Source organism: Ottowia thiooxydans (genome assembly GCF_040548795.1).
GTDB classification, from domain to species: Bacteria; Pseudomonadota; Gammaproteobacteria; order Burkholderiales; family Burkholderiaceae_C; genus Ottowia; species Ottowia thiooxydans_A.
This window is the reverse complement of sequence record NZ_JBEPSH010000007.1, coordinates 173,015-288,003: the sequence shown is the minus strand read 5'-3', so window position 1 is coordinate 288,003 and position 114,989 is coordinate 173,015. Positions and strand designations below refer to the sequence as shown.

101 protein-coding genes and 3 tRNA genes (1 of these 104 cut by a window edge) are annotated in these 114,989 nt (G+C 58.6%); 54 read left to right on the top strand and 50 right to left on the bottom strand.

From position 1 onward, the window contains the following. Positions 1-286: 286 nt before the first annotated feature. Complete coding sequence (locus tag ABIE13_RS18405; protein WP_354446435.1) at positions 287-2,044, top strand: DEAD/DEAH box helicase; 1,758 nt, start codon at positions 287-289, stop codon at positions 2,042-2,044. Positions 2,045-2,298: 254 nt separating this feature from the next. On the opposite strand, the gene ABIE13_RS18400 is transcribed toward ABIE13_RS18405, so the two are convergent. The 10 genes from ABIE13_RS18400 to ABIE13_RS18355 all read right to left on the bottom strand — a co-directional run bounded on the left by ABIE13_RS18400 (position 2,299) and on the right by ABIE13_RS18355 (position 15,145). Then, entirely contained in the window at positions 2,299-3,015 is a 717-nt protein-coding gene (locus ABIE13_RS18400; RefSeq protein ID WP_354446087.1) for a S1 family peptidase, read from the bottom strand. Between the two features lie 720 nt (positions 3,016-3,735). Then, positions 3,736-3,812, bottom strand: a tRNA-Met gene (locus tag ABIE13_RS18395). 86 nt (positions 3,813-3,898) lie between these two features. Further along, the gene (locus tag ABIE13_RS18390) at positions 3,899-5,422 is read right to left on the bottom strand and encodes a VWA domain-containing protein (protein ID WP_354446085.1); all 1,524 of its coding nucleotides are present in this window, start codon (positions 5,420-5,422) and stop codon (positions 3,899-3,901) included. A gap of 528 nt (positions 5,423-5,950) precedes the next feature. Beyond that, positions 5,951-6,898, bottom strand: a complete 948-nt coding sequence (locus ABIE13_RS18385; protein ID WP_354446083.1) for an aldo/keto reductase — start codon at positions 6,896-6,898, stop codon at positions 5,951-5,953. Between the two features lie 16 nt (positions 6,899-6,914). Continuing rightward, positions 6,915-8,273, bottom strand: coding sequence for an NTP/NDP exchange transporter (locus ABIE13_RS18380; RefSeq protein ID WP_354446081.1), 1,359 nt, complete (start codon positions 8,271-8,273; stop codon positions 6,915-6,917). Between the two features lie 401 nt (positions 8,274-8,674). Beyond that, positions 8,675-9,916: a DUF1513 domain-containing protein gene (locus ABIE13_RS18375; RefSeq protein WP_354446079.1), complete on the bottom strand. Its 1,242-nt coding sequence runs from the start codon at positions 9,914-9,916 to the stop codon at positions 8,675-8,677. A 55-nt stretch (positions 9,917-9,971) separates the two neighbouring features. Further along, the gene (locus tag ABIE13_RS18370) at positions 9,972-11,189 is read right to left on the bottom strand and encodes an imelysin family protein (RefSeq protein ID WP_354446077.1); all 1,218 of its coding nucleotides are present in this window, start codon (positions 11,187-11,189) and stop codon (positions 9,972-9,974) included. Continuing rightward, positions 11,186-12,754, bottom strand: a complete 1,569-nt coding sequence (locus ABIE13_RS18365) for a di-heme oxidoredictase family protein (protein WP_354446075.1) — start codon at positions 12,752-12,754, stop codon at positions 11,186-11,188. Before ABIE13_RS18365 ends, ABIE13_RS18370 begins: the two co-directional genes overlap by 4 nt. 20 nt (positions 12,755-12,774) lie before the next feature. Continuing rightward, the gene (locus ABIE13_RS18360) at positions 12,775-13,962 is read right to left on the bottom strand and encodes an imelysin family protein (protein WP_436278440.1); all 1,188 of its coding nucleotides are present in this window, start codon (positions 13,960-13,962) and stop codon (positions 12,775-12,777) included. 163 nt (positions 13,963-14,125) lie between these two features. Continuing rightward, the gene (locus ABIE13_RS18355) at positions 14,126-15,145 is read right to left on the bottom strand and encodes a LacI family DNA-binding transcriptional regulator (protein ID WP_354446073.1); all 1,020 of its coding nucleotides are present in this window, start codon (positions 15,143-15,145) and stop codon (positions 14,126-14,128) included. Positions 15,146-15,281: 136 nt separating this feature from the next. Between ABIE13_RS18355 and ABIE13_RS18350 the strand changes: the two genes are divergently transcribed. The 8 genes from ABIE13_RS18350 (at position 15,282) to ABIE13_RS18315 (ending at position 23,086) form a co-directional block, all read left to right on the top strand. Further along, positions 15,282-15,959, top strand: a complete 678-nt coding sequence (locus ABIE13_RS18350) for a DUF1028 domain-containing protein (protein ID WP_354446071.1) — start codon at positions 15,282-15,284, stop codon at positions 15,957-15,959. Between the two features lie 23 nt (positions 15,960-15,982). Further along, a complete protein-coding gene (locus tag ABIE13_RS18345; RefSeq protein ID WP_354446069.1) occupies positions 15,983-17,005 on the top strand; it encodes a Bug family tripartite tricarboxylate transporter substrate binding protein in 1,023 nt (340 codons plus the stop codon). Positions 17,006-17,358: 353 nt separating this feature from the next. After that, on the top strand, positions 17,359-17,988 hold the full coding sequence (locus tag ABIE13_RS18340) for a sigma-70 family RNA polymerase sigma factor (protein ID WP_354446067.1): 630 nt from the start codon (positions 17,359-17,361) through the stop codon (positions 17,986-17,988). Further along, the gene (locus ABIE13_RS18335; RefSeq protein ID WP_354446065.1) at positions 17,985-19,178 is read left to right on the top strand and encodes a hypothetical protein; all 1,194 of its coding nucleotides are present in this window, start codon (positions 17,985-17,987) and stop codon (positions 19,176-19,178) included. Before ABIE13_RS18340 ends, ABIE13_RS18335 begins: the two co-directional genes overlap by 4 nt. An 82-nt stretch (positions 19,179-19,260) precedes the next feature. Next, positions 19,261-19,464, top strand: coding sequence for a hypothetical protein (locus ABIE13_RS18330; protein ID WP_354446064.1), 204 nt, complete (start codon positions 19,261-19,263; stop codon positions 19,462-19,464). A 147-nt stretch (positions 19,465-19,611) separates the two neighbouring features. Beyond that, the gene (locus ABIE13_RS18325) at positions 19,612-20,436 is read left to right on the top strand and encodes a hypothetical protein (protein WP_354446062.1); all 825 of its coding nucleotides are present in this window, start codon (positions 19,612-19,614) and stop codon (positions 20,434-20,436) included. Between the two features lie 1,100 nt (positions 20,437-21,536). Then, a complete protein-coding gene (locus tag ABIE13_RS18320) occupies positions 21,537-22,364 on the top strand; it encodes a hypothetical protein (RefSeq protein ID WP_354446060.1) in 828 nt (275 codons plus the stop codon). Positions 22,365-22,795: 431 nt separating this feature from the next. Then, on the top strand, positions 22,796-23,086 hold the full coding sequence (locus ABIE13_RS18315) for a hypothetical protein (RefSeq protein WP_354446058.1): 291 nt from the start codon (positions 22,796-22,798) through the stop codon (positions 23,084-23,086). Positions 23,087-23,244: 158 nt separating this feature from the next. On the opposite strand, the gene ABIE13_RS18310 is transcribed toward ABIE13_RS18315, so the two are convergent. Then, positions 23,245-24,024, bottom strand: a complete 780-nt coding sequence (locus ABIE13_RS18310) for an enoyl-CoA hydratase (protein WP_354446056.1) — start codon at positions 24,022-24,024, stop codon at positions 23,245-23,247. Positions 24,025-24,177: 153 nt separating this feature from the next. Here ABIE13_RS18310 and ABIE13_RS18305 point away from each other — a divergent pair, with 153 nt between their 5' ends. The 14 genes from ABIE13_RS18305 (at position 24,178) to ABIE13_RS18240 (ending at position 39,326) form a co-directional block, all read left to right on the top strand. Continuing rightward, complete coding sequence (locus tag ABIE13_RS18305) at positions 24,178-24,978, top strand: enoyl-CoA hydratase-related protein (RefSeq protein ID WP_354446054.1); 801 nt, start codon at positions 24,178-24,180, stop codon at positions 24,976-24,978. After that, the gene (paaI, locus tag ABIE13_RS18300) at positions 24,978-25,481 is read left to right on the top strand and encodes a hydroxyphenylacetyl-CoA thioesterase PaaI (RefSeq protein WP_354446431.1); all 504 of its coding nucleotides are present in this window, start codon (positions 24,978-24,980) and stop codon (positions 25,479-25,481) included. Before ABIE13_RS18305 ends, paaI begins: the two co-directional genes overlap by 1 nt. After that, positions 25,478-26,773, top strand: a complete 1,296-nt coding sequence (gene paaK, locus ABIE13_RS18295; protein WP_354446052.1) for a phenylacetate--CoA ligase PaaK — start codon at positions 25,478-25,480, stop codon at positions 26,771-26,773. Before paaI ends, paaK begins: the two co-directional genes overlap by 4 nt. A gap of 134 nt (positions 26,774-26,907) precedes the next feature. Then, a complete protein-coding gene (gene tal / locus ABIE13_RS18290; RefSeq protein ID WP_354446050.1) occupies positions 26,908-27,855 on the top strand; it encodes a transaldolase in 948 nt (315 codons plus the stop codon). Beyond that, entirely contained in the window at positions 27,855-29,429 is a 1,575-nt protein-coding gene (pgi, locus tag ABIE13_RS18285; RefSeq protein WP_354446048.1) for a glucose-6-phosphate isomerase, read from the top strand. Before tal ends, pgi begins: the two co-directional genes overlap by 1 nt. 329 nt (positions 29,430-29,758) lie before the next feature. Beyond that, positions 29,759-31,420, top strand: coding sequence for a glycosyltransferase family 39 protein (locus tag ABIE13_RS18280; protein ID WP_354446046.1), 1,662 nt, complete (start codon positions 29,759-29,761; stop codon positions 31,418-31,420). Beyond that, entirely contained in the window at positions 31,417-31,791 is a 375-nt protein-coding gene (locus ABIE13_RS18275) for an SMR family transporter (RefSeq protein WP_354446045.1), read from the top strand. Before ABIE13_RS18280 ends, ABIE13_RS18275 begins: the two co-directional genes overlap by 4 nt. Before the next feature lie 12 nt (positions 31,792-31,803). Beyond that, positions 31,804-32,913 (top strand): DegT/DnrJ/EryC1/StrS family aminotransferase, encoded by a 1,110-nt coding sequence (locus ABIE13_RS18270; RefSeq protein WP_354446043.1) that lies wholly within the window; start codon positions 31,804-31,806, stop codon positions 32,911-32,913. 99 nt (positions 32,914-33,012) lie between these two features. Then, a complete protein-coding gene (locus ABIE13_RS18265; RefSeq protein WP_354446041.1) occupies positions 33,013-33,993 on the top strand; it encodes a glycosyltransferase in 981 nt (326 codons plus the stop codon). Continuing rightward, entirely contained in the window at positions 33,990-34,928 is a 939-nt protein-coding gene (locus ABIE13_RS18260; protein WP_354446039.1) for a formyltransferase, read from the top strand. Before ABIE13_RS18265 ends, ABIE13_RS18260 begins: the two co-directional genes overlap by 4 nt. Before the next feature lie 27 nt (positions 34,929-34,955). Continuing rightward, positions 34,956-35,999, top strand: a complete 1,044-nt coding sequence (locus tag ABIE13_RS18255; RefSeq protein WP_354446037.1) for a bifunctional UDP-4-keto-pentose/UDP-xylose synthase — start codon at positions 34,956-34,958, stop codon at positions 35,997-35,999. Further along, positions 35,999-36,940 (top strand): polysaccharide deacetylase family protein, encoded by a 942-nt coding sequence (locus tag ABIE13_RS18250; protein WP_354446035.1) that lies wholly within the window; start codon positions 35,999-36,001, stop codon positions 36,938-36,940. The genes ABIE13_RS18255 and ABIE13_RS18250 overlap by 1 nt, the downstream gene beginning before the upstream one ends. A 14-nt stretch (positions 36,941-36,954) precedes the next feature. After that, complete coding sequence (locus ABIE13_RS18245) at positions 36,955-37,935, top strand: glycosyltransferase family 2 protein (RefSeq protein WP_354446033.1); 981 nt, start codon at positions 36,955-36,957, stop codon at positions 37,933-37,935. Continuing rightward, positions 37,932-39,326 (top strand): NDP-hexose 2,3-dehydratase family protein, encoded by a 1,395-nt coding sequence (locus ABIE13_RS18240; RefSeq protein ID WP_354446031.1) that lies wholly within the window; start codon positions 37,932-37,934, stop codon positions 39,324-39,326. Before ABIE13_RS18245 ends, ABIE13_RS18240 begins: the two co-directional genes overlap by 4 nt. Here the strand turns inward: ABIE13_RS18240 and ABIE13_RS18235 are convergent, their stop codons facing one another. The 4 genes from ABIE13_RS18235 to ABIE13_RS18220 all read right to left on the bottom strand — a co-directional run bounded on the left by ABIE13_RS18235 (position 39,327) and on the right by ABIE13_RS18220 (position 43,346). Continuing rightward, a complete protein-coding gene (locus ABIE13_RS18235; protein WP_354446029.1) occupies positions 39,327-40,040 on the bottom strand; it encodes an ankyrin repeat domain-containing protein in 714 nt (237 codons plus the stop codon). 296 nt (positions 40,041-40,336) lie between these two features. Continuing rightward, on the bottom strand, positions 40,337-40,966 hold the full coding sequence (locus tag ABIE13_RS18230) for an ankyrin repeat domain-containing protein (RefSeq protein WP_354446027.1): 630 nt from the start codon (positions 40,964-40,966) through the stop codon (positions 40,337-40,339). 330 nt (positions 40,967-41,296) lie between these two features. After that, on the bottom strand, positions 41,297-42,943 hold the full coding sequence (gene groL, locus ABIE13_RS18225; RefSeq protein WP_354446025.1) for a chaperonin GroEL: 1,647 nt from the start codon (positions 42,941-42,943) through the stop codon (positions 41,297-41,299). A gap of 112 nt (positions 42,944-43,055) precedes the next feature. After that, a complete protein-coding gene (locus ABIE13_RS18220) occupies positions 43,056-43,346 on the bottom strand; it encodes a co-chaperone GroES (RefSeq protein ID WP_354446023.1) in 291 nt (96 codons plus the stop codon). A 396-nt stretch (positions 43,347-43,742) separates the two neighbouring features. Here ABIE13_RS18220 and ABIE13_RS18215 point away from each other — a divergent pair, with 396 nt between their 5' ends. From ABIE13_RS18215 to ABIE13_RS18180, 8 genes are all read left to right on the top strand, one after another. Next, positions 43,743-44,639 carry a MurR/RpiR family transcriptional regulator gene (locus ABIE13_RS18215; protein ID WP_354446021.1) on the top strand — a complete coding sequence of 299 codons (897 nt, stop codon included), beginning with the start codon at positions 43,743-43,745 and terminating at the stop codon, positions 44,637-44,639. 21 nt (positions 44,640-44,660) lie between these two features. Continuing rightward, a complete protein-coding gene (locus tag ABIE13_RS18210) occupies positions 44,661-45,893 on the top strand; it encodes a diaminopropionate ammonia-lyase (protein WP_354446019.1) in 1,233 nt (410 codons plus the stop codon). Further along, the gene (locus ABIE13_RS18205; RefSeq protein WP_354446017.1) at positions 45,890-47,155 is read left to right on the top strand and encodes a Zn-dependent hydrolase; all 1,266 of its coding nucleotides are present in this window, start codon (positions 45,890-45,892) and stop codon (positions 47,153-47,155) included. Before ABIE13_RS18210 ends, ABIE13_RS18205 begins: the two co-directional genes overlap by 4 nt. A 44-nt stretch (positions 47,156-47,199) precedes the next feature. Continuing rightward, complete coding sequence (locus tag ABIE13_RS18200) at positions 47,200-48,138, top strand: N-carbamoyl-D-amino-acid hydrolase (RefSeq protein ID WP_354446015.1); 939 nt, start codon at positions 47,200-47,202, stop codon at positions 48,136-48,138. Positions 48,139-48,297: 159 nt separating this feature from the next. Then, a complete protein-coding gene (locus tag ABIE13_RS18195; RefSeq protein WP_354446429.1) occupies positions 48,298-49,611 on the top strand; it encodes an MFS transporter in 1,314 nt (437 codons plus the stop codon). Between the two features lie 20 nt (positions 49,612-49,631). Next, positions 49,632-50,786 carry a YgeY family selenium metabolism-linked hydrolase gene (locus tag ABIE13_RS18190; RefSeq protein ID WP_354446013.1) on the top strand — a complete coding sequence of 385 codons (1,155 nt, stop codon included), beginning with the start codon at positions 49,632-49,634 and terminating at the stop codon, positions 50,784-50,786. Between the two features lie 240 nt (positions 50,787-51,026). Then, positions 51,027-51,764, top strand: coding sequence for an enoyl-CoA hydratase/isomerase family protein (locus ABIE13_RS18185; protein WP_354446011.1), 738 nt, complete (start codon positions 51,027-51,029; stop codon positions 51,762-51,764). Between the two features lie 1,045 nt (positions 51,765-52,809). Beyond that, entirely contained in the window at positions 52,810-53,976 is a 1,167-nt protein-coding gene (locus tag ABIE13_RS18180; protein WP_354446009.1) for an acyl-CoA dehydrogenase family protein, read from the top strand. Positions 53,977-54,020: 44 nt separating this feature from the next. Here the strand turns inward: ABIE13_RS18180 and ABIE13_RS18175 are convergent, their stop codons facing one another. Further along, the gene (locus ABIE13_RS18175; RefSeq protein ID WP_354446007.1) at positions 54,021-54,986 is read right to left on the bottom strand and encodes a PDR/VanB family oxidoreductase; all 966 of its coding nucleotides are present in this window, start codon (positions 54,984-54,986) and stop codon (positions 54,021-54,023) included. 100 nt (positions 54,987-55,086) lie between these two features. Further along, entirely contained in the window at positions 55,087-56,133 is a 1,047-nt protein-coding gene (locus ABIE13_RS18170) for an aromatic ring-hydroxylating dioxygenase subunit alpha (RefSeq protein ID WP_354446005.1), read from the bottom strand. Positions 56,134-56,493: 360 nt separating this feature from the next. Here ABIE13_RS18170 and ABIE13_RS18165 point away from each other — a divergent pair, with 360 nt between their 5' ends. After that, positions 56,494-57,261, top strand: a complete 768-nt coding sequence (locus ABIE13_RS18165; RefSeq protein ID WP_354446003.1) for a GntR family transcriptional regulator — start codon at positions 56,494-56,496, stop codon at positions 57,259-57,261. 86 nt (positions 57,262-57,347) lie between these two features. Here ABIE13_RS18165 and ABIE13_RS18160 read toward each other — a convergent pair whose 3' ends face one another. The 7 genes from ABIE13_RS18160 to ABIE13_RS18130 all read right to left on the bottom strand — a co-directional run bounded on the left by ABIE13_RS18160 (position 57,348) and on the right by ABIE13_RS18130 (position 64,669). Next, positions 57,348-58,049 (bottom strand): ABC transporter ATP-binding protein, encoded by a 702-nt coding sequence (locus ABIE13_RS18160; RefSeq protein ID WP_354446427.1) that lies wholly within the window; start codon positions 58,047-58,049, stop codon positions 57,348-57,350. A gap of 43 nt (positions 58,050-58,092) precedes the next feature. Beyond that, positions 58,093-58,860: an ABC transporter ATP-binding protein gene (locus ABIE13_RS18155; protein WP_354446001.1), complete on the bottom strand. Its 768-nt coding sequence runs from the start codon at positions 58,858-58,860 to the stop codon at positions 58,093-58,095. Next, the gene (locus tag ABIE13_RS18150) at positions 58,853-59,959 is read right to left on the bottom strand and encodes a branched-chain amino acid ABC transporter permease (protein ID WP_354445999.1); all 1,107 of its coding nucleotides are present in this window, start codon (positions 59,957-59,959) and stop codon (positions 58,853-58,855) included. The genes ABIE13_RS18155 and ABIE13_RS18150 overlap by 8 nt, the downstream gene beginning before the upstream one ends. Before the next feature lie 3 nt (positions 59,960-59,962). Beyond that, a complete protein-coding gene (locus ABIE13_RS18145) occupies positions 59,963-60,835 on the bottom strand; it encodes a branched-chain amino acid ABC transporter permease (protein ID WP_354445997.1) in 873 nt (290 codons plus the stop codon). A 99-nt stretch (positions 60,836-60,934) separates the two neighbouring features. Further along, a complete protein-coding gene (locus ABIE13_RS18140; RefSeq protein ID WP_354445995.1) occupies positions 60,935-62,119 on the bottom strand; it encodes an ABC transporter substrate-binding protein in 1,185 nt (394 codons plus the stop codon). Positions 62,120-62,747: 628 nt separating this feature from the next. Further along, positions 62,748-62,957 (bottom strand): hypothetical protein, encoded by a 210-nt coding sequence (locus tag ABIE13_RS18135; RefSeq protein WP_354445993.1) that lies wholly within the window; start codon positions 62,955-62,957, stop codon positions 62,748-62,750. Positions 62,958-63,445: 488 nt separating this feature from the next. Next, positions 63,446-64,669 carry a CaiB/BaiF CoA transferase family protein gene (locus ABIE13_RS18130; RefSeq protein WP_354445992.1) on the bottom strand — a complete coding sequence of 408 codons (1,224 nt, stop codon included), beginning with the start codon at positions 64,667-64,669 and terminating at the stop codon, positions 63,446-63,448. A 343-nt stretch (positions 64,670-65,012) separates the two neighbouring features. On the opposite strand from ABIE13_RS18130, the gene ABIE13_RS18125 reads away from it, so the two are divergent. Further along, the gene (locus ABIE13_RS18125; RefSeq protein WP_354445990.1) at positions 65,013-65,993 is read left to right on the top strand and encodes a Bug family tripartite tricarboxylate transporter substrate binding protein; all 981 of its coding nucleotides are present in this window, start codon (positions 65,013-65,015) and stop codon (positions 65,991-65,993) included. 48 nt (positions 65,994-66,041) lie between these two features. Then, the gene (locus tag ABIE13_RS18120; protein ID WP_354445988.1) at positions 66,042-67,022 is read left to right on the top strand and encodes a Bug family tripartite tricarboxylate transporter substrate binding protein; all 981 of its coding nucleotides are present in this window, start codon (positions 66,042-66,044) and stop codon (positions 67,020-67,022) included. A 35-nt stretch (positions 67,023-67,057) separates the two neighbouring features. Here the strand turns inward: ABIE13_RS18120 and ABIE13_RS18115 are convergent, their stop codons facing one another. Next, on the bottom strand, positions 67,058-67,630 hold the full coding sequence (locus ABIE13_RS18115; RefSeq protein WP_354445986.1) for a MarR family winged helix-turn-helix transcriptional regulator: 573 nt from the start codon (positions 67,628-67,630) through the stop codon (positions 67,058-67,060). Between the two features lie 209 nt (positions 67,631-67,839). Between ABIE13_RS18115 and ABIE13_RS18110 the strand changes: the two genes are divergently transcribed. The 6 genes from ABIE13_RS18110 to ABIE13_RS18085 all read left to right on the top strand — a co-directional run bounded on the left by ABIE13_RS18110 (position 67,840) and on the right by ABIE13_RS18085 (position 74,147). Next, positions 67,840-68,994: an acyl-CoA dehydrogenase family protein gene (locus ABIE13_RS18110; protein WP_354445984.1), complete on the top strand. Its 1,155-nt coding sequence runs from the start codon at positions 67,840-67,842 to the stop codon at positions 68,992-68,994. 48 nt (positions 68,995-69,042) lie between these two features. After that, positions 69,043-70,065 (top strand): NADP-dependent oxidoreductase, encoded by a 1,023-nt coding sequence (locus tag ABIE13_RS18105; protein WP_354445982.1) that lies wholly within the window; start codon positions 69,043-69,045, stop codon positions 70,063-70,065. A 37-nt stretch (positions 70,066-70,102) separates the two neighbouring features. Further along, positions 70,103-71,017 (top strand): SDR family NAD(P)-dependent oxidoreductase, encoded by a 915-nt coding sequence (locus tag ABIE13_RS18100; protein WP_436278439.1) that lies wholly within the window; start codon positions 70,103-70,105, stop codon positions 71,015-71,017. Continuing rightward, entirely contained in the window at positions 71,014-71,868 is an 855-nt protein-coding gene (locus tag ABIE13_RS18095; protein WP_354445981.1) for a MaoC/PaaZ C-terminal domain-containing protein, read from the top strand. Before ABIE13_RS18100 ends, ABIE13_RS18095 begins: the two co-directional genes overlap by 4 nt. Positions 71,869-71,873: 5 nt before the next feature. Further along, on the top strand, positions 71,874-73,040 hold the full coding sequence (locus ABIE13_RS18090; RefSeq protein ID WP_354445979.1) for an acyl-CoA dehydrogenase family protein: 1,167 nt from the start codon (positions 71,874-71,876) through the stop codon (positions 73,038-73,040). Positions 73,041-73,172: 132 nt separating this feature from the next. Further along, the gene (locus ABIE13_RS18085) at positions 73,173-74,147 is read left to right on the top strand and encodes a Bug family tripartite tricarboxylate transporter substrate binding protein (RefSeq protein WP_354445977.1); all 975 of its coding nucleotides are present in this window, start codon (positions 73,173-73,175) and stop codon (positions 74,145-74,147) included. A 602-nt stretch (positions 74,148-74,749) separates the two neighbouring features. Here the strand turns inward: ABIE13_RS18085 and ABIE13_RS18080 are convergent. Next, on the bottom strand, positions 74,750-75,757 hold the full coding sequence (locus tag ABIE13_RS18080) for an NADPH:quinone oxidoreductase family protein (protein WP_354445975.1): 1,008 nt from the start codon (positions 75,755-75,757) through the stop codon (positions 74,750-74,752). 73 nt (positions 75,758-75,830) lie between these two features. Here ABIE13_RS18080 and ABIE13_RS18075 point away from each other — a divergent pair, with 73 nt between their 5' ends. Both ABIE13_RS18075 and ABIE13_RS18070 read left to right on the top strand, forming a co-directional pair. Then, on the top strand, positions 75,831-76,991 hold the full coding sequence (locus tag ABIE13_RS18075) for a CaiB/BaiF CoA transferase family protein (RefSeq protein ID WP_354445974.1): 1,161 nt from the start codon (positions 75,831-75,833) through the stop codon (positions 76,989-76,991). 17 nt (positions 76,992-77,008) lie between these two features. After that, positions 77,009-78,526 (top strand): AMP-binding protein, encoded by a 1,518-nt coding sequence (locus ABIE13_RS18070; RefSeq protein ID WP_354445972.1) that lies wholly within the window; start codon positions 77,009-77,011, stop codon positions 78,524-78,526. Between the two features lie 535 nt (positions 78,527-79,061). Here the strand turns inward: ABIE13_RS18070 and ABIE13_RS18065 are convergent. From ABIE13_RS18065 to ABIE13_RS18045, 5 genes are all read right to left on the bottom strand, one after another. Then, entirely contained in the window at positions 79,062-79,754 is a 693-nt protein-coding gene (locus ABIE13_RS18065) for a 3-oxoacid CoA-transferase subunit B (protein ID WP_354445970.1), read from the bottom strand. Further along, complete coding sequence (locus ABIE13_RS18060) at positions 79,744-80,424, bottom strand: 3-oxoacid CoA-transferase subunit A (protein WP_354445968.1); 681 nt, start codon at positions 80,422-80,424, stop codon at positions 79,744-79,746. Before ABIE13_RS18060 ends, ABIE13_RS18065 begins: the two co-directional genes overlap by 11 nt. A gap of 54 nt (positions 80,425-80,478) precedes the next feature. Then, on the bottom strand, positions 80,479-81,378 hold the full coding sequence (locus ABIE13_RS18055; RefSeq protein WP_354445966.1) for an SDR family oxidoreductase: 900 nt from the start codon (positions 81,376-81,378) through the stop codon (positions 80,479-80,481). Between the two features lie 30 nt (positions 81,379-81,408). Next, a complete protein-coding gene (locus ABIE13_RS18050) occupies positions 81,409-82,611 on the bottom strand; it encodes an acetyl-CoA acetyltransferase (protein WP_354445964.1) in 1,203 nt (400 codons plus the stop codon). Positions 82,612-82,810: 199 nt separating this feature from the next. Further along, positions 82,811-84,265, bottom strand: coding sequence for a hydroxymethylglutaryl-CoA synthase family protein (locus tag ABIE13_RS18045; protein WP_354445962.1), 1,455 nt, complete (start codon positions 84,263-84,265; stop codon positions 82,811-82,813). A 154-nt stretch (positions 84,266-84,419) separates the two neighbouring features. Between ABIE13_RS18045 and ABIE13_RS18040 the strand changes: the two genes are divergently transcribed. From ABIE13_RS18040 to ABIE13_RS18010, 7 genes are all read left to right on the top strand, one after another. Then, a complete protein-coding gene (locus tag ABIE13_RS18040; RefSeq protein WP_354445960.1) occupies positions 84,420-84,881 on the top strand; it encodes a MaoC family dehydratase in 462 nt (153 codons plus the stop codon). Beyond that, on the top strand, positions 84,878-85,780 hold the full coding sequence (locus tag ABIE13_RS18035) for an HpcH/HpaI aldolase/citrate lyase family protein (protein WP_354445958.1): 903 nt from the start codon (positions 84,878-84,880) through the stop codon (positions 85,778-85,780). The genes ABIE13_RS18040 and ABIE13_RS18035 overlap by 4 nt, the downstream gene beginning before the upstream one ends. After that, on the top strand, positions 85,780-87,336 hold the full coding sequence (locus ABIE13_RS18030) for an AMP-binding protein (protein WP_354445956.1): 1,557 nt from the start codon (positions 85,780-85,782) through the stop codon (positions 87,334-87,336). The genes ABIE13_RS18035 and ABIE13_RS18030 overlap by 1 nt, the downstream gene beginning before the upstream one ends. Before the next feature lie 254 nt (positions 87,337-87,590). Next, entirely contained in the window at positions 87,591-88,628 is a 1,038-nt protein-coding gene (locus ABIE13_RS18025) for a helix-turn-helix domain-containing protein (RefSeq protein WP_354445954.1), read from the top strand. Positions 88,629-88,847: 219 nt separating this feature from the next. Further along, positions 88,848-90,302 carry a trypsin-like serine peptidase gene (locus ABIE13_RS18020; protein ID WP_354445952.1) on the top strand — a complete coding sequence of 485 codons (1,455 nt, stop codon included), beginning with the start codon at positions 88,848-88,850 and terminating at the stop codon, positions 90,300-90,302. After that, positions 90,299-91,213, top strand: a complete 915-nt coding sequence (locus tag ABIE13_RS18015) for a pentapeptide repeat-containing protein (protein ID WP_354445950.1) — start codon at positions 90,299-90,301, stop codon at positions 91,211-91,213. The genes ABIE13_RS18020 and ABIE13_RS18015 overlap by 4 nt, the downstream gene beginning before the upstream one ends. Then, entirely contained in the window at positions 91,210-91,536 is a 327-nt protein-coding gene (locus ABIE13_RS18010) for a hypothetical protein (RefSeq protein ID WP_354445948.1), read from the top strand. The genes ABIE13_RS18015 and ABIE13_RS18010 overlap by 4 nt, the downstream gene beginning before the upstream one ends. 114 nt (positions 91,537-91,650) lie before the next feature. On the opposite strand, the gene ABIE13_RS18005 is transcribed toward ABIE13_RS18010, so the two are convergent. Further along, a tRNA-Arg gene (locus ABIE13_RS18005) sits at positions 91,651-91,727 on the bottom strand. 313 nt (positions 91,728-92,040) lie between these two features. Between ABIE13_RS18005 and ABIE13_RS18000 the strand changes: the two genes are divergently transcribed. The 3 genes from ABIE13_RS18000 (at position 92,041) to ABIE13_RS17990 (ending at position 96,042) form a co-directional block, all read left to right on the top strand. Then, positions 92,041-92,400 carry a hypothetical protein gene (locus tag ABIE13_RS18000; protein ID WP_354445946.1) on the top strand — a complete coding sequence of 120 codons (360 nt, stop codon included), beginning with the start codon at positions 92,041-92,043 and terminating at the stop codon, positions 92,398-92,400. A 162-nt stretch (positions 92,401-92,562) separates the two neighbouring features. Next, on the top strand, positions 92,563-93,663 hold the full coding sequence (locus ABIE13_RS17995; RefSeq protein WP_354445944.1) for a hypothetical protein: 1,101 nt from the start codon (positions 92,563-92,565) through the stop codon (positions 93,661-93,663). Positions 93,664-94,068: 405 nt separating this feature from the next. Then, positions 94,069-96,042 carry an IPTL-CTERM sorting domain-containing protein gene (locus ABIE13_RS17990; RefSeq protein ID WP_354445942.1) on the top strand — a complete coding sequence of 658 codons (1,974 nt, stop codon included), beginning with the start codon at positions 94,069-94,071 and terminating at the stop codon, positions 96,040-96,042. Between the two features lie 200 nt (positions 96,043-96,242). Here the strand turns inward: ABIE13_RS17990 and ABIE13_RS17985 are convergent. From ABIE13_RS17985 to ABIE13_RS17910, 16 genes are all read right to left on the bottom strand, one after another. Next, a tRNA-Pro gene (locus ABIE13_RS17985) sits at positions 96,243-96,319 on the bottom strand. 143 nt (positions 96,320-96,462) lie between these two features. Continuing rightward, positions 96,463-97,671 carry an acyl-CoA dehydrogenase family protein gene (locus ABIE13_RS17980; protein ID WP_354445940.1) on the bottom strand — a complete coding sequence of 403 codons (1,209 nt, stop codon included), beginning with the start codon at positions 97,669-97,671 and terminating at the stop codon, positions 96,463-96,465. Positions 97,672-97,738: 67 nt separating this feature from the next. Next, positions 97,739-98,821 carry a phosphotransferase gene (locus ABIE13_RS17975; RefSeq protein WP_354445938.1) on the bottom strand — a complete coding sequence of 361 codons (1,083 nt, stop codon included), beginning with the start codon at positions 98,819-98,821 and terminating at the stop codon, positions 97,739-97,741. 81 nt (positions 98,822-98,902) lie between these two features. Next, the gene (locus ABIE13_RS17970; protein ID WP_354445936.1) at positions 98,903-99,625 is read right to left on the bottom strand and encodes a Crp/Fnr family transcriptional regulator; all 723 of its coding nucleotides are present in this window, start codon (positions 99,623-99,625) and stop codon (positions 98,903-98,905) included. 104 nt (positions 99,626-99,729) lie between these two features. After that, positions 99,730-100,509: an oxepin-CoA hydrolase, alternative type gene (locus ABIE13_RS17965; protein ID WP_354445934.1), complete on the bottom strand. Its 780-nt coding sequence runs from the start codon at positions 100,507-100,509 to the stop codon at positions 99,730-99,732. Positions 100,510-100,849: 340 nt separating this feature from the next. Continuing rightward, entirely contained in the window at positions 100,850-102,373 is a 1,524-nt protein-coding gene (locus ABIE13_RS17960) for a 3-hydroxyacyl-CoA dehydrogenase (RefSeq protein WP_354445932.1), read from the bottom strand. Between the two features lie 15 nt (positions 102,374-102,388). Then, a complete protein-coding gene (locus ABIE13_RS17955; RefSeq protein ID WP_354445930.1) occupies positions 102,389-103,396 on the bottom strand; it encodes a D-2-hydroxyacid dehydrogenase family protein in 1,008 nt (335 codons plus the stop codon). Positions 103,397-103,567: 171 nt separating this feature from the next. Next, positions 103,568-104,038: a hypothetical protein gene (locus ABIE13_RS17950; protein ID WP_354445928.1), complete on the bottom strand. Its 471-nt coding sequence runs from the start codon at positions 104,036-104,038 to the stop codon at positions 103,568-103,570. Between the two features lie 164 nt (positions 104,039-104,202). Beyond that, complete coding sequence (gene lexA / locus ABIE13_RS17945; RefSeq protein WP_354445926.1) at positions 104,203-104,862, bottom strand: transcriptional repressor LexA; 660 nt, start codon at positions 104,860-104,862, stop codon at positions 104,203-104,205. A 277-nt stretch (positions 104,863-105,139) separates the two neighbouring features. Further along, positions 105,140-105,796 (bottom strand): adenylate kinase, encoded by a 657-nt coding sequence (gene adk / locus ABIE13_RS17940; protein ID WP_354445924.1) that lies wholly within the window; start codon positions 105,794-105,796, stop codon positions 105,140-105,142. Between the two features lie 307 nt (positions 105,797-106,103). Beyond that, on the bottom strand, positions 106,104-106,868 hold the full coding sequence (gene kdsB / locus ABIE13_RS17935; protein WP_354445922.1) for a 3-deoxy-manno-octulosonate cytidylyltransferase: 765 nt from the start codon (positions 106,866-106,868) through the stop codon (positions 106,104-106,106). A 2-nt stretch (positions 106,869-106,870) separates the two neighbouring features. Beyond that, entirely contained in the window at positions 106,871-107,080 is a 210-nt protein-coding gene (locus tag ABIE13_RS17930) for a Trm112 family protein (RefSeq protein WP_354446423.1), read from the bottom strand. A 19-nt stretch (positions 107,081-107,099) separates the two neighbouring features. Continuing rightward, a complete protein-coding gene (locus ABIE13_RS17925) occupies positions 107,100-107,432 on the bottom strand; it encodes an SMR family transporter (protein WP_354445920.1) in 333 nt (110 codons plus the stop codon). After that, positions 107,429-108,424 carry a tetraacyldisaccharide 4'-kinase gene (gene lpxK / locus ABIE13_RS17920; RefSeq protein WP_354445918.1) on the bottom strand — a complete coding sequence of 332 codons (996 nt, stop codon included), beginning with the start codon at positions 108,422-108,424 and terminating at the stop codon, positions 107,429-107,431. The genes ABIE13_RS17925 and lpxK overlap by 4 nt, the downstream gene beginning before the upstream one ends. A 341-nt stretch (positions 108,425-108,765) precedes the next feature. Continuing rightward, positions 108,766-109,176: an ExbD/TolR family protein gene (locus tag ABIE13_RS17915; protein ID WP_354445916.1), complete on the bottom strand. Its 411-nt coding sequence runs from the start codon at positions 109,174-109,176 to the stop codon at positions 108,766-108,768. After that, positions 109,173-109,826: a MotA/TolQ/ExbB proton channel family protein gene (locus ABIE13_RS17910; RefSeq protein ID WP_354445914.1), complete on the bottom strand. Its 654-nt coding sequence runs from the start codon at positions 109,824-109,826 to the stop codon at positions 109,173-109,175. The genes ABIE13_RS17915 and ABIE13_RS17910 overlap by 4 nt, the downstream gene beginning before the upstream one ends. A gap of 363 nt (positions 109,827-110,189) precedes the next feature. Here ABIE13_RS17910 and xseA point away from each other — a divergent pair, with 363 nt between their 5' ends. Together xseA and ABIE13_RS17900 are read left to right on the top strand one after the other, a co-directional pair. Continuing rightward, positions 110,190-111,581: an exodeoxyribonuclease VII large subunit gene (gene xseA / locus ABIE13_RS17905; protein ID WP_354445912.1), complete on the top strand. Its 1,392-nt coding sequence runs from the start codon at positions 110,190-110,192 to the stop codon at positions 111,579-111,581. An 83-nt stretch (positions 111,582-111,664) separates the two neighbouring features. Beyond that, the gene (locus ABIE13_RS17900; protein WP_354445910.1) at positions 111,665-112,246 is read left to right on the top strand and encodes a superoxide dismutase; all 582 of its coding nucleotides are present in this window, start codon (positions 111,665-111,667) and stop codon (positions 112,244-112,246) included. A gap of 409 nt (positions 112,247-112,655) precedes the next feature. On the opposite strand, the gene ABIE13_RS17895 is transcribed toward ABIE13_RS17900, so the two are convergent. Both ABIE13_RS17895 and ABIE13_RS17890 read right to left on the bottom strand, forming a co-directional pair. After that, positions 112,656-113,555, bottom strand: a complete 900-nt coding sequence (locus ABIE13_RS17895; RefSeq protein ID WP_354445908.1) for a DNA-binding response regulator — start codon at positions 113,553-113,555, stop codon at positions 112,656-112,658. Beyond that, positions 113,548-114,989 carry the final stretch of a hybrid sensor histidine kinase/response regulator gene (locus ABIE13_RS17890; RefSeq protein WP_354446421.1) on the bottom strand. It continues 2,047 nt past the right edge of the window, so only the last 1,442 of its 3,489 coding nucleotides appear in the window; the start codon falls outside the window, past its right edge; the stop codon is at positions 113,548-113,550. Before ABIE13_RS17890 ends, ABIE13_RS17895 begins: the two co-directional genes overlap by 8 nt.

The following is a 114,989-nucleotide window of genomic DNA, read 5'->3' as shown; positions in this document are numbered from 1 at the left end:
CCTGAATATATTTGATCTCATCGGTCAAGCTGGCGCATCAGATGAGCAGCAGTCATTGACCCGAAGTCAAGTGGCCGCAACCAGCCTTCAGCAGGTTAATCGCGGCCATGAAGCAAATCGACTAGCAGCATCTGCGGCTGATCCACAGCCAGCGCCGCCCATCAGCAAAACAGGCGTTCCCTTATTTGTGGCTTTGAAGCCATTGGTAATTGCCGTATCCTCGAGCCAACGGAGGAAAACCAAAGTGGCGGTACTGATTCCCGCAATGGGTGCCTGCGTCGGGCGGATGACGTCCGGCGAGCGACGCCTCGCAGAGCGATTGGAGCAGAAGCTCGATGACGACTACTTGCTTTGGTATGACGTGCCGGTCGGCCCTAAGCAAACCCACCCCGATTTCGTTGTCATCCATCCACGCCGCGGCATCCTGATCCTCGAGACCAAGGACTGGCGCCTTGATACGCTTGTGGAAGCCACTAAGCAGGCATGGACCCTCAATGTTGCTGGTCGGCCTAAGGTCGTCATCAACCCAGCTGCGCAAGCCCGCCACTGCGCGATCCAGGTTGTTAACGCCTTGGAGCGTGATCCCCAACTCGTGCAGGCCGATGGGCCTCACCGGGGAGCGCTGGCCTTCCCTTGGGGCAGCGGTGTCGTTTTCACCAACATCACGCGCAAGCAATTCGAGCAGTCGGCTCTGGACCAGACTATCGACGCCCATCTCGTCATCTGCAAAGATGAGATGCTGGAATCGGTGGAGCCCGAGAGCTTCCAGCAGCGCCTGTGGAACATGTTTCCTCACGCATTCGGCAAGGCCATCTCCGTGCCGCAACTGGAAAGAGTTCGCTGGATCATGTTTCCGCAAGTGCGGGTTCCAGTGCAAGGCAGCCTGCTGGTCGAGGAGGCTGATGATCTGCCGGACATGATGCGGGTCATGGACTTGCAGCAGGAACAATTGGCCCGCAGCCTTGGGGAAGGCCACCGAATCATTCATGGGGTCGCGGGATCCGGCAAGACCATGATCCTGGGCTACCGCGCTGAGTACCTGGCCAAGTCACCTTCGGCCAAGCCCATTCTCGTGCTTTGCTACAACGAGCCTTTGGCGGTGAAACTTAACGCTTTTTTCACGGCCAAGGGGTTCGCAGACCGGGTACATATTCGCAACTTTCATAAATGGTGCCGCCAGCAACTAGTGGCCTATGGGCAACCCATTCCACCCCAAGGCAAGGGCATGTTCGATCAAATGGTCGACTACGTGATTCGGGGCGTAGATCGAAGGCTGATTCCGTCTGGGCAATACCAAGCAGTCATGGTTGATGAAGGCCATGATTTTCGATCCGAGTGGCTCAAGCTTGTCACTCAGATGGTTGACCCCGAGACCAACAGCTTGTTGATCCTGTACGACAGCGCCCAGAACATCTACGGCAAGAGCAACGCGCGTGGTTTCAGTTTCAAGAGCGTGGGCATTCAAGCGGCGGGCCGCACGACCATTCTCAAGATCAATTACCGCAACACGAAACAGATCCTGCAAACAGCCAACCGCGTCGCCGCCGAGTTTCTGAAGCCTGGCGCCCAAGACGATGACGGCATACCGCTGGTACAACCCATCAGTTGTGGTCGGGAGGGACAGGAACCGTTGATCGTTAACCTGCCGTTTCCAAAGGACGAACCTGCCAAGATTGCGGAACTGCTGGCTACCGCTCATGAAGAGGGCTATGCCTGGGGTGACATGGCCGTACTCTGCCGAGATCACGAATCCATGGATCAATGCGCCCGTGCTCTGACGCACCGCAAGTTGCCTCACCGCGTACGACATCGTTCAGGCGACTTCGATCCACTCGCCGACACCATCAAGGTGATGACCATGCATGCGAGCAAGGGGCTGGAGTTTCCAGTGGTAGCCGTTGCGGGTGTGGGGCAGATGCCCCGAGAGGGGGAAGAAACGGCGGATGAAGCCAAGCTGTTTTATGTAGCAGCGACTCGAGCCACACAAAAGCTGGTGCTTACTGTGGCAGGTGATGGAGCTTTTGCGAAGGCTCTGATCGCTTAGCCAGAATTAAGTGAAAGCTCATATTGCCGACTTCGGCAGGAACGATCGACTTGTTCCCTCTGCTCATTCGTGCTGTTCAACAGCCGCACCTCAGCGGAAGCTGACAGTGGCCGGTGCGCTGGATTGCGACCGGTGCGCCGCTGAGTCCAGTCATTCACCTTGGGAAGGCGCCGTACATTCCATGCGGACACCGCCCGCAGCCGCTATTGGTTCCATTTCTGACGAGTCGAATGCGCTTTTGGGTGGCCTGTGAACTAGACCAAGGTGACCACACCGCGGGTCGAAAGATCGGTCAGATTGCTAGATCCATCGGACATTTCTATTGGCCAACCACCGGAGAAACCTTGAGTAAGCGCAGGACCTAGCAAGGACACATACGCAGGACCAGAATCCTCTTCATCGCTGAACGATGAGCAGACCAGTCCGACAAGTTGGCCACTTGTATTGAAGACCGGACCGCCGCTCATCCCGCCCCAAGCCGGGCAACGGACTTCGACGGAAGGCCAAGGTAGCATCGCACGATCACGCCCTTGTGGGAACACTTGCGACACTTCGCCTCGGCAGCACAGCAAATTTCCAGCAAAGTGCAGCACCATTGACTGGCCCGCGATTTCTGCCTCCGTATGATCTAGCCGAAAGCCGCAAAGCGTCAGACTCTCACCGACCTCTGGGATGCGCGCCGAAACAACTGCTTGGTGGAAAGTCCCCGATTTCGGGACGTTGCTCGCGAGCGTAAGCCCAATGATGTAGAGGTCCGTGTTGGGGACTTCATTGACCTTCGATATTCTCCAAGCCTGCAGGCCCTCCTCGCTGGCACCGGTGGCAAGACATGCGATCTGACCCGAAAGCAAACCTTCGAGGTGTGGTTCCACCACGTGCTTCGCGCACAGCGCAATTCCTGGGCCAACGACTACCGCAGACCCGTCAACGGTGTGACCGTCTGCACCTGCGAAGTGAATTGCAAGCAACATTCCACTGAAGACGTGCCAATTGCGTAGCCATGTCGCCCTTTCCCATTGGTTAGTCGTGATCAATCCCGCTTCGAAAATCAGCGAGGTCCCAATGGGCACCTGAGGCCCCGGATCCTCAACAATTTCAGTTTGAAGGACCTTGCTAAAGTCTTGAGTTACGTCGAGCGATGGCATTTGGCTAGTATCACCGACAGCGGCAAGCGTCTGCCTCAACCCGGGCGGCACCGATAGCGGATTCGCCGCCGGGTAGATCGTGCTCCACCCGGACGAAGGCAGGTCAGACTACGGGCTTCCCGATATTCAGCGAATGCTGCCAGTATGACAAAGTCTACATTCGACCCGGCACAACACACAGTGCCCGACAGCGAGCCATAGGCTTGGAGATCGTTTCCTCCGAAACACAGCGGGAAGCGGACCTAGACCTTGATTGGTCGAGCGACCGCAACCCGCCGAAAGCGGCTGTAAGTCAGCATGGCGACGCTGCTCTTAACCGCAGAAACTTGTTGAGGCGTACTTTGTGAAAGCGCTGAAGTTGCCCGTGTAACGCACTAAGGTGCACAAATCCAACGCAGTGAACATGGCGTTGTCTTGCAGAAATTGCGATCGAGGATAGGCAATTGCTGGCGGTCAAAACGCTGTACGATGGCTACAAAGTAGTCACACGCACCCCAGAAACAACAAAGCCCAGCGGGTTAGGCTGGGCTAAGTCGTTATTTGTATTGGTGGCGCTTCACGGATTCGAACCGCGGACCTGTGGATTATGATTCCATCGCTCTAACCGACTGAGCTAAAGCGCCAAGCCCGCAAGTATAACCTTATTTTTTGCAAGCCCCAAAACTTCGTTCAATAAAGTAGTCGCTCGACTTTCCTGCGGCGCTTAGCTTCAAGAGCTGGGCAGCCGGGCTAATTCATCGCGTACCAGCTTCACGATCAGCCGGTCGAGCGTGTCCACCGAATAGCCGCTCACGTCGTGTGAAGTCTCCCTGCCTGAGCCGCTTCCGGGGCGGCTGGCGTCGGCATAGGTCAAGAAGACGAAGCGGCCCCCTGTGTACTGGGCAATCTGGCGCTGGATGTATTCGCCCTGGCGATCCAGGCCGCTGGCGCCTACGCTGAACACCTTGATGCCTTTGCCCAGTGCGGCCAGCATGTCGTTGTCGTATTGTGGGCCGCCGTAGTCCAGGTGGGGTGGGGCGTCTGCCAGCAGAACCACCAGACGCGTGGTGCCGTCGCCGCGCCAGCTGAGGTTGTGCACGGTCTCATGCAAGGCTTCGTTCATGGCTTCCGGGGTGTCACCGCCTCCGTCGGCGCGCAAGTTGTTCAGCACACGCTGGAATGCATTCAGATCGTTGGTGAAATCGTGGCTGCGCAGCAGAAAGGCGTCTCCTTTGTCTCGGTAGGCCACCATGCCAAAGCACAGGTCCGGCTGGCTGGGCAGGTGGGCGACTTCGTTGGCGATGCCGGCCAGGCTGGTTTTGAGTTTGCCGATTTCGTCTCCCATGGAGCCTGTGGCGTCTATCAGGAACACCAGATCCAACTGGGCGCGTGCGGGCAAAGGCGTAGAGCTCAGGGTGATGTCGACTGCGCTTTTTTGGCCTCGGCGCAAAAACCCTCTGGCTTCCTGGCCGCCTTGGCGCACGGAGACTTCATACACCGAGCTGCGGGAAGAATCGAAAGCGTTGGGGTGAACCCAGACGCGGCCTGCGGTGTCAGTACGTGCCCACATCGCTGCGCCCTGTGATGAGCGCACGGCGACTTCTGCATCGGCTACGGGCCGGCCCGCGCGGTCCTTGACCAGCAGTTGGTAACGTTCACTGATGTCCCGCGCGCGGTGTTCGACCTGGGTGCGGCCACGGAAGTCCATGTAGGCCGTGAAATCGGCGTTGTCGTCCACCATGCCGGCGGTCACAGGGGCGGGGCGACGTGGAAGCATCTGGGGAGCGGGTGCCTCGGCGACGGATCCGGCTGCTGGACTGGCGCTGTCTTCGACAACAGCGCTGCGTTTGGACTCCATGCTGGGTGGCCGCGCCGTGGTGATTGGGGCGGCAGGAGGAGGGGCCGATTCCAGCCTTTCCCGCGTGGCGTAGCCGCGTGAGCGGTCGCTGCGGGCGCTGGCTTCGGATTCTTGGCGCCAGCCAGGCTCGCGGCCAGGGATTTCTCGGGTTTGGATAGGGCGGCGGCAGTTTTGCGCGCTGGGTGCCTGGAAGTCCGGCGCGGTGAGCATAGGGGGCAGGGCGTGGTTGCCTGTGGGCTGCTGTGGCCTAGACGGTTGCGGCAGGGGTTGTGGGCGGGGTTCAGGCCACACCGTCGGCGGAGGGACAGGGCTCATGGCCTGTGCGGTGAAGGCTACCAGCAACAGGTGAGTGCAAGCCAGCGTGGCAAGGCTGCGGCGGGCAAGAGGGCGTGACATGGTGTGCTCCATCGGGTTGTGATGAAGACTGACACGGGCGAGCGCAGCAGATGGGGTTAAGAATTTTGAAAAATAATCTCTTGGGGGGTTTGGGGGTGAGCGTCGCTGAGGTTTGAGGCGTCGAGTGAAGCTGATTCGACGGGCTGAGACGACTTCGACAAGTTCGCAGCAAACAGCTCGTTTCGTGCCAAAAGAATCAATGGCTTAAGAAATTTGGCCGCCTCCTGAAACCGTTCGGGCTGAGCTTGTCGAAGCATTGCGCAAGCCTTCGACAAGCTCAGGCCGAACGGTTTTTTCTGTTTCAACGTCACTCACCGTTTGACAGAAACCTTAGAACCACAGCGCGAACAGTTGGGGGGAGTGACATCATCAGGACGCAACACTCCCCCTAGTTTGATCCGCACGACTTTTGCCTCTCCGGGCGGTGAATATTCGCTCAGAGCGAACGGTTGGGGGAGTGACGTCTGAACGGTTGCGGGTGCGTGCTGTCCGATCCGATTCTGGCGAATCGATCGGATCATGGTTTGGTTAAAGCGATTCGACGTGCGCGATCATGCGCTGGCGGCCTTTTTCGTCAGGAAGGCGTCCGGTGGCAGCGCCCAGGTTGTCGATCAGGTTGCGCTCATTGCTGGTGGCGGGGGTGGCCACGGTCACTGCGGGGTGGGAAATTGCGAATTTCAGGAAAAACTGGCCCCAGGTGGCAATGTCGTATTCGGCCGCCCATTCTGGGACCGTGTGTCCTTTTACTTTTTGCCAGAGGCGATCGCGCCCGAAGGGCTGGTAGGCCAACACACCGATGTTTCGCTGCTGGGCCAGGGGGAAAATCCGTTCTTCCATGACTCGGTTGTCGATGGCGTAGTCCACTCCGATGAAGTTGAGTTCATGCTCACGCATGACCCGCTCAAGCTGTTCATAGTGTTGCGGGAAAGTGGTGGTCACCCCGACGTAGCGCACGCGCCCGGCCTTTTGATATTCCTTGAGCAAGCCCAACTGGGTGGGCACGTCACCCATGTTGTGCACCTGGATCAGGTCGACCGGGGTTTTTCCCAGCCGTTCGATGGAGCGGTCTAGCTGCGCGCGTGCTGCCTTGGGGTCGGCGTGGCTGCCTCCGAACCCGGCCACGTTCACTTTGGTGGCCCAGAACAGCTTTTGATTGACCCCGCTCGTACGCGCCACGCCGGCAGCCACTTCTTCTGAGGCGCCGTAACTGGGTGCGGTGTCAAACACCGAGTTCGGGATTTTTGCCAGGTGTTCCAACAGTTTTTGAATGACGGCGGTCTCTCCGGCCCCTGCAATGCGAGAGAAAGAGGCGGAGCTTCCCAGCCCGATCACGGGCAGGCGTTCTGAAGTGCCTGGAATGGTCCGGGTGATTAATGCGCGTTGGCCGCCTTCAGCGGCGAGCAAGGCCTTGGGGGCTGCAGCCAGGGAGACGCCTGCCAGGGCCGCAAGTTGCAGGTAGTCGCGTCGTGAAATCATGAGGGGCTCCTTGTGTTCATAGGGTGGCGGCGGAAATAGGGCTCCTGTCTCGCGGAGATGCATCAGCTGCGTCGACAGGGGCCGTTTGACGGGCAATGTCTTGCTGTTTGCGGCCCAGCCAGTAACCCAGGGCGGCCCAGACCAGAGCCAGGGGCACGGCGACGCTGGTAAGTGCAGCCAGGCCCATGCCCAGCCGTCCCAGCGCACCTTCTACCTGCGCACCCGCCACATCGCCACTGCGATAGCCAAAGGTATCGATGAAGGCCTTGGACTTGTATTTGTCTTCGCGGCTGGTCACCGTGTAGAGCGTTTCACGGGCAGGGCGGGTGATGGCCCGCTGTATGGCCTTGAATGCGGCATCGAAGCTGATCAGCATGGCCAGGGTGCCGACCATGGCAAGGCCTATGAAACCGAGGGCGACCGTCAAAGGCAGCAGCGTGAGGGTGATGTGTACGCCAAAGCGCTTCATCAGTTTGCCTGCGAACACGGCTTGCAGAACCAGCGTGGCGATCTGGGTGAGCATGTCGATGCGCGCAAACATGGCTGTGCGCATGTCTACGTCCTGGCCCAGCGCTGCCACCATTTGAAGGCGCGTGAAATACAGGAAGGTGGCCACGATGCTCATCAAGATGACATAGCCGGCAATGCCCAGGAGATAGGGCGACTGCAATACCGCTTTGAGCCCTTCCCACGCGCTGCCGCCGATCACAGAAAGATCTTCCTGGTTCATGCTGGGTTCAGTGGCTGACGGATGCCCCTGGCTACGCGCAACGGCCCAGGCCAGGATCATTGCCAGAATCAGGAAACCGGCTGACACCAGCAGCAACGCGGGCGTGCCCAGTGGGCGTGCAAGCACCGACGCCAGCCAAGGGCCGAATATGGCGCCCAGCGTGCCACCGACTGCGATCAATGCAAAAAAGCGCTTGCTCTGTTCCAGCGCAAAGCGGTCCGCCATCAGTGCCCAGAACAGCATGGTGGCAAACAAATTGAAGACGCTGAACCAGACATAGAAAATTTCTCCGCTGGTGGTGCCGACCGCACTGGGGGCGGCCACCAGCAGAAGGAAAAATCCCACCAGGCTGAGTGCAAAGAAGATATAGGTGCACGCAATGAACTGCACACGCCGGAAGCGGCTGACCAGCCAGCCGAAAACCGGGTTGGCCAGCAAGGTGACGACCGCCGTGCCCACGAATAACCAGCGCACAGCTTCAATACCGCGCTGCATGCCCAGGGCGTCGCGCGCGGGGCGCAGCAGCATGAGGGCGGTCAAGACGCAGAAGAAGAAGGCGCCGGAGAGGAGCACCGGTAAGACTTCTTCACGCCGGACGTTGAATAGTCCGGACACCCGAGATGGAAGCTTGCTCTCTTTAGACATACGACCTCTGAGAAACCGTGCGGCCAGGCTGGGTTGCCTGATAGGGCAGCGCGGTGTGGTGACGGGGTACGTTCAGTGCCCTGCACAAGAGTGGCGATCAAGAGTCGGCCTGTGCGTCCTGGCGGGCTGCGTTATCCATAATACGCGAAGCGTCTCAGATTTCAGCGATTTTCCTTAGTCGAATCAAGGAGTTATGTCTGGAGTTTTGATCGCGCACTGGCGGTCAGGGGGGCCTCGGTCATGCTGGGGCCGCCGAGCTCCTGCTCAGCATCTTCGGGGTCTCTGCAAACGCTGCATTGCCAAGCTGGAGCTTGGCGCTCCCAGGGGGGAACTGCTTACGCCCTATTGAGCGGGTGGCGTTTTGCTCGAACGGTGTTCATGGCGCCATTCTGCCCAGGCGTTTAGTAGAGGCGCCAGTGGTTGTCGAACTGGAGTGCTTGAACGGCACCGGAAGCGTCAGCGGCATGCCACACCTTGTCTGTGGGCACATGACGGCCTACTTCATGCCCACCACCACTCCACAGCAGTGAACCGTCCAGCGCCAGGGGGCATACGTCAGTCTGCGCTACGGTGCGCAAGAAGCGGCCGTCTGCGCTGAACCAGGCGGTGCAATCGGATTTAGGGCAGCTCACCACAAACCCCCCATCGGCCCCCGGGGCGCATTCCACGCTGCCGCCGTAGCCTGCCAGGCTGGGTTGCCCCTGAGCCAGGCTCAGTGCGGTGCCATCCCAGATGGCAAAGATAGGCGCACGCGTGCGTTGATCGTCGTCATGCTCGGCTTGCAGGGCGATCCCCAGCAACTGACGCTGAGCATCCCAGGCCAGGTGGCGAGTGGAAAGGCGTGGATCAGGCAGGCGCCATTGCCCCAACAGGCGACCGTCTTCAGGATGAAGCGCCACCAGCGAAGGGTCCATGCGATCAATCCACTTCTTGCTGCGGCCAGTCTCGCTTTGCGTGGGAATGCCGCCGTTGGCTACGATGAGTGTGCCGGCAGGTAAATTGCCCATGGCCGATGGCAGCACCAGGAGTTCGTGCGGGTCCATGCCATGGGTGGGCCATTCGGCCAGTTTTTTCAGGGTTATGGCGTGGCGGAGCCCGATGCAGCCCTGGCTGTTTTCAAGGTCTGTCTCGGTGGTTAGCAGCACGGCAGCCGTACTTGACACCTTCTGCGCGGTGGACTGGCTACCTACCACCACGTGGCCGTTAAAGCAGCGATCTTCCTCCATCCAGGCCCAGTGCGCCTCTGCCTTGCTGGGGTTCCAGCGCACCAGCCAATCGCCGGGGCGCCGGGCAGAAAATACGAGCTGCCCATCTGCCAGGCGCTGAACGCCGTGGCCGCGCGTGGGCAGCTTCAGGCTTTTGCCTATGCGCCACGTATAGCCATTCGCGCCAGCGTCGACTTGCAAAACGCCCGCCCAGTCCTGAACAACCTCACCCGTTTTATCCTGCCACACGGCGGCCAGGCGAGCAGAGCCTGTTTTGGTGGCCCGCTGCCGGACGTCTGCCCATGCCGGTTCAGCCAAACCCAAAAGGCCTGATGCGCCGCTGCCTAGTGCCAACCACCGGAGCAGGGTACGACGCTGCGCTCCGAAGGGGCTTTGGTCTTGCGGCCCGATGGCATCAGTTGGCAGGCGTGTTCTCAATTAGAACTCCCGCTTGCTGAATGGGTCCGTGCATCGATACGACATGACAACATCTTTAGTCACCATCTGCATCGCTGAAACCCAGCGGAATATCGAGTGCTGGCGCCACTTCAGATTGATAGAGCGCGGTAATGGCCTTGAGCTTGGCCGCTGCGTTGAGCACGGCTGCATTCATGCGTGTGTCTCGGGCCGAAGGCGCTGAGCCAGCACGCAAGGCCCGCAAGGCTGTATCTGCTGCGCCTGAAACTTCGCGCCAGCGCTGGGCCAGTTTGATTTGGCCTTTGCCTAGCAACAGGGCCTCAATGGGGAGCACTTCCTTGTCTGAATCCGGCGGTGTCTGTCTTTGCTCGGGCTTGAGCAGGGCTTGATGTTGCAAGGCTTGCCATTGGGTCTGCCAGTCGGTGACGTTGTCTGCAAGCGCTTGGCGGGCATAGGCCGCTGGCTTGCTGGAGCCTTCTACGGCTTTGACTGGTTTTTCCATCTGCGCCCAGCGCAGACGCTCCAGGCCACCTAACCACTGGTTGACCCATTCGGCCATGGCTGCACCCGTCTCTTCAGCCGCCTTGGTCGCTTGCGCCGAATCGGGATCGACTTCTTCGGCTTGCGAGGGAGCATTCCAGGGGGTGTTTTGCATGGCCTTCAGGTCGTTGGCGATGCCCTGCGCTTCTCGGGTGATGGCCTGCGCTACCTGCCCGGCGTAGGCGCATTCCGCAGACGAAGGCTTCAGCCCTTTGGTGAGCAGCCAGTCCAGGGCGCCGAAGCCCTTGGCGGGCGTACCCACCAATTCCATGTCTGCAGGGGATGCAGGGGCTTTGGCAATTGCGCGCTCAATCAGCTGCGGCCGTATGGGGGTGAAATCGATTTGCCGCAGAGACCGCCGCACCACCAATGGCCCCACGCTGGGCGTTGACAACTGGAGCCAGGCGTTCAGTGCTTCGCGCCAGCTCGTGCGAACAGCTGCGGCATTGGGGCGAGAAGAGCCACCCGCACTCGAGCACCAGCTTGCCACTGCTTGCTCTTGTGCCTGACTGGCTTGCAGAAACCGGGCCGCCTGCACAGGCAGATGCTGGTTGTAGAGTCCGCGCAAGACCTGCGCCGCGCTGTAGTACGGCATGGGCGTTTCCTGGGGTGCCACAGGCTGGGCTTGCGCCACAGCGCAGGCGGCCAGGCACAGCGCCGCCAATAACGGGCGGCCCACGCGTATGCCAGGGCGTGCACTCAGTGGCGTGCTCATGCGTGAAGGGGCATCAAAAACGGAGGCAAGGCGCGTCATAGCGATTCCACAAATTTGACGAGCGCCTGGCGCTCTTTGGCTGACATTTTGAGCACGCTTTGCTTGGCGTCTTCGGCCTCGCCGCCGTGCCACAGAATGGCTTCCAGGACGCCACGCGCCCTTCCGTCGTGCAACAGGCGTTGGTGGCCGTTGACGTCTTTCAACAGGCCAATGCCCCAAAGCGGAGGGGTGCGCCACTGCTGGCCACTGGCTTCAAAGTCGGGCCGACCGTCGGCCAGATCCTTGCCCATGTCGTGCAGCAGCAGGTCGGTGTACGGCCAGATGCGCTCACCAGAGATGGATTTGGCCGTCAGGTGCGGAAACGGTCCTTCGCGGGTGACATAGCTGGGCTTGTGGCACACCACACACTGCGCGTTGGCAAACAGCTTCTGCCCTTGCTTGACAACAGGGTCGTTCACGTTGCGGCGAGCGGGCGGCGCTATCGTGGACTGATAGAAGATCACGTCATGCAGCGTTTTGCCGTCGATCTCCGGAGACTTGGCGCTGGCTTGTTTTGCGGTCAGTCCCTTGGCAGAGCCGCCACCGTGAGGCGCGGCCAGGCAATCAGCTTGAGCAGACGTGCAGGCTTCATTCGGCGCCACGCTGGATGTGATGCCAATGTCACCGAGGAAAGCATGTGCTGTCTGGTGTGCCACGCTGGGTGCATTGGCTTTCCAGCCAAAGCGGCCAATGGTCTCGCGCTGGCCGAAGGCGTCCCATACGCGATTCACCTGGCCTTTGATGGGGCCAGGCAGTGCAGCTTGTGCGCGCACATTGGCCAGAATGTCGGCTTCGGGAATGGCTTCAATCAAGCCCACACCTATTACTTGCGGGGCAATGCGCGGGCTGATCATCACATCTTTCGCCATGGGGCCGTAGGCGAGGTCGGTCAACTTGTAGATGGGTTTGATCAGTTCGTAGGAGGTGCCATCCGCAAAACGTCCGCGCAGGGGCTCCTGGTGAATGCGCACAATGCCCTCAGGCTTCACACCTTGCACCGCTGCATTGCCGAACTGATCTCCATAAGTGGGCTCGGGCACCACGCCCACGCGCGGGTCCGCTTTGCCGGGTACCGACAAGCGCATGAGCAGGGCCACCGTAGCGTCGGGTTCGGGGCCCAGGGTGCGCGAATAATCTGGCGGCTCACCGCGGCCGTCCAGCACATGGCAACCCGCGCAGCTGCGCGCTATGAAATGCGGGCCCAGTCCATCGCGCACTCGGGTGGACGCGGGTGCCTCAACCCAATTGCGCTTGAAGAATGAATTGCCTATGACAAAGCGCGTGCGTTCTTGATCGCTCAGATTGGCAAACGGAAATGAAAACGCGTTTTTACCGGTAGCGAACACGGTGGTTTTCCCGCCGACAAGTTCGCTGGGGTCCGATGCCGCGCGCGCGGCATCGGATTGGGTGGTCTGCTCTGCATCTGCGCCAAAGGGAAGCAGCAGGGCGGTTGCCACTACCGCGCACAGGCTGGCACTGACCGCAGCCACGCTCCAGCCTTGCCGACTGGTCCAGGCCCTGTTGCGCGAAGTCTTTTCAGAGTCCGCGTTCTTCAATCCCGTCATAAGTCAGTTCAATCCCAGGACTAAGGCTGGACCAGCGTTAACTTCGTGATACCAATAGCATTGGCCGATTGCACCAGCAGTTTGGATTGCTCCGTAGCGCTATCTACCGCAGCCTGGATGCGCTTGCGGCCTGGCGCATCGGCCCCGCCAATGATCTCGCGGTCAAACGGCGCCTGAATACCTTCGGTTGCTTTCACGGTCCGTGCGATCTGCGCGCTTGTGGTGCTGGCTAACTCGGCGTTCTTCGCTCCTACCAGTTCGGCGAGTGAAGCGACTTTCAAAGCTTTGCCGTCTCTGCGGGTGTACTGACCCAACCACACGTTCTGGATGCCCGTGGCATTGGTCACCATATCGCGATGCGTGTTGTCAGAGAAGCAGGAGTGCTCGTCTTCCTGATCCTGGGAGTTCAGCGCGACCTCCATACGCTCGCCGGCCAATTCACCGCGAGACAGAGAGCCCAAGCCCACGATGATCTTGCGAACAGATTCAGTGCCGCCGGCCTCAAAGCGTGACCGGTAGTTCTTCTTGCCCGGCGCCCAGGCTTGGGTGACTTGGTTGAGGTCATCAATGAGCAGTTCGGTGACGACCTTCAGGTAGGTGCGGCGGCGATCGGCGTGGGGCCGTTTGCCGTCCACATAGTCCTCAAAAGGACGGTTGCCCGGGCCGGTCTCAGACAAATCCTGGCCCCACAGCAAAAACTCAATGGCATGCCAGCCAGTGGCGATGTTCTCTTCTCCGCCACGCTCGTTCTGCTTGGCCAGGTTGGCCTTGGTAATTTTGAATTTGGGGTTGTTGATAAGGCCGGTGTTGGGCTTGCCTTCCACGTAATCCACATAGGATTCGTCCATGGGCCAGGCATTGATCTGACCCTCGGGGCCATTGTCGTCGTCGATGGGGCCGCCATAGAAGCGGAAAGCCTCTGTCTGACCATAGAACTCACGTGCAGCCAGCCAGCTCTTGCGGGCGGCGTCCAGAGCGGCTTGTGAGGGGGTCGCCAAGAAAGCTGCAATCGCCTGCTGCATATCGCGTGCTGCGGCCAAGGTGTCGCTGTAGTTGGCATAAACCAGTTCGGCGTACCCAGTGGCTACGGTCTTGGCGCTCACGCTGGCAGTTTGCGCCTGGGCCACCGACATCCAACCAGGCATGGCGCTTAGCCCCGCTCCCAACATTCCTCCCAGCACTGCACGGCGGGCCACACGAAGCGTCATACTTTTTCCTCTATCAATGGATTCGCTAATCGCTGTTGGGCCAGGTGAGTGCGAACGCGCCCTGAGCCCTTGACGGTGAGCCGTAAATGATAATCGTTCTTAAGTATGAGCCGAAGTCACAGGGGCATCATTTTTGGCCTAAGAAGACGCGCCAAGGGTGCGCTTAGATGCTTCCGCGCTCGATGATGTCGTAGCCCACATCGACATGGGGCTGCACAACCTGGCCGTGATGAATATGTTCAACCAGCAGATCGGCCGCACGGGCACCGATTTCATAGCCGCGGGTTTTGATGGTGGTGAGCCCCGGAGGAATCTGTGACGCGATTTCAAAATCACCGTAGCCGGCCACGGCCAGTTTCGCGGGAATGTCCCACCCACGGCGCATACATTCAAACATGACACCGGCGGCAACGACGTCGGTCACGCATAAAACCGCTTGCAAGTCATCGGCCTGGCTTGTTAACGACTCCAGGGCTGCGCTTCCACCGGAAAAGCCGGAGCCGGTGGAGACGTGGCACATTCCGGCGGCAGTGACGCCGGCCTTGCTCAAGGCGGCTTCAAAACCGCGTTGACGTTCACTGAATCGGCGCGAGACCGGCGCATCATGACCAATAAAGCCAATCCGGCGGTAACCGCGCTCGAGCAAGCGCTCGGTGACGTCAAAAGCGGCTTGGTAGAGTGAGTTGCCCACCGTCATCTCAAAGCGAGAACCCTCCACCGTCCAGGTCTCCACGACAGGAATTCCTGACTCAAGCAGGACCTCGATGGCTTCATCATTGTGCTCAGCCCCCGTCAGAACGATTCCATCGGGACGGCGGCCAATCAGGTTGCGGATGGCGCGGGTTTCTCTGTCTGCACTGTCTGCCACTGCCAGCAACAGTTCAAAGCCATGCTGCCAGGCGCGCTCTTCAAGCCCCTCGATCGTGCGCGAAAAGCTGGAGTTGCGGATGAAAGGGACGATAGCCGCGATAGCGTTGCTGCGTCCCGAAGCCAGTTCGCTGGCGGCCCGGTTGGGTACGTAATTCAGCGAAAGAGCCGCCTGACGCACGCGCTCACGAGTGAGGTGATGGACTTTGCCAGGCTTCTGAAATACGTTGGAGACGGTCATGATCGATACGCCGGCTAAGCGGGCAACGTCATCCATCGTGGTGGTGCGGCCACGGCCGCGACGAGGTTTCTCCATGGGCGCTGCAATTGAGCGAGGTGTGGTGGCCGCCGATGTTAACCGTCTACTTGCTGGCATGATTTTTAGCGCTAAATTTTAGCGCTATAATTTTTTCGAGCTTTGTAATCTCCTTCATTTTTCAGAAAGTACTCCAATGACTTTTTCCATCGCCGCTCGTGATGACGCTACCGGCATGTTTGGCATTGCGGTGGCCAGCTCCAGCATTGCCGTCGGTAACCGTTGCCCCTGGGCCAAGGCCGGGACGGGCCTTGTGTTGACCCAGCACCGCACCGATATTCGCAGCGGACCATTGGGTCTGGATCTCCTGAGTCAGGGCTTCAGTGCCCAGGAAACCGTGAATATATTGGTCGCTGGGAGCGACGCACCTGGTCTGCGCCAGTTTGCTGCGCTCGACGAGCAGGGGCGCGCGGCGTTTTTCCATGGGCCTGACATTGAATCCATTCACAGCGGAGCTTCTGGCCGTCATTGCGTGTCGGTTGGCAACTTCCTGGCCAATGCGGGAGTAAGCCAAGCCATGGTGGACGGTTATCAGGCCAGCCGCGCCAAGACTTTTGCAGAACGTCTGCTTGATGGGTTGGATGCGGGCGTGGCCGCTGGTGGCGAGACCCAGCAGGCCATGGCAGCCGCTCTGCTGATCGTGGACCGCCAGGCGTGGCCGCTGGTAGATCTGCGCGTTGACTTTGAACCCGAGCCTGAACGCAGTTTGAGGCGCCTGTGGAACGCCTATGAGCCCGTGGTTGAGCGCTTCGTTACTCAGGTTCTGCTGCCTGACACGCTCAAGCCGCTCATCAACTCTCCGCTCACCGTCTGATTATTGTTGCAAGGAATCACTTCATGTCTCGACGTTTTGCTCTTCGTGCTTTGATGTTATGCGCCGGCCTTGCATCAGCCACCCTCTCGAGCTGGGCTCAACCTGCTGAAAATTGGCCCACTCGCCCTGTCAAACTGGTGGTGCCGTTTCCTGCCGGCGGCGCCAGCGATCTGATCGGTCGCATCATGGCTGAGGAATTGACCAAGGCGCTGGGACAGCCTGTGGTTGTGGACAACCGGGCCGGGGCTGGTGGCGCGATAGGCACGACTTTTGTGGCAAAGGCTCCCGCAGACGGTTACACGCTATTGCTTTCGGGCATTGGCACCAATGCGGTCAACCATGCCTTCAATGACCGGATCGGCTATGACTCGGTCAAGGATTTTGTTCACATCACTCAAGCAGTGGAGGGGCCCACTGTCCTGGTGGCCAACACCGCCTACCCGGCCCGCACCTTGCAGGAGTTGGTAGCGGACGGCAAAGCCCATCCGTCAAAGCTCAGCTATGCCTTGACGCCTGCGTCTTCCGGACACTTGGCCATGGAGATGCTCAAGCAGGTTGCCAGCGAGTGCCCCCGCGGGTCTGCCCCCAGCAACTGCAAGCCGCTCTTCATGGTGGGAATTCCCTATCGCGGCGCTTCGCCCGCGTTGACGGATGTCATTGGCGGGCAGGTGCCCTTCATGTTCGTCAATCAAGACACAGCTTTGCCTTTTGTGCGCAGCGGCAAGCTCCGTGCGCTCGCGGTCTCCAGCCTCAAGCGCAACCCGCTCTATCCCGATGTTCCTACCGTGGCGGAGTCGGGTTATCCGGGCTTTTCCGCTGTGGCGTGGATAGGCTTATCTGCCCCGCGCGCAGTGCCTGCCCCCATTGTGGAGCGCATTGGCAGCAGTCTACGCCGGGCATTGAACAGCCCGCAGGTGAAAGAAAAGCTGGAATCAACGGGTTACGTGGTGGTCGCATCTGAACCGGCTGCCTATGCCAGCCTGGTGGAAAGCGAAATCGCCAAGTGGACAAAATTGGTTGCAGCGCGCGGCATCAAGCCTGAGTGATTGAGGCCCTGCAGGGGCGAGCACTAATGAGCCTTTTGTAAAGATTTGACCCCGTCGTGTGGGTTAGTGCGTGCAAGGTAGGGCGTGTTCACACTAAATTCACCCCCGCGTGAGGTTCAGGCGAGCTGCAATCAAGGCGCAAACCGCAGCCGGGTTGGACACCCGGCGAGGATTTGCAACGCCGAGTGCAGTTTGCCTGAGCCTCACCCTTCGGGCCGGGGGTTTCCGGGCCGCATTGCCGCGTTGCGCCTCTTGCCAAGGATCGCACCTTGGCGGCACGACGCGCCTCGCACTGCGACCCGGAAAACCCCGGCGCGGGGGTGAATTTAGTGTGAACACGCCCTAATGTGAGAATGATGTCTTTGCTCCTCCAGCGTACTGTTGCCTTGACCGACGACGAACTGATGCTTGCCTATGCCCAAGGCGATACCAACGCTTTCGAAGCGCTCTATGCGCGCCATGAAAGCGCGTTGCTGCGGTTTGTGCGGCGCTTGCTGGGCCAGGGGCTTGTGTCGCAGGCCGAAGAGGTGTTTCAAGACACCTGGATGCGCATCATTGGCGCACGCCATTCCTACACGGCGCGCGCGGATGCAGGTTGGCGCACCTGGGCTTTCACGATAGCTCATCATGCAGCCATGGACCGTTTGAGGGTCAGTGGCCGCGAGAAGCCGCTGGAGCTTCAAGACGACGCTGATGACCCTATGGAGTGGGTGCAAGCCGCAGTCGACATGAGTCACCCTTCCAGCGAAGATGTGGCGTTCTGGCGAGCCGCAGGCCAGCAGTTGCTGGATTGCCTGGACGCGCTGCCAGCGGCCCAGCGAGCAGCCTTCTTGCTGCACCATGAAGACGGTGCTTCTGTGGAAGACCTGGCGCATCGGCTGACGCTGCCGTTTGAGACCGCCAAGAGCCGGCTGCGCTATGCGTTGCAAAAACTTCGGGGTTGCATGCAGGCCTACCTGGTCGTCCTGGAGGCGCCCGCATGAGCGACACAGATCCCCGGTCATCAAAGTCGATTGGCGACTCCCCAGGATTGCGCGACGCGCGTCTCGCGAAGGCGCTCGAACATGCGCCAGATGCGCACATGCATCCCGATGCGGCCATCCGTGCTTCTATATTGAATGCAGCGGGAGCGGCCGTAAAACCGGTGCCATCGCAAAAGCCCAAGTCTGGCGGGTGGTGGTCTTGGTGGCGAGGAGAGGGAGAGCAGCGTTCCCGCATGCCCTGGAATGCTGCACTGGCTTCTGTGCTGGTCGCCGGTTTTGTCACCCTTATGTGGCAAGGTGAACCGGTGCCAGAAGCCCGTTTGGATAGCGAGCCAGTCCCTCAAGCTGAAGCGCCGGCAGTGGCTTCGCCGGAGCCCGAAGCCAAGGAAAGCGTGCAGAACCAACCTGCGCCGGATAAACCTGCCATTGGCGAAGCTGCTTCTGCCGCACCCTCGCCAGAGGCCAAAATTCGGGCGCCCGCCACTGGACCGGCAATGAAAAAACCTGCGCCACCAACCCCAGTGTTGACCCCGTCGCCTCCGTCTGCTGCACCAGCACCAGCACCAGCACCAGCACCGGATGCGGCAGCCCCTGCCAAAACACTTGAGCGCAGTCCTGCACAGTCAGACGACAGCGCCGCTACGGCTGAAGGGGCCCGCTCAGCGCAATCGATGCGGAACGCGCAAAGAGAAGCCTCGTCTGTAGCGGCTGAGCGTCGCTTCGAGAGCGAGCGTGCCAGAGGGACTGCATCAGCTGGCGCAAGCGCAGGGGAAACGCCACCCGCGATGGCGCCCGCACCTGCTGCAGCGCCCCGCATGGCGCCGCGGGCTCCGGTGGCTTCTCAAACGGCAGATGTCCTGGCTTCGCCCAAATGGCCCCCAGACTGGACCCACTTGCGGAGATTGCCTGAAGGGGCGGCGCTCCCAAGGTCCCAAGCAGCACGTCTGGCTCAACTGATGTCGGCCCTGCCACAGGGGGAGGCCGCGTCAGCTCCGATCACAGGAGAGGCAATGACCGCGAGCGTGCAGCTGCTCACCAACGACCGTGTGTTGGGGGTTCTGGAGCTTTACTCAAGCCATTGGCGATTCAAGCCAGCAGCTCCGGACTTGACGGAGTTTTCGGGGGCGCTAAGGCCATCCATCTTGGGGCGGTTCCTGGAGGAGCTAAACGGCTTATCCCCGGTGAAGTAGATCTCATCTCGCGGATCGTGTGCGAAGCATGTGTTTGTATTCCCAGGGCACCATGAAATGGCCGCGAAGAGGAAAAATGCACATGCAAAGTTGTGATGGAGGTCGCTATGCTTTCCAGGACTTTTTCACTGTTGATATTCTTGTTTTTTGGGCGGTTGTGAAAATGCCTCCTGAACCGGCAGAGGGAGGAGCTACTTTTTTAGTTCATGTGAATGAGCGTCAGGAACTAATGCTCAAGGAACGTATTTTTCGCTCAGGTACGGGGGTTGATCTTGTTGACACATAGCGCTTTGTGCAGCAGCATGAAGCTGGAGTTTCATTGCTGAAAAAGAGGGCGAATGTGGTGCAAACCCGGAGCAATGCTTTGAGATACAACCAAATCAAGTTGCTGGAAAGCAAAAATTTATATTGTTTAACCCGAAGGAGGAAATTTATGAAAACTAAGGCTGCTTTTGTATGTTCGGTGATTATGGGGTTGTCTGCTGCAAATTTTGCGATGGCAGCTCCTCAGACCGGGACCTGGTTGATCGCCGATGGGAAAAATGCTTACGGCGGAGATATTATTAATATCGACGCGCAAGACAATAAGTTGTTTGTTATTTTTGCTGCCGGAGAAGTCCCAAATAATACCTATTTCCTGTTCGGTACGGGCGGTATCAGTGGGGATAACGTAGAGGTAGAACTGACTTCTACAAAAGATATGTCCAAGAAATTGGTCACCGGCACTTTCAATACAAGCACAACGGGAATCTTGAATTTTCCGGGTGTGGGACCTCGGTCGGTATATCGCGTCAAATTGGCGAATGAGTCCAGTCCAGAAAGCTTGATGGGACTTTGGAATTTTAGCAATATAAGCTACTCGACAGGCAAAGGTAGCTCTCAGGTTCGATTTTTTACCTCCACTGCCCCGGCAACGGCCAATGGCAGTGGGCTCGCGATGGACGAAACATTGAAGTTCGGCTGCGAACATCAGGTAAAAGGCGAGCTGCAAGGTTATCTAGTCTGTGCGGATGTCACCAATTCATCTGCTCCCAAAATTTTCGGTCTTAAGCGCAGTGCCAATGAAGCCAGTGGGGTTTACGTTCAAGATGGCGCAGATAGTCAACTGGCCCTGGCGAATCGATTGGAGACTTCAGATGGGCAAACGCCTTTGATCATCAAGTCGGGAAATAATCAGCAGGCAGTCATTGGTGCCGCTATTCAAAATTTTGTCTACAGCCATGGCGCTGAAGCAAAAAAATCGTTAATAAAAAAATAATAGAGCATCAAGTGTGCGGAGGACCGAGCGCGGGATGATTTCACGTTTGCCCTCAAGCACCGGTAGCTCCAGACGGCAAAATGCCCACCATCGGCACAGCGATGGTGGGCATTTTTTCTTGTGGGAAACGCGTTGTCAAAGCCATGCAATCTGCATTCTTTCAATGCAGTGATGCATTTAACTGTGAGAGAATTCCGCTTTGCGCTTTCTACCTTCAAACGCGCCGTTCACGCTTTACTTGGCGGTCGCGACGGCGAGTTGGCCTTACGCTCAGATCACCACCAGATTGCCCCAAGTTAGTTCTCCGTTGGCCGCATCTGTGAATAGACGATCCGTTCAAGGCCTCAAGGTCTCAAGATCTCCGAGCTAGTAGTAGGCGATCGATCATCTGTGACGTGGCCCCAAGATAGTTGACCGGATCCAGCATTCTCGACAGTTCCCGACCGGCGTCGCTACATGGTTCGAAGCGGGACTTTAGAAGATTGCTTAAGTCAGTTGAGGTTGGTAGACGGACGCGGGGGGTAAGCACGATGGCGCGCCAAACGTTGACGCGGGAGAGTATCGGCTCCTAGAAGTCGTGGAAAACATGCGTCACGTTGCGAGCAGTCGCCAGCAGGCGACCCATCACGGCTCGCAGCTTCTAGTCACTAGCAAACCAGCCACATGTGCGGGAAACTATTTTCAAGTGGCTGAGTGCCACTAAAGAATCCTCTCTGTGATTTCCTTGCGGTGAATCTGTGGCGGAGAGCCAGACGCGGGTGCATTTCTTGATGCCCGGTTGGGCAAATTTCCCGTCTGACACATAAATGAGGCATTTCTTTTTAATTCATATGAATGATCAGATGAAGCCAAGGCATGGAAAAGCTGTTTGAATTCGCTCTGCCGCTAGCCGGCGAGTTGTACATCTTGACATGCGGCTATTTGTGGAGCAGCATGAAGATAAATTTAGGCTGATCGCTCTTCAAAGTGAAGATTTGGATGGGTGTTTTGTATATTTTCTATTAATTTTGGAAAATTAATAAAACGCGTTCTGGATTAGGCTTGACGAGTGAGCAACTGCGGAGGACAAGTTTTGTGTAATTACCAAATGGAGGAGATTTATGAAAGTTAAGTCAATTCTCGCGTGCTCGGCATTTTTAGGATTATCTACCTTAAATTATTCGCTAGCTGCACCCCAGACTGGATTGTGGCTAATCGCAGGTGGGGAAAAAGCCTATGGCGGCGATCTTATAAATATTGATGTTCAAGACAACAAGGCTTTCATAATTTTTGCAGCTGGGGAAGTACCGAACAATACCTATTTTCTGTTTGGAACAGGCACTCTGGATGGCGATCATATTGAAGTTGAGCTCACTTCCACAAAGGATCTGTCGAAAAAGCAGGTCTCGGGTAATTTCAATACCAGCTCAACGGGGGTCATGACTTTTCAAGGCATCGGGAATCGCTCCGTATACCGAGTGCAGTTAGCTGATGTTGCCAAGCCTCAAAGTATGCTGGGCTCTTGGGTTTTTAGTGACGTCCACACTTCCACGGGCGCAGGCACCGCGCGCGGTCGTTATTTAGGTTCCATCTTGCCAGCATCCGTTAATGGTGGGGGTATCGCGGTCGATGGCGCAGGGACGTTCGGATGTGAATTCCAAACCGGCGGAGCCTATGTAGGCTATACAGTCTGCGTGGATGTATCCAATCCCTCACAGCAAGCGAATTTCTTTCTGAAGCGGAGTGCAGATGAGGCTGGTGGGGTTTACATGCTGAATAATGCTACCAACGGGAACCACATCGCTTTAGCAAGAAGAGTGTTGACATCAGACGGCAGTGTTGTGGCACCAAAAGCTGGAGCGGAGTCGCAAAAAATCCTCGCTTCTGCCATTGAGAATTTCCTGAATAACCATGGAGCCGCAGCGAAAAAAGCTCTGAATAAAGAGTAGGCCAATGAAGTTGGTAACTCGCCTGGAGCAGAGGCTCGGCACTTCAGGTGCTCCTCTCTTCCGCGAGGGAGTGACCAGATGTCGACTCTTCTGGTACCGCCGAACTCATGCTCGGCGGTACCAGGAAATAGCTATGCGGTCGACGTAGAGACGACTTGTTTAGCCCGATCCTGATTTCCCTTTTCACTAGGACGTAGCGCTCAGATAGTCTCTCAGACTTCGCGAAGCGGGCTGTTCCCTGGGAGCGCCAAGCTCCAGCTTGGCATTTTCGTGTTCTTTGCCAATGCCAATGCCAATGCCGGAATGCCAAGCTGGAGCTTGGCGCTCCCAGGAAATACCGATGATTTCCGCGCTGCTATGTGAAGAATCTTGAACTAAGTCCTGACAAAGATTAACAAGGAGAATGGTATGAGTATTATATCGAAATTGATATGTTAGTTGGCTTTGGGCTTTTCGATGTCACCAATCCCTCCGTTTTCACTGCATATATTATGAAACGTAGTGCGAATGAAGCTGGCGGATTTCATAGTCAAAATGGTGTTATCGAGAGGATGGGGTTAGGTGTTAGGCTTGTATCCTCGGGAGGAGAGGTGAATATAGTATTGAAGGCAGGCAATGAGGCTCAAAATATAATGCGTTCCGCGATGCAAAATTTTTCAACCAATTTTGGAAGTCTGGCGAGTAATTTGATTTTGAATAAGAAAGTAAGGTTTCTGGATTGATCGAGAAATGATGAAAATGGCGGGGGCGACTTTTATACGTGTTCTCGGAGGGTCTAGTCGGGTTGAACGGAAAAAGCCCACGATCGCAATAACGATCGTGGGCTTTTTTCAGATCTGCGGAAGTACCTTTCAAGGGTTCCTCCTAGTCCAGAAAAGACTCAGCGGTGAGTAAACTGTCCTTTGCGCTTGTTCACGAAAGCATCCATGCCTTCCTTCTGATCGCTGGTGGCAAACAGCGCATGGAACAGGCGACGTTCGAACATCACGCCGTCGTTCAAGCTTCCTTCAAACGCGCGGTTCACGCTTTCCTTGGCGGCCATGACGGCGAGTTGGCCGTATTCACAGATCATGAGCGCGGCCCCCAGAGCTTCTTCCATCAGCTTGTCCAGCGGCACCACACGGCTGGCCAAACCGGCGCGCTCGGCTTCTTCCGCATTCATCATGCGGCCAGTAAGCACCAGGTCCATGGCTTTAGATTTGCCTACGGCGCGGGGCAGGCGCTGCGTGCCGCCTGCGCCGGGGATTACGCCCAGTTTGATCTCCGGCTGGCCGAATTTGGCGTTGTCTGCCGCAATGATGAAGTCGCACATCATGGCCAGTTCACACCCGCCGCCCAGGGCAAAGCCGCTCACGGCTGCAATGACCGGCTTGCGGATGGAACGGATGGTTTCCCAGTCACGCGTGATGTAGTCGTCACGGTACACATCCGCAAAGCTGTAAGTGGCCATGGCGCCGATGTCTGCTCCGGCTGCAAAGGCTTTTTCGCTGCCGGTGACGATCATGCAGCCAATGGCTTCATCCGCGTCAAAGGCTTTGAGAGCCTGGCCCAATTCCACCATCAACTGGCTGTTCAGCGCGTTGAGTTGCTTGGGGCGGTTCAGGGTGATGATGCCGACTTTTCCGCCTTCGGTGCGGACTTCAATGAATTCATACGCCACGGGGTATCTCCTGCTCGTTCTGAAAGGTTGTTTTAGTTTGGCTCGGGACGTGTTCACATGCCAAGCGCAGGGATAACTATAGCGAGCAACCATAGGGGTTAACCGACCACTCGGTTGGTTAATGGTAAATTTACGTCTGAAGGAGACAACGAGATGACTCAACCGGAAACCTGCGTCCTGTATGAAACAGATGGCCCAGTCGCCATCCTGACCCTCAACCGCCCTCAGGCTCTCAACAGCTTTACCCGGCAGATGCACCGCGATTTGTGGGCCGCGCTGGATCGTGTGGAGGCTGACGAATCGGTCCGAGCCCTGGTGATTACAGGCGCTGGACGGGGTTTTTGCGCCGGGGCTGATCTATCGGAGTTCGATTTCCGCGAGGGCCCAGACATCATGCACCGCGCCGACCCCGGTCCTGTGATTACCGAGGCGTTCAACCCCACGACCCGCCGCCTGGTCGATGTGCGCGTGCCCACCATCTGCGCAGTCAATGGTGTGGCGGCTGGGGCGGGTGCATCCCTTGTCATGACGTGCGACATCGCCATTGCTGCGCCAGGCGCCGCCTTTATTCAGGCCTTCAGCAAGATCGGCTTGGTGCCAGACAGCGGTGGAACCTGGTTGCTTCCGCAGCGTATAGGTTTGGCACGTGCCATGGGGCTGGCCCTCACTGGCGACAAGCTGTCTGCTACAGACGCCAAGTCCATGGGCATGATCTGGGATGTACAGGAAGACGCTCTGGGTGCGGCCAAAGCGATGGCGCAGCGGCTTGCGGCCATGCCCACCAAGGCATTGATTGCCACCCGCCACCTTTTGCGCAGTGCTCATACGCACACCCTTCATGAGCAGCTGGACCTGGAGCGCGACGTGCAGTCTCGTCTGGGATTCACCCATGACTACATTGAGGGTGTGACCGCCTTCTTGCAAAAACGCGCTCCAGAGTTCAAGGGGAAATGATGACGACGTCGCCCGCTGTGGAACAAGCCAAGGTTACGGATCCAGCCCAGGCCAAGGATTTGGCGCGCCGTGTAGGTGAAGCCATGTTCTCTGCCGACGTGGCTTCCAAGGACACCATGGGCATGGAGCTTCTGGCCTGTGAGCCAGGACGAGCGGTCATGCGCATGCAAGTGCGGGCCGCTCATCTGAATGGACACCAGATTTGCCATGGCGGGTTCATTTTTACCCTGGCCGATTCCACCTTTGCCTTTGCTTGCAACAGTCGCAACCAAAACACGGTTGCGGCCGGCTGCTCCATCGAGTTTCTCAAGCCGGGGCACGAGGGTGACATCCTCACTTGCGAGGGCCTGGAGCAGGTCCAGAGTGGCCGCCATGGTATCTACGATATGCGCGTGACCAACCAGAAGGGCCAGACCGTGGCTCTTTTCAGAGGCAAGAGCGCGCAGATCGCCGGCACAGTGATTCCTACCGATGAAGTGAAACCCGAAGAGGCCAGAAAATGAAAAGCTTCCCGCTCGAGCCGATAGAAAAAGCCAGTATTGACGAGCTGCGTACCCTGCAGCTTGAACGCCTGCGCTGGTCACTCAAACACGCCTATGAGAATTCGCCTGTCTACAAGGCGAAATTCGACGCGGCGGGCGTTCACCCGGACGATTGCAAGTCATTGGCAGACCTTGCCAAATTTCCGTTTACCACCAAGTCCGATCTGCGCGAGAACTACCCCTTCGGGATGTTCGCAGTCCCCCGCGATCAAGTGGTGCGTGTGCACGCCAGCAGCGGCACCACCGGAAAGCCTACCGTGGTGGGCTACACGGCCAAGGACATCGACACCTGGGCGGGGGTGGTGGCTCGCTCCATTCGCGCTGCCGGGGCCCGGCCTGGCGACATGGCACACATCAGCTACGGCTATGGTCTTTTCACGGGCGGCATGGGGGCCCACTACGGTGCTGAGAAGCTGGGCCTTACCGTGGTGCCCTTCGGCGGCGGGCAGACTGAAAAGCAGATTCAGCTGATCCAGGATTTCAAGCCTGACATCATCATGGTCACGCCCAGCTATATGCTCGCGATTGCCGATGAGATTGAGCGCATGGGCCTGACTGCCAATTCCACTTCTCTGCGCATCGGTATTTTTGGTGCCGAGCCATGGACCAACGAAATGCGCAGTGCGATCGAAGCGCGTATGGGCATCGACGCTGTGGACATCTATGGCCTTTCGGAAGTCATGGGCCCTGGCGTGGCCAGCGAATGTGTGGAGACCAAGGACGGCCCCACCATCTGGGAAGACCATTTCTATCCCGAGATCATCGACCCCGACACGGGCGAACCAGTGGCCGATGGGGAGCAGGGCGAACTGGTCTTCACCAGCTTGACCAAGGAAGCGCTGCCCATCATTCGCTACCGCACCCGCGATCTGACGCGTCTGCTGCCGGGCACCGCGCGGACCATGCGCCGCATGGAGAAAATCACAGGCCGTAGCGATGACATGATGATCATCCGAGGGGTCAATGTGTTTCCTACCCAGATTGAGGAGCTGATCCTCAAGCGGGTCGAACTGTCTCCGCATTACCAGTGTGTGCTGACACGTGAAGGGCCGATGGACAACCTCAAGGTCGCCGTCGAAACTGCGCCTGGCATTGACCCTGAAAGCGCTGAAGCCCGCGCTGCAGCCAAGCAACTTCAGTATGAGATCAAGATCCACGTGGGCAGCAGCGTCGAAATTGATCTGCGCGGAGAAGGCGGTATTGAACGCAGCGTAGGCAAGGCGCGCCGAGTGGTGGATTTGCGCAAGAAGTAGGCCCAGGCGCAGCCTTTTTTCCATGGGCGAAGCCAGCCTGACGCCAACTGGCGTCCCTGGCCGTCCCAAGCATGAAGCGCAAGCCGGATGGGCGCGCCGCGGATGACCTGCCTTCGTCGTCGATAATCGCCTCCATGAATCAGCTAGACGCGCTCAAACAGCTCACCACCGTGGTCGCCGACACCGGCGACTTCATGCAACTGGCGCAGTTTCAACCGCAAGATGCAACCACCAACCCTTCTTTGATCCTCAAGGCGGTCCAAAAAGCCGACTACGCACCGCTTTTGAAGGAAACCGTGGCAGCCCACCGTGGTTTGCCACTGGATGAGCTGGTGGACAGGCTACTGGTCCGGTTTGGCTGCGAAATCCTCTCCATGGTGCCTGGGCGGGTGTCTACAGAGGTAGACGCACGTCTGTCTTTCGACGAAGACGCCACCTATACGCGTGCAGAGCGGCTGATTGAGTTGTACACGGCGGCAGGCATTTCGCCTGATCGCGTGCTGATCAAGATGGCGGCCACCTGGGAAGGCATCCGTGCGGCCGAGCGCCTGGAGCGCCGTGGCATCCACTGCAATCTGACTTTGCTGTTCGGTTTCTGCCAGGCGGTGGCATGTGGCCACGCCCGTGTGAAACTGATTTCACCCTTCGTGGGCCGCATTTACGATTGGTACAAGAAGTCTGCAGGCTCCAGCTGGGACGAAGCCGCCATGGCGGGCCCGAACGACCCAGGCGTGCAGTCCGTGCGCCGTATTTTTGAGTACTACAAGCGGCACGGCATTGCCACAGAGGTCATGGGGGCGAGCTTTCGCAATACCGGGCAGGTCACCGCTCTGGCCGGGTGCGACCTGCTCACCATCAGTCCGGAACTGCTGGCTCAACTATCCAGCAACCAGGCGCCACTCTCGCGCGCCTTGGATGCGCAGGCCGCACTTGCGCTGGATATTCCCGCCGTGCAGTTCGACGAGCCAGGCTTCCGGCTGGCGCTCAACCAGGACGCCATGGCTACTGAGAAGCTGGCCGAAGGTATTCGTGCATTTATTCAGGATGCGGAGAAGCTGGAAAGCTTGTTGCTGGCTGCGTAATGAACTGGAAAAATCGATTGCGATGCGACGAGACGGCCGCCTGGCCGCTGTTGCAAGCGCATGCCCGCACGTTTCGACAGGACGCCTCATCGTTTGATCTCCGCACGGCCTTTGCCGAAGATGACCAGCGATTCGAGCGTTTCAGCCAGGACGCACCTTACGTCTTTGCCGATCTATCCAAGAACCTGATCGATGACCGAGCGCAGCAATTGCTGCTGCAACTGGCGCGCGAGTGCGGCTTTGAGGCCCATCGCGAAGCTCTGCTGACGGGGGAACCCATCAACACGGCAGAGCAGCGCGCGGCATGGCATACGCTGCTGCGCGAACCGTATGCACCAGGGCAAGAGACAGCCTCCACCAGCATCCGGGCTGAGGTGGCCGCCTCCCTGGCGGATATGCTGAATTTTGCGGACGCTGTGCGGGCCGACTCCCGTATCACGGACGTGGTCAACATTGGCATTGGTGGCTCCGATCTTGGTCCTCGTATGGCAGCGCAGACGTTGCGCACGGCGGGCGCCACCAGCGGGCCGCGGGTGCACTTTGTGGCCAACGGAGACGGACACGAGATTTCTGAGCTGTTGCCTTCCTTGAAGGCTGCAAGCACGCTGTTCATCGTGGTCTCCAAAACGTTTGGCACCGCAGAGACTTTGGCCAATGCCAAGGCGGCGCGACAATGGTTTCTGGCGGACGGTGGCTCTGATGTGGCCCGGCATTTTGTGGGGGTGACCTGTAACACCAGTGCTGCTGGCGAATTCGGGATCAGCCGGGTGTTCAGCATCTGGGATTGGGTGGGTGGCCGCTATTCTTTATGGTCGGCGGTGGGGCTTTCTCTGGCCGTCGCGATGGGAAGCGCGGGTTTTCGCGCTTTGCTGGCCGGAGCACACGCTATGGACCAGCATTTTGCGAATGCGCCTTTAGAGACCAATCTTCCATTGCGTCTGGCCCTGCTCGACATTTGGCAATGCGACTTTCTGGGGCTTTCAAGCCGCTGCGTAGCGCCTTATCACCATGGCCTGCGTCGTCTGCCTGCCTATTTGCAGCAGCTGGAAATGGAGAGCAATGGCAAGGGCGTCGACGCACACGGGCGCAGGCTTGCGTTTCCCACCGCACCTGTGGTGTGGGGAGAAGCAGGCAGCAATGGGCAGCACGCCTTTTTCCAGCTTCTGCACCAGGGACCGGGCGTCACTCCAGTCGAGTTCATTGCCGTCAGAGAGCCCGCTCACAGCCTGCAGGCCCAGCACCGCACTTTGCTTGCCAATGCGCTGGCGCAAGCCCGTGCCCTGATGATTGGCCAGTCCAGCGACTGCGGCCACCGGCATTTCCCGGGCAACCGGCCCAGCACCTTTTTGCTGCTCGAGCGAATGGACCCTGCGAGTCTCGGCGCGCTGCTGGCCTTGTATGAGCACCGCGTATTCAGCAGCGGTTCGCTGTGGGGCATCAACAGCTTTGACCAATGGGGCGTCGAGCTTGGCAAGACCATTGCTACAGACTTGGCTCCGCGCCTGACTTCAGGGGATACGGCCGGACTGGATGCTTCTACGGCAGGCTTGCTGAAACGTTTGGGCGGATCGTGAAAAGCGATTTAGAAGGGCTCTGAATGCCGAAAATTCAGTCTAAAAGAGTACTTTTTTGTTCAAACAGAAGGTTCTGCAGCCAAGGCTGACTTAAAAAGCTGGTAAAAAGCGGACCCTTGCTTGCAGTTTTGCAATCGGTAACTCTTCAGTCTGAACGTTACCAGCAATCGATCATCCAGGAATGTGGGCCGCACCCAGTGCCGCTGTCCACGGTGCTTCTGGATAGTCGCTGCGGAATACCTCCCCCTTTGTTGCGCACTCTTCACTCCCGGAGCCTCTTCGTTACCGTCATGCACCTTGATAGCCAAGCCTCGGCCACGAGCCGGACTATGACTCCTCTCCCCGTGAGCCGATTAACGGTGCTGGCATGCTGGTTGGTGCTGGTGCTCATCTGGTTCGTACCCTTGGGCTGGCGTGCGCTGTTCAGCCCGGACGAAGGGCGCTATGCGTCCATCGGCTTGGCCATGCTGCAAAGCGGTGACTGGATCACACCTCGCCTGAACGGCCTGCTGTACTTCGAGAAACCCATTTTTCAGTACTGGGTGACAGCAGCCAGCCTGGCGGTGTTTGGCATCAATGAATTTGCAGCCCGCTTCTGGCCTGCTACGAGTGGGTTTCTGACCATCGTTGCGGTGGGATTTACTGCAAGGCGGCTCTGGGGCCCGCTCAGTGGTGCTTACGCCGCTCTGCTGGCGGCTGGCACCACCTGGATCAGCGCCAATAGCCACTTCCTCACGCTGGACATGGGGTTGACGTTCTTCCAGGCGCTGAGCCTCTGCGCGTTTTTGATAGCCCAGAGTGACGACGCGAAGGAGCGCGAGCGCCGCAATGCGATGTGGGTTTGCTGGGCAGCCATGGCAGGCGCCACCCTGTCCAAGGGCTTGGTGGGCATAGTGATACCGGGTGCGACCCTGGTGCTCTACAGTTTGCTGCAACGCCAGTTCGGTTTTTGGCGGCGCATGCATTGGGGCTCCGGGCTGCTGATCTATTTCGGCCTCGCGGCGCCGTGGTTCATTGCCGTGTCGCTTAAGAACCCTGGCTTTTTTGACTTCTTCTTCATCCGAGAGCATTTCCGCCGCTTCTTGACGGATGAGGCCAGGCGCACGGGAGAAGCCTGGTATTTTGTGCCTGTACTTTTGCTTGGCGCCATGCCCTGGACGACCATGCTGCCGCAGTGGCTCTGGGGCGGTAGCCAGCGCGAGAAATCCGAGGCGTTTCAGCCGGCTCGCGTGCTCGTGATCTGGTCGGTTTTCATATTCCTTTTTTTCAGCGTTTCGCGCTCCAAGCTGCCCTCGTACATCTTGCCGATGTTCCCGGCGCTGGCGCTCCTGGGGGCTTACTGGCTTCCCCGGGCAGACCCACGTCGCCTGCGTTGGCACCTGTTGGCGCCTGCTGCGTTTTGGCTGGTGGCCGTGGGCGCATGGTTCGTCACTGACTGGTTTGTGTCGGAAACACAACCCCTGACTGTGGTCCGGCCTTTCATGGACATGCTGGCGAGCTCTGGCCTGGTGGCCTTGTTGGCCTGCGTTCTGGCTTGGTGGCTGCTTGGACGTGGTCGCAAGCTCGTGGCAGTGGCCTTGGTTTCATTTGCCAGTGTCATGGGCGTGTCGACTGTCATGTTGGGTCACGACCATTACTCTTACCAGATGCGCAGCAGTAAGAACGTGGCTGCCATTTTGGAGCCGTATGGAACGGATGTACCGGTGTTTGCCATACGCTTTTACGACCAAAGCATGCCGTTCTATCTGCGCCGCCCGGTGACCCTGGTAGATTACAGGGACGAATTTACCTATGGGCAGAACGCGGCACCTGATCTCTGGATACCTACCGTTGAGGGTTTTGTGGACCGCTGGCAGTCACTTCCCCGTGCGGCCGCTGTCATGACGCCCGACATCTACGCGCAAATGCTGGAGCGCAAGCTTCCTATGCGTCTGGTCTATGAAGATCCGCGGCGCAGGGTGGTGGTCAAACCTGAAGAAGTAAAACCATGAAACTGGCCGAGTTCGCGTTGATTCTCGTTGGCGTTCTGCTTAACGCAGCCGCACAGCTGCTGCTGAAGGCGGGGGTGCGGCAGATCGGCGAATTCAATTTCAGCCCTGCCAATGTGTTGCCCGTCGGATGGCAACTGGCCACCAACCTGCCCATCATCGGCGGGCTGGCCTGCTATGTGGTGAGCGTGGTGGTGTGGATCTTGGCGCTGTCGCGGGTAGAAGTGAGTGTGGCCTACCCTATGCTTTCCATTGGCTACGTCGTGAACGCAGGCCTGGCCTGGTGGCTCTTCGGTGAAGCGGTGGGGCCCCAGCGATTGATCGGCATTGCGGTCATCATCATCGGCGTCATCTTGGTTGCACGCAGCGCGTGATCAGAAAGCATCATGGACTTCCTTCCTTTTACCCGGCCTTCCATTGACGAGGCCACCATCGCAGAAGTGGCCGAGGTGTTGCGTTCGGGCTGGATCACCACGGGTCCGCGTGCACGCGCTTTTGAGGCTGCGCTGTCCGAGCATGTCGGAGGGCGTCCGGTGCGCACCATGAGCTCGGCGACAGCTGCGCTTGAAATCGCACTGCGCGTGGCGGGTATTGGTCCGGGCGATGAAGTCATCACGACGAGCCTGACCTGGGTGGCCACAGCCAACGTGGTGCTCACTGTAGGCGCCAAGCCTGTGTTCGTGGACGTGCGCGCCGACACGCGCAACATCGATCTCGATCTGATTGAAGCGGCCATCACTGCCCGGACGCGGGCCATCATTCCCGTCGATCTGGCAGGGCTGCCCGTGGACCGCGACCGCCTCTATGAGATCGCCCGCCGTCACCGTTTGCGCGTCATAGAAGACGCCGCGCAGTCCATGGGAGCCAACTGGGCGGGGCAACGCATCGGCACCACGGGCGACATGGTGGTGTTCAGCTTTCACGCCAACAAGAACATGACCAGCGGGGAGGGTGGCTGCCTGGTCCTGAATGACGAGTCGGAAGCCAAGCTTTGCGAGAAGCTTCGCCTGCAAGGCGTCACTCGGCACCCTGACGGCGGCATGGATGTCGATGTACTGGGTGGCAAAAGCAATCTGACGGATATTGCAGCCGCCATTGGCCTGGGTCAAATGAAGCATCTGGAAGCATTCAACACGCGCCGACGAGCGCTGGCTCGGCGCTACTTCGAGTGTTTCGACAAGTCCCTGGGCTTTGAGCTTCCATTGCCTGAATTCGAGCAAAGCAACTGGCACATGTTCCAGCCCTTGCTGCCCAGGAACGCGTCCATGGCCCGAGGAGCCTTCATCGACGCGATGCGTGGGGAGGGCATAGGGGTGGGCGTGCACTACCCGGCCATGCATCTGTTCACATTATTTCGCGAGATGGGTTTTGCTGAAGGTGACTACCCCGTTGCTGAAGACGTCGGTCGCCGTACGGTCACGCTCCCCCTCTTTCCCGCCATGCGCGATGAGGACGTTCAGCGCGTCTGCAATGTAGTCTCAAAAATCTGGAAGTAAGAACTGAACGGCACCTGCTTTGCGACAGCAGGGCCATGCGAGAAAGGCCAGGACGAAATGTCCACGATGTGCCGAGTACCTTGCAGTTCAAAATAAATCATGGAACCGACTGTATCCAAGACGCCTGCGGCCCACCCTTTGGTGTCTGTCATCATCCCCGTCTACAACGAGCAGGACGTTCTTCCGGCGCTCTTCAAACGGCTGTATTCGTCGCTCGACGCACTGGGCGTCAGCTACGAAATCCTGTTCATCAACGACGGTAGCCGGGACCGCTCCGCTCAGATGTTGTCTGAGCAGTTCGATGCCCGGCCGGACGTCACCCGCGTGATCTTGTTCAATGGCAACTTTGGCCAGCATCGCGCCATCCTGGCTGGGTTTGCTTATTGCCGGGGTGAGCGCATCGTCACCCTGGATGCGGATCTACAGAATCCGCCAGAAGACATCGGCGCCTTGCTTGAGCAGATGGACGCCGGGCACGACTATGTGGGCACCATTCGGCGGCAGCGAAACGATTCGTGGTGGCGTCACGCGGCCAGCCGTGCCATGAACCGCCTGCGTGAGCGCATCACCCGCATCAAGATGACCGACCAGGGCTGCATGCTGCGGGCCTACAGCCGGCGGGTGATTGATCTCATCAACCAGTGCAGCGAGATGAACACCTACGTGCCTGCGCTGGCCTACCAGTTCTCTCAAAACCCGACGGAAATCGTGGTCGGCCATGAGGAGCGTGCGGCGGGGGAGTCCAAATACTCGCTCTACAGCCTGATTCGCCTGAATTTCGATATCGTTACCGGTTTCTCGCTGGTTCCTCTGCAGCTGTTCTCTCTCGGGGGCATGATAGTTTCTGCGCTGTCCGGCATGCTGGTGATCTACATGGGCTTGCGCAGGCTTTTCCTGGGGCCTGAAGAGGGGGGGCTGTTCACACTGTTCGCCATTGCTTTCCTGCTGATTGGCCTGGCGCTGTTCGGCATTGGATTGCTTGGTGAGTACATCGGCCGCATCTACCAGGAAGTGCGCCACCGGCCGCGCTACCTGGTTGCTGCAGTGCTCGAGCAGTCAAAGAAAGAAGATACGCCATGAGCCGTGCTGTCGTTTTTGCGTATCACAACGTGGGCGTGCGCTGCCTTCTGGCGCTGCTCGCGCGTGGGGTCGAAGTGCCGCTGGTGGTGACGCACACGGACAACCCCAACGAAGACATCTGGTTCGCCAGCGTGGCCCGCATCGCGGCCATGCACGGCCTGAAGGTGATCACACCTGAGGACGCCAACGAAGCGGAAGTGCTGGCGGCGGTGCAGGCAGCACAGCCTGACTTTCTGTTCTCTTTCTACTATCGCCAGATGCTCGGCGCTGCCTTGCTGAAATCGGCTCCGCGGGGTGCGTACAACATGCACGGATCCTTGCTGCCGCGGTACCGGGGGAGGGTTCCTGTCAACTGGGCGATCATCCGGGGCGAAACGGAAACGGGCGCTACCCTGCACACTATGGAGATCAAACCCGACGCCGGGGCTATCGTGGACCAGATGGCCGTGCCCATCTTGCCTGACGACACGGCTCAGCAGGTGTTCGACAAAGTGACCGTGGCCGCAGAAGCGGTGCTTTGGCGCAGTCTTCCTGCCTTGCTCGATGGAAGCGCCACTCTACAACCTCAGGACCTTGCCCAAGGCAGTTACTTCGGGGGACGCAAGCCCGAAGATGGCAGGATTGACCCTGCATGGTCTGCCCGGACGGTGCATGACTTCGTACGGGCGCTGACCCACCCCTATCCAGGTGCCTTTGCGGACCTGCCGCAAGGGCGACTGCGCTTATGGCAGACCAGACGGGCAGCGGCCGTCGATAATATGCCCACACGTGCCGAGTTGCGATTGCTCGGCGATCAGATGGTTCTGGCCTGCCCTGACGGCAGCAGCTTGCATGTCTTGAGTGCCACCTTGGCCGACGAGCCGCTGACTCCCGATAATTTCAGGGGCAGGTTCAGCGCCCAGACGGTCACCCTCGGCGCTGACATCCCAGCCTGACATCTCATTTTCCAGCAAATAGATTTCATGAAAAAAGTCCTCATCCTTGGTGTCAACGGCTTCATCGGCCATCACCTCACACGCCGCATCATCGACACCACGGATTGGGAGGTGTTCGGCATGGACATGAACACCGATCGCGTGCGAGAGTGGGAAAACCATCCTCGCTTCCATTTCTTTGAAGGTGACATCACCATCAACAAGGAATGGATCGAATACCACGTGAAGAAATGCGACGTGGTACTGCCTTTGGTGGCCATTGCGACGCCGGCGACCTATGTGAGCCACCCGCTGCGCGTCTTCGAGCTTGATTTCGAAGCCAACCTTCCCATCGTTCGGCAATGTGTGCAGTACGGTAAGCGCCTGGTATTTCCGTCGACCTCCGAGGTCTATGGCATGAGTCAGGACAGCGAATTCGACCCAGAGGCGTCGGAACTGGTGTACGGCCCCATCAACAAACCCCGCTGGATCTATGCCTGCGCCAAGCAACTGATGGATCGCGTGATCCATGGCTATGGCCAGCAGGAAGGGCTGGACTACACGCTGTTCCGGCCATTCAACTGGATTGGTGGCGGTCTCGACAGCATCGACACGCCCAAGGAAGGCTCAAGCCGCGTCATCACCCAATTCCTGGGCCATATCGTGCGCGGCGAGCCTATCCGCCTGGTAGACGGTGGGGCGCAAAAACGGGCTTTCACCTATGTGGATGATGGCATTGCAGCCCTGATGAAGATCATCGAGAACCCTGGTGGCAAAGCCAGCGGCCAGATCTACAACATTGGCAACCCCACGAACAACTATTCCATTCGCGAACTCGCGACCATGATGCTCGAACTGGCGGCCAAGTATCCGGAATACCGCGAAAACGCCAGCCGCGTGGAACTGGTGGACACCACTTCTGCCAGCTATTACGGCAAGGGCTACCAAGACGTTCAGAACCGCGTGCCCAAGATCGAGAACACCCGTGGCGACCTGGGTTGGGCGCCTGAAGTGGGTATGGCTGATGCGTTGCGTGGCATCTTTGATTACTACCGCGACCGCGTGGTGGCGTCGCGCGATCTCGCTGCCTGATGTCGACTGCCGGCACCCCCTCTGCGCCACTGCTGGCGTTGAAGATCGATGTTGACACCTGGCGGGGCACCAAAGAGGGCGTGCCTGCGCTGCAGCAAGCGCTGCAACGGCATCAGGCGGGGGCCACATTTCTTTTCAGCCTGGGCCCTGACCATACGGGCCGTGCTATTCGACGGGTGTTCCGGCCTGGATTTCTGAGCAAGGTGTCGCGCACCTCCGTGGTGGAGCATTACGGCATCCGCACCTTGCTCTACGGAACACTTCTTCCAGGCCCGGATATTGGCCGGAGAGAGGCCGCCTTGATGAGGCAAGTGCGAGATGCCGGATTCGAGGTAGGCATACACACCTGGGACCACATCCGCTGGCAAGACCATGTAGCGGGTCAAGACGCCGCGTGGACCGAGCGCGAAATGCGTCTGGCCGCGCAGCGCTTTACTGAAATCTTCGGAACGCCACCTCGTACGCATGGCGCCGCGGGATGGCAGATGAATGAGTCCGCCTATGCGATGGAGAAAAGCCTGGGCTTCGTTTATGCCAGCGATGGGCGTGGAACTCACCCCTTTCAACCTGTCGATGCGGGTGGCGCACCACTGGGCGTGCCCCAGTTGCCGACCACCCTGCCGACCTTGGACGAATTGATTGGTGCAGACGGCCTCACGCCGGACAACGTGCATGAGCATTTGCTGGCGTTGACAGCTCACCCTCCTGCGCAAGGCCACGTCTACACATTGCACGCGGAATTGGAAGGCATGAAGCTCTTGCCCACCTTTGAGCGCCTGCTTTCAGGCTGGCGGGCGCAGGGCTACCAATTGGTCTCCACGGCCAAATTGTTTGACTCCCTGGATATCAAAGATTTGCCCCAGCACCACGTGGCGATGGGTACCATAGCGGGGCGCAGCGGCTCTTTGGCTTTACAAGGTGTTATGGCCGCAAGCGCTTAAAGAAAGGGCTTTCAATGGCCTCTCCTCTTGTCTCGGTGGTCATTGCTTCGTATCAGCACGTAGCCTATGTGCGCCAAGCCGTTGAATCGGTTCTGGCCCAAACTGTCCGGGACATGGAGGTCATCGTGGTGGACGACGGGTCTACCGACGGCACCCCAGACGTTGTCGAGAGCATTCGTGATCCGCGCTTGCGCTTGATCCGACTTCAGGAGAACCGGCGCCAGCATGCTCGTAACGTGGGACTGGGCCTGGCTTGTGGCCGCTATGTCGCGTTTCAAAATTCCGACGATGAGTGGGCACCGGCCAAACTGGCCCGACAACTCGATCTGCTCGAAACCCGTCAGGACGTGGCCGCCTGTTTCACGCAAGTCGACTTGATAGACACCCAAGGCCACCCGGTAAGGGATAGCTGGGCCAACGGACTATTTGCCACAGGCGAGACACAGCGCAGTTCGATCGAATGGCTGCAACGCCTTTTCTTTTCCAATGAGTTCTGCATCATTTCTGCAGTGGCCAGACGCCATCTTGTAGAGCGGGTGGGGCGGTTTCGTCCCTCGCTGGTGCAGATCGCCGATCATGATCTCTGGATCAAACTGGCTGCTCTGGGCGAGATGGTGATCTTGCCAGATGCGCTCAGCAAGATGCGGATAGACGGCACTGCGAACCTGAGCGCTCCTGGCCCAGCCAGCACGACCCGGGCAGGCTTTGAGATGGCTGACGTGCTTGAAAACTATGTGCGCCCGCCCCTGCTTGAAAGAGCCCTGCAGATTTTTCCCCAGTTAGCAGATGCCGTCGGCCACTCTCTTTCCGTCAGGAAGGCACTCCTCGCCCGAACGGCCGGCCAACACAGCGCCATGTCGCACCATCTGTTTGCCGATCGAGTCTTGGCGAGAATGATAGACAACCCCCAAGAGCGACAAGAGCTGGTGAATGTCCTGGGGGCGCAAGTAATTCACTTTTTTCTGCAAAACCGCTCCAGAATCGGAGCTTCATGAGTTCCTCAACCGATTTACCAGGTTCATTGGGGTCCATTGAATCTTCCGCTCTCCCTTCCATAAGCAGGGACGCGGATGCTATCGACCTTTTGCCTTGGCTTTCCAGCCGGAGAAGAGTGCTCAGCGAAGCTGAGGATTTCAGCCTGACCTACATGCCGCTGGAATCCTCGAGCCATTGGGCGTTGGAGGACGGAGCCATCCGCCACCGCAGCGGTCGTTTTTTTTCAGTGATCGGTGTCCGCGCTGAAGACCAGGCGGGTGCCGTCGTCGAACAAGCGTTGATGGACCAGCGCGAGATCGGCACACTGGCCCTGTATTTGCGCCAGCGTGATGGCTTGGCTGAAGTGCTCGTGCAGTTCAAGGCAGAGCCGGGCAATGTGGGTTTGTTCCAGTTGGCGCCGTCCTACCAGGCCACCGCCAGCAATACCGACCGAGTGCATGGGGGTGAGAGCCCACCCTTCGGAGACTGGTTGACTGCCCATGGAGACTTCGCCTCAGATACCCTTCAGTCGGAGCAAGGCACACGTTTTTTCGGTAAGCGAAATCGCAATGTGAGCCTGCTGATTCAGGGTGAGGGCCATGCAAGCTCTCCTTACCACGCATGGGTGCCCATCAAGCAGCTTTGCGCGTCGCTGTCAGAAAACCACCTGGTCAACACCGACCTTCGCTCCACCCTGATCTGCGCCAACTGGGAGATGCTGGCAAATGGTTCACCTTTTGCTGGGGAGGGATTTGCGCAATCCCTGCGCGCGTCCTACGAGCTTGCGGATCACCTGGCCTTGACCTCATTGGATGACGTGCTGGGGCAACTCTCTGGCCATCGCGAGTGGATCGGTGGTCCCGAAATTGTTTCTTTGTCGGCGCTGTCCGGTTGGGGCATGAGAGAAGAAGGCCCGGCTCCTCTGGATGCTTCCGGGAGGCCTTTCAGGTTTCGACACATACAGGTTCGCTCTTCCAGCCGCGAGGTGCGGGTGTGGGACCAGCCTATCGTGCAAAGCGCAGGCACGGGCCAAGTTGTGTTGCCCGTCGGAAGGGCAGCAGGCGTTCCCTATTTTCTTTTCAAGCAGGTGTCCGAATTGGGTTTCGAAGGCAGGGTGGAGCTAACGTCCGCCGTCCTTGAAGAGCCCGGTAGCCTGCTGAAAAGCGATGCCTTTGGACAGAGCCTCATCGCGAGCGGGCGTACGCTGGTCTCTTGCAAACAATCCGAAGAAGGTGGTCGCTTTCTGTTTGATGAAAACGAGTACGCCCTTGTGGACGTGGGCCAAGCCTTCACACCCCCGCCAGGTTACCACTGGCTCTCGGTCGCGCAAATCTGCGCGCTTCTGCAACGCGGTTGCGTCTTCACCAATGAGGCCAGAAGCGCGCTGTCGCTGCTGTTGAAATGGATCTAGCTAGGCCTGCGCCCTGAACTGCTCTGATTCCAACACTTGGTTAATGAGGAACTCGATCACCTCTTCGTAGGGGAGGTCGGCTGTCTGTTCAGCCGCTTTCATGATCGCGTTAAAGCCGAGCGTGCCCTTTGCATCGATGGCTGCTCCAGAGCCCACCAGTAACTTGGCCGTTTGTACATCGCAGTTTTTTGCTGCAATCATGAGGGGTGTGGAGCCCACCGCATCAAAGATGGTGAGTTCCTTGAGCGAACCGAGCAACTGCGTGAATACCTTGACGGTTTCAGTATGCTGGTTTCTGACGGCGAGAAGCAGTGGCGTGTCTCCAAGCTCATCTCTTGAATTGAGTTCGGAAGGCGAGCCTAGACGCATTGCCAGGGCTTTTGCGGTGGATGCATCTCCATGACGCGCGGCCAAAAGTAGTTTGCCTCGAATGTCGTGTTCGGACATTTCGGGTGGCACCTCTTCAGGAAACACCACCGTGAGCTCTGCCTCTGCCAGATTCGCTGCGAGTCCGTCGGCACAAACGACGTCCTGCTCGGATTGTGCTCTGGACAACTGAAGTGAGTCGTCGAACGCGGAGGGGCCTGTGGTGACCTGCCGCACCGGTGGTGCGTGGTTGGGCGCGGGCGCTGCGGATGACTGATTGCTGGCAGCGGCGCCCGAGCTCATGGTGCGGGGAAGGTCGTGCTGCTGAGAGCTTTTGGGAAAGTTCATACGATGTTTTTCTGGCCGCATTCAGATTGCGGCTGTCCTATGGGGTCGCTTTTGGGGCTGGCTCCTTCGAAAAGACACGAAGGCTCGGCATGAGGCGGGCGACTGCTTAATACCCTTCTTGGGTAACCAGACTGGCGGCGTTAATTTCATAGGGGCAGAACTGGCCCATCACAACCTCTTGTCTGCTCATCGGGCTGCGCCTTCATCTGCGACGCGAGGAGCGCTTTCTCACCCCATTCGAAAGGGGGGGTGTAGCTAGAGGCCTGCACTACGCCTCTGTGGCGGTCTTCTTCAGGCTAAAGCAGGTTGGCTGTGTCTGTAATGACTTCCAGGGGAGCCGATTCCGCCATGCCGCTCGGTTGGCGCTTCACCCAAAAAGCCTTCAGGAACTCGGTCAATACATGGACGGTATCCACGTTTCCACTGTCGACGGCCAGCTCCAGCGCGGTCCTGCCGTCTTTGTTGATGGCATTGATGGCCTCGCGGCTGCCCAGTCGTTTGGCCAGTACCTCCACGGTGTCCGTGTAGCCGTTAAGTGCAGCGATCATCAATGCCGTGTAGCCGTCAATGTCTGCTGCATTGATGGCTGCGGGAGTTTCCAGCAACGTTGCCAATAGCTCGACCGTGTCGGTGTGGCCAGCGCGGGCTGCAATCATCAGCGGCGTGAAGCCGCACTCATCTGCCGTGTTGAGCTGCGCTGGGTTATCAAGAACTTGCGCGATCTTCTGGATGGCGTCCGTGTCATCCTTGTGCGCCGCCACCATAAGGGCGAGGTTGATTTCTTCAGCTGTGAGCAAGCCAATCACCTTTTCTGACTTGAAGCCAGGGATCTGTGAGGACGCCGCCACGACGGACTTGGCGGACTGGTGCGTTGATTCTTCCAGGAGGGAATCGTTGCGGATCTCGGAGGGGCTGAATTTAGTCATGGTCAATCGCTACAAAACGACAAAGCGGGTGTCTATGCTTCTTGAGTAACCAGCTACCCCGAGGAGTTCCATTTTGGCCTGTTTACGCCGTCTTAGTCTGTACTGATCTGTTTCATGCTTGATTGGTTGTAAATAGGGCCGCCCTAGGCTCGCACGGCTTGTCTTGAATGAGCATTGGAGTGGCGGGTGAAGCCCCCCTTCACTTGCCGCCCAGGGTGAGGATTTGGGATGTCCGAATGGCGAACTTCCTGGGCAAAAAAAAGAGCCGCATGAAGCGGCCCTTTATTGCAAGCAAGGCAGCGCAGGGCTGCCTGTAGCTGGCGGCAGAAATTACATCATGCCGTCCATGCCACCCATGCCGCCCATGCCACCAGGCATGCCGCCAGCAGGTGCGTCGTCTTTTGGAGACTCAGCCACCATGGCTTCTGTGGTCAGCATCAGGCTGGCGACGGAAGCTGCGTTTTGCAGAGCAGTGCGTGTGACTTTCGTGGGATCCAGGATGCCCATTTCGATCATGTCGCCGTACTCGCCGTTGGCAGCGTTGTAGCCGAAGTTGCCTTTACCTTCCAACACTTTGTTCACCACAACGCTGGCTTCTTCGCCTGCGTTGTAGACGATTTCGCGCAGAGGTGCTTCGATGGCTTTCAACACCAGCTTGATGCCAGCGTCTTGGTCAGCGTTAGCGCCTTTGATCTCGCCAGCAGCTTGTTTGGCGCGCAGCAGAGCAACGCCACCACCAGCCACGATGCCTTCTTCCACTGCAGCACGGGTAGCGTGCAGAGCATCTTCCACGCGGGCTTTCTTCTCTTTCATCTCGACTTCGGTAGCGGCACCGACCTTGATGACAGCAACGCCGCCGGCCAGTTTGGCCACGCGCTCTTGCAGCTTCTCGCGGTCGTAGTCGGATGTGGCCTCTTCGATCTGCACACGGATCTGTTTGACACGTGCTTCGATGTCAGCAGCAACACCAGCGCCGTCGATGATGGTGGTGTTTTCTTTGCCCACTTCGATCGTTTTGGCTTGGCCCAGGTCAGCCAGAGTCACTTTTTCCAGCGACAGGCCAACTTCTTCGGCAATCACTTTGCCGCCGGTCAGGATGGCGATGTCTTCCAGCATGGCTTTGCGGCGGTCGCCGAAGCCAGGAGCCTTGACAGCCACGACTTTCAGGATGCCACGGATGGTGTTCACAACCAGAGTAGCCAGGGCTTCGCCATCGACTTCTTCAGCGATGATCAGCAGAGGACGGCCAGCTTTGGCAACGGCTTCCAGTGTAGGCAGCAGTTCGCGGATGTTGCTGATTTTCTTGTCGAACAGCAGGACGTAAGGATTGTCCAGCAGTGCGGCTTGCTTCTCAGGGTTGTTGATGAAGTAAGGCGACAGGTAGCCGCGGTCGAATTGCATACCTTCGACGACGTCCAGCTCGTTGTCCAGGCTCTTGCCATCTTCAACGGTGATCACGCCTTCTTTGCCCACTTTGTCCATGGCGTCAGCGATGATTTTGCCGATGGATTCGTCAGAGTTGGCGGAAATGGAGCCGACTTGAGCAATTTCTTTGCTGGTGGTGGTGGCTTTGCTGGCTTTTTTCAGTTGCTCGACCAGGGCGATAACCGCTTTGTCGATACCGCGCTTCAGGTCCATGGGGTTCATGCCTGCAGCCACGTATTTCATGCCTTCGCGCACAATGGCTTGTGCCAGGACAGTAGCGGTGGTGGTGCCGTCGCCAGCGTTGTCGCTGGTTTTGGAAGCCACTTCCTTGACCATCTGAGCACCCATGTTCTGGAGCTTGTCTTTCAGTTCGATCTCTTTAGCGACCGAAACGCCGTCTTTAGTGACGGTAGGGGCGCCAAAGGAACGCTCCAGAACCACGTTACGGCCTTTAGGGCCCAGGGTGGTTTTGACCGCGTTGGCCAGAATGTTCACGCCTTCGACCATGCGGGCGCGGGCGTCGGAACCAAAAACTACGTCTTTTGCTGCCATTTGATAATTCTCCGATTGGGTGTCGAGCTCCTGGGCGCTTGGCGCACCAGCTCAACTAAAAGAAGGGGTTTTTTTGCGCTCATCGACGGGCGATGAGCACAGAGAAAAGAAATTACTTCTCGACGACGGCGAAGAGGTCGTCTTCTTTCATGACCAGCAGTTCGTCGCCATCGACCTTGACGGTCTGGCCGCTGTATTTGCCGAACAGAACGCGGTCGCCCACTTTCACGTTCATGGCAGACAGGTCACCCTTGTCATTTTTCTTGCCAGGACCTACGGCCAGCACTTCGCCTTGATCAGGCTTTTCGGCTGCATTTTCGGGAATCACGATGCCGGAGGCAGTCTTGGTTTCATTCTCGAGGCGCTTGACGATCACGCGATCGGCGAGAGGGCGCAGTTTCATATGTTCTCCTGAAAAGTTGATCTGAAGTGAAGCTGAAAGCCAAGCTCGGGGCAAAACGCCACACGCGCTGGCAAAAAGAGCGACGGAGACAGTGTTGTTGGCACTCATCTCCGACGAGTGCTAATGATAAGGGCATTTTGGGGGATTTCAAGAGAAGGAGGCTCTGTTCGATATGCATCCGGTCTGATCTCAATGCACGCTGACCTTTCACTGGAAATTTCACCTCCTTTTTCACTCCTTTATGAAACGCTTGTTTCATGCTGCGGGAGAATGGACTCTGTGATACCCGTTCAAAAACTACCGGAACGGCCACGAGTTCTCCCTGGGGGTGCGGGTAAATACCTACTCCCGAATGTGAAATTTTCTTTGACACGTTTGTACCAGATATCTATAGTTATGAAACAGGAATTTCAGAACACCGGCGAGTCAACACGCAAACCAACGGACAGCAGCATGCAAGAGCGAATACTGGAGATGCAGCACGACTTCACCGAAAGCGAGCAAAGGCTTGCCGAAGTGGCGCTTGCGCACATGTCCACGCTGGCTGCCTATTCGGCGACTGAGCTCGCACAGATGGCGGGCGTATCGAAGGCGACGGCAGGGAGGTTTTTCAGGCGGCTCGGTTACGAGTCTTTCAACGATGCGCGATCGCGGCAGCGCGATGCCGGTGACAAGGGCTCGCCCCTGTTCGCGCTCGCGGGGATTGAGCCCGGTGGCGTTGTGGCCGAAGACTCCCTGCGCGCTCATCTTTCCGACGATCTTCAGAATCTTGCGAACACGTTCGAGCGGCTGGATCCTGCTGATCTGAAGAAGGCCATTCTGACGCTGCAAAGAGGCCGACGCATCTTCATCGCCGGTTTCCGCAATGGACGCGTGTTAGCTCAGTACGCATGGGCCTTGCTTACGCAGTTACGTGATGGCGTTCAGTTGGTGCCCGGTGCGGGGCTGAATCTTGCGGAAGACCTGGCCGACCTGAATGAGGGCGATGTATTGCTTGTCATGGATTTCCGCCGTCGGGTGGCACTGCTGCGTCCTATGGTCGAACACGCCAATCAAGTGAGCGCACAAGTGATCGTGCTAACCGATCCGAGCGCCACCGAATTGCCAGCACGCGCGGATGTGATCCTGCGCTGCGTCAACAAAGGCGCAGGCATTTTCGATTCGTATATCGCCGCAATGTCTGTCATTAATCATCTTTGCACGAGCCTCGGACTCGCGCTGGGCCCTGCCGCACGGCAGCGTCTTGCGCAGATCGAGGCTTTGCATGACCACTACGGCGATTTGCATCGCTGACTTTTCTACTGGAGATTGTCCTTGAGCCACCCTTTGCCCAACCTTCGTTTGCAAAGCACCCTGAACGGCGCTGCACAGCCGTATGCTGAATACGGTGTGAAAGAGCGCGCCATTCTGGGCGGCGACGCCTATACGCTCGCAGCGTCTGAAATCAAACAGTGGCCAGGGTACCAGGAGACGCCACTGGTCTCGCTCAAAGGCCTGGCAAAAACGGTGGATCTAGACGCAATCCACTACAAGGATGAAGGCGGCCGATTTGGACTTGGCAGCTTCAAGGCGTTGGGCGGCGCTTACGCGGTGAGCCGTTTGCTGATCCGCGAAATCAAGGCGCGGTCCGGCGCGGCAGATGTAGGGGTGGGGGATCTTCTCAGCGGCAAATACGCTGACATCGTCAAGAGCATCACCGTGACTTGCGCAACAGATGGCAACCATGGTCGCTCCGTGGCTTGGGGGGCGCAACGTTTTGGGTGTCTATGCGTCATCTATGTGCATGCTACGGTCAGCCGAGGCCGTGTCGAGGCTATTGCGCACTACGGCGCTCAGGTGGTACGCACGGCTGGCAACTACGACGATGCCGTTCGCCAGGCGGCAGAGGACGCCGCACGTTGGGGGCGCTTTGTGGTTTCGGATACGTCCTATGAGGGCTATATGGATGTGCCCAAGGATGTCATGCAAGGTTACGCCGTGATGGCCGAAGAAGCCATATCGCAATGGCCCGAAAAAGATCTTCCAACCCACGTGTTCCTGCAGGGCGGTGTGGGTGGATTGGCGGCCGCGGTCTGCGCGCATCTTTGGGAAAAACTGGGAGACCAACGTCCGCGCTTCGTAATCGTCGAGCCCGATAAGGCCGCATGCCTGTTCGAAAGCGCGAAGGCCGGTAAACCAGTTGCCGTACATGGCGACCTCGATACGGTCATGGCAGGTCTGGCGTGTGGCGAGGTGTCGTTGCTGGCATGGGAAATCTTGCGTCCGGGCGCCGCAGCGTTCATGACGATTGACGACGAATCGGCTCTGGAAGCCATGCGAATCCTGGCTGACAGCCGTTATGGCGATGATTGCATTGTGGCCGGTGAATCTGCCGTGGCAGGGTTGGTCGGCTGCCTTGGTGCGGCAGGCAATGAGCTTGTTCGCAAGCAGTTGGGTCTTGACAAAGCGAGCCGTGTCCTGGTGTTCGGCAGTGAAGGCGCAACAGATCCAGAGCTTTATCAACGGATCGTCGGCAGGTCTCACGATGCGGTCTTGGAAGCGGCATGAGCGCGCTTGCCAAGCACCGCTTCGATGCGGTGAACAAGTTGCAGATTGATCAGCCACGGTTGCTTTCACGCATTTCAGCGCTGGGCGAAGTGGGCGCGATCGATGGCGGCGGTGTATGTCGTCTGGCACTGACTGATGCCGACCGCGACGGACGTGACCTGGTGGTTTGCTGGATGAAGGAGTTGGGCCTGGCTGTGTCGGTAGACGGCATCGGCAACGTGGTGGGCGTGCGCGCTGGCCGCGAAGATCTCGCTCCAGTGATGACGGGCTCGCACATCGACACGGTGCGCACCGGGGGGCGTTATGACGGCAATCTTGGTGTGCTTGCCGGACTTGAAGTGATTGCGAGTCTGAATGACGCCCATATCGTGACCAAACGACCGCTGGCTGTGGCCTTCTTTACCAATGAGGAAGGAGCGCGCTTTGCCCCCGACATGATGGGAAGTCAGGTGTACCAGGGAGATCTTGCTTTGGAACACGCGCTCGATACGGTGGGTATCGATGGCACCAGCGTGCGGGAAAACCTGCAGCGCATAGGCTACGCAGGTGAGGCGCCGGTTGGCAACAACCATGTGCATGCGTTTGTCGAGCTGCATGTGGAGCAGGGCCCTGTGTTGGAGCACGAAGGCATCACGATTGGTGCGGTCACCGGTGTGCAAGGCATTCACTGGACTGAGCTCACGGTGGAGGGCGTATCCAATCACGCAGGGACAACACCTATGGCGCTGCGGCATGACGCAGGCTTTGTGGCGATGCGTATTGCTGCGTTTGCGCGAGAGGTGGCCGCAGAAATGGGGAAAGGACAGCTTGCCACGGTGGGGCAGATCAATCTCACCCCCAACCTCATCAACGTGATCCCGAACCGCGCAGTCTTCACACTCGATCTTCGCAATACCGATGCCGACGCGCTGAAGAAAGCAGTAGACAAAGTGTTCGCGTTCGCTTTTCAGGTTGCTGAAGAAGAAGGCGTGAAGCTCACGCACCGCCCGCTTGCCGACTTCGACCCAGTTGCGTTTGATGAGCGCATCGTTGCCCGCGTTGAATCATTGGCCAAAGAGCAGGGCCATTCCGTGCGTCGCATGCCCAGCGGGGCGGGGCACGACGCGCAAATGCTGGCACGCATGTGTCCGGCGGGAATGATTTTTGTGCCGAGCGTTGCAGGGCTTTCGCACAACGTGAAGGAATTCACGCACGCTGTCGATATTGGAGCGGGAGCGAATCTGTTGCTCTCGTTGATGACTGAACTTGCCGAGCAGCCTTAAGACGCTATCGGTTACCGAACTGAAGACAGAAAGAGACAAATCCAATGACCCGTATTGTCAACGTGGCAGCAGCGCAGCTGGGCCCTATACAGCGCAACACTTCCCGTGCAGAAGTGATCGAGCGCCTGCTTGTACATCTGCACAACGCGGCAGCCATGGGCTGCCACGTGGTGGTTTTTCCGGAGCTTGCGCTGACCACGTTCTTCCCGCGTTGGTATCTGGAAGACCCTGCGGAAATGAACATGTTCTACGAGAGCCAGATGCCTGGCCCCGAGACGCAGAAGCTGTTTGATGCAGCGAAGAAGCTTGGTATCGGCTTCTATCTAGGCTATGCAGAGCTGAGTGTGGAAAACGGTGTCGCACACCGCTACAACACCTCCATTCTCGTGGGGCGCGATGGCGAGATTATTGGCAAATACCGCAAGGTGCATTTGCCTGGCCACGCACAGAATGAGCCTTGGCGCGCATTCCAGCATCTGGAGAAATACTACTTTGAGCCAGGCCCCTCGTTCAATGTGTGGCGAGCGTTTGGTGGCGTTATGGGCATGGCGTTGTGCAATGACCGTCGATGGCCGGAGACCTACCGCGTGATGGGCTTGCAGGGAGTGGAAATGATCATGTTGGGCTACAACACGCCCGTGCACAATCCGCCCGCACCGGAGCACGACGATCTGTCGATGTTCCACAACCAACTGGTGATGCAGGCCGGTGCCTATCAGAACGGTACCTGGGTGGTCGGCGTAGCCAAGGCAGGTAAAGAAGAGGGCTGCGAAATGATTGGTGGCACTTCCATCATCGCGCCTTCTGGAGAAGTGGTGGCGGCCTGCTCGACCAAGGGCGACGAACTGGCGATTGCCCGCTGCGATCTGGATCTGTGCAACTCCTACAAGAGCACCACTTTCAACTTTGATCGCCACCGCCGACCAGAAGCGTATTCGCGCATCACGGAACAACGTGGCGCGATTGCGCCAACTGCTGTGTAGCTATAGCAAACGACGGTAGCTCTTCTGCTGCCGTTAATTCCTTTCATTAGAAAACCAGATGCAGGCGTAGATCGACCCGCAGGGGATGGCCTTGTCTGCGAAAATCATGAGGAGACAGTTATGAGAGAAAGCAATCAAGCGACTGCCAGCACGGGCCTGATGGGTTCGCGCGCTGGCAGGGCGTTACCCGATTTATCTGGTGAAGATCGCGATAAGGGGCTCTATCGCCGTGTGGCCTGGCGGCTGATTCCATTCCTGATGGTGTGCTACATAGCCGCCTATCTGGACCGCGTGAATGTGGGTTTTGCCAAACTGCAGATGCTCGACGCGCTGCAATTCAGTGAAGCCATGTATGGTCTCGGCGCAGGCATTTTCTTCATTGGATATTTCCTCTTTGAGGTGCCAAGCAATGTGCTGATGCATCGCATCGGTGCACGCAAAACGTTGGCTCGCATCATGATTCTTTGGGGGATCATTTCAGCGGCAATGGCCCTCACCAGAACACCGACGCAGTTCTACATCTTGCGGTTTTTGCTGGGGGCAGCTGAGGCAGGCTTCTATCCGGGCATCATCCTCTATTTGACCTATTGGTTCCCGGCTCAACGACGTGGTCAGATCATCGCCGTGTTCATGACGGCCGTGCCCTTTGCAAGCATTCTAGGTGGCCCGCTTTCGGGCTGGATCATGGAGTCATTCCACTTCAAGGGTGGTTTGGACGGATGGCAATGGATGTTCATCATCGAGGCAATTCCGTCGGTGATCCTCGGCCTGGCCGTGCTGAAGTTACTGGATGATCGGGTGAGTGATGCGCGCTGGCTTTCGAATGAAGACAAAGCGCGCCTTGAGTACAACCTGCAGTCCGAGAAGGCTCAGAAGGTGGAGCATGTTTCAATGCTGTCCCTGCTCAAGGACCGCCGCGTGATTCACATGGCGTTGATCTGCTATTGCACGGTATCGAGCCTGTCCGGACTCGCCTTCTGGACGCCTTCAGTGATCAAGTCCACTGGCGTGGTCTCGCTGCTGGATGTGGGCTTGCTGACGGCGATCCCGAACATCTGTGCTGTGATCTCGATGATCCTGGTTTGCCGACATTCCGACAAGGTTCGTGAGCGTCGTTGGCACATGATTATTCCGTTCATCATCGGAGGAACAGGCTTGATCTTGTCGACCCTGTTCAGCAAGAACCCTGCGCTGGCGGTAGCCATGCTGTCCATTGCAGCCGCTGGCTGCATGGTGTGCTCGCCACTGTTTTGGAGCCTTCCTACAGCGTTTCTTGATGGCAAGAGTGCTGCCGCTGGTATTGCAGGCATCAACGCGTTTGCGGGACTGGCTGCGTTTGCCAGCCCCTATGCCATTGGCTTTATCAAGGATGCGACGGGCTCAACCGACTACGGCATGTTCTTTCTCGCAGCCTTCGCATTCATTGGGGCGTTCCTGGTGTTTCTGGTGCCGAAGAAGTTGGTCAATCGATAAAGCGTTAACCAGGGCACGAGATGGAATTGAGTGATGTGGTCGCGCTGACGCGCGAGATGGTGCGGACGCCGAGCTTGTCGGGCGACGAGGGGAGTGTCGCGGCTCTTGTCGCGCAGAAGATGCGTTCCTTAGGATTTGCCGTCACCGTCGATAGCAATGGATCGGTCCTCGGGCTGGTCGGTCCTGAAGACGCGGAAGTAGCGCTGATGTTTGACGGACATCTGGATGTCGTTCCGGTAGCCGGCGAATGGAAGCACGACCCCTTCGGCGGTGAAATCGCTGATGGGAGGCTCTATGGACGCGGCAGTACGGACATGAAGGGCGGCATAGCCGCTGCCATTTGCGCGGTGGCTGCCGCCGCGCAGACCGGGCAACTCCAGCGCCGTGTTGCCGTTTCTGCCAGCGTCATGGAGGAAGTGATCGAAGGGCATGCGCTGGCTGCGGTACTGGACTCTTGCAAACCTGCCGCAGTTGTGATTTGCGAGCCGTCCAAGCTGCAGATCAAGGCGGGGCAGAAGGGGCGCATGGAGATCCTGCTGACCTTGCATGGTCAGCCCGCGCATGCGGCCTCTCCCGAGTGCGGTGTCAATCCGTTGCATGCGGCAGCACGCGCTTTGCTTGCGCTGGATGCAATGGTCTTGGGAAAGAGCACCGATCTAGGTGATGCGTTGCTGGTTCCCACAGACATTACTTCGAGCCCATATCCGTCGATTTCGATGATTCCCATTGGCACGACGATACGGTTCGACCGCCGTACTCTGCCTGGAGAAACGGCAGAGCAGGTGATTTCGGAAATTGAGCAATGTCTGCGAGACGCGCAGGTGAACGACTTTACGGTACGTATTAGCGGCGATGCGATTAAGACCTATACCGGCGCATGCGCGAACCCCTCTCGCTGGCTGCCTGCATGGCGGCTTGATCGCGAGCATGAACTGGTGCAGCACGGCGTTTCAGCGATGCGAGCAGCGGGCTTGCTACCGACCATCGGCACCTGGCGGTTTTGCACCAACGGTTCGGAGTCCGCCGGGCGCCGGCATATTCCCACCATAGGCCTCGGTCCGGGCCGTGAGGAAGATGCTCATACGATTGACGAGTCCGTAGAGATCTCTCAGTTGGAAGGTGCGCGGGAAATCTATAGGCACCTGACGTTGGCATTGGCCGGCAGCCTGGGCTAGGCTGGCGGGCTGGGTATAAAGAAGCCGCCACTGCCGATCCCGACCTCCGACCAGACCAGGTTCTCGAGATGGCCGACACTTACATCACAGCCGGGACAATTTCCAAGGCCGAGTGGCGCGGTTTCGGGCGTCTGCACAGGGGTGTCCATTAGAGTCTGCTGCCAGCCCTCTATTGGACATCTGCGCTCACTTTTCCTGAAGTGATGGGAAACTTAGCGCTTTTAGACGATGGAGACATGGATGTCAGAGATTCTGGTGCGCGACCTTGAGATCCCCGTACGCGTCATCACGCTCAATCGACCGCGATTTCGCAACGCCTTGAATCGCGAGATGATTGAGTCGCTTCACGAGGCCTTGAAGGCATTTGAACAAAGCCCCCAGCGTGTACTGGCGATTTTGGGAAATGGTGATCACTTCTGTGCCGGTGGCGACTTGAATGATCTGCCGGCAAGATTCTGGAAATGTTTGCCCGGTATGGGTGTGCCCGTCAGCAAGCCTGTGGTGTGCGGAGTCAAGGGGTGGACCGTGGGCCTGGGGTTTACGCTTTCCATGATGTCTGACATGGTGATTGCAGGCGAGGGCACCAGGTTCTGCTTTCCTGAAGCCAAAGTAGGTTTGTTCGCCGGCATTGGAGCAGCGCTTGCGGGGAGAATTCCACAGAAGGTTGCCGTTGAATTCCTGATGATGGGCAACCCCATGGCGGCATCCCGGGCCTACGATGTGGGCATGGCCAACCGTGTGGTGCCTGATAGCGAGGTAGAAGATGCCACGCTGGAGACTGCGGCCCATCTGGCTGCGCTTTCGCCCAAGGTGGTGGCTGCAGTCAAACGCTGGACTTCCATGACGACACCCAAGTCTCCTGCCGAGAGCTTCAGTGTCGAGTCAGCCCTGGTCGCAGACATGATGGCAAGCGACGACTTGAAGGAAGGCCTTGCCGCGTTCAACGAGAAGCGCACGGCGCGGTTCACGGGAAACTGAATACGTTCCAGGGGGGACAGCCGGATCCAGGGCCGGTTTGTTTGGGCTGAACCCCAGCTTCGTCGATGCGCGAGTTGGACGCAGGTGGTATTTCCTGGGAGCGCCAAGCTCCAGCTTGGCAATTCGGGGGCACTGCTAACGCTGCAAATGCCAAGCTGGAGCTTGGCGCTCCCAGGGGGGGGGGCAGCCGGATCCAGGGCCGGTTTGTTTGGGAGGAACTCCAGCTTCGTCGATGCGCGAGTTGGACGCAGGTGGTATTTCCTGGGAGCGCCAAGCTCCAGCTTGGCAATTCGGGGGCACTGCTAACGCTGCAATGCCAAGCTGGAGCTTGGCGCTCCCAGGGGGGGGCAGCCGGATCCAGGGCCGGCTTGCTTGGGCGGAACTGAGGCTTCGTCGGTGCGCGAGTTGGACGCAGGTGTTATTTCCTGGGAGCGCCAAGCTCCAGCTTGGCAATTCGGGGGCACTGCTAACGCTGCAAATGCCAAGCTGGAGCTTGGCGCTCCCAGGGGGAGACAGCCGGATCCAGGGCCGGTTTGCTTGGGCGGAACTCCAGCTTCGTCGATGCGCGAGCTGGACGCAGATGGTATTTCCTGGGAGCGCCAAGCTCCAGCTTGGCAATTCGGGGGCACTGCTAACGCTGTAAATGCCAAGCTGGAGCTTGGCGCTCCCAGGGGGAACAGCCGGAGCCAGGGCCGGTTTGTTTGGGAGGAACTCCAGCTTCGTGGATGCGCGAGTTGGACGCAGGTGGTATTTCCTGGGAGCGCCAAGCTCCAGCTTGGCAATTCGGGGGCACTGCCAACGCTGAAATGCCAAGCTGGAGCTTGGCGCTCCCAGGGGGAACAGCCGGGGCGAGCTGCATTGATTCGGGGCCATGCCCTGGACTCCGTCTTTACAACTTGGTGGAACTCACGAACCGAATGTGACGCGCGGCCAAAAAAGTTCTAAAGATGGTACATTAAAATATCAAACTGATTGTATGCTTGCACATTAGTGCTGCACCTCAATACGTGCCGCTTCACCCCAACTTGCATCAAGCACTACCGCCATGACCAAGCCCACTATCACCCCAGAACTGGCGCAAATCCGTGACGCCATCACCGACTTGTGCGACAAGTTTGACGACGACTACTGGCTGCGGCTGGACCGTGAGCACAAGTTCCCTCACGAATTTCGCGACGCCATGGCCAAGGCTGGCTGGCTGGGCATTGCGCTGCCGGAAGAGTATGGCGGCGCAGGCATGGGTGTGACCGAATCAGCTTACATGATGCAGCTCGTGGCAAGTTCTGCCGGCACCATGGCGGCGTGTTCGAGCATTCACATCAACATTTTTGGACCGCACGCCATGGTCAAGCATGGCACAGAAGAGCAGCGCAAGCGCATGCTGCCGCCGCTGATACGCGGTGAAGACCTCACTGCCTTTGGTGTCACAGAGCCCGACGCCGGTCTGAACACCACGCAACTGACGACGCGTGCGGTGAAGACAAAGGACGGCTATGTGATCAATGGCCAGAAGGTCTGGACATCAACCGCCCAAGTGGCCAATAAGATCATGTTGCTGGTGCGCACTGCGCCGTACGATCCGAAGCGGCCCACAGAGGGCATTACGCTGTTCTATACCGATCTGAACCGTAAGCACATTGAGGTCAGGGAAATTGAGAAGCTGGGCCGCGCTGCTGTGGACTCGAATGCCATCTTCATCTCGGATCTGCCGGTGTCAGAGCAAGACCGGATTGGTGAAGAGGGGCAGGGCTTCCGGATCATTCTGGACAGCATGAACCCGGAACGCATTCTGGTGGGCGCGGAAGCTGTGGGTATCGGCCGGCGGGCACTGGCCAAAGCCACGGCATATGCCAAGGAACGCATCGTCTTCGGACGTCCGATTGGGCAGAACCAGGCCATCCAGCACCCACTGGCTGAAAGCTGGGCAGAGCTGGAAGCGGCGAACTTGATGGTCTATCACGCGGCGGAACTCTACGACGGTGGTCTTCCCTGCGGACCAGAAGCCAATGCGGCCAAGATTCTTGCAGCTGAGGCTGGATTTACTGCCTGCGACAGGGCCGTGCGCACGCATGGTGGCTTCGGGTATGCCAAGGAATACCACGTGGAGCGCTATTTCCGGGAATCCATGCTGCCCCGCATTGCGCCGGTCAGCCGCGAGCTCGTTCTAAGCCATATCGCGGAACGTGTGCTGGGCTTGCCCAAGTCCTATTGATTGCAGCGAGTGAGCTAGATTGCGGTGACTGTCGTCGCCTGAAACTACAAATCAAGCACCAATAATGGTGTGAGCGAGCGAGAACAGCAGGGCGTGAATTGGTCATTCAAGTCGTGCTCCTCTGGGGTGAGAAAAAGGTCCTTGTGATCGGGCCTGCCTTCCTTCACCCCGGTCAGACAGGTGCCGCAAATGCCCTGTTCGCATGAGGTTTCGATCTCGATTCCACATTCGGCCAAAGCTTGCACGACAGTCTTGTCCTTGGCGATGTGAATGACTTGTCCGCTGCTCGCGATCCTGACATCGAAGCTACCAGCCTCTGAAAGATCTGGTGCTTGGGCCGCAAAGAACTCATAGTGCAACTGACTCTCGGGCCAGCCGCAACTCCGGGCGGTGCCCAGCACCCAATCCATGAAGCCTTTGGGACCGCAGACATAGATGTGCGTTCCGGGGCGCAGCGTCTTCAGCTCGCATTCAAGTTCAAGCTTGGGCGCGTCGATGGCGTCGTCAAAGTAATGGGTGACATGCGCTGCGAGTGGGGCTGCTGACAAAGGCTCCACAAACGCTGTAGTGGCTTTGGAGCGAGTGCAGTAGTGCAACTTGAACGGCTGACTGTTTCGAGCCAGAAAATGCACCATGCTGAGGATGGGGGTGACGCCAATGCCTCCCGCAAAAAGCACGTGCTGCTGTGCATTGGGAGACAGTTCGAAATGGTTCCTGGGCACGCTGATTTCCAGCGAATCTCCTTCCAACACCACTTCGTGCATCGCTCTGGACCCACCGCGCGAGTTGGGATCACTCAGCACGCCCAGCACATAGCGACCGGTTTCGTCCGGATCGTTGCACAGCGAATATTGGCGAACGATGCCCCCAGGCAAGTACACGTCAATATGGGAACCCGCAGTGAACGCGGGGAGTACAGCATCGTTTGCCGCCACCAGCTCAATGCAGCAGATACCATCGGCTGCCAGTGTTTTGCGCGCCACACGCACAGTCAGTTTCGGGGTGCTCATAAGAATTTTTATCGGCGCGTGCCGTTCGGGATCACTGAGATACCGAAAGTGCGAACAATGGGTCTCCTATAAGAGGCCTCACGTGTCGTACCTTCAGTGTTCAAGCAGCGCTTTGCTGCTCCTGGGCAAGCAATTTGGTCACTGTCCTTCGCATGTGTACGCGAGCCTGATCAGAGACGATGTCGACCAAACCGCTGGTGCCGGTTTCGTCCAACATGCGTTGCTGGGCCTGAACAATGCCCTTGTCTTCACTGAACGCCACGGTAATTTCGTGAAACAGATCTTCTGTCGCCTGAGGGTCGTTCTGGCGATAGCCGTTGGCCGCAGACCAGAAGTAATAGCAGCTGTTTTCGGTCTCGGGTGTCAGGCCGTGGAAGATGCGTAGAGAGAAACCGCCTTCCTGGTCGCGGTTGTTCTGAGCATCCAGGCCCGTCTTGAGTCCGCCTGTCCACTGAATGACGCTGCCAGGCGCAACGAACTCGAACTCCATCCACCGGTCAACGCGCTCACCGATATCTGGAACGGCTTTTTTATAGGTGGGTGGTGGTGTCGAATTCAGCAACCAGCGGATAAAGTGCAGGCCGGTATCCTTGGGCGTGACTTTCATCTGCGCTTCGATGTGCGCGTTGGCATTGCTGCCACCGATAGTGCTCTTGTGCACATATGCCAGATGGGTCAGATCCATCAAGTTATCGACCATGAGCATGGAGTTGGCCTTGACGTGATAGACCTCATGTTTGTGCGGCCACTTGCCGTAATCGTTGTGATACGGATAGTCAACGATTTTGCTGACGTCGGCCTTCTCGGGGTCACCCATCCAGATCCACAGAAATTCATCCTTTTCCACCAACGGGAACGATTGAACACACGCTTTGCTGGGAATTTTTGCTTGGCCGGGAATGTGAACGCAGGTCCCTGCAGTGTTGAAGACCAAGCCGTGATAGCCGCATTCCAGGCCCGCGTCGACCACCTGCCCGTAACTCAGAGGGGTGCCACGATGACAACAACGGTCTCGCAACGCGCCTGCCTTCTGGGTAGCTTTGTCTCGAAAAATCACAATCGACTCATTGCAGATTTTGCGAGCCAGGACTTGCTCTTTGACCTCGTGAGCCCAGGCTGCGATATACCAAGCGTCTTTGATGAACATATCGTTCTCCCAACTGAAAGATGAGACGGAGAAAAGTTACTCAGTCCGATGAAGATCTAGAGAATTCTTAGGGCTCTTCGACCTAGCGAATGCGGTTGCAAGGCAATCACGTGGGCCAACCGCAAGCGGTCTTTTGGCGCGTATATATTGGCGACAAGCCTTTGACTCCTGAATTCGTTTCGACGCATCGCGAACATGTGTACTAACGTAGGCGTCAGCAGAGTGGACTGCATGAACGTATACGTGATGTGTGATTTGACGCCAATATTGCTTATTTTTCAAATGAAAAATAGAGAAAATAAGGGAAAACGAGCATGATCACGTATACGCAAAAGGCTTCGAACTAAGATAATCTGAACCATGGCAGACCAAAACCTAGAACCTACTTCCGCCAAAGACTCTCGTGCATCCCAGACGATCAAAGCCATCATGGGACTGCGCGGCTACATCATTGACGGTCGCTTGCGCCCCGGGGAGCGTGTACTTGAGCAAATGCTCGTCGACACTTTGGGCGTATCCCGTACGCCCGCGCGCACTGCAATGCAACGTGTATGCGAAGAAGGTCTGATGGAGCCGCTTCCCGGTGGAGGCTTTGCTGTGGTCAAGTTCTCGGTAAACGATGTGTTTGATGCGATTGCCGTGCGCGGAAATCTCGAAGGCATGGCGGTACGCATGGCCGCAGAACGAGGAGCGCCACCCGAAGTGCTGAAAGCGCTTAAGAAGGTCGTGAAGCAGCTCGATGTAGCGGTCGAGAATCTCAAGCATTCGTGGGACCATTTGGCTGAATACGTACGTCTGAACGATCAGTTCCACGATTTGATGCAAGACACTTGCAATAGTCCGATGGTGAAGCGCTCGCTTGAGCGACTGGTGGTGCTTCCCTTTGCCACGCCGAATGCCTTTGCAAGTGCTTCCCCGCTGAATCTGGACGGGTTGCTGCAAGTGGTGATCTATGCGCAGGAGCAGCATCGCTCCATTGTGGAAGCCATCGAACTCCGCGAAGGCACGCGAGCTGAAGCGTTGGCGATTGAGCATTCGCGCTCAACCTGGAAATACCTTCATCAGATCTTCTTGCAGGGAGACTCGTCGCTGGATCTGGCGGGCTTGCGCATGATCGTGCGTCCTTGAAGGCCTGCACATTGCAAGCGCCGGCTGCAGCGAAAAAGCTCATGGCCCCTCCCGCACGCTCTTCCTGTGTTGCCGAATGCAACACGTCAAACGCCTAGAAGTTGCGCGAGTTTTTCGGGTTGAGCCAACAATTGCGCTGAATTGGTGGCCACCACGAGACGGCCTTTTTCCATCACGACGGCATGATCGGTGTGCGCAAGAACCTTTTTGTAGTCGCGGTCAACAATGAGCGTGGATATGCCGGCTTGGCGGATCTCTGCAACCACACGCCAGATCTCGTTGACCACCAAAGGCGCCAGGCCTTCAGTGGCTTCGTCCAGGATCATCAGGCGCGGATTGGTCATCAGGGCCCGGCCGATGGAGACCATTTGCTGCTCGCCACCTGAGAGCTGGTCTCCGCGGTTGCTCCAGCGTTCCTTGAGGCGCGGAAACGTCTCCAGTACGCGCTCGCATGTCCAATGGCGGTCGCCTCCCAAACCTGCGCGTGCGCTCATTTGCAGGTTTTCCTTGACGGTCAGGTTCGGGAACACGCCACGGCCTTCGGGCACGTAGCCGACACCGAGGCGCGCCATCTTCTCGGGTGGAGAGTTTGTCATGTCACGGGCATCGGCAAAGATTTTTCCCGCTCGTGCTTGCACGTAACCCATGAGTGTGCGGATCAACGTGGTCTTGCCCATGCCGTTGCGGCCAAGGAGGCCGACTGCCTGGCCTTGCTTCAGGTCCAGACTTACCCCTCGCAAGATGTGGCTATCACCGTAATAGGTGTGAATGTCCTCGATGCGGAACATCGTTGTTGATGCAGCGGTCGTCGTCGTTTGGCCTGCGAGTGGTTCAGCCATGCTGTTCTTCTCCCAGATATGCCGTTCGTACAACCGGGTTGACACGTATCTGGTCGGGCGTGTCCGTGGCAACCACACTGCCGTTGACCATCACGGTGATGCGATCGGCGATGCGAAATACCGCGTCCATATCGTGCTCGACCAGCAGCACGGCGTGACCGCTTCTCAGCTCGCCCAGCAAACCAAGCATGCGCTCCGTTTCTTCTGAGCCCATGCCGGCAAGCGGTTCGTCCAGCAACAATACCTGCGGCTGCGTCGCCAGACACATGGCAACCTCCAGCTGTCGCTTGGCGCCGTGACTCAGGCTGCCCGCGTGCGTGTTGGCATGCACCCCGAGTCCAGCGCGTCCAAGCGCAATGCGCGCGCGCTCAAGGCTCGAAGCACAATGCGACGAGGCTTGCCAAATGTGCCAGGGTCTGCTGTGCGATTGAGCCTGGGCCGCAAGGCGACAGTTCTCGAGCACGGTGAACTCCGGGAATATCGTGGTGCGTTGATAACTTCGGCCTATACCCGCTCTGGAGCGGCGTGGCTGCGGCATGTGTGTGACGTCTTTGCCTTTGAGGGTGATGGTGCCGCTTGAAGCAGGCATTTCGCCTGACAGCATGTTGATCAGTGTGGATTTACCTGCGCCGTTGGTTCCGATGACGGCGTGAACTTCACCATCGCGCAAATCGAGATCGACGTTGTTCACCGCAATGAGTCCTCCAAAGCGTCGTGTCAAACCGCGAACCGAGAGCTTGGGTGTTCTTGCATCAGTCATGCTGTGCTCCAGATGGAGCTTTGGCAAAGCGCCACTTCTTGAGTTGATCGCCAAGTCCCATCACGCCGCTGGGCAGCAAAGCGACGAGCACGATGATGGAAATGCCGAGCGTCAGTTGCCAGTGATCGGCCAGATTGCCGACCACCGCGTGCGTACCGAGCAATTCCTTAAGTACCACGAACGCAACGGTGCCGATGACTGCTCCGCGCAGTGAGCCGATGCCGCCCAGGATGACCATCAGCAGGACCTCGCCAGAATGATTCCATGCCAACAGCTCGGGATTTACTACACCATCTCGCGCTGCAAGCAAGAAGCCTGCAACTCCGGCGAGCGCACCAGCGATCACAAATGCCGCGAGCTTGTACCAATAGGTGCTGAACCCTGCGGCGCGCATGCGTTGTTCATTCACGCGGATCCCCGCCAGTGCCGCACCGAAGCGCGAGCGGCGAATGAGTGTCAGCAGACCATATACCAATACCAGAGACAGGAGCACTACGTCATATTGCGTGCGGCTGTTTTCCATGTCGATGAAGCCGATGGACGGGCGCGCATGGAGGTAGACGCCGTCGCTGCCACCGCCCACGCTGGTGTCGTGAAAAACAAAGAACGCGAGCTGTGCAAACGCGAGCGTCACCATGATGAAGTACACCCCCTTGGTGCGCAGACTAAGAGCTCCGATGACCAATGCGCTCAGCGCAGCCGCAACCACAGCTGCGCCCAGAAGCATCAGTAGATTGCCGCCTTCTGGCGGCATGGCGAGCACAGTGGCGTACGCACCAATACCAAAGAATGCGGCGTGGCCGAGGCTCACCAACCCTGTGCCGCCGACCAGCAACTGCAGGCTGAGCGCAAAGATCGACATGATCATGACCTTCACGACCAGATCCGAGAGGTACGAGGACCACAGCGGCGCCGCCACGGCAAGCGCTATCGCACAAATCAGCGGAACCGTCAGATTCAGCCACCTCCATGCACTGGCACTGCGTGGTGTCGAATGGGACAGATCTTTGGAAGAGGGGATTGGTGCTTGGACGCGCGCGTTTTCATCATCGCGCACGTTTTGCGCTGCAGGGTGCGCATGAAGGGTTTGGCTTGTCATGGCTCAGCTCCTTTTGCCCATCAGGCCTTCGGGGCGCCATACCAAAATGACCGCCATGAGCAGATAGATGCTCATTCCGCTTAGTTCCTGAAAAAACACCTTGCCAAACGTGTCCACAAAGCCCACGAGAAGCGAAGCCAGCAGCGCACCGGTGATGGATCCAATGCCGCCAATGACCACTACCACGAAACAGATGATGAGCACGCTCCCGCCCATGTGGGGGTAGACAGAGCTCATCGGTGCAGCGATCATGCCCGCGAGCGCGGCCAGCGCCACGCCCATTGCAAAGACGATGCGGTACAGACGCTTGATGTCGATGCCCAGTCCGCGCACCATGTCGCGATTGCTGGCGCCCGCGCGCACCGTCATTCCGAGGCGTGTGCGGTTGACCATCCAATACATGAGTAACGCCACAAGCAGGCAAGTGACTGCAGCAAATACGCGGTACCACGGGTAGGTCATGATGCCGGCCAATGAGAAGCTGCCAGAGAGCCAGGCGGGCACCTGCACACCGTGCACATCGTTGCCCACGAGAATGGCGCGCAACTCTTCAAACACCAGAATCAAGCCGAAGGTCATCAGCACCTGTTGCAGATGATCGCGCTCATAGAGAAAACTGAAGAATGCCCATTCCAGGACGTACCCAATGACCACGGCCAGAACCACACCCACCAGCAGCATGCTGATGAAGTGCTGGCCCATATAAGGCGCGAGCGTGAACGCCATATACGCGCCGATCATGTAGAAGCTGCCGTGCGCAAGATTGATCACACCCATGATCCCGAAAATCAGCGTCAGCCCCGAGGCCAGCAGAAACAGCAATAGTCCGTACTGAATCGAGTTCAGACACTGCACCAGAAACGTAGCTAGATCCACGGCAACCTCTTGTCGTGTTGAAGAGCGAACTGAATCCGTGCGTCGGCTGTGAACCGACTCACGCAATTCAAGGCATGACGTCCCTTGCGGGTTTTTCGATCAGAGCTTGCAGCCGCGTGCCGGATCAGCCAGCTTCTTTGCTGCGATGCTGACTTTGGTGTTCTGCTTGCCCTCTACCTTGCGCAGATAGATGTCCTGCACAGGGTTGTGCGACTTGCTTATGGTGAAGTCCCCGCGCGGGCTTGCAATGGTGGCTTTCTCAATTGCAGCGCGGAAGAGATCTTTCTTGGAGATGTCGCCTCCCGCAGCCTTCAAGCCCACCGCCAGCATTTGCGCTGCGTCGTAGCCCTGCACGGAGTAGACATCGGGGGTAAGTTTGTAGGCTTTCGCGTAGTTGGTGCGGAAAACCTTGTCGCGTTCCGTGCCCAGTTCATCTGCGTAATGCAATGTGGTGAGAATGCCTTCGGCGGAGGACCCTTGCGCTTCGAGCGTGCCATCCGTGAGCGCGCCTTGGCCATACAGCGGGATGGTCTTCGACAGACCTGAGGCGTGGTAATCCTTCACAAATTTCACGGCACCGGAGCCGGCAAAGAAGGCAAAGACTGCATCGGGCTTTGCAGCAGCGATTTCGGTCAAGAATGCCTGAAATTCCACGTTTGGAAACGGCACCGTGAGTTGCCTGGTGACCTTGCCACCGTTCTTTTCAAATCCTTCCTTGAAGGCACTTGACGCTTCTTCACCGGCCGCATACTTCCAGTTGATGGTCATGGCATTTTTCTTGCCTTCCTGCTTGGCCGCGATAACCCCCATTGGATAGGAGATCTGCCAATTGCTGAAAGATGAGCGGAAGATGGTGGGGCCGCACATCACTCCGGTAACTGCATCGGCGCCAGCGTTGGGTACGATGAGAATAGTGCCGCTTTCCTTGGCTGCGCGAGCCATAGCCATGACTACGCCGGAATGCACCGTGCCCACGAGCACATCGACATTGTCACGTTTGATCAGGCGGTTGACGTTGTGAATGGCCTTGGAGGGATCAGACTCGTCGTCGACCTTGAAGTATTCGATCTCCCGCCCGCCGAGCTTGCCGCCTTGCTCGCTGACGTACATCCGAAAACCGTTCTCAATGGCCGCCCCCAATGCTGCAAACGTACCGCTCGCCGGCAACATCAGGCCCACCTTGATCTTCTCGGTGGGCTGTGCCCAGGCGCTGCAAGTGATGGCTGAGACCGCAGTGAGGGCTACAGCGCGCCTCACTAGCCGTTGAATTTTTCCATTGCCCATCTTCCGCTCCTTAGGTGCGTTTTGTACCGAGCCCGATCGCTCATGCTCTGCACGCTACGCAAACTGCCAGAAGCTATTCACGTATACGTTGATGCTGATTTGATGTCATATTTGAATGAGATTCAAGCTAAATTTAGCCAAATATAGGGTAAACGAGCATATTTATGTATACGTGATGCTGGGCTAGAAGAGACCCACGGAGAAGACGGAACATGGAAATCGCCCCTTTCTTTTTCGTCCCGGATGGCCCGACCCACGGGTAGGCAGACCAAGGAGGGCTCTGCGACAGTGCTGGATCCCCGCCTCTGCGCGGGGCCGGCTATTCGTGGATGAAGGGAAGAAGCGGGAGGGCGAAAGCGACGGATGCCGGCAAACGGGTCAGTTTGAAAACATGCAGTGCATGGGAGTTCTTTTGACCAGTCAGTTGGCTGCCAGCGTCTGATTGGAGCTGCAGTGGTGCGAGGATGTCACGGTTCTCATTGTGAGCCGTGGAATAAGTCCTGAACTAAATTACCAGGCGCAGTACGCAAGCTGCGAGGAGAATCGAGCGTGAGATTCGAGGGAGCTAAGGCAGATCGGATGTCTTCGGCACCTTCCCTTGGCACCGATACGAAGCAAGTCAAAGCTATCAAGCATCGACTTCATCAAATTGAGGGTCGCGCGCGAGGTCTTGGTCGATGCCCATCACTTCGCTGGCACGCTCCAAGGCTTGCCAGAGGGTCGCGGGCATCTTCAGAATTTCATCGGGCGACCCGGCCTGCGCAATCCATGCGCCGATTTGAGCGTGCTGATCTGAGGTCAGCAAGTCGAGGTGCAGCATCTCGTCTATGGTTTTCATTGTGGTCAACAGGTTGCGTCTGGCAATGGGCCCCAAGAGCAGTCTCCCCAGGGCTAGCGTATGAACATGCGGCCGCGAATTGAAAGATCAAGGGGATACCTCGGTCTCGGCGAGAGGGCTCAGGACAGGCTTGCGAAGCGTTGTGAAAAGGTTCTATCCTTGGACAGGCTTCAATGAACAGCGTTTCTTTTTCGGCAGTGGACTCACAACAACCCGTTCGCGCTGAGCCTGTCGAAGCGTTGCGCGAGGCCACTTCGACACGCTCAGGACAGGCTTCGACAGGCTCAGCCCGAACGGTTTTAGGTAGTTCAAATGCTACTTTCTACTTGACCCAAACCATAGAACCTCAGTTCGAACGGTGTTTTTTGTTCGAAGGACGCTTTTCGCTTGCAGGATGTCATCGAAGCTCAGGGCAGGACACGCTCAACGCGAACGGTTTTATTCTTGACCGAAACCATAGAACCATCCGCCTGATAGGCCTTGATAAATCAGCGAGCTCCAGAACCAGCAATGCCGGCTGCCTGCAAAGCGGCAATTTCCTGATTGTTGAAGCCGAGTTCGCGCAGAACTTCCTGCGTATGCTCTCCGTGCTGTGGAGCAGGGCGTTGGAGGCCGGTGCGCAAGCCATTGAATCGCAGAGGTTGGGCAACTGACTTCATTTGACCCAGGGTAGGGTGCTCATACTCAAACACCATGCCGCTTTCCCGCGTGTGAGGGTGCGATGACAGCTCTCCCAGAGTGTGCAGCGGAGAGCATGGGATGCCGGCTTCATCCAATACTTTCAGCCAATCAGCCCGGCCCCGGGTCTTCATGGCTTTTTCAACGTAGGCCAGCGTTTCCGCGCGGTGCGCTACGCGGGCGGCGTTGGTCGCAAAGCGGGAGTCGTCCTTGATGGCTTGAAGATCGGCGATGGCGCAAAAGCGCTGCCAGAGCGAATCGTTCGCGACGCCCAGTATCAGAGGCTTGTCTGCTGTTTCAAAAACTTGGTAAGGGCAAAGGGATTCATGGCCTGAGCCGGGCCGCTCTGGCTCCGTGCCGCGCTCCCAATAGTTCTGCAGGAAATAGCCAAGAAATCCGGTGGCGGTGTCGAACAGGGAGGCTTCGACGGTGCAGCCTTCGCCCGTGCGTTCACGTGCCTGCAGGGCGGCGAGGATGCCCACCAATGCGTGCAGGCCTGTGCCCTGATCGACTGGGGAGAACGGGCTACGTACCGGAGGGCGGCCCGGTTCGCCAGTGATGGAAAGCATGCCGCTGAAGGCCTGGAGGATGACGTCATAGCCCTTGCCCTGGTTCATGGAGCCTTGGCTGCCGTAGCCGGATATGTCGCAGCAGATGAGCCTGGAATTGAGCGCACGCAAGGTAGCAGGGTCGATTTTGAGCTTGGCCGCAACGCCAGGTCCAAAGCTCAGGATGGCCACATCGGCCCAGCGGGCGAGCCGGTACACGACTTCCTTGCCTTCCTCACTGGCCAAGTCGACGGCCAACGAACGCTTGTTTCGATTGGCACTTAGAAATATGGCGCCAGTCTGAGTGTCCCCCCCTTGGCGCAAAGGCGGCCAGCCCCGGGTTTCATCTCCGCTGCGTGGCGGCTCAATCTTGATGACATCAGCTCCCATGTCCCCGAGGTATTGGGCGCAGAGCGGGCCTGCGAGCACTTTGGAGAGGTCGAGTACGCGCAGACCGGCAAGAGGTGAGGGTGTTTTTTCAGTCATACAGGGGAGTGTGAGTGAGTTGTTTCCGGCGATGAGAGTTTTCGTAACTCATGGCAATCAACCTACCACCGTTCACGCTGAGCCTGTCGAAGCGCTGCCCAAGGCTTCGACCCTTCGACAAGCTCAGGCCAGGCCGAGCTCAGTCGGAACGGGTAATTGTCATGGTTTATGAAAGTCTCAGTAGTGTGTCGTGGGCCTTGGTGGGAGCGCCGAAAGTCCAGTGATCGAATGCCGAAGACCGCAAGAACGCGCCAGCGTGGGGTAATCCCTATGAGGCATTCTGAAAGGTTTGCTAGCATACTAAGATCAAGTATACCGATCAATCCAGCATCTGAGGAATCCCATGCGTCCGTTGAAAATCCTGCGCTTCCTGCCGCGTGCCCTGATGGGGCTGACTCTGGTGGCTGCCACGACGGCGATGGCGCAGGGCTACCCGAACAAACCCATTCGGTTGATCGTTCCTTACGCTGTGGGACAAGGCACTGATATCGCCGCGCGCTATATCGGAGATGAGTTGTCCAAGGAGATCAAGCAGCCGGTGATAGTCGATAACCGGCCAGGCGCGGGCGGCAATGTGGGCACTCAGGCAGCGGCGCGGTCCCCCGCTGATGGGTACAACATCATGATTGGCACCAACGCCACGCACGCGGCCAACGCGTACCTCTATGCAAATACCGGGTTTGACGGACTGGCTGATTTCGAGCCCATCGCCATGGTCGGCATTTTGCCCCTGGTGTTTGTGACCAAACCCTCCAATGCCATCAATTCCATGCAGGACCTTGTGAAGGCTGCACGTGCCAAGCCAGACGGCTTGAACATTGCAGTGTCCACCACGACTTGCCGCCTGGCATATGAGCTTTTCAAGTCGCGTGGCGAGGCGCCCATGTTCCCGATTGACTTCAAAGGAAGCGCCCAGGCTCTGACAGGTGTCTTGGGGGATCAGGTGGAGTTCATGGTCGACACGATCACTTCACTTCGCGCTGCGGTCACCAGCAACCAGGTCAAGGCGCTCGGAGTCACTTCCGCGCAGTCTAGCAAGCTTTTGCCAGGCGTGAAGTCCCTGGCTGAGCAGGGCATCTCCGGGTATGAGCTCGTGGGATGGACTGTTTTCTACGCACCCAAAGGCACACCGCAAGAAGCCTTGAATGTGCTGGCAGCAGCGCTCAACAAGGCCATGGCTCGTGCCGACGTTCAAGAGAAGCTGTTGCAGCTTGGGATCGAGCCGCAACGCAAATCCATGGATGAACTCAAAGCGTTTGGCCAGGCTGAAAAAGAGAAATGGGGCAAGCTGATTCAAGGGGCTGGGTTGAAGCCTGCCACGTGATAGAGGGCGCACAAGCCGTGCCGACGTAAATATATTAAGGAGACAACGATGAACACCACCAGAAGAAAGTTTGTTGCAGGCTCGTTGGCGGTTGGTGCCCTACCGAGCAGTGTCTTGGCGCAGGATCAATGGCCTAGCCGCCCGTTGCGAATTATTTCAGGCGGCTCTGCGGGCGGGGGCAGCGACATGTTTGTGCGCACTCTGGAGGCACGTCTGAAAGAGCGCTTGGGGCAATCACTCTATATTGACAACAAGCCGGGTGCAGGAGGCATGCTGGCTGCGGGCCTTACTTCTTCCGCGCCACCGGACGGCTATACCTACTATGTAAGCAACGTGGCCACCAATGCAATTGGACTGGCGTTGTATGCCAAGCCGACCTTCGACCCAGTCAAGGATTTGCCGGGGGTTGCGAGAATATCCACATTGACCAACGCAGTGGTGGTGCGCGCGGACTCAGGCATCTCGTCCATCGGAGCCTTGATCGCCTACATGAGGGCCAATCCTGAAAAAGTGTTCTTCGGATCAGCGGGGGTGGGTACCTCTTCCCATTTGGGCGGCCATTTGTTCGTTCAGAAAGTGGGCGTCGACGGCAAGCATGTGCCGTACAAAGGAACAGCTGCGAATGTGACGGCATTGCTTGCCGGAGAGGTGCTTTTCTCCATGGATAACCTCCCTCTCTATGTCCAGCACGTCAAGGCAGGCAAGCTTCGGCTTCTGGCGATGACTCAATCCAAGCGCTCGCCGAGCTTTCCAGATGTGCCGACCATTCAAGAGGCCGCCGGAATCGGCGAGTTCGATATCTTCTCCTGGTATGGGCTTTCCGCGTCCACCGGTACGCCAAAGGCCATTCTGGAGCGAATGGGGGGTGAGGTCGTCTCTGCTCTCAAGGACCCTGGTATCGTAGCGGCGGTACGCGAGTTGGGGGCCGAAGCCGCCCCCTTGGGCCCAGCCGAGTATCAGGCCTTCGTGCAGGCTGAGATCCGCAAGTGGGCGCCTATCGTCAAATCTTCGGGGGCTTCTGTTTCCTGAGGAGATTGTGCGAAACGTCAGCTGTCGCTGACGTTTCAACCCTCATCTTCTTCAGATTGTCCGATTTCCGTCCGGATGACGGTGAGGTTGTGTTTGACTTGGGCCAGCATGTCGGCCAGCAACCTGCGTGAGGGCAAGTCCAGGCCCATCAGCATTCTCTCGCTCAGCTCGTGGCTTTTGACTCGCATCTCGGAAATGAGGTGCGTACCCATGGAAGACAGATACACACGTTTGGCTCTGCGGTCGATCTCATCGGCGCGGCGCTCCACCAGGCCTGAGGCTTCCAGGCGGTCAATGAGCCCGCCCAACGCGGCTTTACCAAGCTCCAGAATATTGGCTAGATCGCTCTGGATCATGCCGTCATGACGGGAAAGGTTGGCCAGTACCCACCATTGAGAGCGCGTGACTCCGAGCGGCTTCACAAAATCGTCGAACACGGTGCGCCTGAGCCGGGACACGTCATGCATCAGGAAGCCGAGGCGTTGATCCCAGTTATCAGAATCGGGGATTCGGGGAGCACTGGTGCTGCGAGATTTTGCGACTTTAGCGTGCGCGCGCTTGGTGACTTTGGCGGATGCCACGGTTGTTTTAGGGATCATGTCATTCATATGCAGCTTGGCCCTTTAGTTTGCTGGGCACAAAAATTACTATCTGCCAGCATACAGTATAAAAATGGATTGGAGTCCAAATAGTCTCTAATAAGGACCTATCTCCAAGTTGCTCGTGTCGCTTCAATATGGTACGCTAGCATAACTAAAAAGCAAGAACCTGACTGGACGGTGTCGCCCGCCACTGACGGTCATCAACAAGGAGATATATGCCGTCCAAGCGTCCACTATTCACACCTGATCACGAAATGTTCCGCGACTCTGTGCGGCGCTTTGTGGAGACGGAGCTCAAACCTCACCACGCACAATGGGAGGAAGATGGTTTGGTGCCGCGCGAGGTTTGGCGCAAGGCCGGTGATGCAGGGCTGCTCTGCTGCAATACCAGCGAAGAGTATGGCGGGACGGGTTCAGACTTTCTCTACAACTGCGTGGTGATCGAGGAGATGGCTCGCGCAGGAGTCACTGGCCCAGGGTTCAACATTCACTCAGACATGGTGGCCACTTATATTGAGCGCTTCGGTAGCGAAGAACTCAAGAAGAAGTGGTTGCCTGGCATGGTGTCCGGTGAGGTGATAGGGTCCCTTGGGATCACGGAGCCAGGTGCGGGGAGCGACGTCAGGGGGATCCGCACCTCTGCACGCCGAGAGGGTGATGAGTACGTGATCAATGGGCAAAAGACCTATATCTCGAACGGGCAGACCAGCGACGTGGTGATGCTCGTTACCAAGTCGGACCCCGCACGGCCGCGGGAGGCGATCAGTCTCTTCCTGGTCGAAACGAACAGGCCTGGATTCAAGCGCGGACGCAACCTCAAGAAGCTCGGGCTGCACGCGCAAGATACCTCGGAGCTGTTCTTCGACGAAGTCCGAGTGCCGGCATCGAACCTGATCGGTGAAGAGCATGTCGGATTCAAGTACCTCACTGCTAACTTGGCCCACGAGCGGCTGGTGCAAGCCGTGCGAAGCTGCGTGGTGGCCGAGGTCACGATCGAGCAGACGGTGGAGTACACATCCAGCCGAAAGGCTTTTGGTCAGACGATTGCCGATTTCCAGAACACTCAATTCAAGCTGGCTGAATTGCATGCGGCCACCGTAGTGGCACGGGCATTCGTGGACAGATGCATCGAGCAGCAATTGAATCACGAGCTGGATCCCGTGACTGCGGCCATTGCGAAGATGCAGTTGTCTGATCTGCATTGCCGCGTGGTCGACGAGTGTCTCCAACTCCACGGTGGCTGGGGGTATATGTGGGAGTTCCCGGTGTGCCGCGCCTATGCGGATGCACGGATCGTCAAGATTGCGGGCGGTGCGATGGAAGTCATGAAGCAGATCATCTCGCGCGACTTGTTCAAGCGCGGACGGTAGAGAGCTGTCTTCGAAGATTCTCTTAGCCCCCATTTCAGGAGAAGTCAGATGAGTGGTCAACGGGTCAACCGGCGAGTGGTTCTCAAGTCCAGGCCAGTCGGCGTTCCACAGGCGGATCATTTCGAAATCGTTGAGAGCCAGATTCCGGAACTGGCGTCGGGTGAATTTCTGGTCAGGAACGACTATCTGTCTGTAGAGCCCGCCATGCGAGGCTGGGTGAATGCCGCCGCGAACTACTCCGATGCAGTAGGCATCGGTGAAGTCATGAGAGCCTTCGCTGCCGGTGAGGTGGTGGCTTCCAGGCATGAGAGCTACGCTGTGGGCGACAAGGTCATGGGTATGCTGGGCTGGCAGGACTACTGCGTGACCAACGGAGATCCGGTCAGAAGAAAAGTGCTGGAAGGCGATCTGCCTCTGACCTTGTCACTTGGCATTCTTGGCATCAATGGCGTCACGGCGTACTTCGCCTTGGGGGAGATCGGGCAGCCACGTGCCGGAGAAACCGTGGTGGTGTCGACCGCAGCCGGGGCAGTAGGTTCCGCAGTGGGGCAACTCGCCAAACTGGCGGGTTGCAGGACCGTTGGAATTGCTGGAGGCGCAGACAAAGTCCGGCTTTGTCTCGATGAGTTCGGCTTTGACGCAGCGGTTGACTATAAAGATCCGAATTTCGCTCAGCGGCTGGCTGAAGCTTGTCCAAGTGGCGTGGATGTCTACTACGACAACACCAGCGGCTCCATCAGTGATGCGGTGCTGCGCCATATCAACAAGTTCGCTCGCATTGTGATCTGCGGCACTGCCTCGGTACAGAGCTGGGATCCGTGGCCGACAGGCCCGCGTCCCGAGCGCCACTTGCTTAACAAGTCTGCCCGCATGCAAGGGTTTCTCGTGTGGGATTACGAGCATCGCTATGAAGAGGCGGTGGGGCAGCTCGCCGCCTGGGTGCGAAGTGGCCAGCTGCGTTATCGCGAAGAAATCGTAGACGGCATGGAGCGCGCGCCGGGCTCGATTGCCGAGCTGTACTCCGGCGCCAACATTGGTAAGCGCCTTATCCGTCTGGAGACGGGCAGGTAGGGTTTCACATTCGTATCGAACAACTTGGGGACAGATCATGAAGTGGTTGGAAGGCAAGGTCGTAGTGGTTACCGGCGCGGGCGCTGGGGTAGGCAAATCCATTGCATTGGAGGCAGCCCGCCAGGGGGCCAAGGTCGTGGTCAACGATCTTGGCGTCAACATCGATGGCAGTGGCGGGGGCGCTGGACCGGCGCAGCAGACCGTTCAGGAGATTGAGGCGGAGGGCGGCATTGCGTGCGCCAATACAGACAGCGTGGCCGAATGGAAATCTGCGCAAGCCATCATTTCTCAGGCGCTGGATGTCTATGGTCAGATTGACGCGGTGGTGAACAACGCCGGAAACCTGCGCGACATCATGTTCCACAAGATGCCGGAAGAAGATTTCGATGCCGTGATCCGCGTGCATCTGAAGGGCAGCTTCAATATGTCTCGTGCAGCGGCTCCACATTTCAAGGGGCAGGAAAGTGGTGCTTATGTCCACATGACATCCACCTCGGCACTCATTGGCAACAATGCCCAAGCCAACTACATGTCTGCCAAGATGGGTGTCGTAGGCCTGTCAAAAGCGATTGCGCTGGACATGGAGCGCTTCAAAGTGCGCTCCAACTGCATTGCGCCATTCGCCTTCACGCGCATGGTCAATACCATCCCCACCGATACGCCCGAGGGACAGGAGCGCATGCGGGTGAATTCCCGCATGGAAGCTGCCAAGATTGCACCGTTCACCTGCGCTCTGTTGGCTGATGCAGCGCAAGACGTCACAGGTCAGATCTTTGGGGTTCGCAACAACGAAATCTACTTGTTCTCGCAGCCTCGGCCCATTCGCACCGCTCACGCGGGTGACGCGGGCTGGACGGTTGACAGCTGCCTGGAGCGCGCCCTGCCCATGATGCGTGCGTCATTTTTTCCGCTTGATCGCTCGCGCGACGTGTTCAGCTGGGATCCGGTATGAACCTGCAAAAAGTCCTTGCGCATCAGTTCAAGCCGATCGAACACGTACTGCAGCCGCGCGATTGCATGCTCTACGCTGCGGGCATTGGCTTGGGAGCCAGGCCGGAGCATCCCGGTGATCTGCAGTTCCTCTACGAGAAGGCACTGAAGGTGTTTCCTTCCTTCGTCAATGTCATCGCCCATCCGGGTGGTTGGGTTCAGGCGCCTGAGTTGGAGATCGACTGGGTAAAGCTGCTGCACGGGGAGCAGGCCTTCGAAATGCATAGGCCCCTGGAGGCTGGCAAGACATATGTCGGTACCTTCAAGGTCACGGATGTGGTGGACAAGGGCGAGGGCAAAGGCGCCTTGATACTTATGCAAAAGACCTTGCATGAAGTGGGCAATGACGACCCCGTCGGGACGGTGACTTCAACCTATTTCCTGCGTGGAGACGGCGGATGCGGCGGCACCACGAGCGCGGCGCCAACGCCTCACGCCGTACCCGAACGCGCTCCTGATGGCACCTGCGTACTGGAGACTTTGCCTCAAGCCGCCCTGATCTATCGACTCTCGGGCGATTACAACCCCATTCATGCCGATCCAGTCATCGCGCGCAAGGCCGGATTCGAACGGCCCATCTTGCACGGGCTGTGCAGTCTGGGCGTTGCCACGCGGGCCATTGTGCAGGCCGTCTGCGGCGATGACTCCGACAAGCTCAAGTCGTTTCGCCTGCGCTTCTCGTCGCCTGTCTATCCCGGCGAGACCATTGCAACCGAGTATTGGTTAGACGGACCCGTGGTCAGCTTTCGTGCGCGCGCCGTGGAGCGCGACGTGGTGGTGCTGAACAACGGGCGCGCTGAAATTTTGGAGTGAACTAGATGAATTTCGATTTGACAGATGACCAGCAAGCCATCCGCTCTGCTGTGCAGGAGGTCTGTGCCCCATTCGATGATGAGTATTGGCTGAAGAAAGACCGCGAAGGCGGTTTTCCTGAGGACTTTTATGGCGCCATGGCGGGTGCCGGTTGGCTGGGCATTGCCATGCCGCAGGAATACGGCGGCGCCGGATTGGGAATTGCTGAAGCCGCGCACATGATGGAGACCGTGTCCGCCACAGGCGCCGGGCTTTCTGGGGCTTCAGCCATTCATATGAATGTGTTCGGCCTGCATCCCGTGGTGGTGCATGGAAGCGATGAGCAGAAACGCCGTTGGCTGCCTCCCATCATCAACGGTACCAACAAGGCCTGCTTTGGCGTGACCGAACCGAATACCGGATTGAACACGCTCAAGCTCAAGACCATGGCGGTGCGCAAGGGCGACCGCTATGTGGTGAATGGGCAGAAAGTATGGATCTCCACGGCTCAAGTTGCTCACAAGATCTTGTTGCTGGCAAGAACGACACCGATCGAGGAAGTGAGTTCGCCTTCCAAGGGCTTGAGTCTGTTCTATACCGACTTGGATAGAAGCAAGATTGAAGTGCGCGAGATCGAGAAGCACGGACGCAAGGCGGTGGATTCGAATCAGCTGTTCATTGACGGCCTGGAAATCCCCAGGGAAGACCGTATCGGCGAAGAGGGCAGGGGATTCGAATACATCTTGCACGGCCTCAACCCGGAGCGTGTGCTCCTTGCTTCGGAAGCGACTGGCCTGGGACGTGTGGCTCTTCAGAGAGCGGCCACCTATGCGGGTGAGCGAATCGTGTTTGACCGGCCCATCGGTAAGAACCAGGGGATTCAGCACCCGCTTGCAGACCGCTGGGTAGACCTCGAAGCCGGCACCTTGCTCTATCAGCGCGCGGCCTGGCTCTATGACCAAGGCCGATCCTGCGGAGCGGAAGCCAATGCCGCGAAGTACTTTTGCGCCGAAGCGGGCTTTAGAGCCTGCGAGACCGCAGTGCTGACGCATGGAGGGTTTGGCTATGCCAAGGAATACCACGTGGAGCGCTATATGCGCGAAGCCATGCTCACGCGCATCGCACCGATTTCACCTCAGTTGATTTTGTCTTTCATCGCCGAGAAAGTGCTGAATCTGCCGAAATCGTACTGAGCAGCAGCTGTCTGCCGCGATAGGGCTGCTCACAGCTGAGTTCAGGGGAGTGCTATTGGGGAAACTGCCATTGACGATATGGTATTGCGTACTTACTATATGGTAGATAACTAATATCGATAGGAGACATGAATGAACCGTCGTACTCTCTTGCTTCTAGCCATGGCGCTCGGCGCCGCAGCACCCGCCTATGCTCAGGCAACCTACCCCAGCAAACCCATCAAACTGATCGTTCCTGCCAGCGCGGGCGGTCCTAGTGATGTGGTGGCCCGGTTGGTGGCAGAAGGCCTGACGCGGGCCTTGGGCCAGCCCGTGGTGGTTGAAAACAAGGCGGGTGCAGCGCAAACGCTGGGAACCGCTCAGGTCGCCAAGGCAGAACCAGACGGCTACTCACTGCTGTTTACCACCAGCACGCCTATCGTGATGGCGCCGTTCACGCGCAAGAACCTGCCGTATGACGTTCGCAAGGATTTGATCGCCGTGTCGCATGTGGGGGTGACCCCCCTTGTGCTTTACGCCAACTCGGCGGTGCCTGTGAAGTCAGTCAAGGAACTGCTGGACGCCGCCAAGGCCAAGCCGGGCGAGCTGAGTTATGGCTCCTACGGCAACGGCTCCAGCGCCCACCTGTTGGGTGAATATCTCAGCAAGCAGGTAGGCATCAAGCTCATTCATGTGCCTTACGCAGGCGTGTCTCCTCAGATCACCGCCTTGGTAGGCGGACAGATCCAGTTCGCCATCGCAGACATCGGTGTACCAGCCCCCTTTGTCAAAGATGGCAAGTTGCGCCCACTGGCCGTCACAGGCAGCAAGCGTTCCGCTTCATTGCCAGATGTGCCGACGTTTGCTGAACAGGGCATTGCGGGCATGGAACCGTTCTCGCCATGGTGGGGACTGTTCGCGCCCGGTGGAACACCCAAAGCCATCGTGGACAGGCTCTCTGCTGAAACCGTCAAGATCGTGAAGTCGCCAGAGTTCGCGGCCAGATTCGCCGTGTTTGGCGCCGATGCGACCGGCATGGATACTGCATCGTCCACTGCTGCACTGAACGATGAGTTGGCGCGCTGGACCAAGATTTTTGCGGCGCTGCCGGGGTTGAGTCTTGAGTGAGTAGGAGGCTCGTGGGAGCGTCCTTTTAAACGTCTTTTGAGTCGCGTAGCGCTACGGGCGTGACCGGCGCTGAAAACCAAGTCCGCACTGTCTGTGTTCGGGAGGGCCGAGCGAAGCAATGGCCCGAGTGGGTATCCCACCCCTTTGGCCGTGCCGAGGAGCGCAGGGCCAGGGGCCGGCCATCCGGGGGCGGGCAAGAGCACTGCAAGATGCTCTTGCTTCGTGATCTAGCTTGCGGCAGCTGTTTGAACGTAGAGAGTTCTGCCGCACCGCCCCTGGACCGAGCACCGGAGGTTGCCCGTAGCGCAGCGGAGGGACACGGACTTGGGGCCGCCTTTTTGGGCCTACTGTTTTTGGCGGAGCAAAAAGAGTAGGTGCGCCGCCGGGCGCACATCCCGGCCTCCGACCTCAAGAGAAGAGCGGGAGGTAATTAGCAACCGCAGCGATCAATCAACCGCTGCTTGCCCTCACCGGTTGACCGGCCCCGCGCCACCCTCTCCCAGAGGGAGAGGGAGTTACAGACCCTCGCGCCGCAACTGTGCGGCCGCTCCCGCTCAGAGGGAGTAAGAGAAGACGCACCTTCTACCGGCCAACCTCCAAATTCATTCCCCATTCACCTGAATCAAAACCCTCCCAAACGACCTCCGCCCCTCCACCGCCTCAAACGCAGAAACAAAGTCAGCCAACTCAAAGCAGTCAGACGAAGTGGGTTTGATCTGACCCCGCAAAGCCAGCCCAAAGAGAGTCTCCATCATGATCCGTAGCGCAGGCGCATGGAGCTTGCGCTCATCGACGGGAGACCAGCCCAGATAAGTTCCGAAGTTAAAGCCAATGACATCGATGTTCTTCACCAGCAAGATATTGGCTGGAATTTGCGGAATGGTGCCGCTCGCAAAGCCGATGACGAGAATGCGCCCCATGGTTGCGGTGCAGCTAAGCGTCTCTGAAAAAAGATCACCGCCCACGGGGTCAAACACAAGATCCGCGCCTCGCCCAGAAGTGAGCGCCTTCACGCGTCGGCTCAACCCCGGTTCCGTGTGTAGCAAGAGTTCATCAGCGCCGTGCGCCTGCGCCAGGCGTAATCGTTCCTGACTGCTTCCCACGGCAATGACGCGGGCGCCCGCCAGCTTTCCCAACTCGACAGTGGGCAGGCCCACACCGCCTGCAGCGCCGAGAACCAAAAGCGTTTGTCCAGCAGCCAGATGGCCGCGCCAGTGGAGCGCTGCATACGCCGTACCATAGGTCAGTGGAATGATGGCAGCTTCCTTGAGCGAGAGGCCGTCGGGGACATGCCACACGGTCTCCGCGGTAGCGATGGCTTGTTCGCCATAGCCGCCCCAGTCCAGACTGGCGGCCACGCGGTCACCCGCTTGGAAGCCCGTGACGTCAGAGGCGACCTCCAGGATGAAACCCGATATCTCTGTTCCCGGAACAAAGGGCAGTGGGGGCTTGCGTTGATACGTTCCTGCGACGACCAATAGTTGGCCGAAACTCACCGTGGAATAGGCCACTGCAATGCGGACGCAACCTGGGGCCAGAGCCGGCTCCGGGGTATCGCCATACACCAGACCGCGATACCCGTTCCACCCTTCACATAGCAGCGCCTTCATGCGTGGTCTCCTGTTTTTATAGCAGTGAAAAAAGTACTGTACCATATGGTATTGAGGATTCATAATGTCCTCTATGGCATATCAAAAGGGCCCCCTCGCCGGGCTGAAAGTCATCGAAATGGCCGGTATCGGCCCAGCTCCTTTTGCAGTGACCTTGCTCGCAGACGCGGGCATGGAGGTCATTCGCATCGAGCGAAGTTCGGGCTCAACGTCTCCTGTAGGTGCGGTCAACCCCGCTCAGGACCCCATGCTGCGGGGACGGCGTTGCATTGCGCTGGATTTGAAGAGTCCGCAGGGCACGGAGGTGGTGCTCAGATTGCTGGACCAAGCTGATGCTTTGGTAGAAGGCTTTCGACCGGGCGTGATGGAGCGGCTGGGCTTGGGGCCGGAACCGTGTCTGGCTCGCAAACCAAGCCTGGTCTATGGCCGCATGACCGGCTGGGGGCAGACGGGCCCGCTGTCGCAGGAGGCGGGTCATGACATCAACTACATCGCGTTGTCGGGAGCGCTGCACGCTATAGGCCTGCCCGACAGACCCATCTTGCCGCTGAATCTGGTGGGAGATTTTGGGGGAGGCGGCACCCTGCTCGCCTTTGGGGTGACCAGTGCGTTGGTCTCTGCCATGCGCACTGGCAGTGGTCAGGTGGTGGATGCGGCCATGAGCGATGGCGCTGCGCTATTGATGGCACCGTTTTATGCCAAGCTGGCAGCCGGCACTTGGCGAGACGAACGCGGCGCCAATGTATTGGACGGCGCTGCGCCTCACTACGGGGTCTACCCGTGTGCGGACGGCAAGTTTGTCGCAGTCGGACCGCTGGAGCCACAGTTTTACGCCAGCTTTCTTGCGAGGTTGGAATTGGCCGACGATCCCATGTTTGCACGGCGTGCGGAGCCAGCGCTGTGGCCGACTCTTCGCGAACGCCTGGAACAGGTATTTCTCTCCCGGCCACGAGATGAGTGGTGCAACTTGTTTGAAGGCAGTGACGCCTGCGTGGCGCCCGTGCTTTCAATGTCTGAGGCGCCTTCACATCCGCACAATCAGGCGCGGGAGACTTTCATGGACGCAGGTGGCGCATGGGTGCCGGGACCTGTTCCGCGTTTTGGGTCGGCGGAGCGCCGCATGCCTTCTGCACCGCTGCGTGATTCAGGCACCACAGATGAATTACTTCATCTTGCAGGTTACTCCAGCACCGAGATCGGTCGCCTGCGCGCGGACGGCATTGTGCATTCCTGAAATGAGGATGATCAAGCATGACATTTGACTTGCGCCGTTGGGCGCTTGAAGACCCTGACCGCCTTGCCGTACGAGTGGGCAATGTGGACACCACCTATGGTGAGCTTGAAGCGGTGGCTAACCGCGTGGCCCATGTGCTGCGCGCGCACGGCGTAGAGCGCGGTGATCACGTGGCGGCGTTGATGGGCAACACTGCTCATGTGTTCGCGGTGGTGTGGGGAGCTTACCGAGCGGGGGCCTATATCACGCCTGTGCCTTCCACGGCCTCGCTGGAAGACGCTGCCTACATCGTGCGTGACTGTGGGGCCAAAGTGGTCATCGCGGATGCCAGCTTGGGCGAGGGTCTAGAAGGCTTGCCTTCACTGGCTGGCGACGGCAGCACCTGGCTGGCGCTGGGGGGAGACATTCCCGGATTTCTATCGTTGAGCCTGGTGCTGGAGAGCCTGCCGGCCACCCCGATTGCAGACGAATCTTCCGGCTCGCTCATGATGTATACGTCCGGCACGACAGGGCGGCCCAAGGGTGTGTGGCGCGCGTTGTCGCCCGTCGTGACGGCATGTCCACCGTTTGCGCAGGACTTGATCGCCATGTTTGAGGTGTCAGAGAACTCCCGCTACCTGTCAACAGCGCCGCTCTACCATGCGGCGCCGCTCAGGTTTGGCCTGGCGTTTCTCGCCGCGGGGGGCTCTGTTTTCGTGATGCCGAAATTCGAAGCTCGCCTGGCGCTTGAGCTTCTGGAGAAAGAAAAGATCACGCACTCTCAATGGGTTCCAACCATGTTTCGGCGTTTGCTTGACCTGGATGCCAGCGAGAGAGCGCGGTTCAAGACGCCGCACCATAGACTTGCTCTGCATTCTGCGGCGCCCTGTCCGGTGCCAGTGAAGCACGCCATGATTGAATGGTGGGGTCCTGTATTTGAAGAGTACTACTCAGGCAGCGAAGGCGTGGGTTTGACGGCCATCACCTCAGCCGAATGGCTGGAGCGGCCAGGCTCGGTCGGGCGGGTTAGAAAGGGGCAGTTGCACATTCTGGGGGAAGACGAGCAAGAGCTGCTCGCAGGAGAAATCGGTCGTGTATTTTTCTCCGGTATTGCACCCTTTGCCTACTACGGCGCCCCAGAGAAGACAGCTCTGCGCACCAGTCATCAGGGATGGCAAACGTTTGGAGACCTGGGCTATGCGGATGCACAGGGCTATTTGTTTCTGACCGATCGCCTGGACGACATGATCATCTCCGGAGGGGTGAATATTTATCCGCAGGAGCTGGAGGCTGCGCTGCTTGAAATGCCGGATATCGCGGAGGTGGCGGTGGTTGGCGCGCCGGACCACGAATATGGTGAGCGACCTGTGGCGTTTGTGGTGCCCCGCACGTCGGGCATGGACCCCATCGCTTTGACGGAAGCCATTGGCAGTTTTGCGCTTCAACGACTGGGCCGAATCAAGCGCCCCAGGGACATTCGCATCATGGATGCGCTGCCGTACAGTCCGCAGGGGAAATTGCTTCGACGTGAGCTGCGGCGTCAGCTGGCCGATTGAAATTTCGGCGGTTTAATTCCCTCTCCCCCGAGCGGGACAGGCGACAAGACCCTCGCGCTAGCGACTAACTATTCGAGGGCCGAGCGAAGCAATGGCCCGAGTAGGCGTCCCACCCCTCTGGCCGTGCCGAGCAGCGCAGGGCGTGGGGTGGGCAGTGGCACTGCAAGATGCCACTGCTTCGTGATCTAGCTTGTCGCAGTTGTTTGACCGAAGTGAGCGAAGTGAACGCAGGGAGTTTCTGCGACACCACCCCTCGTACGAGCAGCGCAGGTTGCCCGTAGCGCAGCGAAGGGTCACGGACAGTGGGGCCGCCTTTCTTTTGCCTACTTTTCTTTGGCGGAGCAAAGAAGAAGTAGGTGCGCTGCCGGGCGCACTCCCCGGCCTCCGACCTCTGTGCAAGCGCAGAAGGCAATTAGTAACATTAGCGATCATCAACCGCCGTGTGCCCTCACCGGTTGGCCGGCCCCGCCCCGCCCTCTCCCGCACGCAGGAGAGTGAGTAAGAAAGGGTCACTCAGCAGACTTTGACCGTGCTCCTAGACCTCACCCAAATAAAGCGTTCGGCATTCGGGATCACATTTCAATGCCGCCCCCGTCCTCTCCTGCAACTGCGCCAGGCTCAATCCCTCCACCATGGCACGAACCCAAAGCCCGTCAGTTTCAACATCAATGATCGCCAAGTCGGTATAAATGCGATCCACAACGCCCGCGCCAGTGAGCGGCAACGTGCAGCTCTCAACTACTTTGGGGCGCCCATCGCGAGTCTGGTGCTCCATCATGACAAAGGCGCGCTTGGCACCTATCGCCAGATCCATCGCACCGCCCACGCCGGGTATGGCATCCGGAGCCCCCGTATGCCAGTTGGCCAAGTCACCGCTGGCAGATACTTCCAGCCCACCCAGTACGCTCAGATCCAGGTGCCCGCCGCGCATCATGGTGAACGACAAGACGCTGTCAGAGATGGAAGAGCCTGTCAGCAGGCTGATGGGCTGCTTGCCTGCGTTGATGAGGTCAGGGTCGGCGGCCTGGGAAGGATCCAGAGGGCCCATCCCCAGGATGCCATTCTCACTGTGCAGGATGATCTCGCGGTCCTTGGGAAGGTGCTTGGCAACCAGAACCGGTAAGCCGATCCCGAGGTTCACGAAAGCGCCGTCGGGAATATCGTTGGCCACGAGTTTGGCGATGGCTTCACGACCAAGGCGAGGCAGTTGGGTGTTGTCAGCTGGCATGGCAGACCACTTTCTGAACAAAGATCGCGGGCGTCATGACCTGCTCGGGCGGGATCGAACCCAGGGGCACGATTTCCCGAACCTGCGCTATGGCGTGCCGCGCTGCGGTGCACATGACCGGTGCAAAGTTTCGGCCAGCCAAGCGGTAGGTGAGATTGCCCCAGCGATCTCCAAGGTCTGCTTTGACCAAAGCGTAGTCAGCGCGTATGGGTTGCTCCAGCACATAGCCTATGCCGTCGATCACGCGGCTTTCTTTTCCTTCTGCCAACAGTGTGCCGTAGCCCGTAGGCGAAAAGAAGGGGCCAAGGCCTGCTCCGGCCGCCCGCATGCGCTCGACCATGGTGCCTTGCGGAATACATTCCAACTCGACTTTCCCGGCTCTGTACAGCTGCTCAAAAGCAGCGGCGAGTGGTTGGCTTTTGTCCGCCGACTTGGGGTAGGAGCAGATCAGTTTGCGTACTCGCCCAGCGCCGATCAAGGCATTGAGGCCCTCGGTGCCACTGCCGGCGTTGTTGCTGACGACCACAAGGTCCTTGGCGCCCTGTTCCAGCAGCGCTTCAAGCAAGGCAATCGGGGCGCCCGAACCACCGAAGCCGCCGACAAGCACGGTGGCACCATCCGGAATTTCTCTGACGGCTTCGGCCAGGGTGTGAACGGTTTTATCGAGCATGCTGGCGTTTCAGGCTTTAAGGATTTGCAATTTATCGAAACCCTGGTTGGTATCTCAGATGTCCATCCAGGTGTCCCGGTCTATGCCGGCGTTCTTGCGCGCTTCGCCCACGATGCGGGTGATCTCTGGCCCTAGAGTTTCAGGGTTCTTGCTGGCCTCAGTAAGCGGTCCATGCTGCCAGCTTTCGGCCACCGAATAGCCGAAGCCCCAAGCTTCGAATACGCGGCCACTGACAGCGCTTGACTGGCTGCTGGCCAGCCAGGTGACCAGTGCGGCAATCCATTCGGGGTCTCTGCGCTCGAGCTGTTCGGGGGTCCATTGGCCCAGGCCTTCTGTCATGCGCGTGGTGGCGCGCGGCGCAATGGCGTTGACGGTGACACCATACCGTTGCAGCTCTCGCGCTGCCACCAGGGAGAAGGACGCAATGCCTGCTTTGGCTGCGGCATAGTTGGCCTGTCCTATATTGCAAAACAGTCCGGAGTGCGAACTGGTGTTGATGACGCGTGCATCCACCTTCTTGCCGTCTTTGGTCTGCTGGCGCCAGTAGTTGGCGGCGTGGTGTGTGGGTGCGAACGTTCCCTTGAGGTGCACGGTGGTGACGGAATCCCACTCCTGCTCGGTCATGTTGATGAGCATGCGGTCGCGCAGGATGCCGGCGTTGTTGACCAGGATGTCCAAGCCACCAAAGTGGCTGACCGCGGTATCGATCAACGACTTGGCGCCTTCCCAGTTTGCGACGTTGGAGGCATCGGCCACGGCTTCACCGCCAGCTGCGCGAATTTCTGCGACCACTGCTTCCGCAGGTGTGGTGTCCTGGCCAATGCCATCTGCGCTGGATCCCAGGTCATTGACCACGACCTTGGCACCGTGTTTGGCGAGCATCAACGCATGGGCTTTCCCCAGCCCTCGGCCCGCGCCCGTCACGATGGCAATTCGGCCTTCGCAAAGTTTCATGTTGGCTCCTTGTTTATTCAATGTAGGGAATCAGGCATGCAGGCCGAGAATCGAAATGGCTGCAATGCCTTGGAAAGGAACGCCCCCAAGGTTGTGCGTCAACCCCAACGAAGGCGAAGAAAGTTGTCGTTCACCGGCGCGCCCGAGCAGCTGGGTGTAAACCTCATAAGCCATTCGCAGGCCGGAAGCTGCAATGGGGTGGCCAAAGCATTTGAGGCCTCCGTCCACCTGGCAGGGGACTCCACCGCCCGTGCGGTCGTAGAAGCCATCCAGAATGTCATCCACCGCCTGACCTTCGGGCGAAATAAAGAGGTCTTCCATCGTGACCAATTCGGTGACCGAGAAACAGTCATGGACCTCGATCAGATCCAGTTGGCTGCGCGGATCGTTTATTCCAGCTTCGGCATAGGCCTTTTGGGCGGCCAGCCGTGTGGTGCGCACGCTGGCGCCATCCCATTGGTCGGTTGAGGATTCCACCCCTGAGCCGATGGCCAGCTGGATGGCTTTGATGGACACGATATCTTTCTTACCCAGAGCACGCGCTATTTCTGGGGTAGTCACAATGGCTGCGGCGGCCCCGTCGCTGACGCCGCAGCAATCAAACAAGCCGAGCGGTTCAGCAATCATGGGCGCGTTCAGAATCTGCTCCATGGTGACTCTCTTGCGCAGGTGGGCCTTGGGACTCAGTGCACCGTTCTCGTGGCTTTTCCACGATACATGGGCAAGCGCCTGCTTGAGGCGCTCAGGTGTGATGCCGTGCTTGTTGCGGTACCCGGCGGCCAGTTGCGCAAATCCGGCAGGGGCCGATCCCAGGTTGAGCCAAAGGTCGTTCAACGTGCCTTTGAAGGGGGAGGGCAGGCCTCCGTAACCAGTGTCCTTGAGCTTTTCCGCACCGATGGCCAGAGCAATATCTACCGCGCCGGACGCCACCGCATAAGCTGCACTGCGAAGTGCTTCGGTGCCCGTGGCGCACATGTTTTCCACGCGGCTGACGGGAATACCGTCCAGGCGCAGCGCCATGGAGGCGGGAATGGCCGAGTTGCCGACGTTGACCGAGTCCATGCAGGAGCCAAACCACGCGGCTTCAATCTGGCGGCGCTCGATCCCCGCGTCGGCCATGGCCTCCGTGAAGGCCTCTGCCAGCAGGTCTGCGGTGCCGGCGTCCCAGCGCTCGCCGAAGCGTGAGCATCCCATGCCAAGAATGGCAACCTTGTCCTTGATCCCTGTAGCCATGATGATTTTCCAGTGAGTGCTCGCCGAATGCCCGGCATCAGAAGGTGTGAATGAATCCGGCGTGCTCGAAAGGGCCGTCAAAAATCGCCCGGTCAAGGCGAAAAGCGCAGGCGTAGCTCGTGCTACGTCGAGCATTTTTTACGCGGAGCGGGTGGTTTTTGGCGGTCAAGGCGGGCATGTGGGATTCGTTCTCACCTTCTCAGGCCGGTGTGGCTTTCCAGAAGTAACGCGGATAGTTGCGCAGCCTGTCGATGTCCTTGATGCGAAACACCATGTTCAATGGAGTGCCTACCTCAAGGCCAGCAGGTCCAACATCCACGATTTCCATCATCAGCCGCGCTGCGTTGTCGAACTGCACAAACCCCACGTACAAGGGAGGGGCAGGGTGGTAGGAGAGCCAGTCGGCGGTGAAGGTCATCACGCTCGCCTTGGCGTCGGCTAATGCCACCTGATCAAACTGAGTGGAAGGCGCATTGCAGGCGGGGTTGACGCAAAACGGCAACTGGGGAAACTGGATGGTGCTGCAAGCGCGGCACTTACCGGCCTGGAAGTGCGAGATTTGCTCGTTGGAGCGGTACTGTTCGGTGAGCGCGGTCTTGACTGGCCGCTCGGCGCGCATGCCCCAATCGAGATCAATTGCACCGTCGTTGGCTAGAAGGCGCAGGTAGGCGTCGGTCTCCAGCTTATCTGCCAAGGCTGCGCTGACGCCTCGGCGGGGCTTGGCCTCGGCGATGGCATCTGTGACGCGCAGAACCAGCGCGTCACAACCCTGGCCGAAGCCCACCAGCAGAATGTGTTCTCCAGGCTGTGCGCGTTCCAGCACATGAGCCAGCATGAGCAGCCCATGAGCGGCACCGGTGAATCCGCACTGGGCTGTCAGCGCATCTGCTTCTGCCTGGGCGGGTATGCCTGCGCTGCGAGCCACCGCTGTGGCAACTCCCTTGAAGCTCGAAGCCAGGATGAAGTGGTGAACGTCCTTGGCTGCCACACCCGCATCTGAAAGCGCTGACGCAATCACAGGCGGCACCAGCTTCAAGTAGCCTTCATCGCGAATCCAGCGCTCTTCCCAGAAGTAGTCGTAGGGAGAGTCCGCTGCCCGGAAGTGGTCCACGAACAGCGCGCTTTGGCTGGCGCTCCCGAGCAACTGCGCCACCACGTTATCGCTGCCCAGGGTGAACGCGGCGGCACCTGCACCATTGTTCATTTCCTGGGCGCTGGCAGGTTTGCCACGTGGCTTATCGCTGGCCACGACCAAGGCAGGTCCGGAGGACGTGTCCGACAGGGCCGAGAGCAGAGCGCTGGTGCCCGCGCGCTGGGAATGTCCTACATCCAGCGTTCGGATGCTGTCGGGAAGTCCCAGCGCATTGCCAACGATCGTCGCATTCTGAAGGTCGGCGAAGGTGTGCGTAGTGGACGCAAACACCAGCCGCGCAATGCGGTTGCGCGCTTGTTCGTTCAGTGCGTCACGGGCGGCTTCAACACCCATCGTGATGCTGTCTTCGTCCCACCCGCAAAAGGCGCGATGTCCCTTGGCGAGCCCCTTCAGTGCTGGAGCCATCCATTGATGGGCCGCTGCGATGGCGTTGCGATCCAGTCTCCAGCGAGGTATGTAGCCACCGAAGGCTGTGATGCCATAGGCCTTGATCGTAGACACGGTCAGAGATCTTTCATGTCATATTTATAGTATGCAACCATATCACAATTGTGATGAATGAAACTCCATATAGGGTAAGTACCAGGAGCTCTTGCCATGGCGGGGAATTTCATGGAATATGTTATGCATGTAAACGATATGAGATAGGTTGGATATGGCTGGTTTGTATTTCGAGCAGTTTGAGGTCGGGCATGTCTGGGTTCACGACATACGAAGGACGGTGACTGAAACAGACAATGTGATGTTCAGTTGCATGACGCACAACCCGGCTGCGATCCATATCGATGCCGAATACGCCAAGACCACGGAATTCGGCAAACCCCTGATGAACAGCGCATTTACGTTGGGGCTGATGGTCGGGATATCGGTGGGTGACACGACCCTGGGCACCACCGTAGGCAATCTGGGCTGGGATGAAGTCAGGTTTCCAAATCCCGTTTTCGCTGGTGACACGCTCCGGGTGCAGACCAAGGTCCTGGAAAAGCGAGAAAGCCGTTCGCGCCCGGACAATGGCATCGTGGTGCTTGAGCACACGGCGTTCAACCAGCACGACAAGCTGGTGGCCTCTTGCAAGCGCAGCGCGCTGATGTACAGGCTTGCCAAGGTGCAGGCATGACGGGCGCTTTGAATACACCTCTCAGGTCGCTTTTATTTGTTCCCGGTGACAGCGAACGCAAGCTGGAAAAGGGTATCGAGTCGAAAGCGGACGCCTTGATTCTGGACCTGGAAGATGCGGTCGCGCCTTCTCGCACGGCTGTGGCGCGCGGTATGGTGCTTGAGTATCTGAAGTCCAGGCCAGAACGCTCCCGCCAGAAACTCTGGGTCAGGATCAATCCGCTGACAACACCTGCTGCCATGCTGGATCTGGCGGCGGTCGTGGCGGGTGCGCCGGACGGCATCTTGCTTCCCAAGGTCAATGGACCGTTGGATATCGTCCACCTCGGTCATTGCCTTGACGCACTGGAGGTGCGTGAGGGCTTGGCCTCTGGCCTCATCCGCATCATGCCCGTGGCTACTGAAACGCCTCAGTCTCTTTTTGCCCTGGGAGGCTACGCGGGCTGCAGCGATCGACTGCATGGCTTGACCTGGGGGGCGGAAGATATTGCCGCTGCGTTGGGCGCCAGCGCCAATCGTCGTCCGACGGGTGAATACGATACGGTGTATGCCATGGCCAAGGCGCTTTGCCTGTCGGGCGCTGCTGCGGCCAATGTCCAGCCAGTAGACACCATCTGGGCGGACTACCGTGACAACGAGGGCCTGCTGGCGGAAGCCAAGCTTTCTCGTCAGTCGGGCTACACCGGGAAAATTGCCATTCACCCGGGCCAAGTCAATGTCATCAACGAAGCCTTCACGCCAGGGCCGCAGGAAGTTGCCTGGTCGCGCAGGGTCGTTGAAGTTTTTGAAGCCAACCCTGGCTTAGGCACGGTGGGCCTGGAGGGCAAGATGCTCGATATGCCCCACCTCAAGCAAGCGCGCAGAGTGTTGGAGTTGGTGGATAGGGTGGGAGCCAAGTAATGCCGGCACTGCACGATTGGGCTCTTACGCAACCTGACAAGGTAGCCGTGCATATGGCCGACGGAAGCGGCTCGCTGACTTACCGTGAATTGGATGAACGCGCCAACCGGGCAGCGCAATGGCTTCTTTCACTGGGCCTTCAATCCGGTGCCACCGTGGGCTTGCTGCTGGAGAATCACCTGCGCACTTTCGAGATATGGTGGGGTGCGCGCCGCGCGGGGCTTTACTACGTTCCGCTCAGTACTCACCTGAAAGGCGAGGAGATCGCCTACATCTTGCGCGACTGCCAGGCCAGCGCTTTGCTGGCCAGTACCGCTACCGCGAGTTTGGCGGCGGAAGCCGTACAGGCTTTCAGTCCGGGTGAGTTGCCCCACAGGTATCTGCTCGACGGGGAGGTGCCGGGTTTGGCGTCTTATCTGAACGCTTTGGAGGCGTTTCCAAGCCCGGGCGTGCTGCCGGAGCGTGCCATGGGCCGGGAGTTCATGTATTCCTCTGGGACGACCGGATTTCCCAAAGGTATTCGCCGGGCATTGGCGCCCTTTGAGAGGCGCCGTGACCTTCCGCTGCTGGAGCAGCGCCTGCGCGCCATTTTCCGTTTCGATGAAGAAACGGTCTATCTGTCGACCTCGCCGCTTTATCACGCACTGGGGCGATTCAATATCCGCACCATTGAATGCGGCGGCACCTGCGTCATCATGGGCAAGTTCGATGCCCTGTCGGCCCTGGACGCGATTGAACGCTACCGTGTGACTCATTCGCACTGGGTGCCCACCATGCTGGTGAGAATGCTGGCGCTGCCATCCGAGGTGCGACAGGCCCGGGACGTTTCCAGCATGCGCTGTGCCATTCATGCCACGGCCCCTTGCCCGGTACACGTCAAGCGGGCCATGATCGAATGGTGGGGCCCGGTCATTGAGGAGTACTACGGAGGTTCAGAGAACGTCGGGGTGACGCATATCAATGCCAGTCAGTGGCTGGCTCACCCTGGGTCCGTTGGACGCCCCATCTGCGGAACGGTGCACATCGTGTCGGAGGACAACCCTGAGGTGGAAATCCCGGCGGGTGAGATTGGCATGGTCTACTTTGACGGTGGTGTGGCATTCGAGTACCACAACGACCAGGGAAAGACGCGCCAAGCTTTCAATGGGCGGGGGTGGGGAACCTACGGCGATCTGGGCAGCCTGGATGCGGCCGGATTCCTGTACCTTAGTGACAGACGTACGGACCTGATCATCTCAGGCGGCGTCAATATCTACCCTCGCGAGATTGAGAACGTGCTGGATACCCACCCGTCAGTGGCGGAATCCGCAGTCATCGGCGTGCCTAACGAGGAGTATGGCCAGGAGGTCAAGGCGGTTGTGCAACTCAAAGAGGGAGTGCCTCCAACTCCGGAGTTGGCGGAAGAATTGATGACGCGGTGCCTTGGAAAGCTCTCTCGCCTCAAGTGCCCGCGCTCGGTGGATTTCACGCAGGAACTACCCCGTAATGAAAACGGCAAGTTGCTTAAACGCGTGCTACGCGAGGCCTATCTAGACCAAGTACGCGCTCCGGTTTGAGTGGATGTTGGCGGAGAAGATGTGAACGAATGCGTCGTGCTCGCCGTCTGACCGATTCAAGAGGGGCCTCGCTTAGACGTAGCATTCCATCCGGGTTTAACCGATTCAGCCGCGGTGACGTGGCGGATCGCGGTTGCGCTATTTACCCCGGATGCTTTGCATGCTTTTTGCGCACATCAAGGCGTAGGTAGCGCTGGGAGCGATGAGCTTGCGCGTTAGTTTTGGTAATATTTTCGTTCCATAATTGGAAGGAAATGTCCACTGTCAATCGCTCGTTGCCGTCTACGGTTTTCCGCACCAGCCAAGTGGCTGCCGAAGATCGCTTTGAGGCTTGGCGCGAGAGCATTTCGGTCATCTTTGACGTGTCCCCCTCGACGCGATCAACGCTCAATGATTTTCAGGCTTCGGTGCATGCGACGCATTTGGGGCAACTGCTTGTGGGTGAAATCCACTTTAGTGCACAGCAATTTGCTCGCAGCAAGGCCAGAGCAGCTCGCGATGGATTGAATCACTATATCGTGCAGTGGTACCGGGAGGGGGGCTTTGTAGGTCAACACGACAGTGATGGCGACATGCAGGTTCGTGCGGGTGAGATCGTTTTCTTTGATATGACTCGCCCTTTGCGTACGGTGGCCGCGCCTTCTCGAGTCATGTCGCTGATCGTGCCGCGTGCACTGTGCGACGAAGCTTTCGGTGCCTCGGCTGAAACGCTACACGGCACCGTATTGCACTCAGGAGACGTTCTCCATGGCTTGCTGGCAGATCATCTCGATTCCTTGCACCGGCGGCTGCCTTCCATTAGTGTAGAGAAAGGGGGCGACGTTGTGCATGCGACCACGCGCATGTTGGCGGCCTGCTTTCGCCACGTCCAACTTGCGCGCACTCAGGCTCGGCAGGAGATAGGCGCGGTGACACGCGAGCGTATCGAACAGCATATCGGCACCAACCTGGGCGCACCGCTTACACCCGAGTCGCTGTGCCGCACTTTTGGCATTTCCCGTAGCCTTCTATACAGATTGTTCGAGCCGCTGGGTGGGGTTGCTCACTACGTGCAGCAGCGGCGCCTGTTGCGCGCTTTCCACTCGCTGGCCAATCCAGCCAATCAACGGCTGCGCGTTGCCGAGATTGGCACACGCCTGGGCTTTTCCAGTGAGGCGCATTTCAGCCGTGCTTTCCGAGCGACTTTCGGTCTCTCGCCGCGCGACGTGCGCGCTTCGGGCATGTCAGCACGAGCGTTTGATGCCGCCGACGCGTCTTCGATTGAATACGCCGACTGGCTTCGCGGACTGTAAATCAAAGCACACGTAGTGCTGCCTAGGCATCCTTGTCCTTCGTGAGACACGCGTAGGGAGGTGCCTCAATGTGGGCGTGTGAAACACCTGGTCAAAAAACGCCGGGATACCCAGTCAAATGACTGTGGGGTATGCCCAATAGCATCGGGTGGCGGCCGGCGCGAGCCATCAAGGTCGCCGCTTGCAGCAGCTAAGTTCCTCATATCTCAAAGTTTTACCATGATCTTTCACAGCACTCGTGTACTGGGCCTGGCGGTCCTCCCGTTGGCGTTGACTCTGGCGGCGTGCGGCGGTGACAGCACCCCTGTACCAACTCCGAAAAGCGATCGCATCGAACCGTATGACCCAGGCGCAAGCAAGGCAGCGAATGAGAGTGCACTAAGTCCGTCTGCGGTCGCGCCCTCTGCCTATGTGGTCAAGCTCGGGCCCTTGGCAGCCTCGGTTGGTTCGAAGGCCATGGGCAAACAAAGCATGGGTACTGCATTGCAGATCGGTCAATCCCGGTCTGTTGCCGACACCGCCTCCGTCACAGCCACCTCTGCACTCCTGCAATGGCAGCCAACGACACGCGGCACGCAGGTCTCAGCGCTGAGTTTTGTGGCTGAGGGCGCTCGCGGCGTTCGCCTGGGAGTTTTTATCGAGGCATTGCCCGAAGGATCGGTGCTGCGCTTCTACGGTAAAAGAGCGGCCGACGTCGTGGAAGTTTCAGCGCAGCAGCTGCAAGACACCGCCAGGCGCAACGTCGAGGCAGGTGTCCCGGATGCGGAGGCGCGCACCTACTGGAGCCCGGATTTTGGCGGATCCGAGACCAGCTTGGAGATCGAGATACCTTCCGCTGCAAATTCTCAAAACGTACGGATCGCCGTGCCACGGCTTTCGCACTTCACGAGTTCGCCATCTGAAGCCCAGGAAAAGCTTTCTTCTTCGACAGGTTCCGTGCGCAAGGTCGGGGAATCGGAGAGTTGCAACGTCAACGCTACGTGCGTGCCTGACTATCTTGACCAAAGCCGCTCTGTGGCACGTATGGTGTACGTGAAGGGGGGAAATTCATTTCTTTGCACAGGTACCTTGCTAAACGATGCGAAGTCCTCCGGTACGCCGTATTTTCTAACCGCAGATCACTGCATCTCAGATCAAGCTGTCGCGTCGACACTGAATACGGACTGGTTCTATCGGGCAGCTGCCTGCGAGTCGAGCGAGGTTAACCCGGCCACCAAGCGCTTGACAGGTGGCGCGACGCTCCTGTATTCAACCAGCGCCACTGATGTAGCGTTGCTGCGGTTGAATGATGCGCCGCCCGCAGGGATCGTCTATGCAGGTTCTTATTTTGGAGCGGCGCCTTCGGCAGGCACTGCAGCTGCGGCGCTGCATCACCCTGGTGGAGATCTGCAGAAATTCAGCCTGGGTACCGTGTTGGGTAACGCCAGCTGTGTTGGCAATGCTGATTGCACTTCCGCGCAAAGCGGTAGCTTTCTCGAACTGGGTTGGAAGCAGGGCATCACGGAGCAGGGGAGCAGCGGGTCAGCGGCCTTTGTGCAACTGGACGGACAACGCTACGTAGTTGGACAATTGTTCGGAGGTCAATCCAGCTGCCAAGCCCCTAACGCGCCTGACTACTATGGTCGCTTCGACGTGTCTTACCGTAGCGCGCTTCAGAAATGGCTCAATCCATGAACGGTTGGCCTTGCCTCTTGCCGGGGCGGACAGGCCGCCATTTGAAAGCTGCCACGGTTACGCTATTTCTGGCGCTGACCCTTGCAGCCTGTGGCGGAAGCGGTGGCCATGACATTTCTAATGCCGTTGGGGATGCCAAAGGGTTTGGGCCCACGCAACTTTATGATCCTGACACCAACCCCGGCGGCCATGTGCTGAAGGAGGGCGACACCGGGATCATATTCTTGCAGCAGCGGGCTGCCGCAAGCCCTGCGGCATTGCGGATATGGTTCGATGTGGCCAATGCGAGCACCTACGGGCTGGAAATGGAAGAGGAAGATTTGGCCCTGCTTTCGAGGGTTCACGTCACCGACGCAGACGGTCGTTCTATGGTGGCTGTCGATCCGGCGCACCGAATGGCTAGTGCTGATTTGAGTCCGGGCCGCTATGCGTTGCATCTGACTGGCGCTAGCAACGGCAACGCAGAGTCGGTGCCTCTCTTCGTCCGGTTTGAAGCCCAGCAGGTGGCGGCTCCTGGTTCAGCGAGCAAGGCTGGCTTTGTAGAGGTGTTGAGCACAGTGTTTGCCAAGAGCTGTATTGCATGCGATCTGCGCGGAGCACATCTGGCCTTATTACTGTTGTACGACGCGGATCTATCCTTGGCTTATCTGAATGGAGCGAACCTCAGTCAGGCCAACCTTGTCAGGGCAAATTTGAAGAACACGACCCTGAGTTCGGCTAACTTGGAGGGTGCCAATTTGGAGAACGCGAACTTGGAGTTGGCGAGCTTGCGGGGCGCTAATCTCCGCAAGGCAAATTTACGCGGTGCCAATCTGCGCTCTGTGGATTTGTCTGAGGCGCAGTTGGAAGGTGCCACTTGGGTTGACGGGCGCATCTGTGCCTCATCGTCCCCTTTGGGGCAATGCCGATGAAAAAGCTGGTGCTTGCATTGTTGCTGTGTGGCTGCGCTAAAGCTAGCCTGGCCGCAGAACCCATTTGCTCAGCAGATGCTCTCAAGCAAGCCGGAAAACTGCTGCAATGGCACTACGGGCCCGATAGCGTCGTAACTTTAGCGTCACAGGCCAAGCCGCTGGCGCCGCTGAGCAACCCTGTCAATAAGGCCCAGAAGTTAAACGTCCTGGAAGTCATGGGGTACGTTCAGAAAACCAACTATCGCATGCGGTTGATCTATTTTTACAGTGGAGGCCGGTGTTTGCTGATGGGGCAGGAAATACTCGAACTGTCTAGCCTGTGATCCCTTGAAGAAAAAGGGTCAGCATCCTGGTTAGATACAGATGACCAGCTACATCCGAGACCTTGCATCGGGTGTGTGGACCCCTCAGGCTTAACAATCCGTGCCTAGGGTGGTTGGCCAGCCAGGAGGGACTCGAACCCCCTACCCATGTCTTAGAAGGACATTGCTCTATCCAGATGAGCTACTGGCTGCCAACCAGGATTCTAAGCGGGTGCGAGGGTGCAAAACGACCTGCCGGATGAAATTGGTGATTGAGAACCAATTGGTGACAAATAAATGTCAGTTAAATGACGTCATGAACCTGCGATAGATCGCACGGCGTTTATCGGCTAGCATGCGACCTCGTTGATTTCAGGGCCTGGTATGCCAAGTCACTCCAGGTCCGCGAAGTCTGCTCCCTCGCACCTGTTTCAGCATGAGTGCCGTCTGTTCGACGGCCCCATCACGTTGTGAGGGCTCGGCAAGATCTGACGAGCGATTGCCTCTCAAACATTTTTCTCTCCCATGCGCGCCATCAAAGAAGCCCGTAAATTTATCGAGCGCAAGCCCGAAAACTCTAACGCCAAAACCCTTTCCCGCCTGGTACTTGCGCTGGAATCGGAAGCGGATTTTCCGATTGCTGATCTCTACCTGCTGGATTTCGACCAGTTCAAGCTCGCCCTCGAGATTCTTGATGAATGGCGCCTGGATCGCCATTACGCCAGCAAGTCACGCTTGTTTGACGTGTCAGCTCAGCTTGCAGCCATCAAGTCCGATGCGGCCGCTGCAGCACCCACGCCAGCGTCTGCATCAGCAGCAAGATCCGATGGATCAGCGACTGCGAAAGCTGCTGAAGAAAAGAGCGTAAAACCTGGCAACTCATAGGCACTCAATGCTGCCCACATCAAGTGCCGGCAGGTGGGCGGCGGTCAGTTAGTCAAGCATGTTTACTTGGGTCATGTACGTACGCCCAGGTAAGCTTTAGACCTACAGGCTCCTGAATATTTGTGACGAGAATCAATTCGTCAGTCACATTCAGGAGGCCCTATGGTCACAGCTTACGTCGAATCAGAAAGAGTGGTGGGGCCAGGACCTGCCAGCATCATCTCCCCCAGTTCAGATACGGCAGTCTCATGGGCTGCCATTTTTGCGGGTGCTCTGGCCGCTGCCATTCTCTCGCTCTTGCTTTTCATGCTGGGCATAGGCCTGGGCCTGTCGTCGATGTCTGTCTGGTCGGGTAGAGGCGCTGATGGTGAGACGATCGGATGGGCTGCCATTGCCTGGCTTGCGTTCACACAGATCGCGTCCGCTGGAGTGGGTGGCTATATCGCTGGCCGTTTGAGAACCAAATGGCAGGGCGTTCACACTGACGAAGTTTATTTCCGAGACACTGCACACGGTTTTCTCGCCTGGGCGCTGGCTACCATGTTGATGGTCGCCGTCATGGGCTCGGTTGCAGGCGCTGCGTTGACCAACACCGTCAAGGCCGCAGGCGCGGTGGCCACTGGCGCCGCTACGGCCGCAGGTGGTGCGACGGGTGCTGTGGCCAATCTGGCGCGAAGCGCTGTTTCTCAAAGTTCAGCGGTTGGCGCAAATCGTGCCAATGCCGGCGCAGACTCCGAGTCCGGTTTGCACTACTGGGCCAGCACTCTCTTGCGCTCAGGTCCTTCGACCGCACCACGTCAGGACATGGGTGCTTCCAATGCTGCCGCCACGGGCGCTACTCCTGCTGCCGCGGGCAATGGGACCAGCTCTGCTTCGGGCATGTCGCCAGGCGCGGCCGCTCCGTCTGGCCAGACTGCAGCCGTCAGCTCCAGGGAGGTTGCCACCATCTTTGGCCACTCCTTGAAGACTGGAGCACTGTCCAATGAAGATGCTCAGTATCTGGCGCAAGTGGTTTCGCAGAACACCGGCATGGCACCAGATGCGGCCCAAGCCCGCGTTCAAAAGGCTTTCTCTGACGTGAAAGCTCAGATGGAATCCGCCAAAAAGGCCGCGGAGGAAGCCGAGGTCAAAGCCAAGCAGGTCGCTGAAGAGGCTCGCAAGGCCACTGCCTATTCCATGCTGTGGATGTTCGTAGCGCTGCTCATTGGTGCATTCGCTGCCAGCGTCGCGGCCACGGTGGGTGGACGCCAGCGAGATACCTGAAAGCCAGGCTGGGTGCTACCTGCATTGGCTTGCAAAGGCCACCGTAGTCAGTAGCCAGCGTCTTCACCTCGTTTCTTAACTTCCTAAAGGATTTGACATGAGATCAATTCTGCTTTGGCTGATTGGAGTCCCAATCCCCATCATCATCTTGATAGCCATCTTTTTCCGGTAAGAGGCTCACAACAGACGAAGCTACCGCGTCGTCAAAAAGGTCATCCGAAGGTCATCCGAGGATGACCTTTTTTGTTTGTGGGCTTACAGAGTTTCCCAAGCTGAGTGCGTCCAGCTGGACGGGAGCGAACCGCGCTCGAGCCGAGGCTTCCAACTTGGTTCAACAGGTTGACCACTTGCGCGGATGAAACTTTTTGTGTCAAATAGTGAGATTTTTCACATTTTTAGAACCCCATGGCACTCAATAGTTTTCACCAGGTTAGTCCGAGCCCTCGCGCCTGGCTGCTTGCTCTGCAGTTCCCAAGCTTTGTCAGAAAGCGCGTCTCCCGCCTTCTGCGCAAAGTCGCAGTCAGCGGCCTCATGGTTGCAGTGGTGCTGGGCTCGCACGCTCAGCCTTTAGGGGTGGACAAGGCACAGATCAACACGCGCATGTTGGAGCTGTCGACCTTGATGCGTGACCTGAAGCCGCGGCTCGCCACTGACCGCGACGCCGCCATTCAGTATGAGTCGGCCGATCTTGAGTATCGCAATCTCAGTGCCCTCATGGGCGGCGATAAGCCTGTGGTCCCCGAATTTGTGCCCAGGGCGGCCCGCACCAATTTCCTCAAGCTTGCACCGAGCAGCCCGCCTCTGTGCACGCCTACAGCAGCCACCTATAGCCAGACCACGCCCGTTGCCATTCCCACCGGGCCCGGAGTCGTCACCTCGACCATTGTGGTCAGCGGCGCCAATCCCTGGATCTGGGATGTGGATCTGACAACCTTCATACAGCACACCTTCGCAGCAGATCTGGACATCACCATCACATCCCCCGCAGGAACAGTGGTGACCCTGACTACGGACAACGGAGCTGGCAACGACAATGTATTCAACGGTACCGTCTGGGATGACAGCGCCCCTGAAACCGCGACCGATTACGTCTATGCAAACAACGTGGTTGCTCCTTCGTTGGTACCTGAGGAAGCGCTGAGCGCCTTCGTCGGCGAAAACCCAAATGGCACCTGGACCATCACCATAAGCGATGATCTCGCGGGCGACGGCGGCTCATTGGACTCCTGGAGTCTAGCTATCAGTGCATTGCCCACAGCGCCCCAGGTTCAAACGGTCACCTACGCCCAGAACACACCCACAGCCATTGCCGATGTGGCAACGAGTAGCAGCACCTTACTAGTGGCAGGTGCCGGCGCCTCCATTTTGGACGTCAAGGTCACCACCTATATTCAGCACACCTTTTCGGCAGATCTGGATATCACACTCGTGTCACCCGGCGGCACGGCCGTTACCCTGACCACAGATAACGCAGCCGGCAACGACAATGTCTTCAACGGCACGGTCTGGTACGACAAAGCGAATCCTGCTGGACAAGTGCCTTACACGACCAATGACGGTCTCGCCAGCGATCACGCCTATGTCAACAACACTCTGGCTTCCCCCTTGGTGCCTGAAGGGGCACTTGGTGCATTGATGGGACAGGATCCCAACGGTACCTGGCAATTGAACATCACCGACGACTTGGCTGGTGACACTGGACTACTGACCTCGTGGAGCCTGGAGGTCACTACTGCGACCTGCCCCAGTCCATTGATTGCATCTACACCGGGTCCAGCTGTGGCAGGCAGTGCTTACGGCCCGGTCACGCTTTCTGCCACTGGGGGCGTGGCACCCTACAGCTGGAGCGGCAGTTTGCCCAGTGGCATGAGCCTGACCTCTGGCGGACAGCTCTCTGGCACACCTGCATTGGGCAGCGAAGGAAATTACACCGTCACTGTGACGGACAGCCACACGCCCACGGCCAATACAGCTGACGTGACATTGCAAGTGACAGCGGCTACGCTGGCCATCACGACAAGCAGCTTGCCTGATGCAAGCTGGGGTCAGCCTTACACCGCAGCATTGATGTCTTCGGGAGGGACGCCGACTTACAGTTGGACAGCCAGCGGGTTACCTGCTGGTCTGTCGGTCTCTGGAAATCAAATCGTGGGTACGCCCAGCGAGAGCGGGACATTTACCGTGACTTTGACGCTGATGGATTCAGGATCGCCTGCCCAGTCAGCCACGGCAATCCTGGATTTAGCCGTGACCGCCGTCGTCGTCCCCAGCGTGCAAGCTGTGCCCGCGCTGGGCGAGGCATCATTGGTCCTGCTCGCGTTGCTCGCAGCCGCTCTGGGCTTAAGCCAACGCCGCCGCAGTCAAGGCAACGCTGAGTAAGCCTCGCCTCAGTCGCCTGAACTACCAAGTAGGATGGATTGCTCGGGTTGGACCTGTACCCGCCCGAGCAATCAGGTCAAAGGCCTTCTCTGCCTTGGTAGGGGCAGGCTTGGCTCAAAGGCGGGGTCGCAGTCTAGATATTGATCGCACAAAAAGTAAATCCCGACAGCCACCTAGATGACTGCCGGGATTACATTTTTTGGTCGGAGCGGCGGGATTCGAACTCGCGACCCTCTGCTCCCAAAGCAGATGCGCTACCAGGCTGCGCTACGCTCCGACGAAGCCGCAATTCTACATCGTATTTTTGAAGGTTTTAGGGGTGGAGCGAAAAAGATTAGCGTTTTTCGCTCCGCCTCGCCGCGCACTCCCCGAAGCTTCAAATTCTTCAGGGGAGGGGAAACACATCTCTCATAGGGGCAGTTAAGCCAGCTCCATCTTGGCCAGTGCATTGCGGTGCACCTCATCAGGGCCATCCGCAAAACGCAATGTACGCTGGTAAGCGTATGCGTAGGCCAGCGGAGTGTCGCCACTGATGCCTGCCGCGCCATGGGCTTGCATGGCCCAATCGATGATCTGCAAAGACATGTTGGGTGCCACGATCTTGATCATGGCGATCTGTGCCTGGGCGACCTTGTTGCCCACGGTGTCCATCATGTAGGCGGCTTTGAGCGTGAGCAGGCGCGCCTGCTCGATCATGCAGCGTGATTCGGCAATCCGTTCGCGCCAGACACCTTGCGCAGACAGGGGTTTACCGAAGGCCACCCGTTTATTCAGGCGCTGGCACATCAACTCCAAGGCGCGCTCTGCAACCCCTATGGAGCGCATGCAATGGTGAATGCGGCCTGGGCCCAGGCGTCCTTGCGCAATGGAAAAGCCCTTGCCTTCGCCTACCAGCAAATTGCCAACGGGCACGCGCACATCCTTGAGCTCGACTTCCATGTGGCCGTGCGGCGCATCGTCGTAGCCAAAAATGGTGAGCGGCCGAATCACGTTGACGCCTTGGGTGTTGGTGGGCACCAGAATCATCGATTGTTGTGAGTGACGCGGCGCTTCGGTGTCGGTTTTTCCCATGACGATAAGGATGGCGCAGCGCGGATCGCCCACACCGGAGGACCACCATTTGCGTCCGTTGATGACGTATTCGTCGCCTTCACGGCGCATGCTGCACTCGATATTGGTCGCATCGGATGAGGCTACAGCGGGCTCCGTCATCAGGAAGGCGGAGCGGATCTCACCTCGCAGCAGAGGCTCCAGCCACTGGTCCTTGTTGTCCTCCGAACCATATCGCTCCAGGGTTTCCATGTTGCCGGTGTCGGGCGCAGAACAATTGAAGACCTCGGGGGCCCACGGAACGCGTCCCATGATCTCGCACAGGGGGGCATATTCCAGGTTGGACAAGCCTTGGGGGGCTCGGCTGGATTTGGGCAAGAAGAGATTCCACAAACCTGCAGCGCGGGCCTTGGGTTTTAGTTCCTCGATGATGCGGGTGGGAATCCAGGCGTTGCCCTTGGCGCGGTTGGCGGCAATTTCCTCCAGGTAGACGCTCTCGTTGGGGTAGATGTGCTCATCCATGAAGGCCAGAAGCCTGGCTTGCAATTCCTTGGTCTTGGCGGAGTAATCAAAATCCATAAAGTCCTCGTGCTGGTGCGAAATGAAAATGGATGCTTGCTCCAGGCAAGCGGTCCTCAAATTACAGTCAAGCCTTTTGGGCGAAGGCCCAGGCGAGCTCGGCCATGGGGCGTGCGCCGGCGCCATTGGCCTTGGCCTGCTCGCTGGAGGCTGTTCCTGCCTCTACGCGTTTGGCAATGCCCTGCAAAATCGCTGCGATTCGGAACATGTTGTAGGCCAGATAGAAATTCCAGTCCGGCGCCAATGCCTCTGGGGTGGTAAAGCCCGTGCGCTCGCAATAACGGCGGATGTACTCTTGTTCGGTCGGAATGCCCAGGCTTTGTACATCGACTCCGCCAATGCCTCTGAACGTTCCCGGCGGGATGTGCCAGGACATGCAGTTGTATGCAAAGTCTGCCAGAGGGTGGCCCAGGGTAGACAGCTCCCAGTCCAGGACGGCAAGGACACGTGGCTCCGTGGGATGGAACATCAGGTTGTCCAGCCGATAGTCACCATGAACAATACTCACCAGGCTATCGTCTTTGGCGCTGGCAGGGATATTGGAAGGCAGCCACTCCAGCAGACGATCCATCTCGGGATTGGGCTGGGTGACAGATGCCTGGTATTGCTTGCTCCAGCGGCTGATCTGGCGTTCAAAGTAATTGCCCGGCCTGCCATAGCCGGCCAAGCCGCGTTCGGCGAACTTCACCGTATGCAAGGCGGCAATGACGCGGTTCATTTCGTCGTAGATTGCGGTGCGCTCAGCGTTGCCCATACCGGGCAAGGTCTGGTCCCAAAGCACGCGGCCCGGCACGAATTCCATCACATAAAAGGCGCGGCCGATCACCGATTCGTCTTCGCAAAGCACGTGCATTTGGGCGACGGGCACTTCGGTACCTCTAAGGCCGCGCATGACAGCGAACTCCCGCTCAATGGCATGGGCCGAAGGCAGCAGTTTGGCCACCGGCCCCGGCTTGGACCTCATGACATAGCTTTTCTGGGGGGTGACCAGCTTGTAGGTGGGATTCGACTGCCCGCCCTGGAATTTCTCAATGGTCAGGGGGCCGGAGAATCCTTGCAGATTCGATGACAGCCATGCAGAAAGCGCGTCAACATCAATGACGTGCGCTTCTGGGGTGGGCTGGGCGGCTGGGCTGTCCGAGGTGCTCATGCGATGGCTTCTTTCTGTGAATTCATTGATCACCCTGGTCGAAGGCGCTTTCTACCGGGGGCGCCCCAGCCGCCCTCGCTCCTAGGGCGCGTCTGCTTCCGCGATGCGCCTTAATGCATGGCGGTCGCGCACGACCAGGCCGGCAGGCTCGATGCGGATCACGCCCTCGCGTTCCATGGTCTTGAGTTCCTGGTTCACGCGCTGGCGCGACGCCCCGAGTAACTGGGCCAGTTCTTCTTGTGCCAGCTGCAGCGTGATGCGCACTTCGTCGGTTGCAGTTGAATCGGTGGCCCCGTAGCTTCGCGCCAGATGGGACAACTGTTTGGCCAGGCGAGCCCGCAAGGGCAGGGTGTTGAGATCCTCCACCTGACCGAAAAGCAGGCGGATTCGGCGTGCATGAAGCTTCAGCAGAGCCTCTGAGAATTCGGGGTGCTGAGCAATGATTCGCTGAAAATCCGCCCGTGCAACGCCCAGAATGGTCGTCGGACCGTGGGCATGCGCATCGTGGGTGCGCCGGTCTCCGTCGAATATGGCTACGTCGCCAAACCAGATACCCGGCTCGACGTAGGTCAATGTCACCTGCTTGCCCGTGAGCGTCGTGGAGCTGACACGCACGGCGCCTTTGGCGCAGGCGATCCATTGTTCTGGTGCCTCGCCACGCGCCGTGATGACTTCGCCGTCGGCATAACGTTTGACATAGGCGCATCTCAGGATATCGTGCCGCAACGAAGGTGAAAGGGAGGAAAACCAGCGACCGTTGTTGATCGCCTCGCGTTCCTCCATGGTAAGAATGGGATTGTCCATGGGCTGTCTTCTGAGTGACTGCAACGCAAGATTTTCACGTCCCCTTGTCGCGTTGGGGACGTAAGACACGAGATTCCGGGCGCTACAGGCGCCGCGCCACGCCTTTATTCGTATTGTGGCTTCTGCTTCGACAGGAAGGCTGCAATGCCTATGCCCGCATTGGCGTGGTGCAGGTTCTTGACAAAATGGTCACGCTCTTGCGCTAACTGCTGGGGCAGCGTCTGGTTGGGGGCGTCATTGAGCAATTCCTTGGCACTGGCCAGCGCGTTGGGGGCTCGCGCATTGAGTTTTTCAGCCATGGCCAACGCGGTAGAAAGCGCTTGCCCCTCGTCAGCAAGGCGGTTGACCACGCCAAGCTCGTGCAGCCTCTGCGCCCCAATACGCTCTCCGCACATTAAAAGCTCGGTGACCAACTGGCGGGGCAGGGCGCGACTCAAGCCCCAACTCGCTCCACCATCGGGTGACAAGGCCACATTGATGTAGGCCATGACGAAGACGGCGTCCCGGGCGGAAACGATCAGATCGCAAGCCAGCGCGAGCGAGAAACCTGCACCGGCGGCCGGGCCTTCGACTGCGGCGATGATCGGTTTGGGAAACGCCCGGATGGCTTCGATCCAGTTGTGCAGGCCTTCGATGCTGTTGGCCTGGTATTCGGGCGGTTGCTGACGGTTGGCCTGCAGCCGCTGAAGATTGCCTCCGGCGCTGAAGGTGCCTCCTTCGCCCGTAATGACGACGCTGCGTATGTCTGAGTTGGACTCCGCGACGCTGAGTGCTTCTACGCCGGCGGCGTAGATCTCCGGGCCGAGTGCGTTGCGATGTTCGGGGTTGCTGATGGTGAGCACCATCGTGCGGCCTTCGGCCGTGCTGCGCAGTTCGGCGGTCATGAATAACTTCTTGGAAAGTCGAATTGGGGAATCGGGGTTGCCGCGGCCGGGGCACGCGGCGATGTCATATAGGGCGTGTTAACACTAAATTCACCCCCGCGCCGGCTTTTTCCGGGTCGTAGTGCAAGACGCGCCTGGCAGCCAAGGTGCGATCCTTGGCAAGAGGCGCAACGCGGCAATACGGCCCGGAAAAAACTGGCCCGAAGGGTGAGGCACTGGCAAACCGCACTCTGCGTTGCAAACCTCGCCGGGTGTGCAACCCGACTGCGGTTTGTGCCTTGATTGCGGCTCGCCAGTGCTTCACGCGGGGGTGAATTTAGTGTTAACACGCCCTAACGGCTCACGCCTCCTCGTGCATGAGGGACAAGCCTATGGCGCCTCGGCGGCGCAGCCATGGGCTGGGGCGATAACGTGGATCACCGTAAACCGTCTGCATATTGAACAGCACTTCCAGGACGTTGGCTGGGCCAAACCGGTCGCCCAGCGCCAAGGGGCCGGCAGGGTAGCCCAGGCCCAGCGAGACGGCGGTCTCCAGGTCTTTAGGGCTGCACACGCGTTGCTGGCAGATGTCGCTGGCGATGTTGATGATGGTGCCGACAACGCGCTGAGTGACGAAGCCGCCCGAATCGCGAATCACGCTCACGGCTTTGCCATCACGCGCAAACAGCGCGTGCGCGGCGTCTCGCATGTCGCTGCGAGTAGCCGGGTTGGTGGCGAGCACGCGGCGCTTGGTGGCCTTGTCATCGACCAGCATGTCGATGCCCACTGTGCGTGCGGGGTCCAGCCGCTCCACGACGGCCACCGTGGTGACGTCAAAACCGAGTGGTGCAACGATGGTCAGCGCTTCCATGGAGGGCGATGCGCCCGTCTCTATGGTTGCACCCAGATCCTTGAGCAACTGAAGCAGTTCAGAGCGGCGCGCTGCACGGGTGGAGACCCATACCGGCGGCATCTTGTCCACCTCAGGTACGGGCGGCTCAGCGGCTACCTGGGCAACCCCGTCAACGTAGGTGTAGAAACCTTCTCCCACCTTCTTGCCCACCACGCCGCCCGCCAGCCGCTGGGCTGTGATGACGCTTGGGCGGTAGCGGGGCTCATCGTAGTACTGGGTGTAGATGGACTCCATGACCGGATGGGAGACGTCCAGCGCGGTGAGGTCGAACAGCTCGAATGGGCCAAGCTTGAAGCCGACCTGATCTTTCAGAATACGGTCGATGGTGGCGAAATCGGAAATGCCTTCGCTCACAATGCGCAGGGCTTCAGTGCCGTAGCCCCGCCCCGCGTGGTTGACGATGAAGCCAGGTGTGTCGCCAGCTTGCACTGGCGTGTGGCCCATCTGGCGTGCGTACTCGAACAGAGCTGTGCAGGTCTCCTGGCTGGTCTTCAGGCCCGCGATGACCTCAACCACCTTCATCAAAGGTACAGGATTGAAGAAGTGAAAGCCTGCAAACTGCTCTGGGCGCTTTAAGCCTGCGGCAATCGCGGTGACAGAGAGCGAAGATGTGTTGGTCGCCAGGATGGCGCTCGGTTTGACGATGCCTTCGAGCTCTCCAAACAGTGCTTTCTTGACGTCCAGACGCTCGACGATAGCTTCGATGACGAAATCGCAATCGGACAAATCCGCCAGTGCGGCGGCCGACTTCAGGCGTTCTTTTTGGGCGGTGGCTGTGGCGGCTTCCAGCCGGCCTTTTTCAACCAGCTTGTCCCATTGCGCGCCGAGCGCGTCTTGGGCCTTGGAAATGGCGGCGGCCTGCGTGTCGTAGAGCAGTACCGTTGAGCCGGCTTGAGCTGCAATTTGCGCAATACCGCGCCCCATGGCGCCGGTGCCGACGATGCCGACAGTGGAGAAACGAGGGTTATTCATGGCAAGGAATTATGGCTATCTTCTGACCTGCAAGGCCCCAGGGTTGACGATGTTCGTGGGCGTGCCACGCAAGAAATTTGACACGTTGTCGAACGCGGCATTGAAATACTGTTCGTAGCTGTCCTGCTCTACGTAGCCAATGTGAGGCGTGCAGATGCAGTTTTCCAATCTCAGCAGCGCATGGCCCTGCAAAATGGGTTCTGTTTCGAACACATCTACAGCAGCCATTCCAGGGCGGCCACGGTTCAAGCCGCTGACCAACGCATCTGGTTCAATGAGTTCAGCGCGAGAGATATTGACCAGCAAAGCGGTGGGCTTCATCTGGCTGAGATCGTCCATCCGGACGATGGCGCGGGTGCTTTCGGTCAGCCTGAGATGCAGGGAAAGGACATCGCTCTGTGCGAACAGCATAGCTTTCGAGGGTGCTGCCATGTGGCCGTCTGCCACTGCGCGCGCGCGCGAGGCCTCAGAGCCCCAGACCAGGACCTGCATGCCGAATGCCCGGCCATAACCAGCTACCAGTTGACCGATGCGGCCATAGCCCCAGATTCCCAGTGTTCTGCCACGCAGCACCTGGCCAACACCAAAATTAGGCGGCATGGAGGCGGATTTCAACCCGGATTGCTGCCAAGCGCCGTGCTTGAGGTTGCCGATGTACTGGGGAAGCCTCCGCATGGACGCCATGATCAGGGCCCAGGTCAGTTCCGCAGGGGCAATGGGAGAGCCCACGCCTTCGGCCACGGCAATACCGTGTTCTGTACAAGCGTTGATGTCAATATGGCTGCCCACGCGGCCTGTTTGCGAAATCATCTTGAGTTTCGGCAGCTTTTCTATAAGCTGGCGAGACAAATGCGTACGCTCGCGAATCAACACCAAGACATTGGCATCACGCAGGCGCACCGACAACTGGCCTAAGCCTTTGACGGTGTTGGTATAGACCTTGGCTGGCCAAGATTCCAGCTTGGCGGCACAGGGGAGCTTTCTTACTGCATCCTGATAATCGTCGAGGATCACGATGTTCATCCCCGCATTGTGCCTGCGTGATTGGAGCATCGCGCCAACGCGCGCGAAAAACCACTGAGATAGGGCAAATCCTCTCTAAAAGAGGGTTTGCAATGAGGTCAATCTAGCGCAGAAGCACCGTCTTTGAGACGAGTGGACTCCTGGCTGCCCCGGGCAGCCAGGTTCCTGGGTTCAAGCGCGCCGGGCGCGGGTGCTGAAAGGTTCGGCAGCGACCATGCGGTCGAGTTCGGCGCAGACATCAGCCAGGCGACCGGACAAGCGCAGACGCCCTGTGGTTCCGGGAGCCTGCCCGGCTTCGACCAGTCGCATGACGCGCAGAGGTTGCTTGGCCTGGTGCGGCAGTGCCTGCATAGTCGGTTCCCGTAGCGGTTGCGGCCATAGTTGTGACGCCGGTTGCGACGGTGGTTGCAGTGTCAGCGCCTGTTTGACAGGGGCCGTGTCCGCTACAGTCGATTCGATCAGCCGCAGGGCGACGCGTTTGCGTGCCGCCACCGCCCAATGCTCTCCAGGAGGAGTTGACTTAAGCTGTGATGTGGCTGGCCGGCGACGAAAGCTAGGCACTGACAATGTAGAGGCATTGAGGGGGCTGGCTGAGGCATTGAAGCCTGGTGCATCTGCCAGATGGATGACATTCGATCCCATGCGAAACCCTTTTATTGATTAGAGGTTGAACACAGGCAGGATTGCAAATGAGGCTTGAAATACCTCAAAATCGCGCCGCCGCAGGGTGTGAAAAGCCCTGCCTCGCGCATAACGCGAAGCAATGGCCGTCTGCACGCCCGCCACCTGCCGGCGGCGCGAGGAAACTACATCAACATGCTGTTGCGGATGAGACCCACAGCCAAACCCTCAATCTCAAAAGGTTCACCCGGCTCCACAACGATGGTGGGGTAATCCGGATTCTCGGCGTGCAGTTCAATCTGGTTTTGATTGCGGTGAAACCGCTTGACGGTGACATCGTCACCCAGCCGCGCGACAACGATTTGTCCGTTGCGTGCTTCGCGTGTAGACAAAACGGCTAAGAGGTCGCCATCCATGATGCCTGCGTCACGCATGGACATGCCGCGGACGCGTAGAAGATAGTCTGGCTTTTGCGCAAACAAGCTGGATTCCAGATGGTAGGTCTGATCAACGTGTTCTTGCGCCAAGATGGGCGAGCCGGCTGCAACGCGACCTATGAGTGGCAACGCCAATTGGGCCAGCCCTGGCAGAGTCATCTGGTGCACCGGTGCACTTTGCCGGCTGCCACCCTTGAGGCGAATGCCCCGCGAGGTGCCGCTGACCAACTCAATGACCCCTTTGCGAGCCAAGGCCTGCAAATGTTCTTCAGCCGCGTTAGCGGACTTGAAGCCCAATTCAGCCGCGATTTCCGCCCGGGTGGGAGGTGCACCGGTGCGCGAAATAGCGTTTTGCACCAGTTGCAGAATCTGTTGCTGGCGAGCGGTGAGTTTCGGGCTGTCCATCATCTTGAGTGCCTATGGCTACCGCGCTGTTGATCAGAAACCTCGGCGCGGGTGTTGAGCATTGAAGTTGAAAATTCGGATAGAACGGCAGGTGTTTGAAAGACCATACGACCAAAAACCTGTGTTGATATCCAGTACCTGTATTTTTACCCAGTTTTACCGTCTGCGCAAGTACCGCACGAATTTTTTAAGGCAGGCCAGAATTTCCAGCTTCGGAAAGCAAAAAAAAACAGCCATCAAATCTTGATGGCTGTTTCAGCGTTGGACGCTTGAGTAACGGTCAGCTTTTCAATGCTGCAAGCGCACGTGCGGTGATTTCTTCCACAGAGCCCGTGCCACTGATGGCACGGTATGCGGGAGCGTGGCCCGGTTCTGCCTTGGCCCAGCTGCTGTAGTAATCAACCAGCGGGCGGGTCTGTTCGCTATAGACCTGAAGACGCTTTTTGACGGTCTCTTCCTTGTCGTCTTCGCGTTGAACCAAGGCTTCACCGGTCGCGTCGTCTTTGCCTTCGACCTTGGGCGGGTTGAACTTCACGTGGTAGATGCGGCCTGAAGCGGGGTGGCTGCGGCGTCCACTCATGCGTTCAATGATGGCGTCAAACGGAACATCGATTTCCAGCACGTAGTCGAGCTTGACGTTCGCCTGCTTCATAGCCTCGGCTTGAGGAATGGTGCGGGGAAATCCGTCGAACAGGAAACCTGCAGCGCAATCTGGCTGGCTGATGCGCTCCTTGACAAGACCGATGATGATGTCGTCACTCACCAGGGCTCCGGAGTCCATCACGCTCTTGGCCTGCAAGCCAAGGGGCGTTCCAGCTTTCACGGCGGCGCGCAGCATGTCGCCAGTGGAAATTTGCGGAATGCCAAATTGCTGGCAGATGAAGGCCGCTTGCGTGCCCTTGCCGGCGCCAGGTGCGCCTAGAAGAATTAATCTCATCTTGTCCCTCAGGTGGAATGCGTAATGGGGCTTGTGCGGCCTCGTTGTACCGAGAATATCATGCGCAAGCCCTCGCCTGGCTGACACGTGGACTTATGTGCAGTGTCTCAGCGCTGGCCTGCAAAACGGAGCTGGCAGCCCACCCCAAGTCCGGCGCCCGCCTTTGGCGGCAGGTTGGCTGCTTGAACCGGGCGGCTACCCCCTGGGAGCGCCAAGCTCCAGCTTGGCACTGCAGCGCTCGCAGATACCTCCGAATTGCCAAGCTGGAGCTTGGCGCTCCCAGGAAATACCATCTGGCTCCTACTGTCTATCCCTGTGAATTCCACAGTTGCCGAACGCGCTCCAGGTCTTGCGGTGTGTCTACCCCTGGGCCAGGCGCCTGGGAAGCCAGGTGCACAGCGATGCGGTGTCCGTGCCAGAGCACCCGCAACTGCTCAAGTGCTTCACATTGCTCCAAAGGGGCGGGCTCCAGCCTGGGAAAGGCACGTAAGAAGTCCGCTCTATAGCTATATATACCTACGTGGCGCAATGCAGGAGGGTCTTCAGGTAATTTCGTGATGCCTGACGCGAATCCATCACGCCACCAGGGAATGGGTGCCCTGCTGAAGGTAAGTGCCAGACCTTGGTGGTCGGTCACGACTTTCACCACATTGGGGTTGACGAAATCTTCCACGCTGTGAATCACATGCGCTGCCGTCCCCATTTTGGCCAAGGGCTGGCTGGACAGGAGCTTGGCTACGGCGTCAATGAGCGCCGGATCGATGAGCGGCTCGTCACCTTGTACGTTAACCACAATATCCTGCCCATCCAGGCCCAGAATTTCGCAAGCCTCTGCCAGACGATCGCTTCCGCTGGGGTGGTCATTGCGAGTAGGTATGGCGCGTACACCGTGAGCGGTGCAGGCGTTGACAATCTCTTGTGCATCCGCGGCGACGACAACCTGAGCGGCGCCGGATTGTTCCGCTCTTTCCGCGACGCGCACGATCATCGGCTTGCCTCCAATGTCCGCCAAAGGCTTGTTGGGCAGGCGGGTTGAAGCAAGCCGCGCGGGAATGATGACAGTGAAGCTCACGCTCAGCCGACGATGCTGGTGCGTTTGGGAAGCTTGTCCAGCTCTTCGTCAGTCATGACGCGAGCTTCGTTCTCCAGCATGATGGGAATACCGTCGCGAACGGGATAGGCCAGGCGGGCAGAGCGAGAAATCAGCTCGCCTTTTTCACGATCGTAATCAAGCGGCCCTTTGGTGACGGGGCAGACCAGTAGCTCAAGCAGTTTCGGATCCATATTTGCCTGCATGTGAAGTTCAATGAGCCGCAGAGCGGGAGAAAATATTCATCACCGCAACGCCTGCGACGATAAGCGCCATACCGCCCAGGGCCGCCGCGTCGAGCTTTTGCCCGAACAACATCCAGCCAGCGATGGTGATCAGTACCAGCCCGACACCCGACCAGATGGCATAGGCAATGCCCATGGGGATGGTTCGCAGCGTCAGCGATAGACAGAAGAATGCCGTGCCATAGCCAGCCACTACCAGCAGTGAGGGGCCCACACGCGTGAAACCATCACTGGCCTTAAGCGCCAGCGTGCCAACGACCTCAGCCAGTATGGCCAGTCCAAGAATCAACCAGGGGTTCATGCCCCGGATGATAGCTTTGCGCTCAGTTCATCAAAAAAAGCGCCTGGCACATGAAGCGTCAGCGGCACGGCCAGTGCGTCCGGGCGATGGCGCCAAAGTTTTGCAGCGTCTTTTTCCGTGCAAACCAGGGGATTTTTCGCGTCTGGCAATGTGGGCAGATCATCGAAATCATCGTGATCGGGCAGGGCGATGCTGCGCGCCAGCGTCAGCCCCTCGGCACGCAGCATGCTGAAAAAAGCCTCCGGCTGCGCAATGCCGGCCAGGGCAGTGATGGACTTGCCGCGCAGGCCAGCCAAGGAAACCTGGGTGCCATCGGCGCGAACGGCATTCGCAGCAAGTGTGCGGCGGACGCTGAAAGATTGCGCTGGCGGCGACGACACCAGGGCATCGGGCGCATGCAACACAAAGTCGATTGGTCGCGGCCAGGGTTCGCGCAATGGGCCGGCTGGCAGCAACCACCCGTTGCCCACACCACGCGCGTCAAACACACACACTTCCACGTCACGTGCCAAAGCCAGGTGCTGCAACCCGTCGTCGCATATCAGCACATTGACGGAGGGGTAGGTTGCCAGGAGCGCTTTGCCTGCCTGCGCACGCCGAGCGGCGACGAACACGGGCACGCCAGTTCGGCGGCGCAGCAAAAGCGCTTCATCGCCAGCATCAAGCGGGTCATCAGCAGGCGTGACTTCACGGTAATCGACAGTGCGCCGCCCATACCCCCGAGAAATGATTCCAGGCCGCCACCCGCTCTCCCGCAGATGCTCAGCGATAGCCAGCGTCGCCGGTGTCTTGCCCGCCCCACCAACGATCACATTCCCCACCACAATCACCGGCACCGCCAGTCGCTCGGACTTCAGCACTCCGAACCTGTAAAGCGCGCCCTTGAACGTGAGCAGCGCCCAATAAACAAGCGAAACAGGCCACAACACCCAAGCCAGCACCCCGCGCCGCCGCCACCCCTCCAACAGCCTCCGTTCCAACCCGCCTCGCATAAACCTAGCCGAGCTCGCTCAACAGGCTGCGAAACGAAATGCGCTTGGAAGCGTCGGTCAATCCAGATAGCGCAACGCCCCGTAAGGCTAAGGCTGCGGAGCAAGCCATGCCAGTGCCACCGCGGAGCTGGCTTTGCCAGGCCGCTGGTGGCGTCCTCTGGGGGCGCCCGGCGTAAGGGAAGGCGCGCAGCGCATCAGGGCAAACCATCCCCGGAGCGCTCCTCGATTCAGAAAGCGCAACGCGCCGTAAGGCTGCGGAGCAAGCCATGCCAGTTGCCACCGCGGAGCTGGCTTTGCCAGGCCGCTGGTGGCGTCCCCCTGGGGGGAAGGCGCGGAGCGACTCAGGGGGGGGCATTCTGCGCTGCAAATGTAATGTGCATCAAGCCCTCGCGCCGGGCAGCCTCCATCACAGTGATGACGGATTGATGGCTGGCCATGGCGTCAGCGCTGATGATCAGGATGCCGTCCTTGGCTGCGGCGCCGCGCAGCGCAGCAGCCAGGGCGTCCACTCCCTTGCCGGTCAGGGGTTGGCGGTTGACCATGTAGCGGCCGTCTGCGGCCACGGCGACGACCACTTCCTTGGGACGGTCTTTCTGGGCGTCCACGTTGGCTACCGGCAGGGTGAGCTGCATTTCGGTGAACTTGCTGTACGTGGTCGTCAGCATGAGAAAAATCAGAACCACCAGCAAGACATCGATGAACGGGATCAGGTTGATCTCCGGTTCCTCTGGTGCGCGGGGCCGAAACTTCACCGTGAAGGCTCCTCGGCTCTTCCAGGGCAAAGCCGCTCAAGGTGGCGCGCGAAGCGTTCGGCCGCCAGTTCAAGTTCCAGCACGTATTCGTCGACACGGCCTCGGAAGTAGCGCCAAAAGATCAGTGCCGGGATAGCCACGATCAGCCCGAATGCGGTGTTGTAGAGCGCGATCGAAATGCCGTGGGCCAGCTGAGCTGGATTGCCCCCTGAGAGTGAGCCAGAGGGCGCCTGCGAGCCGAAAATCTCGATCATGCCTATCACCGTGCCCAGCAAACCCAGCAGGGGCGCTGCGGAGGCAATGGTGGCCAGCGCCGGTAAGCGACGTTCCAACTGGTGTGCCGCCTGACGGCCGGCGGCTTCCATGGCGGCGCGCATTTCTTCGGCGCTGCACTGAGGATTGCTGGCTATGGCCCGCCATCCGGATGCCAGCACTTGACCCAGTGCTGAGTGGTCGCCCAATTGGGCAATCACGTCCGGCGTGGGGACCGAGTCTCGCGAAATGCCAATGGCTTCATCGGTGAGATTAGGCGTGATGACGCGCGAACGCTTGAGCTTGATGAAGCGTTCGACGATGAAGGCCAACGCCAGAATGGAGCAAAGAATGAGAGGCCAGATGGGCCAGCCGGCGGCTTGTATGATCGAAAGCAAGGCTTGTATCTCCGCGGGCCGCCAAACGGCGCCACTTCAGGAAACGATGAATGCGAGCGATTATGGCGCATGGGTTGGCACTCAACTGCTGACGCGTCGCTTGAGTGTGGAATTGAGGGGCCAACAAGCCACAATTTCTGTGGATAACTTTGTGGTTAAGTGTCTTGATAAAGGCCTGAAACGACGGTTTGACGCGGTTTGTGACACTTTGATGATTTTCTAAGCAGAAAAAAATCCAATGAAATCAATGATTTGCACGAAGCGCTCTGCGTTTGCAGCCTGTTTGGGCCCTGGTAGAGCGGTAGGGGTGCTTCTGTGGAGTAGTCAAGCACCTTCGTTCGGCAAAATCGACGGCTAAGCGGCATGGATACTGGGTTTTTCAATCGAAAGGCAGCAGCGGCGCCGTCTATCTGGCCAGTTGGGGCCTTATGCCGTGCTGTGGCGGACTCCTTGGAGGCGCGATTCAATCCTGTAGCGGTTCGCGGGGAGATTTCAGGCTTTTCACGCGCATCCAGCGGGCATTGCTATTTTTCGATCAAGGACGAAGCTGGCCAGTTGCGGTGTGCCATGTTCCGCCGTGCGGCTGGCTTGCTGAGTTTCCAGCCGCGCGAAGGCGATGCTGTGGAAGTGCGAGGCCGTCTGGGGGTGTATGAGGCCCGCGGAGACCTTCAACTGATCGTCGAATCCATGCAGCGCGCCGGCCAGGGGCAATTGTTTGAGCAGTTCCTGCGTCTGAAGGCACAGCTTGAAGCGGAAGGCCTGTTCGACGCGGCCCGCAAGCGTCCGATCCCGATGATGCCGCGCGGCATCGGTATCGCGACTTCGAGGGGGGCGGCGGCTCTGCACGACGTGCTGACCGCGCTGGCTCGCCGCGTACCCCATATTCCTGTGCTGCTGGCGCATGCCCCGGTCCAAGGGGCCGGGGCGCCGGAGGCATTGATACAGGCGCTGTCCGGTCTGTACGCTCTCGCCCAGGCCCCCCTGGAGCCGGCATCTGGCCAGGTACCTATTGATCTGATCCTGCTCGTCCGAGGGGGCGGTTCCATAGAGGACTTGTGGGCCTTCAATCACGAGGGGCTCGCCCGTACGATTGTGGGCAGTCCAGTCCCGGTGATCGTGGGCGTGGGGCACGAAACCGACTTCACCATCGCGGATTTCGTGGCCGATTTGCGTGCACCTACGCCTACGGCGGCAGCGGAGCTTGCCAGTGTGCCGCGTGACAACCTGCTGAACGTGCAAGACCAACTTGCTACGCGCCTGTCTCAGGCCCTGGAACGGCGGCTGGATACTGAATCCCAGAGGCTCGACACGGCCCAAAGCCGCCTGGGCCGGCCCTCGGCCAGGCTTGCCAATGAGCGCCGGGTGCTTGATCGGCAGGTGCAGCGCTTGGGGCATGCCAGCCGCCTGCGACTGGAGCGTGAAAGCGCGGTTCTCGTGCGGCTAGGTGAGCGCTTGACGCGTGCTCCGGCGCCCACGCTCCGGAGAGAGAGTGAGCGGGTGGTCCGTGCAGGCGCCCGACTGCCCGTGGCTGCAGAACGCAGTCTGGCCACTGCACGCGAACGTCTTGAGCGCGCGATGTTGCGTCTTTCAGGCTTGGACCCTCAGCGCGTTTTGGAGCGGGGCTATGCCTGGCTTGAGGATGAGCATGCACTGCCGGTGACAGGCGTAGAGGGGGTCCGTCAGGGTCAAAAGCTCTCTGCCACCCTTGCTGATGGCAAGGTTGATCTAACGGTGCTCGGCGCGCGTTCGCGCTGAATTCCTACAATGGCGTGTGGTGGCTCGCCTATCATCGGCAGCTGTCTCTTAAAGAATTCCCCACTAACGAAAAGGACCCACGAATGGAACGCACCCTTCCTCCCCTGCCATATCCTTACGATTCGCTGGCACCTGCCTACAGCAAGGAAACGCTTGAATTTCACCACGACAAGCACCACAAGGCTTATGTCGACAAGCTGAACGAACTGCAAAAGGGCACCGAGTTCGAGAACATGGAACTCGAAGAAGTGATCAAGAAAGCCAGCGGTGGCATCTACAACCAGGCCGCACAGATCTGGAACCACACTTTCTTCTGGGACTGCATGAAGCCCCAAGGCGGTGGCGAACCCACAGGCGCCCTGGCAGAAGCCATCAACAAAAAATGGGGCAGCTTCGCTGACTTCAAAAAGGCCTTTGTTGCCAGCGCTGTAGGTAACTTCGGTTCCGGCTGGACATGGCTGGTCAAAAAAGCCGATGGCTCTGTTGACATCGTCAACATGGGCGCCGCCGGTACCCCCCTGACCACTGGCGACACCCCTGTGTTGACCGTGGACGTGTGGGAACATGCCTACTACATCGACTACCGCAATATGCGCCCTAAATTCGTCGAAACCTTCTTCGAAAAACTGGCCAACTGGGATTTCGCAGCCAAGAACTTCGGCTGATCGACGTTCTCTGTAGCTGCCCTGGCGCAGCACAAAACAAGCCACCGTGAGGTGGCTTGTTTTTTTGGGGCTCTCGGTTTCACGTTTCATCAAGACTGGTGCTCACTCCCCTGAAGCGCGAGTTGACCCCATCCAAGCCCCGCGTATTGGCTTATACCGATGCACTGGAGAGTGGACCTAAGTGACGACTGTGCTGGCACCACCCTCTGCATCCTCAGTGAGGCTCTTACCCTCACCCCGCCCTCTCCCCTAGCCGGGCGCCCGCAAGCGGGAGAGGGAGAAATCCACTCTCAGAAGGCTGCGGAGCAAGCAAGCCAGCGTGGGCCACCGCGGAGCTGGCTTTGCCAGGCCGCCAGTGGCGTCCCCCTGGGGGGAAGGCGCGCAAGCGACTCAGGGGGGAGCCATTTCTTCAGGGGGGAGCTCCTCCACCCGCGACGATAGCCGCAGCCGCGCTGCGCGTTTCGACACCCAGTTTCGCAAAGACGTGCTCCAGATGTTTGTTGACGGTGCGCGGGCTCATGACCAGAATATCGCCGATGTCTCGGTTGGTCTTTCCTTTGGCCAGCCAGGCCAGCACTTCGGTCTCACGCGGGGTCAGCGACGCGCGGCGAAGCCTCTCGGCGGCGGGATTGTCATCTGCTGCAGGAGTGAGCAAGAGCATGGATTCACCCGGATTGCTCTGCCCCATATGCCGCGCCAGCAGTCGAGCGCGTGGTCCTTGCCCACCTCTGGCTTCGCCATGCGTCAGGGCTTGCTTCAACCAGTTCAGTGTGTCTGCATCTGTCAGGTCACCTAACCAGTCACGAGCCTGGGGAGAGCACCAAGCCACGCGGCCGTGGGAGTCGAGCATGACGCTGCCCATGCCCGCAACATCTACCGCGTCACGGGCCAGTCTGGCCACTTTGGCATTGCGTACGTGCGTAGCCAGGCGGGCCATGACCTCGGGTAGCCGCAGGGGTTTGACGACGTAGTCCACGCCGCCGCTGGCAAAGCCCTGAAGAATTTGCTCTGTTTCCGACAAGCCGGTCATGAACAGAACGGGAATATGCGCCCACGCCGGAGTGGCCTTGATCTGAGAGCACAGCGAAAAGCCATCCCCGTCGGGCAGGATGCCGTCGAGCAAAATGCCATCGGGCACGGTAATCGCCAGCCTGTCGAGCGCCTCCGCGACGTCGCGCGCAGCGAGCACATCGTAGCCTTCGAGCGTCAGCGCTTCGCAAAGCATATTCAGAGTGGGCAGTGAGTCTTCAACGACCAGAATCACGGGCATTGCGCTTGGGATCGGCAGGTCAGGTGCGCCTTCAGTCATTGGTTTGTCTCTGAGAAAGTTGGAGTGTGCTCATGAGGCCATCGAAATCGAATCTGTCCAGGCAAGCTAGCAGGGCCGCCAGCGTGCTCGCTTCGGCCGGTAGTGTGTCGACGGCTTCGCGCAGGCGTTCGCGCAATGCGGGCGCCCGGCCCTGGCGGGCCATGCGCATCAGGTCTTCATGCAGCTCAGGCGGAAGGGGGCGCAGCGGCACCATCGGAAGTTCCGCTCCTGAGTGGGGGGTAGGGGCTGTCGCTGCGGGCTCGGCCCGTATCCAGCTGAGCTTGAGCACGTTTTCCAGAGTGTCCAGCAGCTCTGTCTCCAGCACGGGTTTGGCAACGAATCCCTGGCACAGGGCTTGCCTGATTTTGTCGCTCTGGTTGTCGATCATATTGGCCGAAACGAAGACCACCGGCAGCTGGGACGCATCCAGGCGATTGCGCACCTGACGTGCAGTTTCCCAGCCATCCCAGCCATCCATGGATATGTCCAGCAACAGCAGATCCGGAAGGGTTTGCTCAGGCAGTCTGCCAGACCTGGACGTCACCTGCTGATGGGTTGCAGTGCTCCGGGTTCCACAGCTTCCCAGAATTTCCACACACTCTTCGCCGCTGGCAGCCTCAACCACATTGAAGCCCAAAGGAACCAGCAGGCCAGCCAACAACTGCCTGTGCAGTGGCTGGTCGTCTACTACCAGCAGCGTGCGGCGCGGGCCCTCATACCCGGTCACGGGCCGCAAGCTATGAGCAGCGCGTTTTAGATGCGCGGCGTCAGGTACGGTCCGTGGCAGGTAAAGGCGCAGCGAAAACACACTGCCTTCACCAGGTTTGCTGCGCAGCGAGAGCTCGCCTCCCATCATCTGCGCAATCAAAAGGGTAATGGTCAGTCCCAGGCCGGTTCCTGTTTCAGCCGCACGGCGACCGGCAGAGCCACGTTCGAACGGAAGAAAGATGCGTTGCTGATCCTGCTCCGCGATGCCAATGCCCGTATCTGCCACTTCGATGCGAGTCACCTGCTGCGTGAAATCCAGGCGAAGCGTGACTTCTCCTTGGGGTGTGAAGCGGATCGCATTGCCAATCAGGTTGATCAGAAGCTGACGCAGGCGCTTGGCGTCGGTGCGAATCCAATCGGGGCGGTCGCCCTCGATGGCAATGACGAATCGAAGTCCCTTGGCCTCGGCCTGCGGGCGCACCATGCGTTCCACATCCTCAATGAGCGGGCCCAGCGGCAAGGGCGCCATGTCCAGTTTCAGCCGGCTGGCCTCGATCCTGGCAAGATCCAGTGCATCGTCGATCAGGGCGTGCATATGTTGGCCACTGCGTTGCATGGTGGCCAAGGTGTCGCGCACTGCGCCGGCTACGAGCGGGTTCTTGATCAACAGTTCGGTATAGCCCAGGATGCTCGTGAGCGGAGTGCGCAGCTCATGCGTCATGCCGG

Excerpts from the sequence above, each read along its gene's own strand:
- ABIE13_RS18405 (WP_354446435.1), top strand. The coding sequence starts at position 287 with ATGACGTCCGGCGAGCGACGCCTCGCAGAGCGATTGGAGCAGAAGCTC.
- ABIE13_RS18400 (WP_354446087.1), bottom strand. The coding sequence starts at position 3,015 with ATGTTGCTTGCAATTCACTTCGCAGGTGCAGACGGTCACACCGTTGAC.
- ABIE13_RS18390 (WP_354446085.1), bottom strand. The coding sequence starts at position 5,422 with ATGTCACGCCCTCTTGCCCGCCGCAGCCTTGCCACGCTGGCTTGCACT.
- ABIE13_RS18385 (WP_354446083.1), bottom strand. The coding sequence starts at position 6,898 with ATGATTTCACGACGCGACTACCTGCAACTTGCGGCCCTGGCAGGCGTC.
- ABIE13_RS18380 (WP_354446081.1), bottom strand. The coding sequence starts at position 8,273 with ATGTCTAAAGAGAGCAAGCTTCCATCTCGGGTGTCCGGACTATTCAAC.
- ABIE13_RS18370 (WP_354446077.1), bottom strand. The coding sequence starts at position 11,189 with ATGACGCGCCTTGCCTCCGTTTTTGATGCCCCTTCACGCATGAGCACG.
- ABIE13_RS18365 (WP_354446075.1), bottom strand. The coding sequence starts at position 12,754 with ATGACGGGATTGAAGAACGCGGACTCTGAAAAGACTTCGCGCAACAGG.
- ABIE13_RS18360 (WP_436278440.1), bottom strand. The coding sequence starts at position 13,962 with ATGACGCTTCGTGTGGCCCGCCGTGCAGTGCTGGGAGGAATGTTGGGA.
- ABIE13_RS18355 (WP_354446073.1), bottom strand. The coding sequence starts at position 15,145 with ATGGAGAAACCTCGTCGCGGCCGTGGCCGCACCACCACGATGGATGAC.
- ABIE13_RS18350 (WP_354446071.1), top strand. The coding sequence starts at position 15,282 with ATGACTTTTTCCATCGCCGCTCGTGATGACGCTACCGGCATGTTTGGC.
- ABIE13_RS18345 (WP_354446069.1), top strand. The coding sequence starts at position 15,983 with ATGTCTCGACGTTTTGCTCTTCGTGCTTTGATGTTATGCGCCGGCCTT.
- ABIE13_RS18340 (WP_354446067.1), top strand. The coding sequence starts at position 17,359 with ATGATGTCTTTGCTCCTCCAGCGTACTGTTGCCTTGACCGACGACGAA.
- ABIE13_RS18335 (WP_354446065.1), top strand. The coding sequence starts at position 17,985 with ATGAGCGACACAGATCCCCGGTCATCAAAGTCGATTGGCGACTCCCCA.
- ABIE13_RS18330 (WP_354446064.1), top strand. The coding sequence starts at position 19,261 with ATGCAAAGTTGTGATGGAGGTCGCTATGCTTTCCAGGACTTTTTCACT.
- ABIE13_RS18325 (WP_354446062.1), top strand. The coding sequence starts at position 19,612 with ATGAAAACTAAGGCTGCTTTTGTATGTTCGGTGATTATGGGGTTGTCT.
- ABIE13_RS18320 (WP_354446060.1), top strand. The coding sequence starts at position 21,537 with ATGAAAGTTAAGTCAATTCTCGCGTGCTCGGCATTTTTAGGATTATCT.
- ABIE13_RS18315 (WP_354446058.1), top strand. The coding sequence starts at position 22,796 with ATGTTAGTTGGCTTTGGGCTTTTCGATGTCACCAATCCCTCCGTTTTC.
- ABIE13_RS18305 (WP_354446054.1), top strand. The coding sequence starts at position 24,178 with ATGACTCAACCGGAAACCTGCGTCCTGTATGAAACAGATGGCCCAGTC.
- paaI (WP_354446431.1), top strand. The coding sequence starts at position 24,978 with ATGACGACGTCGCCCGCTGTGGAACAAGCCAAGGTTACGGATCCAGCC.
- paaK (WP_354446052.1), top strand. The coding sequence starts at position 25,478 with ATGAAAAGCTTCCCGCTCGAGCCGATAGAAAAAGCCAGTATTGACGAG.
- tal (WP_354446050.1), top strand. The coding sequence starts at position 26,908 with ATGAATCAGCTAGACGCGCTCAAACAGCTCACCACCGTGGTCGCCGAC.
- pgi (WP_354446048.1), top strand. The coding sequence starts at position 27,855 with ATGAACTGGAAAAATCGATTGCGATGCGACGAGACGGCCGCCTGGCCG.
- ABIE13_RS18280 (WP_354446046.1), top strand. The coding sequence starts at position 29,759 with ATGACTCCTCTCCCCGTGAGCCGATTAACGGTGCTGGCATGCTGGTTG.
- ABIE13_RS18275 (WP_354446045.1), top strand. The coding sequence starts at position 31,417 with ATGAAACTGGCCGAGTTCGCGTTGATTCTCGTTGGCGTTCTGCTTAAC.
- ABIE13_RS18270 (WP_354446043.1), top strand. The coding sequence starts at position 31,804 with ATGGACTTCCTTCCTTTTACCCGGCCTTCCATTGACGAGGCCACCATC.
- ABIE13_RS18265 (WP_354446041.1), top strand. The coding sequence starts at position 33,013 with ATGGAACCGACTGTATCCAAGACGCCTGCGGCCCACCCTTTGGTGTCT.
- ABIE13_RS18260 (WP_354446039.1), top strand. The coding sequence starts at position 33,990 with ATGAGCCGTGCTGTCGTTTTTGCGTATCACAACGTGGGCGTGCGCTGC.
- ABIE13_RS18255 (WP_354446037.1), top strand. The coding sequence starts at position 34,956 with ATGAAAAAAGTCCTCATCCTTGGTGTCAACGGCTTCATCGGCCATCAC.
- ABIE13_RS18250 (WP_354446035.1), top strand. The coding sequence starts at position 35,999 with ATGTCGACTGCCGGCACCCCCTCTGCGCCACTGCTGGCGTTGAAGATC.
- ABIE13_RS18245 (WP_354446033.1), top strand. The coding sequence starts at position 36,955 with ATGGCCTCTCCTCTTGTCTCGGTGGTCATTGCTTCGTATCAGCACGTA.
- ABIE13_RS18240 (WP_354446031.1), top strand. The coding sequence starts at position 37,932 with ATGAGTTCCTCAACCGATTTACCAGGTTCATTGGGGTCCATTGAATCT.
- ABIE13_RS18235 (WP_354446029.1), bottom strand. The coding sequence starts at position 40,040 with ATGAACTTTCCCAAAAGCTCTCAGCAGCACGACCTTCCCCGCACCATG.
- ABIE13_RS18230 (WP_354446027.1), bottom strand. The coding sequence starts at position 40,966 with ATGACTAAATTCAGCCCCTCCGAGATCCGCAACGATTCCCTCCTGGAA.
- groL (WP_354446025.1), bottom strand. The coding sequence starts at position 42,943 with ATGGCAGCAAAAGACGTAGTTTTTGGTTCCGACGCCCGCGCCCGCATG.
- ABIE13_RS18220 (WP_354446023.1), bottom strand. The coding sequence starts at position 43,346 with ATGAAACTGCGCCCTCTCGCCGATCGCGTGATCGTCAAGCGCCTCGAG.
- ABIE13_RS18215 (WP_354446021.1), top strand. The coding sequence starts at position 43,743 with ATGAAACAGGAATTTCAGAACACCGGCGAGTCAACACGCAAACCAACG.
- ABIE13_RS18205 (WP_354446017.1), top strand. The coding sequence starts at position 45,890 with ATGAGCGCGCTTGCCAAGCACCGCTTCGATGCGGTGAACAAGTTGCAG.
- ABIE13_RS18200 (WP_354446015.1), top strand. The coding sequence starts at position 47,200 with ATGACCCGTATTGTCAACGTGGCAGCAGCGCAGCTGGGCCCTATACAG.
- ABIE13_RS18195 (WP_354446429.1), top strand. The coding sequence starts at position 48,298 with ATGGGTTCGCGCGCTGGCAGGGCGTTACCCGATTTATCTGGTGAAGAT.
- ABIE13_RS18190 (WP_354446013.1), top strand. The coding sequence starts at position 49,632 with ATGGAATTGAGTGATGTGGTCGCGCTGACGCGCGAGATGGTGCGGACG.
- ABIE13_RS18185 (WP_354446011.1), top strand. The coding sequence starts at position 51,027 with ATGTCAGAGATTCTGGTGCGCGACCTTGAGATCCCCGTACGCGTCATC.
- ABIE13_RS18180 (WP_354446009.1), top strand. The coding sequence starts at position 52,810 with ATGACCAAGCCCACTATCACCCCAGAACTGGCGCAAATCCGTGACGCC.
- ABIE13_RS18175 (WP_354446007.1), bottom strand. The coding sequence starts at position 54,986 with ATGAGCACCCCGAAACTGACTGTGCGTGTGGCGCGCAAAACACTGGCA.
- ABIE13_RS18170 (WP_354446005.1), bottom strand. The coding sequence starts at position 56,133 with ATGTTCATCAAAGACGCTTGGTATATCGCAGCCTGGGCTCACGAGGTC.
- ABIE13_RS18165 (WP_354446003.1), top strand. The coding sequence starts at position 56,494 with ATGGCAGACCAAAACCTAGAACCTACTTCCGCCAAAGACTCTCGTGCA.
- ABIE13_RS18160 (WP_354446427.1), bottom strand. The coding sequence starts at position 58,049 with ATGTTCCGCATCGAGGACATTCACACCTATTACGGTGATAGCCACATC.
- ABIE13_RS18155 (WP_354446001.1), bottom strand. The coding sequence starts at position 58,860 with ATGACTGATGCAAGAACACCCAAGCTCTCGGTTCGCGGTTTGACACGA.
- ABIE13_RS18150 (WP_354445999.1), bottom strand. The coding sequence starts at position 59,959 with ATGACAAGCCAAACCCTTCATGCGCACCCTGCAGCGCAAAACGTGCGC.
- ABIE13_RS18140 (WP_354445995.1), bottom strand. The coding sequence starts at position 62,119 with ATGGGCAATGGAAAAATTCAACGGCTAGTGAGGCGCGCTGTAGCCCTC.
- ABIE13_RS18135 (WP_354445993.1), bottom strand. The coding sequence starts at position 62,957 with ATGAAAACCATAGACGAGATGCTGCACCTCGACTTGCTGACCTCAGAT.
- ABIE13_RS18130 (WP_354445992.1), bottom strand. The coding sequence starts at position 64,669 with ATGACTGAAAAAACACCCTCACCTCTTGCCGGTCTGCGCGTACTCGAC.
- ABIE13_RS18125 (WP_354445990.1), top strand. The coding sequence starts at position 65,013 with ATGCGTCCGTTGAAAATCCTGCGCTTCCTGCCGCGTGCCCTGATGGGG.
- ABIE13_RS18120 (WP_354445988.1), top strand. The coding sequence starts at position 66,042 with ATGAACACCACCAGAAGAAAGTTTGTTGCAGGCTCGTTGGCGGTTGGT.
- ABIE13_RS18115 (WP_354445986.1), bottom strand. The coding sequence starts at position 67,630 with ATGAATGACATGATCCCTAAAACAACCGTGGCATCCGCCAAAGTCACC.
- ABIE13_RS18110 (WP_354445984.1), top strand. The coding sequence starts at position 67,840 with ATGCCGTCCAAGCGTCCACTATTCACACCTGATCACGAAATGTTCCGC.
- ABIE13_RS18105 (WP_354445982.1), top strand. The coding sequence starts at position 69,043 with ATGAGTGGTCAACGGGTCAACCGGCGAGTGGTTCTCAAGTCCAGGCCA.
- ABIE13_RS18100 (WP_436278439.1), top strand. The coding sequence starts at position 70,103 with ATGAAGTGGTTGGAAGGCAAGGTCGTAGTGGTTACCGGCGCGGGCGCT.
- ABIE13_RS18095 (WP_354445981.1), top strand. The coding sequence starts at position 71,014 with ATGAACCTGCAAAAAGTCCTTGCGCATCAGTTCAAGCCGATCGAACAC.
- ABIE13_RS18090 (WP_354445979.1), top strand. The coding sequence starts at position 71,874 with ATGAATTTCGATTTGACAGATGACCAGCAAGCCATCCGCTCTGCTGTG.
- ABIE13_RS18085 (WP_354445977.1), top strand. The coding sequence starts at position 73,173 with ATGAACCGTCGTACTCTCTTGCTTCTAGCCATGGCGCTCGGCGCCGCA.
- ABIE13_RS18080 (WP_354445975.1), bottom strand. The coding sequence starts at position 75,757 with ATGAAGGCGCTGCTATGTGAAGGGTGGAACGGGTATCGCGGTCTGGTG.
- ABIE13_RS18075 (WP_354445974.1), top strand. The coding sequence starts at position 75,831 with ATGGCATATCAAAAGGGCCCCCTCGCCGGGCTGAAAGTCATCGAAATG.
- ABIE13_RS18070 (WP_354445972.1), top strand. The coding sequence starts at position 77,009 with ATGACATTTGACTTGCGCCGTTGGGCGCTTGAAGACCCTGACCGCCTT.
- ABIE13_RS18065 (WP_354445970.1), bottom strand. The coding sequence starts at position 79,754 with ATGCCAGCTGACAACACCCAACTGCCTCGCCTTGGTCGTGAAGCCATC.
- ABIE13_RS18060 (WP_354445968.1), bottom strand. The coding sequence starts at position 80,424 with ATGCTCGATAAAACCGTTCACACCCTGGCCGAAGCCGTCAGAGAAATT.
- ABIE13_RS18055 (WP_354445966.1), bottom strand. The coding sequence starts at position 81,378 with ATGAAACTTTGCGAAGGCCGAATTGCCATCGTGACGGGCGCGGGCCGA.
- ABIE13_RS18050 (WP_354445964.1), bottom strand. The coding sequence starts at position 82,611 with ATGGCTACAGGGATCAAGGACAAGGTTGCCATTCTTGGCATGGGATGC.
- ABIE13_RS18040 (WP_354445960.1), top strand. The coding sequence starts at position 84,420 with ATGGCTGGTTTGTATTTCGAGCAGTTTGAGGTCGGGCATGTCTGGGTT.
- ABIE13_RS18035 (WP_354445958.1), top strand. The coding sequence starts at position 84,878 with ATGACGGGCGCTTTGAATACACCTCTCAGGTCGCTTTTATTTGTTCCC.
- ABIE13_RS18030 (WP_354445956.1), top strand. The coding sequence starts at position 85,780 with ATGCCGGCACTGCACGATTGGGCTCTTACGCAACCTGACAAGGTAGCC.
- ABIE13_RS18025 (WP_354445954.1), top strand. The coding sequence starts at position 87,591 with ATGTCCACTGTCAATCGCTCGTTGCCGTCTACGGTTTTCCGCACCAGC.
- ABIE13_RS18020 (WP_354445952.1), top strand. The coding sequence starts at position 88,848 with ATGATCTTTCACAGCACTCGTGTACTGGGCCTGGCGGTCCTCCCGTTG.
- ABIE13_RS18015 (WP_354445950.1), top strand. The coding sequence starts at position 90,299 with ATGAACGGTTGGCCTTGCCTCTTGCCGGGGCGGACAGGCCGCCATTTG.
- ABIE13_RS18010 (WP_354445948.1), top strand. The coding sequence starts at position 91,210 with ATGAAAAAGCTGGTGCTTGCATTGTTGCTGTGTGGCTGCGCTAAAGCT.
- ABIE13_RS18000 (WP_354445946.1), top strand. The coding sequence starts at position 92,041 with ATGCGCGCCATCAAAGAAGCCCGTAAATTTATCGAGCGCAAGCCCGAA.
- ABIE13_RS17995 (WP_354445944.1), top strand. The coding sequence starts at position 92,563 with ATGGTCACAGCTTACGTCGAATCAGAAAGAGTGGTGGGGCCAGGACCT.
- ABIE13_RS17990 (WP_354445942.1), top strand. The coding sequence starts at position 94,069 with ATGGCACTCAATAGTTTTCACCAGGTTAGTCCGAGCCCTCGCGCCTGG.
- ABIE13_RS17980 (WP_354445940.1), bottom strand. The coding sequence starts at position 97,671 with ATGGATTTTGATTACTCCGCCAAGACCAAGGAATTGCAAGCCAGGCTT.
- ABIE13_RS17975 (WP_354445938.1), bottom strand. The coding sequence starts at position 98,821 with ATGAGCACCTCGGACAGCCCAGCCGCCCAGCCCACCCCAGAAGCGCAC.
- ABIE13_RS17970 (WP_354445936.1), bottom strand. The coding sequence starts at position 99,625 with ATGGACAATCCCATTCTTACCATGGAGGAACGCGAGGCGATCAACAAC.
- ABIE13_RS17965 (WP_354445934.1), bottom strand. The coding sequence starts at position 100,509 with ATGACCGCCGAACTGCGCAGCACGGCCGAAGGCCGCACGATGGTGCTC.
- ABIE13_RS17960 (WP_354445932.1), bottom strand. The coding sequence starts at position 102,373 with ATGAATAACCCTCGTTTCTCCACTGTCGGCATCGTCGGCACCGGCGCC.
- ABIE13_RS17955 (WP_354445930.1), bottom strand. The coding sequence starts at position 103,396 with ATGAACATCGTGATCCTCGACGATTATCAGGATGCAGTAAGAAAGCTC.
- ABIE13_RS17950 (WP_354445928.1), bottom strand. The coding sequence starts at position 104,038 with ATGGGATCGAATGTCATCCATCTGGCAGATGCACCAGGCTTCAATGCC.
- lexA (WP_354445926.1), bottom strand. The coding sequence starts at position 104,862 with ATGATGGACAGCCCGAAACTCACCGCTCGCCAGCAACAGATTCTGCAA.
- adk (WP_354445924.1), bottom strand. The coding sequence starts at position 105,796 with ATGAGATTAATTCTTCTAGGCGCACCTGGCGCCGGCAAGGGCACGCAA.
- ABIE13_RS17930 (WP_354446423.1), bottom strand. The coding sequence starts at position 107,080 with ATGGATCCGAAACTGCTTGAGCTACTGGTCTGCCCCGTCACCAAAGGG.
- ABIE13_RS17925 (WP_354445920.1), bottom strand. The coding sequence starts at position 107,432 with ATGAACCCCTGGTTGATTCTTGGACTGGCCATACTGGCTGAGGTCGTT.
- lpxK (WP_354445918.1), bottom strand. The coding sequence starts at position 108,424 with ATGCGAGGCGGGTTGGAACGGAGGCTGTTGGAGGGGTGGCGGCGGCGC.
- xseA (WP_354445912.1), top strand. The coding sequence starts at position 110,190 with ATGGATACTGGGTTTTTCAATCGAAAGGCAGCAGCGGCGCCGTCTATC.
- ABIE13_RS17900 (WP_354445910.1), top strand. The coding sequence starts at position 111,665 with ATGGAACGCACCCTTCCTCCCCTGCCATATCCTTACGATTCGCTGGCA.
- ABIE13_RS17895 (WP_354445908.1), bottom strand. The coding sequence starts at position 113,555 with ATGACTGAAGGCGCACCTGACCTGCCGATCCCAAGCGCAATGCCCGTG.